The sequence below is a fragment of the Klenkia sesuvii genome (genome assembly GCF_037083825.1).
GTDB classification, from domain to species: domain Bacteria; phylum Actinomycetota; class Actinomycetes; order Mycobacteriales; family Geodermatophilaceae; genus Klenkia; species Klenkia sesuvii.
Genome location: NZ_JBAPLU010000006.1, coordinates 114286 through 214382, shown reverse-complemented (window position 1 = coordinate 214382; position 100097 = coordinate 114286). Strand labels below are relative to the sequence as shown.

Here is a 100097-nt window from a genome sequence, read left to right as displayed (position 1 = left end):
CACTGCGGCTGCTGCCCCGGCGGGCGGGTCAGCGGCCGACGGCGTAGCCCTGCATGCCGCGGGGGTTGGCCGCCGCCGTCAGCAGGCCCGTGCTCGGGTCGGCGCTGACCGCGGAGAGCCGGCCGAGCGACCAGGCGTCGGCGACGACCACGGTGTGCCCCCGGCGGCGCAGGTCGGCGACCACGTCGTCCCCGACCCTGGACTCCACGACGACCTCGCCGGGCACGGTCTCCCGGGGGTAGAACGACGAGGGGAACGCCGTGGTGTGCCAGGCGGGGGCGTCGATCGCGGCCTGCAGGTCCAGGCCGCGCACGGTGTGCGCGAGCCAGAAGCACAGCTGCCACTGCTCCTGCTGGTCCCCGCCCGGGGTGCCGAAGGCCAGCCAGCGGCCGGTGGAGCGGTCCTGGGCCAGCGTCGGGGTGAGCGTGGTGCGCGGCCGCTTGCCCGGCGCCAGGGAGTTGGGCAGACCGCGGTCCAGCCAGAACATCTGGGCCCGGGTGCCGAGCGGGAAGCCCAGCTCGGGGATGGTCGGCGAGCTCTGCAGCCAGCCACCCGAGGGGGTGGCCGAGACGACGTTGCCCCAGCGGTCGACGACGTCGACGTGGCAGGTGTCGCCCCGGGTGGTGCCGTCGCGCTCGGTGATGTGCTCGCCGGTGCGGGCGACGGTCGGTTCGCCGACGCCCGCACCGGCGGAGAAGGACCCGGACGGGTTCGTCACGTGCCGGGGGAGCCGGGGCGGGCGCCCGTCCGGTGCACCGGGCCGCAAGGTCAGGCTTGCGGTGTCACCGAGGAGCGCCCGCCGCGCGGCGGTGTACTGCGGGTCGAGCAGGTGGTCGAGCGGGACGTCGGGCACGTCCCCGTACCAGGCCTCGCGGTCGCCCATGGCCAGCTTGACCGCCTCGACGGTGGCGTGGACGACCTCGGCCGGTGGCGCCTGCTGCCCTGCTCCCTCGCCCGGCGCCAGCCCCGGGACCCCGTCCAGCATCGCCAGCGTCTGCAGCAGCGCCGGTCCCTGGGACCACGGCCCGGCCTTCGAGACGTCCCACCCTCGCCAGTCGGTCGTGACCGGGGGCTCGTACACCGCCCGCCAGCTGGCCAGGTCGTGCCCGGTGAGGAAGCCCGCGTGGTCGCGACCGGAGTCGTCGCGCACGGGGCGCCGGGAGAACACGTCGATCGCATCGGCGACGAATCCGGAGTACCAGGCCGCGAGCGCCGCATCGATGCCTGCCTCCCGGGAGGGTCCGCGCGCTGCGTCGAGCAGCCTGCGGTAGGTGGAGGCGAGAGCTGTGTTGCGGAACAGGCGACCCGCTGCCGGAGGAGCTCCGTCGGCGGCGAGCCAGGTGGCGGCCGAGGTCGGCCAGTGGGTGGAGAAGTGCTCGGAGACCGAGGCGACGGTCGCTGCCACCCGTGGGGAGAGCGGGTGGCCGGACTCGGCGTACTCGACCGCGTAGCGGAGGACGGCGTCCAGCGGCAGGCTGCCGTGGTCGCGGAGGAGGGTCAGCCAGGCACCGACAGCACCGGGGACGGTGGCCGCGAGCAGGCCCGTACCGGGGACCAGCTCGAGACCGAGTGCCTCGAACGCATCGATCGTGGCTGCGCCGGGGGCGACCCCCTGGCCCGAGAGCACGGCGGCCCGGCCCGCGAACCCACCGCTCCCGCCGCGGGCGAAGACGATCGGGACCTCGCCACCCGGGCCGTTGAGGTGCGGCTCGACGACGTGCAGGACGAAGCCGGCAGCGACAGCGGCGTCGAACGCGTTCCCGCCGGCCTCGAGCGTCGCCATGCCGGCCGAGCTGGCGAGCCAGTGCGTCGAGGCGACCATGCCGAAGGTGCCGGCGAGCTCGGGGCGGGTCGTGAACACCGGTCCAACCTACGAGCCCCTCCACTGGGGCGCAGGCTGCCCGACCCCGAGGCGCACGAGGTCCAGGCGACCCCCCGCACCACCGCACGACGCCGCGTCCGCACCGCAGGACGGGACGCCGGGACCAGCGCGGGGGTGGCGACCCGGCGCGCCGGGGTCGCTGCCGGGAGCGCGCGGGCCGAGCTGGCGGGCCGGGGCGTCGTCGGCCCGGGGAGCTCCCGCATCGGCGCGGGGTCGTCGTCGTCGGGTGCGCGGTGCCGGCACACGGGCACGGCGTCGGTCGCGGGACGGGTCGGCGTGCTCGGCAGCTCCCGCATGGGCACCGGGTCGTCGTCGTCCGGTGCGCGGTGCCGGAGCGCGGGCTCGGACCGGGCGACAGCAGCGGCCAGCGCGGCGGCAGCCGGCGGACCCCACGCGAGGTTCTCGCCGTCGGGCCCGGCACCCCAGGACGCGAGCCGGTGGACACCGGCACGGATCCAGGCCACCAGGCGGGCCGGCGAGCCCGGCCGCCGCGCGGGGGCCGGCACCAGGCGGGCGACGGTGAACGTCTGGTGCGCCGCCACCGCAGCCTGCGCCCGGGCCACCCGCTCGGCCGACGTGAGGCTGGTCAGCTCGACAGCGCGCCCGTGCCGTCCGTCGGTGTCCGCTGCCCGCAGCCGAGCAGCGCTGCTGGGCCGGATGACCGGGTACTGCAGCGTCTCGGACATGGGTCTCTCCTCTCCTGCTCGAAGCGTGGACCGCAGCCGGGGAAGGGACTGCGGTCAGGGAGAAGAGTGACCCGTGGGACGCACGGGGCCGGCACTCCGGGACACGTCCTGGAGTGCGCGTGACCGAACCGTTGCGCACGCCGTGTCGCCGACCGGTGACCCGCCCCTCAACCGGCCCACATGTCGACCCGGAACGGTGTTTCCGCAGGTCGGCCGGCGCGGCGCGGTCGATGACCTCGGCGCGGTGCCGGTGGGGCGGGCGTGTCGCGTGTGACGGGCGGGGTCAGGGACGGCGGACGGCGCGCGGGTCGGCGCCCACCGCGCGCAGCGCCTGGACCAGCAGCGCACCCAGCGGCCCCTCGGCCACGGTGTAGTACACGAAGGTGCCCTCGCGGCGGCCCGAGACCAGGCCCGCCAGCCGCAGCTTGGACAAGTGCTGGCTGACCGCCGTCGCGGAGGTGCCGGCCAGCTCGGCCAGGCAGGCCACGTTGCTCTCACCCTGGGCCAGCGCCCACAGCACCGAGAACCGGGTGGGGTCCGACAGCATGCGCAGCAGGTCGGTCGCCTCCCTGACCTGCGCAGGGTCGGGCATCGCGAAGTCGTCGATGCCCTGGTGCACGGCGCCCATCGTAGTGGGGCAGGCTCTGACCCGTGGCCCCGCGCACCCCCCTCGTGATCGACACCGACCCCGGCATCGACGACGCGCTCGCGATCCTGCTCGCCCTGGCCAGCCCTGAGGTCGACCTGCGACTGGTCACCGCGGTGCACGGCAACGTCGAGCTGGCCCAGACCACGGAGAACGCGCTGCGGGTGCTGCACCTGGCCGGGCGCAGCGACGTACCGGTGGCCGCCGGCGCCGCCGGCCCGCTGGTGCACCCGCTGCCCGAGCGGGCCGGGCACGTGCACGGCGCGGCCGGGCTCGGGGGCGTCGAGCTGCCGGCCTCCCCCGCCGCGGTCGACCCGCGCCCGGCCGTCGTGGCGCTGGCCGACCTGCTGATGGCCCACGAGCCGGGCACCGTCACCGTCGCCCCGATCGGCCCGTTGACCAACCTGGCCCTGCTGCTGCACGTCTTCCCCGAGGCCGCGGCCCGCATCGGCCGGGTCGTGTGGATGGGTGGGTCGGCCACCCGCGGCGGCAACGTCACCGCGGCCGCGGAGTTCAACGCCTGGGCCGACCCGGAGGCCGCGCAGGCCGTGCTGCGGTCGGGCCTGCCGGTGACGATGGTCGGCCTCGACGTCACCCTGCCCACCGTGCTCACCCAGGCCGGCATCGACCGGTTCCGCGACGCCGGCGGCCGGGTCGGCGCCACCGCCGCCGCGGTGCTGCAGCAGTACGTGGACTCCGCGCGGAACAGCTACGGCATCGACGGCGTCTGCGTGCACGACGCGCTGGCGCTCACCGAGGCGATCACGCCCGGCACCCTGGGCACCGTGCGGCGCGACGTCGTCGTCGACACCACCCTGGGGGCGGCCCGCGGGCAGACCCTGGTCGACCACCGGTCGGTCGCCGAGCACGGCGTCGCGGTGGCCGAGACCGTGGACAGCGAGGCAGCCGTCGAGTTCCTCGTCGACCGGATCAGCTCCTACGGGGCCTGACGCCCGGGACGGCGTACCGCCGTCTCCTGGAACAGGGTGATCTGCAGGCCGGCCGGCGCGTCGAGCCGGGAGTTGATCGACCGCCACGGCGTCCGCACCGGCTCGGCCACCAGCTCGGCGCCCGCGTCGACCAGCCGATCGGTCTCGGCAGCCGTGTCGAGCACCTCGAACGCCAACCGGATCGGCGGGCTGGGCCGGCCCGCGGCCTCGACCCGGTCGATGGCCACCTTGTGGCTCGGGGTCGCCAGCTCGAGCGTCGCCCGGCCGACGTCGAGGATTGCGACCCGCTCGTCCCCGCCCGCGGCGAAGGCGGCGGTCTCGGGCAGGCCGAGGACGTCGCGGAAGAAGACGAGCGCCTCGTCGAAGTCGGGGGCCTCCACGACGACGCGGAGCTGGTGCACACGGTTCTGTCCCATGCGGGCAGGATCGGTCCTCACACCGGTGTGAGGGGCAAGGAGGTCGCGGTGCGGATCGGGCGGATGGCCGCGCTCTCGGGCGCCAGCCCGCGCTCGCTGCGGCACTACGAGGACGTCGGTCTGCTGAGGCCGGCGCGTTCACCGTCGGGCCAGCGGGTGTACGAGGCGGCCGACGTCGACCGGGTCATCACCATCCAGCACCTGCTGGCCGGTGGGCTGGGCACGGCCGTGGTCAAGGACCTGCTGCCCTGCCTCGACGCCCCGGCCCACGAGCGCACCGGACACCTGCAGGATCGGCTGCGCGAGGAGGTCGAGCGCCTGGAGGGACGACGTCGGGAGCTGGCCCGGCAGGTCGCCGTGCTCGGCGACCTGCTGGCCGAGCAGCCCCCGCCCGGTGCTCGGGGCGGCCCGGGCCGGCCGGTGGCCTGACCACCAGGACGACGTCGGCCTACCGCACGCGGCCCGCCGGCGGGAGCATGTCGGCATGGCTGCCGCCGACGACCCCGGACCCTTCTTCCACGGCACCGCCGCCGCGCTGCGGCCGGGCGACCTGCTCACCGCCGGGCGGCCGTCGAACTACCGGCCCGAGATCACGATGAACCACGTCTACTTCACCGCACTGGTCGACGGTGCCGGGTTGGCGGCCGAGATCGCCGTCGAGCTGGTCTCGGGCTCCGCCGTCCCGCACGTCTACGAGGTCGAGCCGACCGGCCCGTTCGAGGACGACCCGAACGTCACCGACAAGAAGTTCCCGGGCAACCCGACCCGCTCCTACCGCAGCACCGACCCGCTGCGGGTGGTGCGCGAGGTCGAGGACTGGCCCCGGCTGACCCCGGAGGCGTTGCAGGGCTGGCGCGACCGGATGGCCGCGTTGTTGCACGTGGAACGCGCCGAGATCATCAACTGATCGGCCAGGACGCTCAGGTGAGCTCGTCGACCACCTGCTGGGCGCGGTCGCGGTCGGCCTCGGCGCGCTGCAGGTCCTCCTCGGCGGCGGCCCGGTCGGCGTCGGCCTGCTCGGCGCCGCGCTCGGCGGTGGCCGCCTCGTCGTCGGCCTGTCCGGCCCGCTCGCGCGCCTGGGCCAGCGCCTCCTCGAGCTCCGAGACCCGGGCGCGCGCGTCGTCCCGGGCCGTGCCCGCGGCGGCTGCGGCCTGCGCGGCCTCGCGTGCGGCGGCGGTGGCCTGGTCCAGCTCGCCGACGGCGTCGTCCACGGCCGTGCGGGCGGCGCGCAGCGTGGCTCGTGCGGCCCGCAGCTTCTCCTCCGCCTCGCGGCGGGCGGCCCGGTCGGCCTTGGCTGCGCGGGCGGCGCCGAGGTCCACCGGCGGCGGGGGCGGCTCGGACGGAGCGGTCGGACGGCGGGGCGGGCGCCCGGTCGTCGTCGTGGTCTCCGACGGCGCCCCGATCCCGTTGTAGGTCAGCGCCCCGGTCAGCCGGCCGGCCAGCACCACCTCGGCCGCGGCCGGGTCGGCGACGGCGGCCTTCAGCGTCTCCTCCACCTGCACCAGCACCTGGTCGCTCACCGGGTGCCCCGCCCGGCGGGCGAACTTGCCGGCCTCGCGCGCGAGCGCCCGGACCACCTGCCGGCGCTGCTTGTCCAGGGCGCGCAGCTGGTCGGGGTCGAGGTCGTCCTGCGCGCGGCGGAGCAGGTCGCCCAGGTCGACCAGCTCGGTGACCTGGTCACCGGCCTCGCGGACCAGGAGGTTCACCGTCCAGGCGGCCAGCGTCGGCTTGCCGAGCTCCCCGATGCGCCGGGCCAGGGCCTTGTCGGTGCGCTTGGCCTCGGCGACGGCGTCGGTGCGGGCCCCGACGAACTCCGCCGGGAGCACTGCGTAGAGCTCGTCGGCGACGTCGTCGAAGTCGGGCACCCCCCTAGGAGACCAGACCCTCGCTGCGCATCCAGTCCAGCGCGACGTCGACCGGTTCCTCGCCGTCGACGTCGACCCGGCGGTTGAGCTCGATCATGACGTCGTCGGTGATCAACGGGGTGATCTCGGCGAACACGTCGGCCACCTCCGGGTGCGCCTCGAGCGTCTGCGTGTAGATCACCGGCGCCACGTTGTAGGCGGGGAAGAACTGCCGGTCGTCCTCGAGCACCGTGAGGTCGAGGGACTCGATGCGGCCGTCGGTGGTGAAGACCTCGCCGAAGTTGCAGGCACCCTGGTCGGTGGCGGTGTAGACCGCACCGGTGTCGAGGGTCGAGACGTTGTCGCGGGGCACGCCGTCCGGGCTGCCCAGCGGCAGGTCGTAGGCCTCGAGCATCGGCACGAACCCGTCGTTGCGGCTGGCGAACTCGGCCTCGACGCAGAAGGTGCGGTCCTCGACCGGCAGATTGGCGATGTCGGACAGCCGGCTCACCCCGAGGTCGGCGGCGGCCTCGCTGCGGATCGCGAAGGCGTAGGTGTTGTTCATCTCCGCCGGCGGCAGCCAGGTCAGGCCGTTGGCCAGATCGGCCTCGCGCACCGCCTCGTACTGCTCCTCGCGGTCGGGGATGCCCTCCGCCATGCCGAGGTAGGTGAGCCAGGCGGTGCCGGTGTACTCCCAGTTCATGTCGAACTCACCCGACGTCGACCCGACGCGCACCGGGACCGAGCCGGGGATGTTGCTCCGGTCGAGGACGTCGAACCCGGCGGTCTGCAGCGCGATGACGGCGATCTTGCCGAGGATGAGCTGCTCGGTGAAGTTCTTCGCCCCCACGACCAGCTGGACGCCCTCGCTGCCGGCGACCGGCTGGATGGTGCCGGGCTCGGCCTCGGGGGTGTACTGGTTGGCGGCTTGCAGCCCGCACCCGGCGAGCAGCAGCGGCGCGGTGAGCAGGGCGGCGACGACGCGTCTCATCTACAGTCCCTTCGGCCGGGCGATGGTCTCCACGACCCGCCCCGCCCAGTCGACGGCCAGCGCCAGCAGGGCCACCAGCAGCGCGCCGCTGTAGAGCAACGAGTCCAGGTCGAGGTTGACGCCGGTGGTGATGAGCAGGCCCAGCCCGCCGCCGTCGATGAACGTGGCCAGCGTCGCCGTCCCGACCAGCAGGACCAGTGCGGTGCGGACGCCGGAGAGCATCACCGGCACCGCCAGTGGCAGCTCCACCCGCAGCAGCACGGCCAGCGCGCTCATGCCCATGCCGCGGCCGGCCTCGACCAGCCGGGCGTCGACACCCTGCAGGCCAACCATCGTGTTCCTCAGCACCGGCAGCACGGAGTACAGGACCAGCGCGACGACGGCCGAGCGGAAGCCGAAGCCCAGCCAGGTCGCCAGCAGCACGAACAGGCCGATGGCCGGTGCCGCCTGGCCGGTGTTGGCCACGCCGAGCACCAGCGGGGTGGCCCGCCGGAACGGCCCGCGGGTGAGCAGCACGCCCAGCGGGATGCCGACGACCAGCACGACCACGGCCGAGACCGCGACCAGCTCGAGGTGGTCCACGATCGTGCCGGAGAGCGCGTCCCAGCCCAGCGGCCGCGCCTCGGCGTCGCTGAGCTCGGCGTTGGCCCGCCAGACCGCGAACGCCACGACCGCGACCGCGATCAGGAGCGGCTGCAGCAGCAGCGCCCGCCACGGCACGTCGCGGCCGCGCCGCCGGGTGGGGGCGTCCTCGGCCTGCTCGCGGGTGTCCTCGGCCCCGGCGGTGACGGTCACCCGCGCACCTCGCTGCGGGTGGACTGGATCGCGGCCATGACCTGCTCCACGACCAGCACGCCCGCCACGGTGTCCCGCCGTCCGGTGACGACGACGCCGCCCTGGCTGGCCGCCAGCATGGCGTCGAGCGCGTCGTTGAGGGTCGACCGCAGGCCGACCACGGGCAGCCGTTCGTCCCGCCCGCCGGGGACCGACGTCGTGCGGGAGAGCTCGGCGACCGACGGCCAGCTGACCGGCCGGCCGCGGCCGTCGACGACGACCACGTAGCGCTCGCCGGCCTCCTCCGCGCGGGCGACCACGGCGGCGCTGGCCTCACCGACGGTCGCGGTGACCGGGGTGTGCAGCTCGGTGTCGCTGACCCGGGCCAGGGTCAGCTGCTTGAGGGTGGCGCCGGCGCCGACGAAGTCGGCCACGTAGTCCTCGGCCGGCTCGGCCAGGATCGCCTCGGGGGTGTCGTACTGCACGACCCGCGCGCCGACGTCGAACACGACGATCTTGTCGCCGAGCTTCACGGCCTCGTCGAAGTCGTGGGTGACGAAGACGATGGTCTTGCCCAGCTCCTCCTGGATGCGCAGCAGCTCGTCCTGCAGCCGCTGGCGGGTGATCGGGTCGACCGCGCCGAAGGGCTCGTCCATGAGCAGCACCGGCGGGTCGGCGGCCAGCGCGCGGGCCACGCCGACGCGCTGCTGCTGCCCGCCGGAGAGCTCCTTGGGGTAGCGGTCGCGGTAGACGTCGGGGTCCAGGCCGACGAGGTCGAGCAGCTCGTCGGTGCGCTCGGCGATGCGCTTCTTGTCCCAGCCGAGCATGCCCGGCACCAGGCCGATGTTGGTGCCGACGGTCATGTGCGGGAAGAGGCCGCCGGCCTGGATGACGTAGCCGATGCGGCGGCGCAGCGTGTCCGGGTCCTGGCCGGTGACGTCCTCGTCGCCGAGGAAGATCTTGCCGCCGCTGGGCTCGATGAGCCGGTTGAGCATCTTCAGCAGCGTGGTCTTCCCGCAACCCGAGGGCCCGACGAACATGACCGTCTGGCCGGCCGGGATGTCCAGGTCGACGGTGTCGACCGCCGGCACGTCCTGGCCGGGGTAGCGCTTGGTGACCCCCTCCAGCCGGATGGACACCCCGCTGACGGTGCGCTCCTCGGCCACGGTGGTCGTCGGCGTTGACTCAGACACGGATGCCCCTCGAGGTGGTCAGGCGACCGATCCCGACCAGCACCACGTCCAGGACGAGGGCCAGCAGGACGATCGCGATGGTCCCGACGAGCGTGGCGTTGAGCGCGTTCGCGCCGCCCAGCCGGGAGAGTCCGGAGAAGATGAGGCTGCCGAGCCCGGGGCCCAGCACGTAGGCGGCGACGGCCGCGATGCCCATGACCATCTGGGTGGACACCCGGACGCCGGCCAGGATCACCGGCCAGGCCAGCGGGAGCTCGACCCGCCACAGCGTGGCCAGCCGGCTCATGCCGATGCCGCGGGCGCTCTCGACCAGCGACTGGTCGACCCCGGCGAGGCCGACGACGGCGTTGCGCAGCACCGGCAGCGCGGCGTAGAAGACCACGGCGACGACCGCCGGGGTGATGCCGAACCCGAAGGGCGCCAGCAGCAGGCCCAGCAGGGCGAAGGACGGGATCGTCAGCCCGATCGCGGACACGCCGTTGGCCAGCCCGGTGATGCGGGGGCTGCGGTAGGCCAGCACGGCCAGCCCGACGGCGAGGACGGTGGCCAGGACGACGCACTGCACGACCAGGCTGACGTGCTGGTAGGCCTGGAAGGCGATCAGCTCGCGCCGGTCGACGAGGTACTGCCACATGTGCCGGTGACCTCCGGTCGGGAAACCGGGAACGCCCCGATCCGTTTCTTGGACGGCATCGACCGTGTCACACCAGCCCCACCCGTTGCACGTCGGAGCGGATCACGATGTGGTCACGACCCAGGTTTGCCGCGCCCCCCGGTGGCACATTGACCTCCTCGTGGAGGGGCACGGCGACGGGGGCTTCTCGCTGACCACCGCCGAGAGCGGGGACGGCGAGCTGGTCGCGCACGTCGCGGGGACCCTCGACGCCGCCTACGGCCCGGCCCTGCAGCACGAGCTGCTGCAGGCCCTGCGGCGAGCGCCCCGGCGCCTGGTGGTCGACCTCTCCGAGGTGGTGTTCTTCGGATCGGCCGGGGTGACCGCCCTGGTGTGGGTCAGCCAGCACCCCGAGGCGGCCGACAAGCACGTGCGGGTCATCGCCACCAGCCGCATCGTCACCGGGCCGCTGGAGATGACCGGTCTGCTGCTGCGGCTGGACGTCTCGGGCATGCCGCCGGAGTCCGTGCCACCGGCTGGCCCGACCGCGCCGGTGGTCCCGCCCTCGGGTTGACCGCCCGCACGAGCTCCGGCCGCGGGTCAGGCGGCCGCCCGCTCGAGGGCTCGGCAGAAGCTCACGTGGTCCTCGGCGGTCTCCCGCAGGGGGGCCAGCACCTCGGTGCGGCCGACCTCGGCGACCGCCTGCTCCAGTCTGCGGCCGGCCCGCCGCGCCCGGCGCCGGGCCCGGACGCCGACCAACGGCCGGGCCAGCACGGCCAGCAGCAGGCCGGCCAGCAGGCCGCCGACCAGCAGCAGCGTGGGCAGCGGCAGGCCCTCGACCCTGGGCAGCGGGACGACGTCGTCGAGCTGCAGCCAGCCCAGCACCACCAGTCCGAGCAGCCAGAGCGCCCCGACCAGCGCGGCCGCGGTCACCGCCCACTGCAGGGCCCCGACGCCGCGCTGCCACAGCGGGGTGCGCCCGGACCCGAGGTCGGTGCCGGTGACCGCCTGGTCGAGCCGGTCGGCCAGCCGCTCGGTGTGCACCTCCACGGTGCGCCGCAGGTCGTCCGACCACGCCAGGGGCAGACCCTCGCCGGCGTCGTCGCGGGCCCGCCGCACCGCGGTGGCCACCGCTGCCTGCTGCACCGACCCGGGGGTGGGCAGCGAGCTGCGGGCGGCCGCGTCGCCCAGGTGCAGCCGGCGCAGCGGGTCCGGGCGCAGCTTGCCCGCCCACCGCACCACGGGCCAGCCGGTCGCCGCCGTCCCGGCCCTGACCGTCGAGCGCTCGACCGCCGCCACCACCGCCGGCACCCCGGCCGCGCTCGCCAGCGCCCGGGTCAGGCCGCGCTCGTCGGCCCGGACGTCGGCCGCCGTCCCGCAGTGCACCTGCAACGCCCGAGCCGCCCCGCGGACGTCGGCGGTCAGCCGCTCGGTGGCCGCCCGGCGCGCGGCCACCCGGTCGGCGAGCCCGGCCAGCAGCTCGGGCAGGCCGGCGCCGGTGCGGGCGCTGACGGTGAGCAGGGCGGCCTCGGCCAGGCCCTCGGCGTCCAGCAGCCCGCGCAGGTCGGCCCGGCAGGCCTCGAGGTCGGCCGCCGGCAGCCGGTCTGCCTGGTTGAGCACCACCAGCAGCGTGCCGGCGTGCCCGGCCAGCGGCCGCAGGTAGCGGTCGTGGACGGCGGCGTCGGCGTACTTCTCGGGGTCGAGCACCCACACCAGGACGTCGACCAGCTCGACCAGCCGGTCGACCTCCAGCCGGTGCTCGAGCCGCACGCTGTCGTGGTCGGGGAGGTCCAGCAGCACCAGGCCGTCGAGGGCGGGGTCGGCGTCGTGCCGGTGCCGGCGGGGTACCTCGAGCCAGTCGAGCAGCGCGTCCTGCGGGTCGCCCCACACGGTGGCGTGGGCCACCCCGGTGGTCGGCCGACGCACGCCGGGCGTGCTGACCTCGGCGCCGGACAGCGCGTTGAACAGGGTGGACTTGCCGCTGCCGGTGGCGCCGGCCAGCGCGACCACGGTGGCCTCGCCCAGGGCCTGGCGGGCACCGGCCTTGGCCAGCAGCGCCCGCGCGCGGCCCACCTCGGGCACGGCCAGCCGCCCCTCGGCCAGCTCGACGGCCTCCCGCAGCCCGGCGAGCCGGGTGGCCAGGTCAGCCACGGGCCCGGGCGGTCGCCTCGGCCGCCGCACGCACGCCGGCGACGTCCTCGGAGGTGGCGGTGCCGGTCAGCAGCTCGGTGAAGCGGGCCCGCTCGGCGGCCAGCAGGGCCGCGGTGCGCTCGTCGAGGTCGCGGCGCGCCCGGTCGGCCAGCTGGCGCACGGCCGAGTCGCCGAACACGGCCTCCAGCACCCGCTGGCCCACGACCGTCGTCCCACCCGCGACCGCGACCTCGGCACCGGACAGTCCGGCGGTCTGCGCGAACACCGCGACCATCACGACCGCCCCGGCCCCGTTGACCCCCCACGACAGCACCCGGGCCCGGGTGCGCTTGCCGGCGCCCTCGCCGCGCACCAGCTCGAGCACCGCGCCCTGCCAGTCGCGCACCGTGCGGCCGGCGGCCTCGGTGAACCCGGAGCCCACGGTGGCCAGCTCGCGCTCCCGGCCGGCCACCAGCGCGGCCCCGCCGGGCAGGGCCCGCCAGGCGGTGACGGTCTCCTCGGCCGCGGTCTCGGCGGCCGAGCGCAGCAGGTGCTCGACGCCGCTCTCCAGCGCACCGGTGAGGTCCTCGGCGGGGGTGGTGCGCCCGGTGACCGCGGCGGTGACCCGGTCGCGCAGTCGCCCGATGCCGGCCTGCAGCGAGCGCATCCACTCGCCGGTGCCGACGAACTCCTGCCAGCGGGCCAGCACCTCGCCCCGCAGCAGGGTGCCGCTGCGCACGCCCTCGTCGACGGCGGCGGCCGCCCGTGCGGTGGCGGCGTCCGCGGCGGCCCGCAGCGCCCCGGCCGCCGCGACCTGCTCGTCCCCGGCAGCGGCGATGCCCGCGACCCGCTCGTCGAGGCTGGCCAGCGCACCGGCCAGGGTCTGCCGCACCACCTCGGCCCGGGCACCGGCGTCGGCGGCCAGCTCGTGCAGCCAGCCGCGCAGCGGGGCCACCTGCTCCTCGGGCAGGAAGCCGTCGCGCAGCGGGACCTCGGGCACCACCCACAACCGGGCCGACCCCAGCCCGGCGCGGGCCAGCATGCCCGTGAGGTCGGCGGCGACCTCCTCGACCGCCTCGGGCGGCACCCGGTCCAGGACGACGGCCAACGCCGTGCCCCGCTCGGCGGCGGTGCTCAGCAGGTCCCACGGCACCGCGTCGGCGTAGCGGGCCGCGGTGGTCACGAACACCCACAGGTCGGCGGCGGCCAGCAGCTGACCGGCCAGGTCGCGGTTGCTCTCCACCACGCTGTCGACGTCGGGGGCGTCCACCAGCGCCAGGCCGGGGGGCAGCGCGGGGGTCACGGTCACCTGCACCGGCAGCACCCGGCCGTCGGCGAACGTGCCGCGGTCGGCGGGGGCGCACACCAGCACCGGGGTGCGGGTGGTCGGGCGCAGCACGCCGGCCGTGCTGACCTGCTCGCCCAGCAGGCTGTTGACCAACGTCGACTTCCCCGCCCCGGTCGACCCGCCGACCACGGCCAGCAGTGGGGCGTCGAGGTCGCGCAGGCGGGGCAGCAGGTAGTCCTCGACCTGGTCGACGACCGAGCGCACGGCCCGGACCGCTGCGTCCCGGGACGGCGTCGCCAGCGCCAGCGGCAGCCCGGCGACGCGCTGCTGCAGCCCCTCGAGCTCCTCCGGCAGGGTCACGGGAGGAGTCTCCCCCGCCGCCTCCGGCTGCGCGTCCGGACCGTGTCGGTCAGGATGGGCACGACCGCACCGACCGGTGCCCCGACGCCCGAGAGGAGGACGCCACCCGTGCACCCCGACCGCTCGTGGCCGCAGGCGCCGGTCCCCGACATGCCGGGCGACGTCTGGCGCTGGCAGCTACCGAGCGTGCACGACGCCTCCCGGGTGCGGATGGACCTGCGAGCCCGGCTGGCCCATCCCTCCCTCGCCTCCTCCTCCACCGAGGACGCCCGCGAGGGGTTGCTGCTGGCCTTCGAGGAGCTGGCCTCCAACGCGTTGCGGCACGGCGGGGGTCTGGTCGAGGCGGTCATCGTGGCCACCGGCCACGACGGCTGGGTGCTGAGCCTGTCCGACGAGGCGGTCGACCGGCCGCCGGTGCCGGCGGTCGACCGCGACCCCGCCTTCGGCGGCATGGGGTTGCCCATGGTCGCGCAGCTGTCGGTCGAGCACGGCTGGTCCAGCCAGGGCGGGCGCAAGCACGTGTGGGCCCGGCTGGCCTCCGGCGTCCCCGTGCACGGGGGCACCCCCAGCCCGCGGGGCAGCCTGGCCTGACCTGGGTCTTCGTTACCCGACCGTGACATCGGGGGTCACCCTCGGTTAGCGTCGTGACGATGCGTCGCCGCCTGCCCGTCCTCGTCGCCGGGGCAGTGGTGGCGCTCGCCGCAGCTGCTGCCCCCGCCACCGCCGCCCCCGTCGACGCCTCCGCGGTCACCGCCGCGCAGGCCGAGGTCGACCGGGTGGCCGCCCAGGTCGCCGCCGCGCAGGACGAGCTGTCCCGGTCGACCGTGCTGGCCGAGGCCGCCGCCGACGCCGACCGCATCGCCCAGGCGGAGCTGGCCACCGCCCAGGCCGCGCAGGCCACCACCGCGGCGTTGCTCGAGCAGGCCCAGACCGACACCGAGGCCGCCGAGGCCGACGTCGCCACCCTGGGCCGCGAGGCGTTCATGGGCCAGCAGAGCTTCGGCACCGCCGAGGTGCTCCTGGACGCCGACAGCCCCGAGGACGTCCTGCAGCGGGCGGCCACGCTGGAGCAGCTCGGCCGGGACCGCGCCTCGCGGCTGGAGGCCGTCGAGCTGGTGCGCGACCAGGAACAGCTCGCCGACACCGCCGCCCAGGAGGCCGTGGTCGCGCTCAGCACGGCCGCCACGGCCGCCGCCGAGGCCGACGCCCTCGCCCAGCAGCAGGTGACCGCCGCCCAGCAGTCCTTCGACGCGGTCAGCGCGCAGAAGGCCGACCTCGACGCCCAGCTGCTCGCCGCGCAGACGGCACTGCTCGAGGCGCAAGGGGTCGAGGACGCCGCCGAGGCAGCTGAGGCGGCAGCCGCCGAGGCCGTCGCCGAGGTCAGCGTGCAGGCCACCGGCGCCGGCTCGCTGGTGGCCGGCCGGGTGACCTCCTGCTACGGCTCCCGGTGGGGCACGACGCACTTCGGCATCGACATCGCCGCGCCCATCGGCACGCCGATCCACACCCCCGACGGCGGGGTCGTCCTCGACGCCGGCCCGGCGAACGGGTTCGGCCAGGCCGTCTACGTGCAGCACGCCGACGGCGTCGTCACCCTCTACGGGCACGTCGACACCTTCACCGTGCGTCCGGGGCAGGTGGTGTCCGCCGGCCAGCAGGTGGCCACCGTGGGCAACCGGGGCCAGTCCACCGGGCCGCACCTGCACGTCGAGACGCACTACGGCGGTCTCTACGCCGACCGCCGCAACCCCGTCCCCTGGCTCACCGCACACGGCATCTCGGTCGGCTCCTGCCGCTAGACCAGGTCAGGTGCCCCGGGCCCACTTCTCGAGCCCGGGAGCACCCGACTCCGGCAGTGTGGCACCTTGTTGCACCCCGCAGAAGAGGCCTCGCCCGATCGGGTCAGGCGGGCAGCGGGGCCCCGGCCGCGGCGACCAGGCCGAAGAGGTCCTTGGGGTCGGCCGGGTCGGCGACCAGGTCCAGGTCGGTCGACCAGGGTGAGCCCTGCACCGCGTCGGCCAGCCAGCACAGCGCGCTGAAGTCCTCGACGGCGAACCCGACCGAGTCGAACAGGGTGATCTCCTGCGCCGAGGTGCGGCCCGGCCGGCGACCGGTGAGCACCTCCCACAGCTCGGTGACCGGCGAAGCGGCCGGCAGCGCCTGGATCTCGCCCTCCACGCGGGTCTGCGGCTCGAACTCGACGAACACGCTCGCGGTGCGCACGAGCTCGACGGGCAGCTCGGTCTTGCCCGGGCAGTCACCGCCGATGGCGTTGAGGTGGGTGCCGGGGGCGCCGTCGGCGGCGTCGAGCACGACCGCCCGGGCCTTGTCGGCGGTGCAGGTGGTGACGACGTCCGCGCCGCGCACCGCCTCGCCCGGTGTGGCGCACACGGTGACGGTGAACCCGGCCGGCTCCAGGTGGCGCACCACCGTGGCGACGGCGGCCGGGTCGGGGTCGAACACGGCGAGGTCGGTGATGCCGAGCGCCGTGCGCATCCCCCAGGCCTGGAACTCCGCCTGGCTGCCGGCGCCGACCAGGGCCAGCCGCCGCGACCCCGGCCGGGCCAGCGCGCGGGCGGCCACCGCGGAGGTCGCCGCCGTCCGCACGGCGGTGAGCAGCGTCATCTCCGCCAGCAGCAGCGGGTAGCCGGTGTCGACGTCGGCCAGCGCGCCGAACGCGGTGACGGTCTGGAAGCCGCGCTCGGGGTTGGTCGGGTGGCCGTTGACGTACTTGAAGCCGTAGCGCTGCCCGTCGCTGGTGGGCATCAGCTCGATGACACCGACCGGCGAGTGGCTGGCCACCCGCGAGGTCTTGTCGAACTCGGCCCAGCGCACGAAGTCCGCGTGCACCCGCTCGGCGACCTGGGCGATCGCCGGGCCCACACCGGTGGCGGCCAGCAGCCGCGCCATGTCCTGCACACCCACGAACGCGGTCATGCCGCTCCTCCTGCCACGGCTCGAGGCCGCGGCACGAGGCCGCGGCACCTGACGCCACCCCGGCCTGCTGCGCGGGGAGGTCGTGCACTCCATGGTCGGACCGGGCGACGACGCAGTCGAGCCACGGGTCTTGCTCGCTGCCCTCGATCCGGTGCGTCTCAGCCCATCCCGGTGCAACGATCCGACCAGGGACGCCCGGCGACCCGGACCGGGCCACCCCGACGGCACCGGGACGCAGACCGGGACCGCGCCGCCCACGCCGTCGGCGAGCAGCTGCGGGTCAGCCGCGGGCGGTCCACGCCGACCACAGGTCGGCGTACCGGCCGCCCGCGGCGACCAGCTCGGCGTGGGTGCCCTGCTCGACCACCCGACCTGCGGCCAGCACCACCACCCGGTCGGCCCGGGCGGCCTGGGTGAGCCGGTGGGCGACCACCAGCGTGGTCCGGCCGGCGGTGGCGGCCAGCGCGGCCTCCTCCAGGTCGCGGGCGCCCGCGCTGCCCGCCTCCGCGGTGGCCTCGTCCAGCACCGCGACCGGGGGGTCGGCGAGCACCAGCCGGGCCAGCGCCAGCTGCTGGGCCTGCGGCGCGGTGAGCTCGTGCCCGCCGTCGCCGACCAGGGTGTCCCAGCCCAGTGCCTGCGCCCACCCCGCCCCGACCGTGCGCAGTGCTGCCGCCACCTCGGCGTCGCCGGCCCCGGGCCGGGCGAGCCGGACGTCGTCGGCCAGCGTGCCGGCGAAGACGTGCACCTCCTGGCTGACCAGGCCGACGTGGTCGCGCAGGTCGGCCACCGGGACGCCGTCGACCAGCACCTGGCCGGCCGTGGGCTCGAGCGCCCCGGCCAGCACCCCGGCCAGCGTCGTCTTGCCCGCCCCCGACGCCCCGACCAGGGCGACCCGCTCCCCGGGCGCGATCGTGAGGTCGACGTCGACGAGCACCGGCGGACCGCCGTAGCCGTGGCCGATGCCGCGCAGCTCGACCGCGGGCCGGGCCGCGGTGCGCACCGGGGTGCCCGGGGGCACCTCGGGGAGGTCGGCGACGCCGACCATGCGCACCAGCGAGGCGCCTGCGGACTGCACGTCGTCGAAGGTGAACAGCAGCAGCCCCAGCGGGCCGAACAACCGGTGGAACAGCAGCGCCGCGGTGGTCACCGCGCCGACCGTGACGTCGCCGGCACGCACCAGGGTGAACCCCACCGCCAGGACGGCGGCCAGACCCACGTACTCGGCGCGGTTCATCCGCCAGCCGAAGTCGGTGAACAGGCGGAACACGTCGACGGTGATGGCCAGGGCCCGGGCGGACCGGTCGTCGACCACCGCACGGTGACGGGCCTCGTCGGCGTAGGCGTGCACGGTGTCGGCGCCCTGCACCGACGCCACCAGCGCCTGCGACCGCTCGCCGAGGGCCACCCGCTCGGCGGCGTAGCGCGGCGCCGAGCGCGGCAGGTACCAGCGCAGCGCGAGGACGTAGAGCGGCAGGGCGAGCAGTCCGGCCAGCGCCAACCGCCAGTCGAGGGCGCCGAGGCCGACGAGCGTGAGCAGCACCGTGAGCCCGGCGCCGGCCACCTGCGGCAGCGCGCTGCCGACCGCCTCGGCCACCTTCGCCACGTCGTCGCCGACCCGCGACAGCAGGTCGCCGCCGCGCACCCGGTCCAGGGTCGCCGAGGGCAGGTGCAGCGCCCGGTCGACCACCCGCTCGCGGAGCCGGGCCAGCAGGGTCTCGCCGAGCCGCGCGACGAGCACCGTCGAGATGCCGGTGAGGACGGCGGCCAGCACCGCCGCCCCCAGCAGCGCCCAGACGTAGGGCCACACCGAGCCCCCACCCGTGTCGACCGCGTCGACCAACCGCCCGAGCACGGCGGGGGCGGCGAGCCCCGCGGCCGCGGCGGCGACGGCGGACACCGCGGCCGCCGCGCCGGCCACCGGGTGCTCGCGCAGCAGCTCACCCACGACGCGACCCGCCCGCCGTCCGGTGGCGACGGGCAGCAGCGGGGCGCTCACCGCAGCACCGCCGCGGCGTAGCCGGGGTCGGCCGAGAGCGCACCGTGCGTGCCGTCGGCGTGCACCCGACCCCCGCGCAGCACGAGCACCCGGTCGCAACGGCCCAGCAGCGCCGGGCTGCTGGTGACCAGCAGCGTCGTGCGGCCGCGACGCACGCGGCCCAGTCCCTCGGCGATGTCCTCCTCGGTGACCGCGTCGACCGCGGTGGTGGGGTCGTGCAGCACCAGCACCTCGGGCCGGCGCAGCAGGGCCCGGGCCAGTGCGACCCGCTGCCGCTGCCCGCCGGACAGGGAACGGCCGCGGTCGGTCACGGCGAGCTCGAGGTCGGCCAGGTCCGCGGCGCCGGCCGCGGTGAGCGCGGCCAGCACGTCGTCGTCGGGCGCGGTGCCGGCCGGGTCGACGGCGCTGCGGAGCGTGCCCTCGAACAGCACCACGGCGTGCGGCTCGACCAGCAGCCGCGCCCGGACGCCGGCCGGGTCCAGGCCGGCGACGTCGACCCCGTCGAGCAGCAGCTCGCCCGGGGTGACCGGACGGCGGCCGCCCAGCAGCGCCACGAGGTCCTCGGCGTCGGCCGGGTCGGGTGCCACGACACCGACGACGGCACCCGGTTCCACGTGGAACCCCACCTGCGGCAGGGTCAGCGCACCCGGCCCGGGCGCCGGCACGGGGCCGGGCGGGTGCAGCGGCTCGGCGGACAGCACGCCCACCACCCGGGCCGCGGACGCGCGCGCCTCGGCGACCTTCTGCCCGGCGAACCCGAGCAGACCCACCGGCTCGGCCAGGAACTGGGCCAGGCCGACCACGGTCACCAGCTGGCCGACCGTCATGCCGCCGTCCAGCGCGATGGCCCCGGCCACGCCGGCCACGGCGGCGGCGAACAGGCCGCTGCCCAGCACGGTCGCCCCGCGGTAGGTGCCGACCGCCCCCGCGGCGCGCAGCGTCGAGGCCAGGGCCCGGGCGCTGGTCCGCCGGTAGCGGTCGGTCGCGGCGTCCTCGGCCCGGATGCCGCGCAGCACGCGGGTCCCCCGCACGAGGTCGGTGGCCGCGCCGGCGGTACGGGCCAGGTCGGCCTGCTGCGACGCGGTCCGCCGGGTCAGCCACGGCGACAGCAGCTGGAGCAGCCCGACCAGCAGCGGCGTGCCCACCAGGACGCCGATGCCCAGCGGGACGCTGATCGCCAGCAGGCCGACCGCCGAGACCAGCAGGGCCGTGGTGCCCGCCACCACCAGCGATGCCGCCTCGATGACCCGGCCGGCCCGCTCCGCGTCGTTGGTGGCGGTGCTCAGCAGCTCACCGGTCGGCGGGGCACCCTGCAGACCGTGCGGGTCCAGCACCCGGGCGGCGACCTCCACGCGCAGCAGGTGGGTCTCGGTGAACCACCCGGCCACCACGTGCCGGGCGCCGTAGCGGTAGGCCTGCGACAGGACGACGAACAGCACCGCGGTGGCCCCGAGGGAGGCGACCAGCGCGGGCACCGAGCCGGTGCTCACCGCCCGGTCGATGGTGACCCCGATGGCCACCGGCACCAGCGCCTCGCACGCCTGGTGCAGCGACAGCAGCAGCGTGGCCGCACCCAGCCGGCGGGGGTGCCGGCGGAGCGCACGGCGCAGCAGGCCGGCCGCGGTGGTCGGGTGCCCGTTCATGTGAGGGCACCCTAACCGAGCCGGGTGGCGGCTCAGGCGCGGGTGCGCCGCTTGCCGTGCCGCTGCACGCGGGCGATGACCCGCTGCGCCCGGTTGGGCGTCTGCTCGGGGTCCAGCAGCTCGGTGTCGGCCAGCAGGGTCTCCAGCACGCCCTGGCGCGGTGGCCGGAACGGCCGCAGCGACCGGCCGGTGTCCCGGCGCAGGCTCTCCACGGCCCCGATCAACGACCCGTCGTGCTCGGCCACCGCGGCGGCGACGTCGTCCGGTCCCACCCCGAGGTGCTCGGCCAGCAGCCGGTCGCGCATGCCCAGCACCGCGGTGGCCCGTTCCTCGCGACGGGGGTCGTCGGCGGCGGCCTCGATGGTCAGGTCGCACTCGGTGTCCAGGCCCATCGAGCGGTTGTTCAGGTTCGACGAGCCGATGCGCAGCAGGCGGTCGTCGACCACGCACACCTTGGCGTGCACGTAGACCGGGTTGCGCTGGTCGGTGACCGGCACGTAGATGCGGAACCGGTCGTGGGCGTCGGCCTCGCGGACCATGCCCAGCAGCTTGGCGCGGGCGGTGCCCATCGCCTTCTCCTCCAGCCACCCGTCCGCGGTCTCGGGGTTGACCACGACGAACTCCGGGCCGTCGGCCTCCCGCAACCGGGCGGCGATCGCCTCGGCCACCCGGCGGTTGGCGAAGTACTGGCTCTCGATGTAGACCGCGGTGGTGGCGCTGGCGACCATGGCCAGCCAGAGGTCCTCGATCTCGTGCACCAGCTCCCACTGCCGGTGCTGCGGGCGGGTGCGGGAGATGGCGACGTCGACGTCGGACAGCAGCACCGGCACCTGCTCGGGCCAGCAGTGCTCGACGCCGTCGACCGGGTCGAGCTGCTCGCCGGTGCCGGCCGCCCAGCGCCGCCGGGCCAGCTCGCCGAGCGCCTTGGCCGCGGGCCCCGACACCAGGCTCGTGACGTCGTGCCAGGGCTGGGTGGTGCGCGGCGACCGCGGCCGGTGCCGGTGACGCTGGCGGTCGAGGTGGTCGGAGGTGTCCCACCGGTCGGCGGTCACGTCGATGCCGCCGGCGAAGGCGAGGCAGTCGTCGACCACCACGATCTTCTGGTGGTGCGCCCCGCCCAACGGGTGGTGGGCGTCGACGCGCATCTGGAACCGGTCGGAGGTGCGCCGGTTGAGCAGCACGATGGGCACCAGCCCCCGGCCGAGCGCCTCGAACATGCCCAGGTCCCACTGGAGCACGCCGATGAACAGGTCGGGGTTGGCCTGGACGGCGGCCTCCAGCACCCGGCCCACCCGGTCCTCGCGGCCCCGGCCCGGCGAGCGGGGGTCCAGGCGGATGCGGGGGTCGAAGTCCCAGCCGATGAACAGCACCTGTCGCTGCGCCTGCAGCACGACCTGCTTGAGCGTGGCGAAGTAGTCGGCGGCGTCGACGAACACCGCGTGCTGGGTGGCCCGCTCGATGCGCCAGACCGTCTCGCCGGGGACGAGCACGCTGCCCGGCGACGGCGCCGGGTCGACCGGTTCCTGCGGGCTGGGCACGGCGGCGGAGAAACCGCCGGTGTCGGGGTCGGTGCTGGTGCCCTCGGCCGCGGTCACGGGTGCTTGCTGGCGTAGGCGGCCGCGGCGTCGCGCAGGCTCTTCGTCGGGCGCAGCCACGCACCGTCGACGGGGAGGGCGTCCAGGCGGACGCGGTCCAGCGGAGCCGCGAACGCCCCGGGCACGTCCTCGATGTCGACGAAGTGCAGCAGGTCCGAGGAGCTGGCGTACCCGGCGACCTCGGAGAAGGCCACCACGACGACGTCGGTGCCGGCGCGGGCCAGCTCCTCCAGCGGCTCGGCGAAGTTGCGGCCGTCACCGGAGAACACCACGAGGCGGCGCAGCCGGTGGCTGGCCGCCCGGACCTCGATGTGGTCGAGCATCGACTGGTCGATGTCGTCGTCGGGGCGGCTCTTGGGCCGGGCGAAGACCGAGTAGCCGAAGCTGCGCAGGGCCTCGACCCAGCCGCGCAGGCTGGTGACGTGCTGCGGGGGCACGTTGGCGAACACGCAGGCCTCGACGTCGTCGACGCCGTCCCGGCCGGGTTCGCCGGCCCCACCCACGAACCACGAGGCGATCGCGTCGAACCGCGGCCGCGACGCGGCCGTGGGCCGGGCCCCGATGACCGTGGCCAGCGTCATGTCGATGTTCGGGGCGTCCCAGACCAGCAGGTCGAGCGAGGGACGACGGTCGGTGGCCCGGTCGGTGGCCCGGTCGCCGTCGGCGGCCGGCGCCCAGCCGGGCTCGGGGTCGGGGCTGTCGGGCGAGGTCACCGGGCCAGTGTGCCCGGTGGACGCGACCGGGGGCGACGAGGTGCCCGGGGCGACCACCCGCGAGGGGGGCCCGGCCGGGGACGTCGCCCGCCGCGCCCTTCGTCGGCCCGGGGTCTGCACCCGACCATGGTCGCAGCCCGGGACGGAGCGCGATCGGATGGTCGCTGGCCGTGGCTCACAGGCATCTCCTAGAGTCCGGACCAAGTCGGACGAAATCGGGAGGAGGTGGGGCGGTGCAGACGACCAGGCGGGACCGCAAGCGCGAGCGGACCCGGCAGCTCATCCTCACCGAGGCCCGCCGACTGTTCCTCGAGCAGGGGTTCGACCGCACGACCGTGCTGCAGGTGGCCGAGGCCGCCGACGTGGCGGTGCAGACCGTGTTCAACCACGCGCCGAGCAAGGAGGCGCTGTTCTTCCTGGGCCGCATGCCCTTCCTGGAGGCCATGACCCGCCCGGTCGTCCCCACGCGGGACCGGACGGCGGCCGAGGCCCTCGTCGCGCAGCTGGCCGAGCAGACCCTGGGCTACCTCCGGTCCCTGGCCGACCCCGACAACCTGGCCATGGCCGCGCAGGTCGACTCGTCCCCCGCCCTGGCGCAGTACGAGCGCACGCTCCTCGCGCACTCCGAGGGCGACCTGGCCGCCGTCGTGGAGGAGCAGCTGCCCGGCACCGACGCCCGGCTGGCCGCCGCCCTGCTGGTCGCCATCACCCGCACCCACGCCCACGTGCACCGCCGCCGCATCGTCGGCGGCACCCCGCCGGCCGAGGCCCTGGTGCGCCTCGAGGAGGACCTCCCCCGGCACCTGGCCGCGGTGCTCGAGGTGGCCGCGCGGCCCGAGCCCGACCTCTCCGACCTCCCCGGGCCGATGCGGGCCGTCGCCGAGGCCTGACAGGCTGGGCCGGTGGAGACCACCAGCAGCCGAGAGGTGTACCGGAACCCGTGGACACGGGTGCGCGAGGACACGGTGGTGCTGGCCGACGGGAGCACGGGCGTCTACGGCGTGGTGGAGCGTCCCGACTACGCGGTGGTGCTGCCGGCCCAGGACGACGGGTTCTGGCTCGTCGAGCAGTACCGGCACCCCCTGGGTCGCCGGTCCTGGGAGTTCCCGCAGGGCGGGTGGCCGCCCGGGCACACGGGCTCCGCGGAGGACCTCGCCCGCACCGAGCTGGCCGAGGAGACCGGGTTCCGGGCCGGGCGGCTGCGTCACCTGGGCCGGCTCGACGACGCACCCGGGCTGTCGACCCAGCGCTTCGACGTCTGGCTGGCCACCGACCTGACCCCGGGCCCGCCGGCGCGCGAGGCCAGCGAGGCCGACATGGTGCAGGCCCTGGTCGCCGAGCGGGAGCTGGTCGCCCGCATCCGCTCGGGCGGGATCACCGACGCCTCGACGCTGGCGGCCTACGCGCTGCTGCTGGTGGACCGGGCCTGACGCCCGGCCGCAGGAGGCCGCACAGGCACGGGCCGCGGTGGGGCGGCTCAGGCGCGGCGGGGGGCCCAGCGGCGGGGCTGCCGGCGGTGGAACGCCTCGGGCCGCCGCGGCCGCCAGTCGACCCGCGCCAGGGCGTACTCGACCTCCCCGAGCTCGGCACCGGTGATCGGTGCGGTGCGGTCGTCCAGGTACGTCCGCCGCCAGGTGAGGCCCAGCTTCTCCATGACCCGCCGCGAACCGGTGTTCACCACCAGGGTGGTGGCGACGACCTCGTCGACGTCGGTGCCGGTGAAGGCCGCGTCGACCAGGGCCCGGGCACCCTCGGTGGCCAGCCCGCGACCCCACGCCGCCCGGCGCAGCCGGTAGCCCAGCTCCACCGCGGCGACGGACTCGGTGACCATGGGGCGCAGCTCGAACCAGCCGACGAAGGCGTCGGTGGCCCGGTCCTCGGCCGCCCAGTAGCCCAGCGGCAGCGGGCCGTGGTGGGCCAGCAGGCGGGGCAGGTCGCGGTCGCGCACCCGGGCGGGGGGCACCGGCCGCCCGGTCCCCAGGTGGCGCATGACCTCCGGGTCGCCGTGCAGGGCCACGACCGCGTCGCCGTCCGTCGCCCGGATCGGCCGCAGGCGCAACCGGGGGGTGACCAGCGGCGGGACGACGGGCTGCCGGCCCGGTCCGGGCACCGCGCGGGGCGGGCCCAACCGCCGCCTGAGGTCGATCGCCATCGTGCCCACGCTAGCCGCCCCGGCCCGCACCGTGGGTCACCACCATCGTGCTCGTCGTGTCGGAACGCCGACGTTCAGCGCATCATGGCGCAGAACGACCATCCAGATCGTCGACAATCTCGGCGTCCACAATCTCGACGATGTCGATGGTGTCCCCCGTGGTGGCGGGAGCGGGCTGGACGGCGTCCAGTCCGTACTTGTCCCGCAGGTACCGCTCCCGGTAGACGTGCTCGGCGTCGTCGACGACCGTTCGCATCAAGGTGGCGTTCAGACCGGCTCCGATCACCACTCCCAGGAGAGGTACGGCTTGACCGAGCTTGCGCTGGGTCAAGCGCATGCCGAGCCGGAGGAAGACCTGGTCCACGACCTTGGTGACGGCGCTCTTCCGCAGCTGCTGCCAGGTGGCCCTGCGCGCCAGTTGCTGGACGAGCTTGTTGAGCTGGAGGTAGGCAGCTGCCTTTCCGGTGGCGGCTGCCGTGCCGAGGCCTAGAACGCCGAGAGCGATCAGCCGTTCCTCGGGCTGGCGGACGTCGTAGCCGTAGTAGGCAGCCACGTGGGCGACCGCCCGGTTGGCACCCACCAGGACGGCGACGGCATCCGCGGCCAGCGTCCCCAGCACCATCCCGGCGCCTGGAGCCGCGCCTGCCCCAGCACCGACGATGCCTCCGCCGAGGATGGCGAGCTCCCCGCCGGAGACGGCGAGACCGGCAGCCGCTCCCTCGGCGGTCGCGGTGGCCATGTACGCCAGAGCGAGCTGCGGCCGCACCTTGTCGATGACATCGAGGTCCAGCGCGCGGATGTCGTCAACGTCCTCGACGTCGTGTCCGGCCTTCTGGAAGGACGACACCACCGCACCAGAACGCACGCTCGCCATGGCCGCACGCGAGGCCACGTCGGAGATGCCGGTGAACGCCTTCTCCAGGGCCTCCTCGAAGTGAGCGGCCCCGGGCACCGCATCCACCGACTCGTGCGCGCGGTGGGCCACCTGCTTGACCCGTGTCGACACGTTGCGAGGGACAAGGCTCTTCGAGGTGCCGTTCAGCTTGCCCTCGCGCCACTTCTCGACCGCAGCCCACGCCCGCGCGTCGTAGTCGGACATCTCCTCAGGCACCGTAGCGACCTCCATCGGCGTCGTCCCAGCTCTCAGCATTCACTGTGTCTCCTCGCCGTAGGGGGTCACGCCACCGAGATGCCTCCTGCCGTCGCGCTTCGTCGCACGTCGGTCAGCACTGTCACGATCCGCTTCACCTGGTCGTCGTCGAACAGCGACTGCGGGCCCTGCGGCGCGTTGTCGCTGAAGGGCGAGTCGAAGAGCCGGTCCACGGCCATCACGCCGTTGGCGGTCAGCTCGTCGACGACGAGCTCGATGAAGCGGAGCTGCGCGGCGCTGAAGCCGGTGCCGGCCGAGAACTCGGCGAACGCGGCCTCGGCGGCCCGGCGGTCGAGCCCGACGAGGGACCGCACGAAGATGCCCAGACCTTCTGCTTCCTGGCTCGCGCGTTCGATGTCCTCCCGGGACCCGGCGCCGGAGGCGAGCAGCATCGACTCCAGCTCCGCCAGATCCATGGCGGTGAGCTGCTGGTTGCGGCGCAGGCGCTGCAGCGCGACGTGGTCCTCGTGCTGCCGCAGGTACACCTGGGCTTTCTCCCGGAACCGGGCCAGGTCGGTGCCCGGACTGCTGAACGGCAGGACGACGGGCACGGCCGGCCCCGACTCGTCGGCGAAGTCCGTGTAGACGACGGCGCGCTTCTCGCGCTCGACGAAGCGGACCAGCCCGCGCACCCGGCGGCGGGCCATCTCGAGCCGCGGGAGGTCGACGTCGATCCACCACTCGTCCCCGGCCAGCTCGGCCAGCAGCTCGGCCTGCGCCTGCACCAGCGGGATGGACGTCTGCGTCAGCAGCGCCGAAGCGATGTCCCCCACCTGGGTGCGCAGCCGCTCGAACAGGACGCCGTCGTCATCGAGCCGGGCCAGCTGGCAGCGGAGGAGGAGCAGGTCGAAGCGCTTGGCCCCCTCGTCGTCCGTGCCTGCCGAGGTGGGCAGACCCACGAGGTGCTGACCGATCTCATCGGCCTTGACCGGATCCAGTCGGCGCCAGGCCGCCCAGTCGGCGTAGGTCTCGACCCACTGCCGGTGCGGGCGCACCAGTACGTTGTGCACGTTCATGCCGACGACGACGTCGTGCATCGCCCAGGCCAGGTCGACCCGCAGCCCCCGCTCGGACTGCTCCCCGTGGCCCACCTCGGGGAGGTCGGCGTCGGCGGTCAGGCGGGAGTCCAGCCCGGTGACCAGCCCCAGTCGGGCCTCGAAGAGGCGCTGGGTGAGGGACTTCTGCAGCGACCCGGTCGTCCCCGGCATGCCGGCGCCGAAGTACTCAACGTTCCCGCAGACGTCCAGCACCAGGAACTCGGTCTTGGGTGCGCCGGGCCCGAAGAGGTCCGGGCGCAGCCGGGTGCCGCGGCCGATCATCTGCCAGAACTTGCTGGCCGAGCGGACCAGCTTGAAGAACACCAAGTTGACGATCTCGGGCACGTCGACGCCGGTGTCGAGCATGTCCACCGAGATGGCGATGTGCGGCGCCTTCTCCGGCTCGCTGAACTCGTCGATGAGGTGCGCCGACATCGCGACCGCGTGGGTGATGACGGCGGCGAAACCACCCCCGAAACCCGGGTACTGGTCGTCGAAGCGCTGCTGGATGAACTGGGCGTGCGCCTGGTTCTTCGCGAAGATGATCGTCTTCCCGAGCCGGTCCCCGCCCGCGACCTTGATGCCGTGCTCCATGAGCGTGGCGAGCACGCGGTCGACGGTGTCGGCGTTGAAGAGGAACCGGTTGAGCTCCTCGGGGTCGACGCCGTCCGGGGCGGCGCCGTCGTCCGAGCCCCACTCGACGGCGTCCCACTCGTCCTTCTCCTCCTCGGAGAGGTCGTCGTACCGGATGCCCGAGCGCAGGAACCGGGTCGGGGCCGACAACGCCCGCGGCGGGGCGAGGTAGCCGTCGTCGATCGCGTCGCCCAGGGGGTAGGCGTCGGTGGGGACGCCGTCCTCGAGGTGGAACAGCGAGTAGGTGTTGCGGTCGATCTCGTCCTTGGGCGTGGCGGTCAGACCGACGAGCAGGGCGTCGAACCAGCTGAACAGTTCGCGGTACTTCTGGTAAACCGACCGATGCGCCTCGTCGACCACGACCAGGTCGAAGTGGCCCGGCCCGAAGAGCCGCCGGCCGCCGTCGGTGGCGTTGACCAGGTTGAGCATCGTCGGGTAGGTCGAGACGAACACGCGACCGTCGGCGGACTTCTCGTCGAGCAGGTTGATCGTGGTCACGTTCGGCAGGTGCGCCTTGAAGGCGTTGGCCGCCTGCTTGACCAGCACCTGGCGGTCGGCCAGGAACAGCACCCGCTTGACCCATCCCGCCCGCATGAGCTGGTCGACCAACGCGATGACGGTGCGGGTCTTGCCCGACCCCGTGGCCATCACCAGCAGCGCGGCCCGCTGCTTGTCGGTGAAGGCCTCGCCCACCGCGCGGATGGCACGGAGCTGGTACGGGCGCTCGACGATGGTGTCGCTGATCGGGATGTCGGCGAGGGAGGCCCGCATGCTGCGCCGCTGGACGAGCAGGTGCAGCTCGTCGGCGGTGCGGAAGCCCTCGACCCGGCGCGGCGGGTAGCCCGCGGCGTCGTCCCACATCCAGGTCTCGTAGCCGTTGGTCCAAAAGATGACCGGACGGCGTCCGTGCATCTGCTGCAGGGCGTCGGCGTACAGCTTGGCCTGATGCTGGCCGGCGTTCGGGTCGACGCTCGTGCGCTTCGCCTCGACGACCGCCAGCGGCAACCCGTCGGCACCCCACAGCACGTAGTCCGCTCGGCCGTTCCCCGACCCGACCGGCAGACCCGTCACCGGGTACTCGCGGTCACGGGGATCGGTGAGCTGCCAACCGGCTTCCCGGAGCAGCTCGTCGATGAGCGCCGTGCGAGTGGTGGCCTCGTCGTAGTCGTGGGTGTCGGCGACGGCGTGCGCGGCCTGGGCGTCGGCGATCTGCTGCCGCAGCTCGGCGATCTCGGCGGCCTGCGCCGCCGCGAGGTCGTCGCGTTCGCGGAGTGCCCGGGCGTGCTCCTCGTCCTGCTGGCGGAACTTCTCCGCCAGCTTGCGGACATCGTCGTGGCTGAGCGGGGCCGCTCGGCGCGCCAGAGCGGGGTCGAAGCGGGCCGCGACGGGGACGGCGCCGGGGATACGGGAGTAGCGCTGCGCGGTCCAGACGACCACGTGGAACAACTCGCGGGTGGCGTCGAGCGCCGCCTGGGGCGGGATGGGCTTGCTGTCGTGCACGGCGGTGTTGCCCAGCTTGCGCAGCAAGGTCAGCTTGGTGGTGATGCCCTGCGGCACCCGGTTCTTGAACGCCGGCTCGGCGATGCGGCCGGCGAGGTCGTCCCGGTAGGGCAGCGGTAGCGCGTCGACCGTGTAGACGTGAGCGACCACCTGCTCGGCGGCCCGGCGCGCATACATGCAGGTGCCGCGCGGGTCGGAGCCCAGGTAGGACTCGGCGCGGACGCAGTCGGCGTGGACGACGGGCCAGTCCTGCGCGAGGAAGCCGAAGTTGCTCATCGGTCGGTGCCCTGCCCCCGTCGGTCAGCGGCCTCGGGTGTCGCACGGTGGCCGAGGCGTCACCCTACGAGACTCCATCGTTTTCGTCTGGGTATCTGTCACGACGGCGTCCCGAAGCTGGTTTCGTCGCCCGGGGTCTTCTTGGCTCATCGCCGGCCTGAGCTGCTCTTTCGTCTTGCTCGACCACCTCGACTGCGGTATCGTTCGTACACGTGTTCGACTTAACGAGGAGGGGTTGTGGGTCTCGACGGCGGCTTCGACCCCTTCCCGGACGGTGGTGCCTTCGCGGGCGGTTCGGCGTCGGGCGGTGGCGATCTGCACGAGGAGGAGAAGGCCGCGGCGCGGGCCGCAGCCCGGCAGGTGTCGATGCAGCTGCCGGCCGACATCGCGGCCGTCCTGGCCAGCGCACAGGGCCTGGTCGGGGCCGAACCCGCCGGCGGCTCGGCGGTGCAGGCGGCCGAGTTGCTGGCCCGGGTGCGCGGTCTGACCCAGCTGCAGAACGTCGTCGACGCCGCTCGGGCGCAGGCCGTCCGGGCCGCCGAGTGCGCGCAGGCCGCCGAGTTCGACGGCCACAAGAGCATGAAGTCATGGCAGGTCGGCCACCTGAACGTCTCCCCGGCGACGGCAGCCCGTGCCGTGCGTGCCGGGCGCACCCTGGAGCAGCTGCCGGCCTGGGCCGCGGCTGCCGTCGAAGGGCGCGTGACCCCAGACCAGACGGCCGTGGTCGCAGCTGTCGCGACACCCGCCCGGCTGAGCGCGGCGGCTGAGCTGGGCGCCGACGTCGCCGAGATCGAGCAGACACTCCTTGACACCGCCACGGGCACTTCACCAGAAGCGCTCCCCGCGGTGACCAAGCGACTGCTCGACTGGATCGACCCCGACGGCCCCGAGCCCGACCCGACGAAGCAGCGCGAGCTGCATCTCACGCCCTCGGCGTCGGGCGGCGGCACCATCCACGGACGGCTCGACGCCCTCGGCTTCGAGAAGGTGTCCACCGTGCTGACAGCCTTCCAGCAGGCCGGCCGGATCGCCGACGACGACCGCAACCACGCCCAGCAGATGGGCGACGCCCTGGTGCAGCTGGCCGACGCCCAGCTGGCGTGCGGTGACGACGTGCCGATGCTGCGCAAGCACCGCGCCCAGGTCGCGGTCACCATCTCCGCCGAGGACCTGCTCGACACCGATGTCGTCAGCGACGCCGCCCGGCTCGGATCGGGCCAGATCGTCGCCAACACCACCGCCCAGCAGCTGTCCTGCGACTCGATCATCACCCGGGTGCTCTTCGGCCCCGACGGGATGCCGCTGAACATCGGCCGAGCGCAGCGCTTGGTGCCCGCCCACATCCGCAAGGCCGCCGAGGCCCGCGACGGAGGATGCGTCTTCGCCGGCTGCTCAGCCCCGACGTGGTGGTGCGACGCCCACCACGTCAGGGAGTGGGTCGCTGATCACGGTGAGACATCGGTGGAGAACACCGCGTTGCTGTGCGAACGGCACCACACGAAGGTGCATCACGGGTTCAAGGTCGAGTGGGAACAGAGCGAACGGCGATGGCGGACGTACCGAGGTGACGCAAGCGAAATCGTCGTCGGGTGGTCCGCGCACCAAGGGTGAGACCGTGAATCAAAGCTGCCCGGAGAAGGCCCGTTGCTGCAAAGATCGAGCAAGACAGGTCGCTTCGAACATTTGCTTTAGAGCTTTTCGTCGAAAACGTTGGACCTCGGCTCTGGCCGCAGCAAATCTCTCGATCTCAGGTTCTGGCGGCACTGGCACCGGAGCCTGCCGGAGATCGCCGATATTTATTCCGCGGACAGCCACTCCTTTCGTGCGCTGCGCCATCCAGTGGACCATCGCAGGTGTCTCCAATGCGGCCGCAACATACGACCCGGCGGCCCCGGCTATACGGAGGCGCGCGGAGTCCTGGGTGATGTTCGCACCGTCGAGAGAGGGTGGCACAACTCCTAGCCGGCCAACATGGCCGCGTATGGATATCACGAGATCGCCTGAAGCGACCGTCGACCGGCGGTACGAGTCCGCGATCTTCGCACTGGTCCGACGTATGGAGCCCGTCAATATCTCATTGTCCCGGATGTCGACAACGCGAATGTATGGAACACCGTCGGGTTCGTCGGGCCCAGGTTTCAGAATTCCATAGGTGATCGGGGATCGAGGGTCGACCCAGTCTTTGAGCTCACGCACGGAGTACCCCAGCATGTTTCGAACGGGGTCACCGAACATTTGATCGAAGATTGCTCCCGCTAGTCCGTCTGCAGCGGATTTTGCCCGACTCCAAGAGCGGACCACCGACTCGGCCTTGTCCAGGATCACCGCAAGCCGCCGCTGCTCATCGAGCGGCGGGAGCGGCAGGACCAGACCAAGAAGAGCGTTAGGGCTCAACCGAGGAAGGTTGGCTCCCGCCGATTGGGATGCCGACCAGGCGACGACCTCTGGTTGCCTCATGTAGTGGGTCAGGTAGCCGGCATCCAATCGGTTGCCGACCCGAATGGGCAGGATATCTGTACTGCACACACCGGAATAGTTGGGCCGAGCAATCTTAGCCAAGTTCGGCCTCAGTTTGCCGAAAAGGACGTGCGGTGCGTCGAAACGAAATTTATTGCTAGTTACCTGCGCTTCTCCGATGGATCGGCGCCCGATCAGCCGCCCGCCTCGCTCGATGTCCTCAAGGCCCACATAAGGAGTCGAGGGATCGAGGGTGGTCGGATCTGCACTGACTCGGTCTATGGCAGCAACCTCACCGAGGGATACGACCGGCCAATTCACGACAGTATGGCCTTCAGCTCCGCCAGGCCCTGTTGGATCTCCTTCTCCATCTGCTCCAGCTCGGCGATGATCTCCAGCGGGTCGCGGTACTCGACCTCCTCGTGGACGACCTCCTTGTAGCGGTTCAGGGAGAGGTCGTAGCCCTGGGCGACGATGTCGGCCTTGGTCACGGTGAAGCTCTGCTCGGTGCGGGCACGCTCGCGTTCGCTGTCGCGCTCGGCCCAGCGGGCCAGGGCGTCCGGCAGGTCGTTCGCCATCGTCGGGTTCCGCTTGTCGTCGAGGGTGAAGCCGTCGGCGCGCACGTCGTAGAACCAGACATCCTCGGTGCCGCCCGAGTCGGTGCGGGTGAAGAAGAGGATCGCCGTCGACACCCCGGCGTACGGCTTGAACACACCACTGGGCAGCTTCACCACGCCGTCCAGCTTCTGGTCCTCGACCAGCATCCGGCGCAACGCCTTGTGCGCCGTCGACGACCCGAACAGCACGCCGTCGGGCACGATCACCGCCGCGCGGCCACCGGGCTTGAGCAGCCTGAGGAACAGCGCCATGAACAGCAACTCGGTCTTGCGGGTCTTCACGACCTTCTGCAGATCCTTGGCCACCGTCTCGGCATCCAGGCTGCCGGCGAACGGCGGGTTCGCCAGGATCAACGAGTACCTGCCCTCGTCACCGCTGGCGCCCTCGCTCAACGAGTCGCGATAGCGGATGTCGGGCTGCTCGACCCCGTGCAGCAGCATGTTCATGCTGCCGATGCGCAGCATCGTCGAGTCAAAGTCGTAGCCGTGGAACATCTCGTGGTGGAACTGCCGACTGGCGCCGGCGTCGTGGAAGAGCCCCGCATGCTCACGGCGCAGGTACTCCCCCGCCGCCACCAGAAATCCGGCCGTCCCGCAGGCCGGGTCGCAGATGGTATCGCCCGGCTTGGGCGCCGTCATCGCGACCATCAGCTCGATGATGTGCCGCGGCGTCCGGAACTGGCCGTTGTGCCCGGCCGTGGCGATCTTGCCCAGCATGTACTCGTACAGATCGCCATTGGTGTCCCGGTCCTCCATCGGCAGCTCGTCGAGCATGTCGACCACCCGGGCCAGCAGCGCGGGCGTGGGAATGGTGAACCGGGCATCCCGCATGTGGTGCGCGTAGGTGGAGTCGTCGCCACCAAGCCGCTGCAGGAACGGGAACACACCCTGCGCGACCAGCGCATGCATGACGCCGGGCTCCTCGTTCTTGAGGTACTGCCAGCGCAGGTTCTGCTCGTCCGGGCCGAACACCGGGTTCTGCACCGGCTTGCCGGTGAGCTTCGCCCGCGCCTCGGCGTTGGTCTGCAGGTTGTCCAGCCTGCGGATGAACAGCAGGTAGGTGATCTGCTCGATCACCTCCAGCGGGTTCGAGATCCCGCCGGACCAGAACGAGTCCCACACCCGGTCGATCGTGGACTTGACCGACCCCTGGAGCACCGTCACCGACCGACCGTAACCGGCACTCACCGGCGCCTGCGCCACCACCCACCGCGGCGTGGCGGTTGCTGCGCGTCCACCTGCTCGGGCTCGGCGGGGGGCGGCCGGTGCGCCCGCCACTCGGCCACCCGCTCCTCCTCGTCGTGCATGCGGACCACCAGCGGCGGCCCGTCCAGCGGTTGCCGCCAGGCGGCGGCCACCCGGGCGTTGAACTCGCGGACGGCGGCGCGCACCCGGTCCTCGCTGGTGAGGCCGGCCAGCCGGCCGGGCAGGTCGTCGCGCTCGCGGCCCAGCGCCAGGGACGGCGGCAGGAACGAGGCGTCGGGCTCCTGCCGGCGGGCCCAGGCCATCGCCCAGGCGTAGGTGTCCTCGGGCCCGTCGCGCCGCGGGAGGGGCTTGCCGGCACCGGGCAGGTCGGCGAAGTCACCCCGCTCGTCCGCCGTCCGGATCTGGTGCTCGACCCAGGTCTCGAACGCCATGCCCTCGGGCTTGCGCTGCGTCACCCCGCCGATCGTCCCAGCCTCAGGCGGGCGCGACCACCGCGCGGTCGACGATCTCGGTGACCGCGGTGCTGGCGGGGAGGGTGCCCAGCACGCTGCCCCGGTCACCGGCCAGCCGGGTGGCGCAGAAGGCGTCGGCCACCGCACCCGGGGCGTGTTGCAGCAGCAGCGAGCCCTGCAGGCACAGCGCCAGCTGGCCGGCCACCCGCCGGGCGCGGAACGCCAGGTCGGCGGGGTCGGCGAGCTCGGCGCGCAGGCCGGCGACCGCGGCGTCGAACCGGTCGTCGGCCCCGGTCGCGGCCTCGACCTCGGCCAGCACGGCGGCCACCGAGGCGGAGTCGCGCTCCATCGCCCGCAGCACGTCGAGGGCGATGACGTTGCCGCTGCCCTCCCAGATCGAGTTCAGCGGCGCCTGCCGGTAGAGCCGGGGCAGCACCGACTCCTCGACGTACCCGTTGCCGCCGAGCACCTCGAGGGCCTCGGCCACCACGGCCGGCGTGCGCTTGCAGACGAAGAACTTGGCGGCCGCGCCGGCCAGCCGCAGGAAGTCTGCCTCGCCGGCGTCCTGCGCGGCGGCCAGCCGGATCGCCAGCGCGGTGGCGGCCTCGCTCTCCACCGCGACGTCGGCCAGCACGTTCTGCATGAGCGGCTGGTCGACCAGCAGCGCACCGAACGCCGACCGGTGCCGGGCGTGGTGCAGGGCCTGGGTCAGCGCCGCGCGGACCGTGGCGGCCGAGCCCAGCACGCAGTCCAGCCGGGTGGTGGTGACCATGTCGAGGATGGCCCGCACCCCGCGGCCGGGCTCCCCGACCAGCCAGCCCACCGTCCGGTCGAACTCGACCTCCGAGGAGGCGTTGGCACGGTCGCCCAGCTTGTCCTTGAGGCGCTGCAACCGGAACACGTTGCGCTCGCCGTCGGGCAGCATGCGCGGCACCAGGAAGCAGGAGACGCCCTCCTCGGTCTGCGCCAGCACCAGGAACAGGTCGCTCATCGGCGCCGACGTGAACCACTTGTGCCCGGTGAGGTGATAGGTGCCGTCGATGCGGGCGACCGCGCGGGTGGTCCCGGCCCGCACGTCGGAACCGCCCTGCTTCTCGGTCATGCCCATCCCGGCGACCAGGCCGGCCTTGGTGCGCGGGTCGGCCAGGCCGAACTCGTAGGACGTCGAGGTCAGCCCGGGCTCGAAGACCACGGCGAGCTCGGGTGCCCGGCGCAGCGCGGGGACGACGGCGTAGGTCATCGTCACCGGGCAGCCGTGGCCGGCCTCCACCTGCGTCCAGCCCAGGTAGCCGACCGCACGGCGCACGTGCGCGTGGGCGTCGCCGGCCGCGGCCAGAGCCCACGGGGTGCCGGCCAGCCCGTGGCCCACGGCGGCGCTCATCAGCTCGTGCCAGGACGGGTGGAACTCGACCTCGTCGATGCGGTGCCCGGTGCGGTCGTGGGTGCGCAGCACCGGGGGGTTCTCGTTCGCCTGCCGGCCCCACTCGGCGGCCTGGTCGCTGCCGGCCAGCGCGCCGAGGTCCTCCAGCGAGTCCAGGGTCAGCTCGTCGGCGTGCCGCAGGCACGCCTCGACCAGCGCGGTGTCCCCGCCGACCGGGTCGTGCCCGACCAGCGGCGGCACCTGGTTGGTCACCGTGTGGGTCGCGTGCACCCCGTGACCCTACGGCCCGGCCCGACGGCCGGCGGCGGTCGAGCCGGGTCAGGGACGGACCAGCCGCTGCAGCGCGAAGGCGGCCAGCGGCACGTAGCCCACGACCGGCAGGAGCGGCCCGGACACCCGCAGGCCGGTCGTCGTCCCGCCGTCGGGCCCGGGACGCACCCAGTGCACGAGGACCAGCGTGCCCGGGCCGATGTCGACCGACCAGGTCCACTCCCGGGCCGCGTCGTCCACGGCGTCGACGACGAAGGGCGCCCGGAGCCCGAGCGGGCCCACGACCCGGCCGGTGACGCCCGGGTCGATGCGCACGGCGTCGGTCTCCACGCCCCGGATCTGCGGCGACCAGTCCGACCACTTGGCCGGGTGCAGGTAGCGGTCCCACGCCTCGTCGGGGTGGACGCTTCCGGTGGCGTGCAGCCGCAGCGAGCTCATGCCGCCCCCCATATCCAGGTGGGTTCCACGTGGAACGTGATCAGGCCGGTGGGCCGCCGAGCAGCAGCGCGCGGAGCAGGTGCATGCCGACGGTGACGGTGCGCCCGCGGAACGCGGCCCGGTCGCCGGGGACGACCAGCGAGCGGGTCACCACCCCCTCGGGACCCACGGCGCACAGGTGCACCGTCCCGACAGGCTTGTCGGGGCTGCCGCCGCCCGGGCCGGCGATGCCGGTGACCCCGATGCCGACGTCGGCGCCCAGCCGCGCGCGGGCGCCGTCGGCGAGCTGCCGGGCCACCTCGGGGCTGACCGCACCGACCGTCGCGAGGGTCTCGGCCGACACCCCCAGCAGCTGCTCCTTGGCGCTCTTGGCGTAGGAGACGATGCCGCCCGGCACCCACGCCGAGGCCCCGGGACGGTCGATGAGCCGGGCCACCAGCTGCCCGCCGGTGCACGACTCGGCCGTGGCGACGGTGAGCGACCGCTCCTCCAGCGCGCCGGCGACCAGGGTGTCGACGTCGGGGCCCTCGCTGAACAGGGTGGCCGCGTAGTCGGCACGCACCGCGTCGACCAGGTGCCCGTAGGCGCCGGCCGCGTCGGGGGCGTAGCGGGTGACGATCTCGAGCTCGCCGTCGCGCAGGCAGGTGGTGATCTCCAGGCCGGTGAGCTGGTCCTCGACCCGGCGCAGCGTGGCCGCCAGCTCCGACTCGGGGGTGCCCCACAGCCGCAGGGTGTCCTGCCGCAGCTCGACCGCGCGGTCCAGCACGGCGCGGACCGGCGCCGCCTCGAGCGCGGCCGGCCACATCGCCTGCAGCTCGCTGGGCGGCCCGGGCAGGACGACGACCGGCGGTCCGTCACCCTCGGCCGGCGGGACGACGAGACCCGGCGCGGTGCCCACCGGCTCCAGCACGACGGCGCCGTGCGGCACCCGGGCCTGCTTGCGGGTGCCGGCCTCGGTGGCGGCCGGGTCGACCCGCCACCCCCGACGGGCCATCAGGCGCTCGACGATCGCGGCGATGCGCCCGGCCAGCTCCTCGTCGACGGCCGACGGGCGGCCGCAGAAGTCACCGACCACCTCGGCGGTCAGGTCGTCGGCGGTGGGCCCGAGCCCGCCCGAGGTGAGCACCAGGTCGTTGGTCGACGAGAGGTGGGACAACGCCGAGCGCAGGTCCTCGGGCCGGTCGCCGACGACGACCACCTGACCGACGTCCAGCCCCCGCCGGCGCAGCTGCTCGGCCAGCCACGGACCGTTGCGGTCGGTGACCCGGCCGGTCAGGACCTCGGTGCCGGTGACGACGATCCCTGCGCGTGCTCCCACGGATCCGACAGTAGGCGCCGCTACGGTGGCCCGCGTGAGCCAGCCGCCGTACCCCCCGCAGCCCTCGGCCGAGAACGTCCCCGGCCGCCAGCCGGAGCCGCCGTACGACCCGGCCCACCCGCCGCACGCCACCGAGCCGGCCTACGACCCGGCGTACCCGCCGCAGCCGACCGGGCCGATGGAGGGCGCCTTCCCGGCCCCGCCGCCGCTGCCGGGCCCGGAGGTCTCGACCGGCCCGCGCGTGGGCGCGCGGCCACGGGGCCCGCGCGGTCCGCGGGACCGCAGCACCGCCGACCGGGCCGCCCTCACCGCGAGCGTGGTCGGCGTGGTCGGGCTCGTGCTCCTGCTCCTCGGGCTGTCGCTGGCCCCAGTCTCCGGTGCCGCCTCCGCGTGGACCGCCCTCCCCGCGTGGGCGGTCTTCGCCACGCTGGCCGGGCTGCTCGCCCTGGTCCCGCACGTCCCCAGCCGCGGGGGTCTGGACCGCACCCAGGCCTGGCAGCTGGGTGCCGCCGGCGCCGCCGGGGTCGGCCTGTTCTGGGTGCTGGTGGTCGTGTTCACCGGCGCGGCGGCCAGCAACCGGGGGTTCGTGCTGACCCTGGCCACCGTGCTGCTGGCCGGCGGCGTCTGGCTGGCGCGCCGCCGAGCCTCCTGACGCGCAGGTCGCTCAGCCCGGGCCGCCCCGGCCGTTCCCGTTCCCGCCGGCGTTGCCGTTCCCCGCGTTGCCGTTGCCGTTGCCGTTCCCGTTGCCCGGGTTGCCGCCGCCGTTCCCGGTGCCCGGTCGCGGTCCGGGTCCCGCCGGGGGCTCGACCGCGGTCGGCGCGGGCGCCTGCGGCGCCGGGGCCACGGTGTTGACCTGGGTCACCGGCGCCGGTGGCTGCGCCGGAGCCTCGGTCGGAGCCTCGGTCGGCGCCTCGGTCGTGGGGACGGCGGCCGAGGCGTAGCGCACGGTGACCGAGCTGCCGGCGGTCAGTGGCGTACCGGTGGGGTCCACCGCGGTCACCAGCCCGGCGCCGGTCCCGTCGCCGACGACCTCCTCGGGGACCACCGCGAGCCCGAGCGCGGTCAGCTCCGCGGTCACCTCCTCGAGCGGGCGGCCCACGTAGTCCGCGCCGTCGAGGACGACGGGAGCGGGGGTCGCCACCCCCTCGGTCGAGCCGCTCGCCGAGCCGCTGGTGGCGGCCGAGGCCGTGGCGCCCCCGGGCGCGGTGGAGCCGCCGAGCCCCAGCAGCGCCGCCGTACCGCCACCCACCAGCAGCAGCGCGGCGAGGACGCCGGCCGGCACCAGCCCTCGCCGACGCCGGGTCGCACCCGTGGTCGCCGTCCCCGCCGTGGCCACCGAGCCGGTGGGGACCGCGGCGGCCGAGGCGGCCGTCGCGCCGTCGCCGCCGGCCCCGGCGGCGGTGGTGGGCACGAGGCCGGGGTCGAGCAGCGCGGTGACCCCGGCCGGTGGCACCAGGTCCAGCAGCTCGGTGGGTTCCTCGCCGGCGCCGGGACGGGCCCGGGCCGCCGCGGCGACCACGGCGTCCCCGTCGGGCAGCCGCGCGGCGGCGTCCTTGACCAGCATCGCGGCCACCAGCTCGCGCACCGGCGCCGGTACGGAGTCCGGGAGCTGCTCGGGTTCGTCCCGGATCTGGCGCAGCGCCACCGCGACCGAGCTGGCGCCCTCGAAGGCGCGACGGCCGGCGAGCAGCTCGTAGGCGACCATGCCGAGCGCGTAGACGTCGCTGGCGGGGGTGGCCGCCTCGCCGCGCGCCTGCTCCGGCGACAGGTAGTGCGCGGTGCCGATGACCTGCCCGGTGCGGGTGAGCGCGACGCTCTCGGCCGACCACGAGATGCCGAAGTCGGTGACCGCGACCGACCCGTCGGGCCGCAGCAGCAGGTTCGCCGGCTTCACGTCGCGGTGCACGACCCCCATCTCGTGCGCCGCACCCAGCCCGGCGGCGGCCTGGGCCACCACCTCGACCACCTGCTCCGGCGGCAGTGCCCCCAGCCGCCGGCGCACGGCGGCCAGCGACTCGCCGAGCACCAGCTCCATCACCAGGTAGGCCAGGGCCTCGCCGTCGGCGGCGGTGGTCTCCCCGTAGTCGTACACCGCGACCACGTTGCGGTGGGCCAGCAGCGCGGCGTGCCGGGCCTCGGCCCGGAAGCGGCCGAGGAACTCGGACTCGCCCGCGTACTCGCTGCGCAGCACCTTCACGGCGACCGGCCGGCCCAGCCGCTGGTCGTGGCCGCGCCACACCTGGCCCATGCCGCCGGAGCCCACACGGGAGCGCAGCTCGTACCGACCACCGAGGACCTGCATCGCCGTGGACATCGGCGACCATGGTGCCTGGCCGAGGCAGCCGCGGCGATCCGGTGTCAGGAACCCGCCGCCCAGGGATCGAGAAGGGGCACCCCTAGCGGGGCGAAGTCGGCCGTGTTGCGGGTGACCACCACGAAGTCCGCCACGGCAGCCGTCGCCGCGATGAGGGCGTCCCGCTCCGGCCGTGGATCGGGGACGCGCATCGAGGCGGCGCGTCGGACGACCGGCACGTCGACCGGCAGCACGCGCCCGCCGAACGCCGGCAGCAGTCCGTCCTCCAGCCACCGGCGCAGCACAGCTCCCCGGTCCGGGTCCCGGCGTGCGACCCGCTCCACGCCGATCTCGACCCCGAGCACGGTGATCGCGCTGATGAAGAGGTTGTGCGCCACCTGCCCGCGCGCCCACGCCTGCACCCGGGCGTCCATGCGCCGGGTCGACTTTGCGCAGTTCGCCGACGACGTCCGTGTCCAGCAGGTAGGTCACAGGTCGGGGACCCTGAGGTCGATGGTGGCCCGGCCCGGCTCGAGGTCGACGTCGTCGTCCGCGCTCAGCAGGTCGACGATGTCCCGCCCGCCGCCCACAACTGCTCGTAGGTCTCGATGGACAGCAGCACGTGCGACGGCCGGCCACGGTCGGTGATGACCACCGGCGCACGACCAGCGGCGCGCTTGGCGGCGCTGACGTCCTGGTTGAACTCTCGAGCCGTGATGATCGCCATGACACCTCCCGATCAGTACCTACGTACCTACACGGGGACCACCTGTCAGGCGGAGGAACTCCGACGCCACCGATCGCCGTCCCCGGCTGGTGGGGCGTCCGACCAGCGGTGCACTCCTAGAACGCCTGCCCGGCGACATCGGTCAGCCGGGCAGGCCCCGGACCGCTGCGTCCAACTCGGCCACGAGCCGGGCCGGCCGCGACCGCCCGCCCGGTGCGGCCGGGTAGCGCAGCAGCACCGCACGCACCCGGGGGCCCGCGCGCCCGGCCAGGTCCGCGACCCCGGCACCCGAGCCGGTCAGCTCGGCCACCCGCGCTGCGCACGCAGCCGACCGCAGGACGTGCCCCACCTGGGTCGCCTGCGCGAGGGGGTGCAGGTAGGCCGCGGCCGCTGCGTCTCCGCACGCCTGCGCGCCGAGCCGGGCGACCTCGGTGGGGGCCGCCTCCGCGGCCCGGTGGGCGGCGAAGGCCGCCGTCCGCTGCGCAACGGTGCGCGGGCCGCCCCCGGCGAACGTCCGCGCCGCGGCGAGCGCCTCCCGCGGTCGGACGTCGTCGGGCACCGCGTCCTCGAACCCGGGCAGCACGAGGTCGGCGCAGTCGGCGGCGAACGCCACCACCGCCCGGATGTCGTCCAGGGTCAGGTCCACGGCGGCGACCATCAGGCGAACAGGCCCGAGCCCCACCAGTCGTCGGGGCCGGACAGGCCCGGCGGGCAGGCGAAGACCCCTGAGGACGTGTGCTTGACGTACTCATTCATCTTGTCGGTGCGCAGGTTGCGCTGCACCTGCACGAACCCGGTGGCCGGGTCGGACTGGTAGCAGAGGAAGAACAGCCCGGCGTCCAGCCGCCCCAGCCCGTCGGACCCGTCGACGAAGCTGTACCCGCGCCGCAGGATCGCCGTCCCGGCGTTGCTGGGGTGGGCCAGGGCCACGTGTGAGGTCGGCGGCAGCGCGCCCAGGTCGACGGGGTCGAACTCCTCGGTGGCGCCGATCGGGGCACCGCTGCCCTTGGTGCGGCCGATGGTGTCCTGCTGGTCGCGCAGGTTCTGCCGGTCCCAGACCTCGATCAGCATGCGGATGCGGCGGCTCACCAGGTAGGAACCGCCGTCCATCCAGGTACCGGTGCCCGAGACCCAGACGAACCGGTCGAGCGCCTGCGGCTGGTCGGCCTTGAGGTTGTCGGTGCCGTCCTTGAACCCGAACAGGTTGCGCGGGGTGGACTGGTCCGACGTCGTCGACGACGTCCGGCCGAACCCCAGCTGCGACCACCGGACGCCGACCACCCCCTGGCCGATGCGGGCCAGGTTGCGCACCGCGTGGACGGCGACCTGCGGGTCGTCGGCGCACGCCTGGACGCAGAGGTCACCGCCGCTGATCTCCGGCCGCAGCTCCTCACCGGCGAAGGCGGGCAGCTCGACCAGCTCGGCCGGCTGCCGGTCGGCCAGGCCGAACCGGTCGACGCCGTCGGCGGTGCGGAAGAGCGTGGGTCCGAACCCGATGGTCAGCGTCAACCCGGCCGGGGGCAGGCCGATGGCCTCGCCGGTGTCGTCCGGCGGGGCGTACTCGTTGCCGGTCACCGCGCCGACCGGGCCGGCGTCCTCACCGCGGGTCATCCGGCGGGCCGCCTCGGTCCAGGCCTGCAGCATCCGCACCAGGGTCGCGCGGTCGTCGGTGGTGACGTCGAAGGCGACGAAGTGCAGCCGGTCCTGGGCCGGGGTGGTGATGCCCGCCTGGTGGGTGCCCTCGAAGGGCACCGCCCCACCGGTGGTCGACCCGGCCGCGGCGCCGCCCTCGACCGCCGACGCCGCTCGGCCGGCCGCGACGCCACCGGCTCCGAGGGCGACGACACCGGCCGCGCCGACGCCGGCCGCGCCGAAGAAGTCGCGTCGGGAGAGCTTCATGACCCCACTGTCCCCGATCAGCCCGCGACGACGGCGGGCACCTGGCTGACCTGGGCCGCGAGGGCGTTGAGCGAGTCCGACAGCCCCTGCACCTGGGCGGGGGTCAGGGCCGTGTAGAGCACGAACCCGTCACCGGCGGCGAACTGCGCGAGCTCGGCCTGGGTGGCGGCGAAGGCCTCGTCGAGCGCGGTGGCCAGGTCGGGGTCGGCCTCGGCGATGACCGGGCGCAGCGAGGTGATCGCGGCCTGGGAGCCGTCGAGGTTGGCCTGGAAGTCCCAGAGGTCGGTGTGGGAGTAGCGGTCCTCCTCGCCGGTGATCTTGCTGCTCGCGATCTCGTCGAGCAGCCCGAGCGCACCGTTGGCCAGGTCCAGGGGCTGCAGCTCGAGCGACTGCACCCGGGTGGCCAGGTCGTCGACGTCGGACAGGAGCTGGTCGGCCACCGGGCCCGACTGCGACAGGTCACCGGTGGCCCACAGGTCGCGCTCGAGCACGTGGAAGCCGGTCCAGGCGTCGCCCTCCTCCACGTCGTTCTCGCGGGCGTCGATCTTGGGGTCGAGGTCGCCGAAGCTCTCGGCCACGGGCTCGATGCGCTCGTAGTACGTCCGGGTCTCGGGGTAGAGCGCCTGCGCCTGCGCGACGTCGCCGGCCTGCACCGCGGCGACGAAGGCCTGGGTCTGCTCCTGCAGCGCGGTGACCTGGCTGGTCACGTAGCGGGTGTAGTCGGTGACCGCGGCCTGCAGCGCCTCGTCGTCGGAGAGCTGTTCGGCCTCACCGGTCACGGTGAGGGCGTTGCGGATGCCGTCGCCGGTCATGCCCGGCTTGCACGCGGTCTGGTAGTCCCCGGCCGGCAGCTCCACCAGCAACGAGCGGGCCACCCCGGGCGCGATGTTCTCGACCTCGCCCATGATCCGGTCGCCCTCGGCGTAGACGTAGAACTCGGTGATCGAGCTGCCGTTGTTGGTCACGGTGAACTCGTGGGTGCCGGCCTCGAGCTCCGTGGCGTCGACCTCGCAGCTCGTGTCGCTGGCGGCCACCGCGATGTCGTCGGAGGCCTCACCCCCGCCGCTGCCGGCGTCGGCCCCGCCGCCGCAGGCGGCCAGCAGGGCGAGGGAGGCGGCTCCAGCCGCGACGAGGGCGGTCCTGCGGGTACTACGCGTGCGCATCGACGTGCTCCGTGGTCTTCGACGGGGTGGTGGTCCGGGCCGAGCGACCCGGGAGGAGGAAGAGCACCAGCACCGGGACGAGGTAGGCCAGGTAGGCCACGACCTCGAGCACGGTCGGCTGGGCCGAGATGTGGAACACGCCGTCGAGCACCGCGCCGTACCAGCTGCCCGGCTGCAGCCACGCGGACGCGTCGTAGGCGTAGGTGGTCAGGCCGGGCAGGACGCCGGCCTCCTGGAAGTCGTGGACGCCGTACTTGAAGATGCCGGCGGCCACGAGCACCAGCAGGACCCCGCTGACGGTGAAGAACCGCGACAGGTCGATGCGCACGGCACCGGCGTAGAGCAGCCCGCCGAGGACGACGGCGCTGGCGAGCCCGGCGGCCAGCCCGACCAGCGGGGTGGCGCTCACCGCGCCCTGGGCGGAGGCGAAGAACAGCAGGGTGGTCTCGAGGCCCTCGCGGACCACCGAGGCGAACGCGATGCCCACCACGGCGCCGAGCCCGAGGCCCACGGCGTCGTCGAGCTTGCCGCGCAGCTCGCCCGACAGCTGCCGGGCGGTGCGCCGCATCCAGAAGATCATCCAGGTGACGAGCGCGACGGCGACCACGGAGGTGATCGCGTCGAAGAGCTCCTGACCCGGCCCACCGAGCACGGTGGACGAGACGTAGGACAGCACCGCGCCGAACCCGATCGACAGGACGACGGCGGCCGCCACCCCACCCCAGACCGGCAGCAGGTGCTGGCGGCGGCCGGTCTTGACCAGGTAGGCGACCAGCACGCTGACGACGAGGACCATCTCCAGGCCCTCGCGCAGCCCGATCAGGTAGCTGGGGAAGAACAGCGCACCCACGGCAGCCTCCGACGGACGGGAACCCCCGGCCGACCGGCTGAGGGCAGGCATACCTTAGGCCCAGCCCGGCGGTACGAATAGAGGCCCCAGGGAGTTCCCAGCTGGCTGGGGACTCCCCGGGGCCCCGGGTGCGGCCCCCGCGCACGTCACGGGGGCCGTTCCCTCAGCTCACCTCAGTGCTCGACCTCGAACCGGTCGTTGTCCATGACCTTGGTCCACGCGTCGGCGAAGTCCTGCGCGAACTGCTCGGCGGCGTCGTCGGAGGAGTAGACCTCGACGATCCCGCGCAGGATGGCGTTGGAGTTGAAGACCAGGTCGGCGGCGGTGGCGGTGTGCACCACGGAGCCGTCGGCGGCCAGGCCCTCGTAGACGTCCTCGGCGTCGCGCGAGGTCCGCCACTGGATGCCGAGGTCCAGGATCGTCCGGAAGAAGTCCTGGCTCAGCACGCCCACCCGGTCGGTGAACACGCCGTGCTGCACGCCGCCGGTGTTGGCACCCAGCACCCGCAGGCCGCCGACCAGCACGGTCATCTCCTTGGCGGTCAGGCCCAGGGTGAAGGCCTTGTCAACCAGCAGCTGCTCGGGCTGCAGCTTGCTGCCCGGCAGCAGGTAGCTGCGGAACCCGTCGGCGCGGGGCTCGAGCCACCGGAAGTTCTCCGGGTCGGTCTGCTCCTGCGTGGCGTCGGTGCGGCCGGGGGTGAAGCCCACGGTCACCGGGACCCCGGCGTCGGCGGCGGCCTTCTCCACCGCGGCGGTGCCGGCGAGCACCACCAGGTCGGCGAAGGAGACGCGCTTGCCGGTCTCGGCCTCGAAGTCGGCCTTGACCTGCTCGATCGCCGGGATGACCTCGTCGACACCGGCGTTGGCCGCCCAGCCGCGCTGCGGCTCGAGCCGGATGCGACCGCCGTTGGCGCCACCGCGCTTGTCGGTGTCGCGGTAGGACGCCGCCGCCGACCAGGCCAGGTGCACCAGCTGGGAGACGGTCGGGCCGGCGGCCAGCAGCCGCTGCTTCAGGTCGGCGACCTCGGCCTCGCCCACCAGCTCGTGGTCGACGGCCGGCACCGGGTCCTGCCAGACGAGCTCCTCGGTCGGGACGTCGGGGCCCAGGTAGCGGGAGACCGGGCCCATGTCGCGGTGCAGCAGCTTGAACCAGGCGCGGGCGTAGGCGTCGGCGAAGTACTCCGGGTCCTCGTAGAACTTCTTCGAGATCTCGCGGAAACCGGGGTCGCGGACGAGGGCCATGTCGGTGGTGGCCATCATCGGCGGGTTCTTCTTGCCCTCGATGTGCGCGTCGGCGACGAGCTCCTGCGCCTCGGGGTTGGTCGGGTGCCACTGCTTGGCCCCGGCCGGGCTCTCGCCGAGCTCCCAGTCGTAGGAGAACAGCATCTCGAAGTAGGTGTTGTCCCACGTCGTGGGCGTGGGGGTCCAGGCTCCCTCGAGACCACTGGTGATGGTGTCGGCGCCCTTGCCGGTGCCGAACTCGTTCTTCCAGCCCAGGCCGTTGCCGTGCACCGGGCAGCCGTTCGGCTCGGGCCCGACGAGCTCGGGGTTGCCGGCGCCGTGGGTCTTGCCGAAGGTGTGCCCGCCGGCGATGAGGGCGACGGTCTCCTCGTCGTTCATGCCCATGCGGCTGAAGGTGACCCGGATGTCGTGCGCCGAGCCCACCGGGTCGGGCTTGCCCTGCGGACCCTCGGGGTTGACGTAGATCAGGCCCATCGTGACGGCGGCGAGGTGACCCTCGTCCAGGTCGAGCGGGGTGCTCGCATCGGCGTACCGCTCGTCGCCGAGCCAGGTGTCCTCGGGGCCCCAGAAGACCTCGCTGGGCTGCCACTGGTCCTTGCGGCCGAAGGCGAAGCCGAAGGTCTTCAGGCCCATGTCGTCGTGGGCGACGTTGCCGGCGAGCACGAGCAGGTCGGCCCAGGAGATCTTGCGGCCGTACTTCTGCTTGATCGGCAGCAGCAGGCGGCGCGCCTTGTCCAGGTTGGCGTTGTCGGGCCAGCTGTTGAGCGGGGCGAAGCGCTGCCCGCCCTCGCCACCGCCGCCGCGCCCGTCGGCGCTGCGGTAGGTGCCCGCCGCGTGCCAGGACATGCGGATGAACAGCGGGCCGTAGTGGCCCCAGTCGGCCGGCCACCACTCCTGCGAGGTGTGCATGACCTCGACGACGTCGCGCTTGAGCGCCTCGACGTCGAGCTTCGCGAACTCCGCGGCGTAGTCGAAGTCGGGGCCCAGCGGGTCGTTGGCGGCGGCGGAGCGGTCGAGCACCCGGAGGTCGACCTGGTTGGGCCACCAGTCCTGCTCGGTGCGGGGGCGCCCGCCGTGGACCGGCTCGGGCGACTTGATCGCCGGGTTCTCGCTCTCGCTGGTGCTGGCCGAGTTCGCCTTGGCGACCTCGGTCTGGTCGTAGTCCTCGGCCGGGACCGTGGACTTGTCGTGCTCGCTCATCGCGTGCCTCTCTCTGCTGGGCTGTCGAGGGTGGGCAGGACGGTGGGTGCCGCGTGGCATGCGCGGCACAGACCCCAGTAGATGACCTCGGCCTCGTCGACGACGAAGCCGCGGTTGTCCGACGGGGTCAGACAGGGGGCCGCGCCGACCGAGCAGTCGACGTCGGCGATGGCGCCGCACGAGCGGCAGACCAGGTGGTGGTGGTTGTCGCCCACCCGCACCTCGTAGCGGGCGACCGAGCCCTGCGGCTCGATGCGGCGCACGAGGCCGGTGCCGGTCAGCACGCGCAGCACGTCGTAGACGGCCTGGTGGGAGACCTCGGGGTGCTGTCGACGGACCAGCCGCAGCACCTCGTCGGTGGTGGCGTGCGCGTGCTCGCGCAGCGCCCCCAGGACGGCCAGCCGCGGCCGGGTGACCCGGAGCGCGGCGCCCCGCAGGGCCTGCTCCAGCTCCGGCGTCTGCGTCACGTCGTCCACCCTGCCGTGCAATCTTGAACGAGTCAAATGAACGGTGGGGGTCCACTGGCCGGGAGATGAACTTGCCCGGTCGCCGTCCGTCCGATTACCTGACCGGACGGTCAGCAACCAGTCGAGGAGTGACGATGGTGTCCGAGGTCTACCTGGTCGACGGGGTGCGCACCCCCCAGGGCAAGTACGGCGGCGCACTGGCCGGCGTCCGCCCCGACGACCTGGCCGCGCTGGTGGTCGGGGAGGCCCTGCGCCGGTCGGGTGCGCCCGCCGACGCCGTCGAGGAGGTCGTGCTCGGGGCGGCCAACCAGGCCGGCGAGGACAACCGCGACGTCGCCCGCATGGCCGTGCTGCTGGCCGGCCTGCCCGACACCGTGCCCGGCTACACCACCAACCGGCTGTGCGCCTCGGGCCTGACCGCCACCGCCTCGGCCGCCGCGGCCATCCGGGCCGGCGAGCTGGACCTGGCCATCGCCGGCGGGGTGGAGTCCATGACCCGCGCCCCCTGGGTGATGGCCAAGCCCGGCACGCCCTGGGCCCGCCCCGGCGAGGTCGTGGACACCTCGCTGGGCTGGCGGTTCGTCAACCCCACCTTCGCCGCGCACGACCGCGCCGTCGAGCACCCCGAGGACCCCCGCACCCGCAAGATCACCCTCTCGATGGGCGAGACCGCCGAGGAGATCGCGGCGCTGGACGGGCTGACCCGCGACGAGTGCGACGCCTTCGCGGTGCGCAGCCACACCCGCGCCGTCGCCGCCGCCGAGGCCGGCCGCTTCGACGCCGAGATCGTGCCGGTCGACGTCGTCGGCAAGAAGGAGACCGTCACCGTCACCCGCGACGAGGGCCCGCGGCCGGGTTCCTCCACCGAGTCGCTGGCCAAGCTCAAGCCGGTGTTCCGGAAGAACGGCATCGTCACGGCCGGCAACAGCTCCCCGCTGTCCGACGGCGCCGCCGCGCTGGTGCTGGCCTCCGCCGAGGCCGTCGAGCGGCACGGCCTCACCCCCCGCGCCCGCGTGGTCGTCTCCGCCTCCGCCGGCGTCGCCCCCAACGTGATGGGCCTGGGCCCGGTGCCGGCCACCGAGAAGGCGCTGGCCAAGGCCGGGTGGGGCGTCGCCGACCTCGACGCCGTCGAGCTCAACGAGGCCTTCGCCGCCCAGTCCCTCGGGGTGCTGCGCCGGCTGGGCATCGACGAGGAGATCGTCAACTCCGACGGCGGCGCCATCGCCCTGGGCCACCCGCTGGGGTGCTCGGGCGCCCGCATCCTGGTGACGCTCATGGGCCGGCTCGAGCGCGAGGGCGGCCGCCGCGGGCTGGCCACCTTGTGCGTGGGCGTGGGCCAGGGTGTCTCGATGCTGGTCGAGCGCGTCTGATGGCCCGCACCGTCGGGGTCGTCGGGGGTGGGCGCATGGGCGGCGGCATCGCCCAGGGGCTGCTCGGCACCGGGGCGCACGTGCACGTCGTGGAGGCCGGCAGCGAGGCGGCGCAGGCCGCGCAGGACCGCATCGTCGCCGGGCTCGAGGAGGCCGCCCGCCGCGGCAAGCTCGAGGGGTCCGTCGCCGACGCCGCCGCCCGGCTGCACATGGTCGACACCCCGGCGCAGCTGCCCGGCGACTGCGAGCTGGTGGTCGAGGCGGTGCCCGAGGTGCCGGCGCTGAAGATCGAGGTGCTGCGCGCGGTCGAGGGCGTGCTCGCCCCCGACGCGGTGCTGGCCACCAACACCAGCTCGCTGTCGGTCACCGAGCTGGCCGCCGCGCTCGACCGGCCGGCCCGCTTCGTCGGCATGCACTTCTTCAACCCGGTGCCCTCGTCCAAGCTGGTCGAGGTCGTGGTCGCCGCCGAGACCGCCGACGACGTCGTGGCCACTGCCCGGCGGTGGGCCGACGAGCTGGGCAAGACCGGCATCGTCGTCCGCGACTCCCCCGGGTTCGCCTCCTCCCGGCTGGGGGTGCTGCTGGGCCTGGAGGCCATCCGCATGCTCGAGGAGGGCGTGGCCGACGCCGAGGCCATCGACACCGCGATGGAGCTGGGCTACCGGCACCCCATGGGCCCGCTGCGCTCGACCGACCTGGTCGGCCTCGACGTGCGGCTGGCCGTCGCGGAGTACCTGACCTCCACGCTGGGCGACCGGTTCACCCCACCGCAGCTGCTGCGTGACAAGGTGGCCGCCGGGGACCTGGGCCGCAAGACCGGTCGCGGGTTCCACGACTACGGCTGAGGAGACGACGATGTCCGTGCAGCGCACCGACGACGGTGGCGTGGCGACGCTGATTCTGCCCGCCCCCGGGCTCACCCACGAGATCCGGCTGTCGATGATCGACGAGCTGCGGGCCGTGGCGATCGACGAGTCGGTGCGGGCGGTGGTCATCACCGGCACGGGCACGGCGTTCTGCGTCGGCCAGGACCTCGCCCAGCACGTCGCGGAGATCCGCGACGGCAAGCCGGCGCTCGACGTCGTCGTCACCGAGTACAACCCGATGGTGCTGGCCCTGGCCGCTGTCCCCGTGCCGGTCGTCGTGGCCGTCAACGGGGCGTGCGCGGGCGCCGGGCTCGGGCTGGCGCTGGGCGGCGACCTACGGGTCGCGGCCGCCGGCGCCAAGTTCACCACCGCGTTCACGGGGGTGGGCCTGGGCAGCGACTCGGCCCTGGCCTCGCGGCTGGTGCACTGCGTGGGCGGCTCCCGGGCGGCCGAGCTGCTGCTGTTCCCGGCCCCGTTCACCGCCGAGCAGGCCGCGGAGTGGGGTCTGGTGCACCGCGTGGTGCCCGCCGAGGAGGTGCTGACCACCGCACAGGAGCTGGCCGGGCGGCTGGCCGCGGGCCCCACCGCGGCCTACCGCGCGGTCAAGGAGGTGCTGGCCACCGCGGCCACCGACTCCCTGGAGACCACCCTGGCCCACGAGGCGCGGTTGCAGGCCCAGCTCGGCCACACCCACGACCACACCGAGGCCGTCGAGGCCTTCCTCGGCAAGCGCAAGCCCGAGTTCCGGGGCAACTAGCGCAGCACGGCGGGAACCGCGCCCCCACGCGGGTCAGCGGGGCGAGGAGTCCGCGGAGGTGCGCACCTGGCCGTCAGGTGCGCACCGAGGCGGGTCGGTCGACGGCATGACCCTGCGGGAGCGCACCCGGCCAGCGGGTGCGCCGAGGAGCGGGTCAGCAGAGGAGGTCGGCGCAGGCCTCGCAGCTGTCGTCGTCGGCGCCGTCCCAGACCTGCTCGGCGTCGACGCGGGCCAGGGCACCGCAAACGGCCACCTCGCAGGCGCCGTCCAGCTCCGAGGGGCTGCGGTGCAGCTCGACGGCGTGCCAGGTGCCGGTGCTGCGGCCCTGGGCGGCGGCGAGGGTCAACACGAGTTCGCTCATGCCCTGACGTTCGGCGCCCCCCGGGGCCCGGCGCAGGGACGCCCACCACGAATCACCCGTCCGGGTTGGTCAGCTCTCCACCATCAAGGTGGGGAACCCGCAGGTGACCACGGCGTGTCACGTCCCTGGGAAGCGACTGCCGAGCCGCTGAGGACTCGCTGAGGAGCCGCCGGGACACGTGCTGCGCGGCGCATGCGGGCGTGGCACCGTCCCACCATGGAGCTCACCAAGCACGGGCACGCCTGCGTCGTCCTGTCCGAGGGCGAGCGCCGCCTGCTCGTCGACCCCGGCGCGTTCACCGAGGAGGCCGCCTGGACCGGCGCCTCGGCGGTGCTCGTCACCCACGAGCACGTCGACCACCTCGACGTCGAGCGCACCCGCCGCGCGCTGGCCGACGACGGCGACCTGCAGGTGTGGACCAACCGGTCGGTCGCCGAGCAGCTCGACGCCGGCCCGCAGGTGCACGTGGTGGGCCACGGCGACGCGTTCACCGCGGCCGGGTTCGAGGTCGGCGTGCAGGGCGAGTGGCACGCCGTGATCCACCCCGACATCCCCCGCATCGCCAACGTCGGGTTCCTCGTCGACGGGCGGGTGTTCCACCCCGGCGACGCGCTGACCGTCCCCGAGGGCGGCGTCGAGACCCTCCTGCTCCCGCTGCACGCGCCGTGGTCGAAGACCGGTGAGCTCGTCGACTACGTGCGCGCGGTGGCCCCGACGCAGTCCTACGCCGTCCACGACGGACTGCTCAACGAGACCGGGTTGATGGTCGGCGCGAACTTCCTCGGCGAGGGCGGCCCGGGGGTGCCGGGCAGCTACACGCGGCTGGCCCCTGGGGAGTCGGTCACGGTCTGAGTGCACGCGACCGACCTGGGTACGGGGGCGCCATGCCTGCCGAGGACTACGACATCGAGGACCAGGGCGACCTGCAGTACGTCGTCCGCCTGAGCGACGGCGAGGAGGACGTCGAGACCTGGTTCCGGCTCACCCCGTCGGTGCTCGAGCAGCTGGGGGTGGAGTCCGGCGACGAGGCCGACCTGGTGGCCGAGACCGTCGACTTCATGAAGAAGCACCAGGACGTCCCCGACTTCCCCGACATGGTCGAGATCGAGGACGTGCTGGCCACCTACCCCGACTACGAGGCAGCGGTCACGCGTCGCCGGTGAGCCGGGCCTGGGCCAGGTGCTCGGGCAGCTTGGCCAGCTCGCTGTCGACCGTGCGCTGCACGAGCCGGGTGATCGCACCGCGCTGCACGAGGCGCACCAACCGGGAGCCCCCGACCGGTTCGTGGGTCACGGTGATGGTGACGTCGGTGCCCTCGGCCCCGCCCTTGCCGGCGTCGGCGAGCTCGATGCGGGTCGTCCACGTCTCGGGGGTCAGCTCCAACCGGGTCTCCACGACCCGGGCCGGCGTCCACTCCACGATGGTGCCCTTCGGCGCCCCTGCCCCGGGTCGGGCGCCCTCGCCCGGGGCGCACACGAACGTGGTGCCCTTCCTCGTGGGCCCGTCGACGACGTAGGTGACGTCGCACACCGCACAGTAGGGGTGCAGGACGGCCAGGGCCGCCCAGACATCGGCTCGTCGGTCGGGCACCCGACGGGTCCCGCTGGCGGTGATCACGCCCCAGACGGTAGGACGACGACCTGGGCGCGCCGTCAGCGGCCGTTGACCGAGACCTCGAACTCCACCTGGCTGACGTCGGGCCGCAGCCGGGAGAAGGAGTGCACGAGCGGGTTGCCGAAACCGTCGAGCACCGTGGTGCGGACGACGAGCAGCGGCGAGCCGGCGACCACCTGCAGCACCTCGGCCTCCTCGGCCCCGGCGGTGCCGACGTCGACCACGATGCGGGCCCGGGCGAGGTCGGCCTCGTACTCGCGGCGCAGGAACTCGTAGAGCGACCCGTGGCCGAAGTCCTCGGTGGCCGCCTTGGGGTAGTCCTCGGCCGGCAGGAACGAGCGGACGACGTGGTTGGGCAGGCCGTCGACCGACCGCAACCGCACCAGCTCCACGACCTGCTCGGCGGGCTCGAGGCGCAGCTCGGTGGCCACGGCCGGCGGGGCGGCGAGCACCTGCTGGCCGAGGACGGTGGTGCCGACCTGGGCGCCCTGCTCGGTCATGACCGAGTGGAAGCCGGCGATGCGGTGCACGAAGCTCTCGCGGTACTCGTGCCGGATGCCGGGCCGGGTCACGTAGGTGCCGCGGCCCTGCTCGCGCACCAGGTGCCCGTCGGCGACGAGGCCGTCGACGGCCCGGCGCAGGGTGATGCGGCTGACCCCGTACTCCTCGCACAGCACCGGCTCGGGCGGGAGCAGCGTGTGCTCGGGCAGGTCGGCGACCCGGCGCCGCAGGTGCTCGCGCACGGCCAGGTACTTCGGCCCGGCGTCCGGGCTCACCGACGACCCCTCTCGACGACCACGCCCCGAAAGGTACTCGATCGCCAGACGTCTAGACGACATGACGACTACGGCTCGACGATGGCGACTCCAGGTCTGGCATCGAGGACCCGCACGCCCTACTTTTGGACCATTCCGTTCCGACCTAGCCGGGGGCAACAGTTGCAGACCGACACATCGGTGACCGGGCGGCCCGTCGGCCGGCCCCGCGACCCGGCCCTGGACGTCGCCATCCGGCAGGCGGCCCTCGCGCTGCTGGCCGAGGGCGGGCTCGAGGCGTGTGCCCTCGACGAGGTCGCCCGCCGGGCCGGGGTCGGCAAGGCCACCATCTACCGGCGCTGGCCCAGCAAGGACGACCTGGTCCGCGACGCCTTCGAGGGTCCCGACCCCGAGCTGGTGCCCACCGAGGACGCCGGCTCGCTGGTCGAGGACTGCCGCCGGCTGCTGCTGACCCTCGGCGCCGCCCTGCGCAGCCCCCGGGCCCGGGCCTGGCGCCGGACCGTCCCCGCGCTCGGCCCCGACTCCCCCCTGGCGGGCAGCCTGCCCATCGGGCCGGTCGAGGTCTGGAACGACGCGGTGCTCGAGATGCTCGACCGGGCCCGTCGACGCGGCGAGGTGGCCGACGACGGCCTGCACCCGCTGGTGGTGCAGTCGGCCTGCTCGACGGTCATGGCCCGCTGGTTCACCGACCCCGACGGTGACGAGGCCGGTGAGCGCGTGCTGGTCGAGCAGTTGCTGTCGGTGCTGATCAGCCCGCACGTGCCGAGCTGATCCGGTCCGGCCGCAGGGCGGGCACCGCGAGCACCTGGGACGATCCCCTCGTGGCAGAGCGAGACTGGCGGGCGCAGAAAAGATCGGAGACCCGTCGCCGGATCACGACGGCTGCTTTCGCCCTGTTCGACGAGCGGGGCTACGCGACGGTGTCGGTCGGCGAGATCGCCCATGCCGCGGGGGTCTCGGTGCCCACCTTCTACGCCTACTTCCGCACCAAGGAGCACGTCGTCCTGCCCGAGCAGGACCTCGACTGGATCGGCCCCCACCTCGCCGGCCAGCCCGCCGGCGTCCCCCTCCCCGAGCAGATCCGGCTCGGTGTGCAGCGGATGGTCAGCGGGCTGGACGAGGACGAGCTGGGTCTGCTGCTGCGCCGCTGGCGCTACGTGCGGGAGGACCACACGCTGCAGCTGCGCGGCGCCGACCGGGAGAACCGGTCGGCCCGGGTGGTCGTGGCCGAGCTCGGCGTCGACCCCGACACGCCCGAGGGGGCCGCGACGGTGGTCGTGGTCGCCGCCTGCCTGCGTGCGGCTACCGCGGCCCTGCTCCGCTGGGCCGCCGGTGCGGGCCGCAGCTCCCTCCCCCAGCTGCTCGACGAGGCGTTCGCCGCCCTGCGGTCGATCTGACCGGGCTCAGGGCGCGGGCTGGAGCTCGACGACGGTGATCTCCGGCCGCGCCCCGACCCGCACGGGTGGCCCCCAGTAGCCGGCCCCCGACGTGACGTACAGCTGGGTGTCGCCGTGCCGGGACAGGCCCTCCACGGCGGGCTGGTCCAGCCGCACCGCGTAGTCGAAGGGCCACAGCTGCCCGCCGTGGGTGTGCCCGCTCAGCTGCAGCCCGACCCCGGCGCGCCGGGCCTGCTCGACCTGCACCGGCTGGTGCGCCAGCAGCACCACCGGGACGGCGTCGTCCCGGCCGTCGAGCGCGGCGTCGAGGTCGGCACCGTGCCCGGCCAGGCCCGAGGCGGCCGCCGTCCGGTCGTCGATCCCGGCCAGGTCGAAGGTGCCCGTGCCCCGGCGCAGCGCCACCCGCTCGTTGCGCAGCACCTGCATGCCCAGGCCGTCGAGGTGGCGCAGCCAGGCCTCGGTGTCGACGAAGTACTCGTGGTTGCCGGTGACGAAGTACGCCCCGTCCCGGCTGACGAGGTCGGCGAGCGGGGCGGCGTCGCGGCGCAGCTCGGCGACCTCGCCGTCGACCAGGTCGCCGACCACCGCGACCGCGTCGGGGGACTGCTCGTTGACCATCTCCACCAGCCGCTCGAAGCGGCGTCCGCCGTAGGTCGCCGACAGGTGGCCGTCGGAGAACGTGACGATGCGGTACCCGGCCAGCGCCGGGTCCAGGCCGGCCAGCGCGATCGGCACCCGCCGCACCACGGGGGCCGAGAGGGCCGACCAGGAGCCGTACCCGACGGTGCCGACCGCGGCCACCCCGGCCGTCACCGCCAGGGAGCGGGCCAGGAACAGCCGCCGGGAGACGTCCGCCGGCTCGGCGACGGGTGCGTCCGCCGGTCCCGGCGGGATCGCGTCCACCACGGCCGGACGGCGGCGCTGCAGCGCGCGCAGCACCCAGCGCACCGGCTCGAGCACCAGCAGGGCCAGGAAGGCGTAGAACGCCACGGCCAGCCAGGTGTAGCCGACCCAGTCCAGCGGCGCCTGCACCGGGAGCGGCAGCGACCGCCGGCCCAGCACCGCCGCGGTGGGCAGCAGCGCCAGGACGACGGTCGCCGCGGTCAGCCACCGCCGGGCCCGGCCCGGGCGGGTGGTGCTGCGCACGAGCCGGAACCACAGCCAGCTGTGCAGCAGCACCATCGCGAGGGCCACGACGGCGGCGAAGGCGATCACCGCCCCATTGTCAGCGCTTGCGGGTGACCCCGTTCAGCACGGGGGCCAGCGTCGGCCACAGCGCCCAGAAGTCGCGCTCGGCCTGCATCGCCCGGGCCTCCTCGAGGGCGTGCAGCCGGCCGTAGGTCCAGGCGTTCTCCCCGGCGTCGAAGGCGGCCTGGCCGACGGTGCGGCACAGCTCGCGGGTGACCACGGTGTCCTGCCGGTCGCCGAGGACGTCCTGCAGCTGCTTCATCGCGTCGACCACGCCCATGACGGCGCCGTTCTTCTTCTTGCCGCGGCCGTCGAGCACGGGCGCGGCGACCTCGGCGGTGTAGCGGACCCGCTTGCCGGCCTTGCGCACCTCGTGCAGCGCCAGCTCGTACGGGCTCTCGGCAGCACCGTGCTCACCCGCGCCGTGCTCACCCGGCCCGTCCTCGGCGAACTCGGCGTCCTCGGCGGCGTCCACCAGCTTCTGCAGCCGCTTCACGGTGTGCCGCAGCACGCCGGCGACGACCTCCTCGGCCGGCTCGGTGGCCAGGTCGGTCAGCGGGGGCTGGGCGACCAGGGCGTGCAGGGTGTCCAGCAGGGTCAGGTAGCGCGGGGTGCTCAACGTGGCGACCGCCTGCCCGGTGCCCTGGGTCTGGCCCTGCAGCTCGGCCTGCTGCAGCCGGGACGCCACCGGCCCCAGCACGTACTCCGCCGGCTGGGCGGCGACCAGCTCGCGCAGGTGCTCGACCGAGACCTCGGCATCGCGGGTGCCCGAGAGCTCCTGGCCCAGCCACTGCAGCTCGTCGCGGACGGCGTCGGTGCCGGTGCGGTCGAGCACGGGACGGTAGGCGGCCAGGATGCTGCGCAACCGGCGGGCGGCGACGCGCACCTGGTGCACGCCGTCGGGGACGTCGGTGCGCACCATGAGGTCGGCGCGCTGCAGGGCGGTGAGCTGTTCGGCGAGCGCGGCGACGACGACCTCGCCGGCCATGGGGACCGCGGCCGCCCGGGCCTGCTCGGCGGCGGCCTTCTCGGCCTTCTTCGCCGCCTTCTTCGCTGCCTTCTCGGCTGCCTTGGCGGCCTGCGCGCGCCGCGCGACCTCCTTGGCGCGGGCCTTCTTGCCCTCGGGCAGCGGCTCCGCCACCACCGGGGTGGCGCCGTCGTCGTCGACGTCGTCCTCGTCGTCGTCCTCGTCCTGGACGGCGGCCGGCGGCGGACCGGCGAGCCGCTCGGCGAGCACGCGGGTGAGCTTGGCCGCCGAGGCCGACGGGCGGGCCCCGGAGACCTCGAGCTCGGCGCCCACGGCGCTCAGCAGCTCTTCGTCGCCGTCGACCAGTTCGACCTCGACCTCGCGCCACGTGGAGACGACCGCGGCCTCGCCGGCGGCGGCCGGCAGCGCCGTCCCGGTGACCTGGTCGTCGGCCACCTCGGCGAGCACCCGGCCGTCCTCGGCGAGCAGCGTGGTCACGGTGCGGCGGGTCTGCAGGGTGGCCACCTGGCCGGCCGGGGCGCGCCGGACGACGCCCAGCACGGGCAGCAGGACGGCGCGCGGCGGGGCCTTGACCGCCCGGCCCAGGGGCGACTGCAGCTCGCGGCGGGCGCCCGCGGCGGCCGGGAGCTTGAGGTGCCAGCCGTCGTCGGGGCCACCGGTGCGCCGGCGGAGGGTGATCTTCGCGCGGGCCAGTCGCAGGTCCGCGGTGTCGTAGTAGGTGGCCTGCAGGTCGTGCACGACGGCCTCGCCCGCCGACGCCACCCCGGGCACCGCGGAGAGGTCGGGCAGCACGAACGCCTCGTCGACGTCGAACTTGCGCTCGATCTCGGTGTGCTCGGTCGCCACGGTGCATCCACTCCTGCTCGATCAACGGGTTGAGGTGCGCTTTCTACCGCAACCAGGTGAACAGCAACCCTGTGGTCGATCATGGCTGCGATGACCACCGTGCGGCGCGACCTCCTCCCCCTGGCCCTCGCCACCCCCTGGGCGGTGTGCGCGGGGCTGCGTGCCACCGGCGCCGAGCGCGGGTGGCCGCTGGTGCCGGCCATGTCCTTCCTGCCCTACGCGGCCGTGTCGTCGGCGCTGCCGCTCGGGGTGGCCCTGGCCCGCCGGTCCCCCCTCGGCACCGTGGTCTCGGCCGCCGCGGCTGCGGTCCTGACCGGTGCCACCGCGGCCCGCACCCGGGGCCGGGGCGCCGACGCAGCGGGCCCCCGGGTGCGCGTGGTGTCGGCCAACCTCCTGCACGGGCGGGCCGACCCGCACGCCGTCCTGGACCTGGTGCGCCGGTTCGACGCCGACGTGCTGTGCCTGGTCGAGCTGACCCCGGCGGCCGACCGCGCGTTCCGCGACGCCGGCCTGGCCGAGCTGCTGCCGCACGAGCACGTGCGCGGGCACCGGCCGGGCGCACCACCGGCGGCCGGTGGTGCGGTGTGGACCCGGTTGGAGGTGCTCGACCGGGGCGGGGCGCCGGGTCGGTTCGAGCAGCCCGTCGTCCGGCTGGCCGTGCCCGGCGGCCCCGACCTCGAGGTCACCGCCGTGCACACCGACCCCCCGGTCAGCGTCGCCCGCACCCGCCGCTGGGAGCGGGAGATGGCCCAGCTCCCCGACGCCGGTGGCGACGCGCTGCGGGTGCTGGCCGGTGACTTCAACGCGACCCCCGACCATGCGTCGTTCCGCCGGTTGCTGGCTCGCGGCTACGTCGACGCCGCGGCGTGCACCGGTCAGGCCCTGGTGCACACGTGGAGCCCCGAGGGCCGGCCGCAGCCGCGGTTGACCATCGACCACGTGCTGGTGGACCGCCGGGTGGGCGTGGCCGGCTTCTCGGTGCACGACCTGCCCGGCAGCGACCACCGAGCGGTCGTGGCCGAGCTGGTGCTGCCGCCCGGGTGACCCCGGAGTGCGGAAGTGGAGGGTTCCTCGCACCCTGCTCCGCGCGTCAGCGGTCGGCGAGGAAGGGGAACCGCGCGCGGACCCGGGCGACCTCGGCCGGGTCGACGTCGGCCAGCAGCACGCGCTCGCCGTCGCCGGCCTCGGCCAGCAGCTCGCCCAGCGGGCTGATGATCCGGCTGTCCCCGCAGTGCTGCGTGCCGTCGCCGGCGGTGCCGACCCGGTTGACCCCGACGACGTAGGCCTGGTTCTCGATCGCCCGGGCGCGCAGCAGCGTCGTCCAGTGCTCGCGCCGGGCGGCGGGCCAGTTGGCCGGCACCAGGTAGACGTCGGTGTCCGGGGCCAGCGCCCAGAACGCGTCGGCGAAGCGCAGGTCGTAGCAGACGAACAGGCTCACCCGCAGGTCGCCGACCTGCACGGTCAGCGGGGAGCGGCCCGCCCGGAACCGCTCGTGCTCGCCGGCGTAGGTGAAGGGGTGCTGCTTGCGGTAGCGGTGCACCTCGCCGTCGGGGCCGGCCAGCACGAAGGAGTTGTAGGGCCGGGGGTCGTCGGGGGCGACCTCGGCGCACGAGCCGCCGACCCAGATGCCGTGCTGGCGCGCCTGGGCCTGCAGGAACTGCGCCGACGTCCCGCCCTCGGGCTCGCCGATGCCCTCGGTCATGGAGAAGCCGGTGGAGAACGTCTCGCTGAGCACCACCAACCCGGCGCCCTCGTCGACCGCCCGGGCCACGGGGCCGGCCAGCGCGGCGTGGTTGGCGGCACGGTCCTCCCAGACGATGTCGTGCTGGATCGCGGCGATCCTCATGCGGTCAACCTCCGGACGGCCTCGTCGAGCACCTCGTCGCGCTTGCAGAAGGCGAACCGCACCAGGTCGCGACCCAGGTCCGCGTGCTGCGGCGTGTAGAAGACCGAGCTCGGGACGGCGACCACCCCGACCCGGTGCGGCAGCTCCCGGCAGAACGCCAGGGCGTCGCCGTCGACCCGCACGGTGGCGAAGTAGGTGGCCTGCGGGCTGACCACCGGCAACCCGGCCGCGGCGAGCCCGGTCACCAGCCGGTCGCGCTTGCCCTCCAGCTCGGCGGCGATCCCGGCGAAGTAGGCGTCGGGCAGCCCCAGCCCGGCGGCGACCGCCGGCTGGAAGGGCCCGGCGTTGACGTAGGTGAGGAACTGCTTGGCGGTGCGCACGCAGGCGACCAGCTCGGCCGGCCCGCACACCCAGCCGACCTTCCACCCCGTGGTGGAGAACGTCTTGCCACCGCTGCCGACCACCAGGGTGCGTTCGCGCATGCCGGGCAGCTGCGCCAGCGAGACGTGCTCGGCGCCTGCGAAGACCAGGTGCTCGTAGACCTCGTCGGTGACGGCCAGCAGGTCGTGCTCCCGGACGACGTCGGCCACCAGCTCGAGCTCGGCGCGGTCGAGCACCTTCCCGGTGGGGTTGTGCGGGGTGTTGAGCAGCACCAGCTTCGTGCGCGGGGTGATCGCGGCGCGCAGCTCGGCGGGGTCGAGGGTCCACGGTGCGGTCGAGACCTCGCCCGGCGGGGCCGGCGGCGGCCGCAGCGGCACCGGGACGACGACGCCCCCGGCCATCGCGACACCGGCGGCGTAGCTGTCGTAGAGCGGCTCGAGGACCACGACCTCGTCGCCGGGGTCGAGCAGCCCCAGCATCGCCCCGGCCAGCGCCTCGGTGGCGCCCGCGGTCACCAGCACCTCGGTGTCGGCGTCGTAGGCCAGCCCGCGGAAGCGCTGCACGTGGGCGCTGACGGCCTCGCGCAGCACCGGCAGGCCGGGGCCGGGCGGGTACTGGTCGAGCGGGGTGCCGATGGCGGCGCGGGCGACGTCGAGCACCTCGGCCGGGCCGGGGGTGTCGGGGAAGCCCTGCCCGAGGTTGACCGAACCGGTGGCCACCGCGAGCGCGCTCATCTCCGCGAAGACCGTCGTCCCGAAGCCCTGCAGCCGCGCGGCGAGGTGGGTGCTCACGCGGTCGAGCCTGCCACCTCCACCAGGACGTCGGGCGGGACCACCCACGGACGGTCGGGGCAGCGGTCGGGGCAGCGGCCGACCCCCGCCGCTCTGCCGACCACCCCGCTCCACCCACCGCCGCACGGGTCGGCCCAGCCCAGCGCCCCTTCCCCCACGTCACAGCGGGGCAGGAGGGACAGCCGGTGGGGTTGACCCAGGCGGCAGCCGAGCGGGGTGGGGGTTGGCCTGTCAGGCGGGGGCGAAGCGGACGGTGCGGGTGGCCGGGTCGGCCTCGGTCAACCGCACCCGGACGACGTGCCCCGGCGTCAGCCGACCCTCGCAGCGGGCCTGGACGGCGAGGTCGGTGAGCACGACGGTCGAGCGCTCCTCCTCGGCGTCGAGCACCACGGCGTCGAACACCTCACCCACCCGGTCAGCCAGCAGGGTGGCCTCGACCAGGTCGACCACGGCCCGCTCGACGGCGCGGGTGCGCCGTTCCGACGCCGCCATGAGCGCGGGCAGCTCGGGCAGGGCGGCCCGCAGCTCGGCCGAGGGCTGCTCCCCCGCCGCGAGCGCCAGGCACACCTCGGTGCCGAACCGGTCGACCAGCCGGCGCAGCGGTGCGGTGACGTGGGCGTACGGCCCGCCGACGCCCCCGTGCCCCGGCTCGGCCGGGGGCTCGCCGTCGAAGGCGGTGTACCCGGCCCCGCGCAGCAGGCTCGTGGCCGCGTCGAGGAAGGCGGCGTGCCGGGGCTGCGCGGGGTCGAGGGTCGCGACGACGTCGCCGGGGCCGGCGCCGTCGGGCCAGTCGACGCCGAGGCCCGGGGCCAGCCGGCGCAGCGCCTGGACCGCGCCGGGGTCCGGGGAGGGCAGCGTGCGCAGGATGCCGACGCCGCCGTCCAGCATCAGCCGCGCGGCGCACCGGCCGGTGAGCAGCGAGATCTGCGCGTTCCAGCCCTCGACGTCGGACTGGCCGCGGAAGACGACGGTCCAGCCGCCGTCCGGGCCGGGCTCGACCTCCTGGGACGGCGTGCCCAGCTCGATCGCGCCGCGGTCGCGGGCCCGGGCCTGCAGCAGGCGGCCGATCTCGGGCAGCAGCGCGAGCTCGGCGGGGAGGTCGGCGCCGGCCGACTCGTAGTCCAGCTGGGCGCGGCTGCGCACGCGGGCTCGCCGCAGGTCGACGGCGGTCACCTCGCCCCGGTCGTCGAGGTCGATGGTCCACAGTGCGGCCGGGCGCAGCTGGCCGGGCAGCAGGCTGGCGGCTCCCTCGCTCAGCTGCGGCGGGTGCAGCGGGGTGCGGCCGTCGGGGCAGTAGACGGTCTGGCCGCGCCGGCGGGCCTCGGCGTCGATCGCACTGCCGAGCGGTACGAAGGCGCCGACGTCGGCGATGGCGTAGGAGACGCGGTAGCCGCCGTCCCGTCGTGCGAGGTGCACCGCCTGGTCGAGGTCCCGGGCGCCCGGCGGGTCGAGGGTGACCAGCGGCAGGTCGGTGGCGTCGTGCTCGGGCAGCGGTGGGTCGGCCGCGACCCGGTCCGCCTCGGCCAGGACGTCGGCGGGGAACTCCTCCGGGACGTCGAACTCCGCGCGGATCGCGGCGAAGTCGAGCGGACCGGACACCCTCAGCACACGAGCCACCCGGCCACCGTTCCACGTGGAACAGCCGGGTACACACCGACCACCTGCCAGCCCCGCTGATCCGGCACCGACTGCGCCCCGGTGGTGGTCTCAGGACGCCCGAGACCACCACAACAGTGCAGTCGAGGAGCATGTGGCCTGGTCGAGTTCATCCACGGCCCGCTGGCCGAGGCCCCGGAACGGGTGGGGAAGCCGCTCCGGGCGCCCCTGGACGGACTGCACAGCGAACGACGAGGCGACTACCGGGTCCTCTACGAGATCCACGGCGACCGGGTCGTGGTGGTCGTCGTCCGGGTCGACCACCGCCGCGACGTCTACCGGTCCTGATCCCGGCCGCACCCACCACCGCCTGGTCGACCAGGGCGACGGGTCATGATCAACCGGTGCCGATCCGTGACGGTGTGCCCGACGACGCCGAGGCCGTGGCCCGCGTGCACGACCTGGCGCGCAGGGCCTACTACGCGGCGGGCGGAGTGACGGTGCCGCCCGGGCCCCAGCCACCGGACCCGACGGGGTGGCGGCGGGCCCTCGGGTCCGCGGCGACGACGCGGGGGGCCGACGTCGACGGCGTCGTGGTCGGCCGTCCCCACGACGAGTACCTGGCCGTCCTCGGTGAGCGGCCGGGCGTCCGGTCTCTCGCCGCACTCGACGGGCGGTGGCAGGTCAGCCGACGCGGACGTCGCCGAGGCCCTCGATCGAGACGACGTCGCCGGCGCGGAGCTGGCGGCCGCGGCGGTCCTCGGGTTCCCCGTTGACCCGCACGACGCCCTCGGCCAGTACGTCCTTGACCTGCGCACCGGTCGGGACGGCGTCCACCAGCTTGAGCAGCTGACCCAGCCGGATGACGTCCTCGCCCGGCCGGAGCTCCACGGTCTGCACGGGGTTCACCATGCCTGCAGCTCGTCGCCGACCGCGATGCGACCCCCGCCGACGGGCATCGCGCCCACCGACAGCGTGCCGTCGTGCGTGCGGTGGATGGTCTTGAGCACCCCGGTGTCCCGGCCCACCCCGCCGGGCTGCGGGCGGGTGGTCATCACGCACCGCGGGACCGGGGCGACGACGTCGAGCTCCGCCGTGCCCAGCCGCACCCGCTGGCCGACCAACGCGTCCTCCCCGTCGCCGTCGAGCAGCACGTTGGCCCGGAACCGGCGCGGCGCCCAGGTGCCGGTCGACCCGGTGGACAGCAGGGTGATCCGCGAGCCCGCGTTGTCGTGGAAGGCGCCGTCGGCGCCGGAGAACGGGTTCCAGCGCGACTCGGTGTCGACGTCGTCGGGGTTCTCGTAGGTGCGCGGGCCGGTGTAGCTGGCCGGTCGCAGCTCGACCGGGCGGCCCACCCAGGCCGACAGGACGGCGTCGTCGCTGGTCACCGTGCCGTCGGGCAGCACCACATCGGGCCGACCGCCGGTGGTGCGGGCGGCGGCGAACAGCAGCTCGGGCACGCGGCGGGCCGTCAGCCCGAACCCGGTCGAGGTGTCGAACAGCGCCCACGCCCGGTCGCCGACGAACCCCTCGGGGCCCACCTCGACCTCCGCGCACCGTTCGCCCTGCAAGGACTTGACCGGGTAGCGCCACAGCTCCAGCACCTGCATGCCAGCAGTGTGCCGCGCCGGGGGTCCCCCCGCGTCCCACGCGGGCGTGCGAGCCTGGACCGCCTTCGAGACCAGGAGTGGACGAGATGACCGACGGCGAGGAGCTCCCCGGCCCCCGCAGCGTGCTCGACGTGCACGTGCCCGACCGCGACGACCTGCTGGTCGCGTTCGTCCTGGAGGAGCAGCCCGCCGACGGCGTCCTCGTCGTCACCGTCGCCCAGGACCGCACGGGACGGCGGGTCCGCGTGCCGGTCGGCGACACCGTCGAACTGGTCTGGTCCAGCCGGCGCGGCCCCCGGGCGCGCGACGCCCGGCTGCTGCAGGTCGACCCGGGAGCGGAACCGACCTGGCGCCTGGAACCGCTGGGCGTCGTGCGCGACGGCCAGCGGCGCGGCGCCGTGCGCGTCGAGGTGGGGCTGCGCACCGACCTGTCCGACGGTCCGCGCACCGCGGAGGGGATCAGCCTGGACCTCAGCGAGACCGGGGTGCGCGGGCGGTGGCCCCTGGCGGACGGCTGGCCGGCGGTGGACGACGAGGTCGCGGTGACGCTCCAGCTGTCGGAGGACCTGCTGCTCACCGGCCCCTCGCGGGTGCGCCGGGCCTACCCGACCACCGACGGACGGGTCGAGGCGTCGCTGGAGTTCCTCGACTGGCCCGAGCGCGACCAGGACCTCGTGCGCCGCCGGGTGTTCGAGCGGCTGCGGCAGCTGGCCCGCCGCGGGGACCTCTAGCCGGCCGGGGTCCAGCCGAGCGTCCAGCTGCCCGACCACGCCTCGTCCGGGGCGAGCACGACCAGGTCGGTGCCGTCGGCCAGGGCGTTCGGCGGGCAGGTCATCGGCTCGACCGCCACGCTGCGGCGGCGCTGACCCTCGGGCAGCGTGTCGCCGGTGTAGACCTGCAACCACGGCCAGGCCCGGTCGACGGCCAGCTCGAGCTCGCCCTCGGGGCCGGTCAGCCGCACCCGCGCCCAGCCGTCGTCGTCGCGCACGAGGTCGGTGAGGGCGTCGTCCAGCGCCCGGTCGCCGATGGTGCCGACCGCGCCGTCGAAGGCGTGCCGCCCACCGGTGGGCAGGCCGCCGTCGAGGTCCAGGCCCGTGCGCGCCGGGACCTGCAGGACGGCGGCGCCGACGTCGCCGTCCTGGCTGGACCCCACGTGCAGGTAGGGGTGCATGCCGACGCCGACGGGGGCGTCGTGCGTGCCCACGTTGCGCACCCGGACGGTGACGGTCAGCCGGTCGGGCTCCAGGCCGTAGTCGACCGCGACGGCCAGCCGGAACGGGTAGCCCGACCGCGGTTCGAGCACGGTGCCGACGGTGACGGTGTCCTGCGTGCGAGCGAGCACGGTGAACGGCTGCCACGACAGCAGGCCGTGCATGGCCGAGCCCTCCGCGGTGGTGTCCAGCTGCAGGTCGCTGCCCTCCCACGACCACCGCCCGTCGCGCAACCGGTTGGGCCAGGGCACCAGCAACCCGCCGCGGCGGCCCTTCGGCACGATGCCGGTGCGGTAGCCGTCGAGGACGTCCCAGTCGCCGACGGCGAGCCGGCGCAGCCCGCCGCCGCGCAGGTCGACCGCCACCCGGGCGGCGCCGCGCTCGAGCCAGGCGCCCAGCGGCTCGGTGGTCGGCCACGCCTCGGCGTCGGGGGTGATGCCCGGGGTGCCGAGCAGGTCGGCCAGGACGTCGAGCACCTCGGCCCGGCGGACGGCGGCCGACGGCGCGATCTCGGTCAGCCCGAAGTAGCCGTGCACCAGCCCCGGCCCGGGCAGGTGGACGACGTGCACCCCGGCGGCGGCCAGCTCGACGGCGTAGGTGTCGCCCTCGTCGCGCAGCGGGTCGAGCTCGGCGGTGGCGACCACGGCCGGGGGCAGGCCGGTCAGGTCGGTGCCGAGCGGGGCGACGTACCGGTCACCGCCGTCGGGCACGTACCAGTCCCAGAACTGCCGCATGTCGGCCTTCTCCAGGAACAGCCCGGTGCCGTTCTGGTCGGTCGAGGGCATCGCCATCGAGGGGTCGAGGCCGGGGTAGACCAGCAGCTGGGCGGCGAGCACGGGACCGTCGTCGTCCCGGCAGCGCAGCGCGACCCCGGCGGCGAGCCCACCGCCGGCGCTGTCGCCGGCCACCACCAGCGGCGCGGTCGGCCAGCGGCGCGCGGCCCACCGGACGGCGGCCAGGCTGTCCTCCAGCGGGGCAGGGTGCGGGTGCTCGGGGGCCAGCCGGTAGTCGACGGCGACGACGGTGGCGCCCAGCCGGTTGGCCACCGCCCGGCACACGGGGTCGTGGGTGTCCAGGTCGCCGACCGCCCACCCCCCGCCGTGCAGCCAGACGACCACCGGGCGGGTGCGGTCGCCCACCCGGCCCAGCCCCGAGCGGTAGATGCGCACGGCGAGGTCACCGGCCGGGCCCTCGATCGTGCGGTCCTCGACGTCGGCGACCGGTTCGGGCCGGTAGCCCTCCCCGCGCCGGGCCAGCGAGAGCGCCCGGTAGCGCGCCCGGTCGACGGCGGCGTCGCCGGTGACCAGCGGGGTGGCCCCGGCGGCGGTGAGGCGCTCGAGGAAGGGCGGGAAGTGCGGGTCGATCGGCACGGGGTCACCTCACCACGAGCGGGTGCGGCCAGCGACCGGTGCGGTGATCACGAACCTGTGCGCGCGACACGCCGTAGGCCTGCGTCCTGGGGTCCGTGATCACGCGGGGAGGGGGTCCTCCGCGGCCGGCAGCAACGAGATGCGCACCAGGCCGGCGGCGAGGCGGGCCAGGTCGTCGCCGTCCACCAGGTCGGCCAGCGCCGCCGGGTCGGCGGGCAACCCCACCCGCTCGGCACCGCGCAGCGCGCGGTCGTCCAGGTGCGGGCGCAGCCAGGGCCACACCGCCTGCGCCTCCCGCAGGAACACGTGCGCGCCGGTCGGCCCGAAACCGGGGAACTCCTGCATCAGGGCGGCCGCCCGGCCGGCGTCGCCGTCGGCCTCGTCGGCCAGCCGGCGCAGGTCCCCGTGCCAGCGGTCGCGCACCTGGGTGGCCAGGTCGCCGAGCTGGCGGGAGGTGCGCTCGTCGTAGCGGCGGTAGTGGCCGCGGCCGAGGGCGTCGACCCGGTCCTGCCAGCTGGCCTCGAGCATGTGGTCGGGGGTGGTCAGCCCGGCGTCGAGCAGCTCGGTGGTCGCGGCGACGGCGATGCCGGCGTCGATGCGGGCGCTGAGCAGCTCGGCCAGCACCAGCAGCTGCCACAGCGGGGCCGGGGTGTCGGCCACCCGGATGCCGGCCTCGGTGGCGTAGGTGGTGCCGTGCTGGTCCAGGACGGCGGCGGCGGTGTCGCGGTGGGTCATCGCCACCCCGTACCCGTGACGGCGGCGAGGGCACATCGATGACAGACGTCAATGGTGCGCGGGCCCCCGGCTGGGAAGACTTGCCGCATGCCCGCCGCCGAGCTCCGCGCCGCCGACACCGACCGCACCGCCGTCGCCGAGGTCCTCGGCCGGGCCCTCCACGAGGGTCGTCTCACCGTCGAGGAGTACGACGAGCGCCTGGCCGCCGCCTACGCGGCGCGCACCCACGCCGACCTCGCCGTCCTCACCGCTGACCTGCCGGCCCCGCCCGCCGAGGGGTCCGGCGAGGACTGCGGCGGCTGCGACGGGGAGAAGCTGCGCCACGAATGGCGCAACTACCTCATGACCGCGCTGCTGGTCTGGACCATCTACGTCGCGTCCTCGCTGGCCGGCGGTTTCCACTACCCGTGGCCCGTGTGGGTGGTCGGTCCGTGGGGCGCGGTGCTACTGGCCCGCACCCTCACCACCCGCAGGGCACCTGTGCGCCGCTGACCCGGAGGACCACCCGCAGCTGGTCCACCGGGAACCGGCACGGGCTCCGCGGGCGCTCTACAAAATTGTTGAAACATCAAATACTCTGATCGGGATGACGCCGTCCGGACGTCGCACGGCACCCGACAGGAGTCCCCGCATGAGCACCGCCTCGCCCACCACGACCGCCCTCGCCGACGCCCGCATCCCCGCCACCCACCCCTTCGCCGCCCACCTGCGCCGCGTCGCCGCCCGGGAGGCCGAGCAGCCGCACCCGGTCTGGACACCGGCCGACGGGCCGCTGCCCAGCCTGTACGTCTCCCACGGCGGCGGACCGACCCCGTTCGGGCAGGACGAGTGGCTGGACCCGCTGCACGACTGGGCCCGCGCCCTGCCCCGGCCCCGGGCGATCCTGGTGGTCAGCGCGCACTGGGAGTCCGCCCCGCTGTCGGTGAGCGCCGTGCGGCCCAGCGAGCTGGTCTACGACTTCGGCGGGTTCGACCCGATGTACCACACGTTCCGCTACGACACCCCCGACGCCGGGGAGCTGGCCCGCCAGGTCGTGGGCATGCTGCCCGACGGTGAGCAGGTGCACCAGCACGCCCGGCGCGGGCTGGACCACGGCGCCTGGGTGCCGCTGAAGATCATGTACCCGGCAGCCGACATCCCGGTGCTCCAGCTGTCGCTGCCCACCGAGGACCCCGACCGGCTGCTCGCCCTCGGGGAGCGGCTGCGACCGCTGCGCGAGCAGGGCGTGCTGGTGGTGGGTTCTGGCCACATGACCCACGGCCTGCCCTTCCTCACCCGGGAGATGTTCACCCAGAACGTGGTGCCGGGGTGGTCCTCGGACTTCGACGCCTGGGCCGCCGACGCCCTGGCCCGCGGGGACGTCGACGAGCTCGCCCGGTTCCGCAGCTCCGCCCCCGGGATGCCCTACGCGCACCCCACCGTGGAGCACTTCACCCCGCTGTTCCTCACCCTCGGCGCGGCCACCGACCCGTCCGGGCCCGTGGTCACCACCGTCGAGGGCTACGGCCTGGGGCTGTCCCGGCGCTCGTTCCAGGCAGCCTGAGCAGCCGGGCGCTCCCCCACGGCAGCCACCCGGTGTGGCACCGTTCGACCGTGGTCGTCGGACGGGTCCCCCGGCGGTGAGCCCGGCCCGCGGCCGGCGCCGTCCGGCCCGTCCCCTGCGCAGCCCGGCCCGGGTGATCGCCTCGGCCTTCGCCGCGGCGGTCGCGGTGGGGACCGCCCTGCTGAGCCTGCCCGTCGCCACCGCGGGACCCGGCCGGGCCGACCTGCTCACCGCGCTGTTCCACGCGACGTCGGCCGTCTGCGTCACCGGTCTGGTCACCGTGGACACCGGCACCTACTGGTCAGGGTTCGGCCAGACCGTGCTGCTGCTGCTCATCCAGGCCGGCGGACTGGGCATCGCCACGCTGGCCACGCTGCTGGCGCTGCTGGTCTCCCGCCGGCTGGGGCTGCGGGCCCGGCTGGTCGCCCAGGTGGAGACCAAGGCGCTGACGGCGGCGGACCTGCGGCCGGTGGTGCGCCGGGTCGTCGTCTTCGTGCTGTCCGCCGAGACGGTGGTCGCGGTGGTCCTGGCCCTGCGCTTCGCCCTGGGGTACGGCGAGGCCGTGCCGGCGGCGGTGTGGAGCGGGGTCTTCCACGCGGTGTCGGCGTTCAACAACGCCGGTTTCGGGCTGCGGGCCGACAGCCTGGTGGGCTACGTCGACGACCCGGTGGTCAGCCTCACCATCTGCCTGGCCGTGGTCGTCGGCGGGCTGGGGTTCCCGGTGGTCTTCGAGCTCGCCCGGGAGTGGCGGACCCCCCGGTCGTGGTCGGTGCTCACCCGCATCACCGTGGTCTGGTCGGGCACCCTGCTGCTGTTCGGCACGGTGGTGTTCCTGGCCGTCGAGGCCCGCAACCCCGGGACCCTCGGCCCGCTGGGCGGCGGGACGAAGGTGCTGGCCGCGTTCGTCGCCGCCGTCATGCCCCGCACCGCCGGGTTCAACAACCTCGACATCGCCGCCTACCAACCCGAGACGCTGCTGCTCACCGATGCGCTGATGTTCATCGGCGGTGGGTCGGCCGGCACCGCGGGCGGCATCAAGGTGACCACCTTCGGCGTGCTGGCCTACGTGCTGTGGGCCGAGCTGCGCGGGGACCCCGACGTCGAGGTCGGTCGCCGCAGGGTGCCCGCCGCCAACCAGCGGCAGGCGCTGGCGGTGGCCCTGCTCGGCCTCGGGCTGGTGGCGGTCGGCACCTTCGTGGTCGAGGCGCTGACCGACCTGGGCTTCGACCAGGTGCTGTTCGAGGTGGTCTCCGCCTTCGCCACCGTGGGGTTGTCGACCGGGGTGACCGCCGGGCTCCCCCCGGCCGCCCAGGTGGTGCTCGTCGTGCTGATGTTCGTGGGCCGGATCGGACCGCTCACCCTGGCGACGGGGCTCGCCCTGCGCGAGCGCGCCCGCCGACGCCGGCTGCCCGAGGAGAGGATCATCGTTGGCTGACCACAAGGACCCCGTCGCCGTCATCGGGCTGGGCCGCTTCGGTACCGCGCTGGCGCTCGAGCTGGTCGCCACGGGCACCGAGGTGCTCGCCGTCGACCACCGCGCCGACGTCGTGCAGAAGCTGTCGGGCCGGCTCGACCAGGTCGTGGTCGCCGACTCCACCGACCCCGACGCGCTCGCCGAGATCGGCATCGCCGACGTCCCGCGGGTGGTGGTGGCCATCGGCAGCTCGCTGGAGGCCAGCATCCTGACCACCGCCCTGCTGTCCGAGCTCGGCGTCCCCACCATCTGGGCCAAGGCGACCACCCGGCAGCAGGCCACCATCCTCGAGCGCGTGGGCGCCCACCACGTGGTGTTCCCCGAGCGGGACATGGGCGAGCGGATCGCGCACCTGGTCTCGGGCCGGGTGCTGGACTGGGTGGAGCTCGACCCCGGCTGGGTCGTGGCCAAGGCCCGGCCGCCGCGGGAGATCGTCGGCGTGCCGCTGGGCGAGACGGGGCTACGCCGGCGGCACCGGGTCACGGTGGTGTCGGTGCGCCCGGAGAACCAGCCCTCCTTCACCCACGCCGACCGCGACACCGTGCTCAGCTACGGCAGCGTCGTGGTGGTCGCCGGGCGCCCCGCCGACGTGGAGAGGTTCCTCGACCTGCCCTGACGAGCGGCCCCATCGACGACGAGAGGCCCCACCCGGAGCGGGTGGGGCCTCTCGTCTGCATTGTGGGCAAGGGGGGAGTTGAACCCCCACGTCCTCTCGGACACACGGACCTGAACCGTGCGCGTCTGCCATTCCGCCACTTGCCCTGGCGGAGGAGAACACTAGCAGCCCCCTCCGAGCGACATCTCCCCGGGGCGTCGCGCGCTCGTCGGCCGGACCACGGGGCCCGTCCCGGTTACGATCGCCGACGGAGTCAGTAGGAGGTCAGCCGAGCGTAGGGAGCGACTGTGGGCGTGCTGCAGCGCTTCGAGCGGCGCCTGGAGGGCATGGTCGGGCTCGCTTTCGCGCGCATCTTCAAGGGCAAGGTGCACCCGGCCGAGATCGCCAAGGCCCTCCAGCGCGAGGCCACCGAGCAGCGCAAGGTGATGGGCGAGGGGCGGGTGCTGGTGCCCAACGTCTACGACGTGCGCCTGGGGCCGGCCGACTACGACAACCTCGCCGAGTGGTCCGAGCAGCTGGCCGCCGAGCTCGCCGACATGGTCGCCGAGCACGTGGAGGACGAGGGCTTCCAGACCTTCGGCGACATCCAGGTCCGCCTCGAGCGCGACGACGAGCTGCACACCGGGGTCTTCGAGGTCGCCTCGCACGTCGCCGACCCCCGCGCCGGCCGCGCCCCGCGCTTCGCCACCGACCTCGCCGACGACTGGGGCGGTCCCGTCCCGGGACCGCCGAACGCCGGCCCGCCGCCAGTGCCCCCGGCCGGGGCCCGCCCGCCGCTGCCGCCCCTGCCCCCGCTGCGGGGTCGCGAGCCGGCCGGCCCCGCGGTCGTCGGCCGCTCGGGGCAGCGGCCCGGGGTCACCCACGTGCTCGTCGTGGACGGCCCGGGCACCCGGCACGTGCTCTCCGCCGGCAGCAACGTGATCGGCCGGGGCACCGAGGCCGACATCCGGCTGCCCGACACCGGGGTCAGCCGCAAGCACGTCGACGTCGTCCTCGAGGGCCCCACGGCCGCCGTCCACGACCTCGGCTCGACCAACGGCACCCTGGTCAACGGCCGCCGCGTCGGCCGGCAGCCGCTGTCCGACGGCGACGTCATCCGCATCGGCCACTCGGTGCTGGTCTACCGGCAGGACGGCGCATGACCGCCGAGATCGTGCTGCAGGCCTTCCGCTTCGGGTTCCTGCTGCTGCTCTGGCTGTTCGTCTTCGCCGCCTTCCGGGTCGTGCGCGCCGACCTGCTCGGCGGGCGCACCGGCCGGGTGTCCTCGGTGCCCCCGCGCGCCCAGGCGGGCAAGAAGAAGGGCAACCGCGGCCCGAAGAACCTCTTCGTCACCGCCGGGCCGCTCTCCGGCACCAAGATCACCCTCGGTGAGCAGGCCATCCTCATCGGCCGCGCCGACGACTCCACCCTCGTCCTCACCGACGACTTCGCCAGCTCGCGCCACGCCCGGCTCACCAACCGCGGCGGCGCCTGGTACGTCGAGGACCTCGGCTCGACCAACGGCACCTACCTGGACCAGCAGCGCGTGCAGGGTCCGCTGCTGGTCGCGCCGGGCCAACCGATCCGGATCGGACAGACCGTGCTGGAGCTGCGCTCATGACGTTGGTGCTGCGCTACGCCGCCCGCTCCGACCGCGGCCTGATCCGCGGCAGCAACCAGGACTCGGTGTACGCCGGTCCGCGCCTGCTGGCCGTCGCCGACGGCATGGGCGGCCACGCGGCCGGCGACGTGGCCAGCAAGGTGGTCATCGCCGCGCTGGAGCACCTGGACGACGACGCACCCACCGGCGACATGCTGGCCTCGCTGCGCAACGCCGTGTTCGACGGCAGCGAGCACCTGCGCGAGGTCATCCGCGAGTCGCCCGAGCTCGAGGGCATGGGCACCACGCTCACCGCCGTGCTGTTCGCCGGCGGCCGGCTGGCGCTGTGCCACGTGGGCGACTCCCGGGCCTACCTGGTGCGCGATGGCCAGCTGTCGCAGATCACCCACGACGACACCTTCGTGCAGACCCTCATCGACGACGGCCGCATCACCGAGGACGAGGCGAACAGCCACCCGCAGCGCTCGCTGCTGCTGCGCGCGCTCAACGGCCAGGACGTCGACCCCGACCTCTCGATGCGCGAGGCCCGCGCGGGCGACCGCTACCTGCTGTGCTCCGACGGCCTGTCCGGCGTGGTGAGCCACGAGACGATGGCCGAGGCGCTGCGCGACCCCGACCCGCAGGCCACCGCCGACCGGCTGATCGAGCTGGCCCTGCGCAGCGGCGGCCCGGACAACATCACCTGCATCGTCGCCGACGTGGTCGACGACGACGGCAGCTCCCGCATCGACCCGGTGGTCGACGGCGCCGCCGGTGACAACCGCGGCCAGCGCGAGGTGGACCCCCGCTCCGCCGCCGGCCGGGCCGCCCTCGCCGACCCCCGCCCGGCCCCCCCACCGGTCGCCACCGCCACCGCCAGCCCGCCGGTGAAGCGGCGCCGGCCGCTGCGCACCGCCCTGCTCGCGCTGGGCGTGGTGGTCGTGCTGGCCGCCGCGGCCGTCGGCTTCTACGCCTTCGTCGGCAACCACTGGTTCGTCCGCTCGGTCGACGGTGGCGACGTCGCGGTCTACCGCGGCGTCAACGCCTCCCTCGCCGGCGTCGACCTCTACCGCCTGGACACCACCACCGACCTCGCGCTCGCCGACCTCACGCAGTCCGCCCGCAGCCGCGTCGAGTCCGGCATCGAGGCCGACGACCGGGCCGACGCCGACCGCATCCTGGACAACCTCCTCGAGCTGCGGCTGCCGCTGTGCCGCACCGCGGCCCCCAGCACCACCAGCGCCTCCCCCACCACGACCGCCCCGAGCACCGCACCCACCAGCCCCAGCGGCACGGCGGCGCCCACCCTGGACCCGGGCGCGACCGGCCTCCCGGTGCCCACCACGACCGCCCCGCCGACCACCAGCACGCAGCCGTCGACGTCGGCCCGGACGCAGGAGCCGGGAGTGGACTGCCGGGAGGCGGACTGATGGCCGCCCCCGCCGCCGGCCCGGCCGGCAACCCCGGCACCGACCCCAAGCAGGCCGTCCCCGGCGTCACCACCCCACCCAAGCGCCGGGGCACCGAGCTGCTGATGCTCGCCTTCGCGGTGGTCATCACCCTCGCCGCGCAGACCATCGTCGACATCACCGTCACCGGCGCGCCCAGCCCCGAGATCGCCACGTTCGGGCTGTGGTTCACCGGGCTGTGGGTGGTCGCGCACCTGGTCGTCCGACGCTTCGCGCCCTACGCCGACCCGCTGCTGCTGCCCTGCGTCGCGGTGCTCACCGGACTGGGCCTGTCGATGATCCACCGGCTCGACATCGCCGCCAACGCCCTCGGGGAGTCGGTGTCCGCCCGGGAGGACGCCCCCACCCAGCTGCTGTGGGCCACCGTCGGCCTGGTGCTGTTCGTCGCCGTCCTGCTGGTCGTGCGCGACCACCGGGCGCTGTCCCGGCTCGCGTACACGATCGGCCTCGTCGGCCTGGTGCTGCTGGCCGTCCCGGCGGTGCTGCCCGCGTCGCTGTCGGAGGTCAACGGCGCCAAGATCTGGATCCGGGTCGCCGGCTTCTCCATCCAGCCCGGTGAGTTCGCCAAGATCTGCCTGATCGTCTTCTTCGCCGCCTACCTGGTCGACAAGCGCGACGTGCTCGCCCTGGCCAGCCGCCGGGTGCTCGGCCTCGAGGTGCCCCGCGCCCGCGACCTCGGGCCGGTCCTGGTCGCCTGGGCCGTGTCGATCCTCGTGCTGGTGTTCGAGCGCGACCTGGGCAGCTCGCTGCTGCTGTTCGGGATCTTCGTGGTGATGCTCTACATCGCCACCGAGCGGGCCTCCTGGCTGCTCATCGGCGTGCTGCTGTTCGCCGTCGGCGGCACCGTGGCCTACCAGCTGTTCGGCCACGTGCGCGTGCGCGTCGACACCTGGCTCGACCCGTTCGCCTACTACCCCGACGGTGGCGGCTACCAGGTCGTCCAGTCGCTGTTCGGCCTGGGCACCGGCGGCCTGTTCGGCGCGGGGCTCGGTGGCGGGCGGCCCGACCAGGTGCCGGTGGCCAAGAGCGACTTCATCGCCGCGGCGATCGGCGAGGAGCTGGGCCTGTTCGGCCTGGTCGCCGTCGTCGTCCTGTACCTGGTGCTGGTCGAGCGCGGACTGCGCACCTCCCTGGTGGTCCGCGACGGCTTCGGCAAGCTGCTCGCCGCCGGCCTGGCCTTCGGGGTGGCCTGGCAGGTCTTCGTCGTCCTCGGCGGCGTCACCGGGCTGCTGCCGCTGACCGGCCTGACCACCCCGTTCGTCGCCTACGGCGGGTCGTCGCTGGTGGCCAACTTCGGCCTGGTCGCCCTGCTGGTGCGGATCAGCGACGCCGCCCGCCGCCCGGCTGCCCCGCCGGCGCCCCTGGCCCCGAAGCTGGGCGAGGCGCTGACCGAGGTGGTCAAGCCGTGAACTCGCCGCTGCGCAAGGTCTCCATCAGCGTGATGGTGCTGTTCACGCTGCTGATCCTCAACGCCAACTACATCCAGGTGGTGCGCTCCTCGGAGCTGCGGTCCAGCCAGTACAACACCCGCATCCTGGCCGAGGCGTACGACCGGGAACGCGGGCAGATCGTCGTCGCCGGCAACCCGGTCGCGCAGTCCGTGCGCACCGACGACGCGTTGACCTACCTGCGCCAGTACCCCCAGGGCGAGCTGTACTCGACGGTCACCGGCTACTACTCGTTGGTCTACGGCAACACCGGCATCGAGCAGACCGAGAACGAGATCCTCGCCGGCTCCGACGACCGGCTGGCCTTCCGCCGCATCGCCGATCTGCTCACCGGCCGCGACCCCTCGGGTGGCAACGTCGAGCTGACCCTCGACCCGGCCGCCCAGCAGGCCGCCTACGACGCCCTGGACGGCGTCGAGGGCGCCGCGGTCGCCCTTGACCCCGCGACCGGCGCCGTGCTGGCCATGGTCAGCAGCCCCGGGTACGACCCCAACCAGCTCTCCAGCCACGACCCCGACGCCATCCGCGCCTACGCCGAGCAGCTGGCCGCCCAGGACCCCGACCCGCGGGTCAACCAGACCATCGCCGAGCGGCACTCCCCCGGCTCGGTGTTCAAGCTCATCACCGCCGCTGCGGCCCTGGAGGACGGCTACACCGCCGACACCGTCGTCCCGGCCCCCCAGTTCTACCGACTGCCCGGCACCACGACCGACCTGCCGAACTTCAACCGCGAGGTCTGCGACCCCAGCGGTGAGCAGGCCCTGATCCAGGCCCTGACCATCTCGTGCAACACCGCCTTCGCCCAGCTGGGTGTGGAGCTCGGCGAGGACCGGGTGCGGGCGGCCGCCGAGGCCTTCGGCATCGACCAGGGCGGGTTCGAGATGCCGCTGGGCGTCGTGGAGAGCACGGTGGGGGACATCGACGGCGACGCGCAGCTGGCGGTGGCCTCCATCGGTCAGCAGAACGTGCAGATCACCCCCCTGCAGGGGGCGATGATCGCGTCCGCCATCGCCAACGACGGCGAGCTGATGACCCCCTACCTGGTCGACCAGCTGCAGGCCCCCGACCTCAGCGTCGTGGACCAGACCAGGCCCGAGGTGCGCGGCCAGCCGGTCTCGGCCGGCGTCGCCGAGCAGCTGCAGGAGATGATGGTCAGCGTCGTCCAGAACGGCTCGGGCCGACGCGCGCAGATCGACGGGTACACCGTCGGCGGCAAGACCGGTACCGCGCAGACCACGGCCGACGCCGACGACAACCAGTGGTTCGTCGGGTTCGCCGGGCCCGACGGCGACCCCCGGATCGCGGTCGCCGTCTTCATCCAGGGTGGGCAGGGGACCGGTGGTGACCTGTCTGCGCCGGTGGCGCAGCAGATCATGTCGGCCTACCTCGCCGCTGGCGGGGGCGGGTAGATGTCGCTGCACGTGGGCAGCGTCCTGGCCGGGCGCTACGAGATCACCGCACCCATCGCCACTGGCGGCATGGGTGAGGTGTGGCGGGCCACCGACCGCACGCTGGGCCGCACGGTCGCGGCGAAGGTGCTCAAGAGCGAGTACACCGGCGACCGCAACTTCCTGGAGCGCTTCCGCAACGAGGCCCGGCACACCGCCGGGCTGGCCCACCAGAACATCGCCTCGGTCTACGACTACGGCGAGATCAGCGACGACGACGGCCGGCCGCTGGCCTTCCTGGTCATGGAGTACGTCGAGGGCGAGCCGCTGGTGGCCATCCTCGACCGGGAGACCACCCTGTCGCCCGAGCGCACCCTCGACGTCCTCGCCCAGGCCGGCGACGGGCTGTCGGCCGCGCACCGGGCCGGGGTGGTGCACCGCGACATCAAGCCCGGCAACCTCATGGTCCGGCCCGACGGCGTGGTCAAGCTGACCGACTTCGGCATCGCCTGGGCCCGCGACGCCGCCCCGCTCACCCGCACCGGCATGGTCGTGGGCACCGCGCAGTACCTCTCCCCCGAGCAGGCGCAGGGATTCCAGGTCACCGCCGCCTCCGACGTCTACTCCCTCGGCATCCTGGGCTACGAGTGCCTGGCCGGGAACCGACCCTTCGACGGCGAGTCGCAGGTCGCCATCGCCCTGGCCCAGATCAACCGCCCGCCGCCCCCGCTGCCGCCCACCGTGCCCGCGCCGGTGCGCGCGCTGGTGGAGAGGGCGCTGGCCAAGGACCCGGCGGCCCGGTTCGCCGACGGCGGGGCCCTCGCCGACGCCGCCCGCCGGGTGGCCGCCGGTGGACCGGGACCCGACACCGCGGCCGCGACCGCGTTCATCCCCGCGGTCGGCGGGGACGGCACCCAGGTCATCGGCGCCGCCGCCGGCCCGGCCACGGCCGGGGGTCCCTCGACGGCGCCCCGCACGATGCCCCCGCTGCAGGGTCCCCCGGTCGACGACGACGTCGATCGCTGGGACGACGACGAGGGCCGCCGCCGGCGGTCCCCGTGGCCGTGGGTGGCCGCGGCTGCCGTCCTGCTGCTCGTCCTGGGCGCCGTGCTGGCCTTCTCCCTGCTCGGCGACGACGGCGACCAGGACCGGTCCCCGGGGACGACGACCACACCCCCGGCGACGACCACCTCCGCGCCCGCCACCAGCACCGCGCCGACCACCTCGGCGCCGGGGAGCTCGGCGGAGGAGACCACCGACGGTGGTGGCGAGGAGCCGACGGAGGAGCCAGGTCAGGAGACCTCCCAGGTGCCGGTCCCCACCGCGACGACCACGACCCGCACGACCACGCCCGCACCCCCCACCACGACACCGCCGGCGACCACGACCACCCCGGCCACGACCACACCCTCGGAGACGACCGTCGCCCCCGGCCAGCCCGACGCGGGGGCCACGACGTGACCGGGTCCTCGCACGACGCGACCCGCGGCAACCCGACCCGGTCACCCGGATCGCCTACGCTGCCCGATGGCCCGGAGAACCCGGCCGCCGCCCGAGAGGACCGTCGATGACCACCCCGCAGGTTCTCGGTGAGCGCTACGAGATCGGTGGCGTCCTCGGCCGCGGCGGCATGGCCGAGGTGCACCGCGGGCGTGACCTCCGGCTCGGCCGCGAGGTCGCCGTCAAGGTGCTGCGGTCCGACCTGGCCCGCGACCCCTCCTTCCAGGTGCGCTTCCGCCGCGAGGCCCAGGCCGCCGCGTCCCTGAACCACCCGGCCATCGTCGCGGTCTACGACACCGGTGAGGACCGCACGACGACCGGCGCCACGCCCTACATCGTCATGGAGTACGTCGAGGGCGAGACGCTGCGCGACGTGCTGCGCCGCGAGGACCGGCTCGACCCCGAGCGCGCCATGTCGCTCACCGCCGACATCTGCGCCGCGCTGGACTTCAGCCACCGCAACGGCATCGTCCACCGCGACGTCAAGCCCGGCAACGTCATGATCACGCCGCAGGGCACGGTCAAGGTGATGGACTTCGGCATCGCCCGCGCGGTGTCGGACTCCGCGGCCACCATGACCTCCACCGCCGCCGTCATCGGCACGGCCCAGTACCTGTCACCCGAGCAGGCGCGCGGCGAGGGCGTCGACGCCCGCTCCGACGTGTACTCCGCGGGCTGCCTGCTCTACGAGCTGGTCACCGGTGCGCCCCCGTTCACCGGTGACTCCCCCGTCGCGGTGGCCTACCAGCACGTGCGCGAGGACCCCCGCACGCCGTCGTCGATCAACCCGGCGGTGCCGGCCGAGCTCGACGCCGTCCTGCTCAAGGCGATGAGCAAGAACCCGGCCAACCGCTACCAGTCGGCCGCCGAGATGCGCAGCGACCTGCTGCGCGCCGTCGCCGGCCAGCGGGTCGAGGCCACCCCGGTCATGGGTGACGCCGAGCGCACCTCCTACCTCGGGGCCGCCGGCGCCGGCTACCCCGGCCAGGACGACCACTGGGACGCCGAGGACGAGGCCGCCGCCCGACGCCGCAAGCGCGGGCTCGTCGCGCTGGCCGTGGCCGGCGTGCTGGTGCTCGCCGGCCTCGTGGCGCTGCTCGTCGGGCTCAACAGCGGCGACGGCGAGGACACCCCCGTCGAGCCCACGGTCGCCAGCGTCCAGGTGCCGAACCTGGTCGAGCAGACCCAGGCCGCGGCCGAGGCCGCGCTCGGCCAGCAGGGGCTCGAGGTCGGCGAGGTGACCACCGAGGCCAGCAGCACGGTCGCCCAGGGTTCGGTCATCAGCACCGACCCCGCGGCCGGGCAGACCGTCGACGAGGGCACCGCGGTCAACCTGGTGGTCAGCGCCGGCCCCGACACCGTCGCCATCCCCAACGTCATCGGGCTCACCGAGGACGAGGCACGGGCCAACCTCGAGAACCAGGGCTTCGACCGGGTGAACAGCCGGCAGGTGGCCTCCACGGCCACGGCCGGTGAGGTCGTCGCCGTCGACCCGGGCCAGGGTTCCCAGGCCGACCCGGCGACGACCACGATCACGCTGAGCGTCTCCACGGGCAGCGCGCAGGTCCCCGACGTGCGCGGGCAGACCTTCGAGCAGGCGCGCGCCACCCTGCAGCAGGCCGGGTTCACCAACATCACCCAGCAGAACGCCGAGAGCAACGAGGTCCCCCAGGGACAGGCGATCGGCACCGATCCCGAGGCCGGTCAGCAGGCGACCGCGACCGACGAGATCCGGGTGCTGATCGCGGTGCCGGTGCCCACCACGGCGCCGACGACCACCAGCGCACCGCCCACGACCACCGCGCCCCCCACCGGCACCGGCATCCCGATCCCGACCGCCCCCAACAACTGAGCGGGTCCTTCGTCGGGGGACCCTCCGGGCCCCCGCTCCTCAGGACACCGCGGTCAGCAGCCTCGTCGCGGCTGCCGATGCCTGCTCGACGAGTTCCTGGTCGACCTGGACGCCGCACTGGGTGAGCCAGTTCGCCAGCATCTGGTGGCCGCCCTCGGTCAGCACCGACTCGGGGTGGAACTGGACGCCCTCGATCGGCAGCTCGCGGTGCCGCAGCGCCATGACGATGCCCGACGGGGTGCGCCCCGTGACCTCCAGCTCGGCGGGGACCGTCGCCGACTCCACCGCCAGCGAGTGGTAGCGCGTGGCGGTGAACGGCGAGGGCAGGCCAGCCAGCACGCCCACGCCGTCGTGCACCACCTCGCTGGTCTTGCCGTGCAGCAGCTCGGGGGCCCGCACGACGTCACCGCCGAAGGCCTCCGCGATGGCCTGGTGACCCAGGCAGACGCCCAGGACCGGCACACCGGCCTCCGCGGCGGCCCGCACCATCGGCACGGTCACCCCGGCGTCGGTCGGCGTCCCCGGCCCCGGGGACAGCAGCACCCCGGCCACCTCGAGGTCGCCGAGCTCATCGACCGCCACCGCGTCGTTGCGGCGCACCACGCTGGGGACGCCGAGCTGACCGAGGTACTGGACCAGGTTGTAGACGAAGCTGTCGAAGTTGTCGACGACGAGCACGCGGGCCGCCGGTCCTGCTGCCCGCTCGCTCACCGGTCCACCGTCACGTCGTTGAAGGGCAGCTTCGGCTCGACCCACGGGAAGACGACGAACAGCAGCAGCGCGCACACCGCGAGCACGAGCACGAGCGCCTGCACCGCCTTCACCGCCGTCCCGCCGGGGAGGTGCCGCCAGATCCAGGTGTACATCAGCCCTCGCTCAGCGCCGGCGGGCCCTGCGGGGCGTCCGCCTTCGGGACGGGGTCGCCGTCGAGCACCGCGTGCACGATCAGCCGCTCGCGGGCGGAGAACTTCGGGTGACAGGTGGTCAGGGTCAGGTAGGCCCCCGACGCCGGCCCGTCGAGGGGCCCGTTCGGGGTGGGGGCGATGACCGACACGTCGGTGGGGAGCACGATCTGCTGACCGGGGATGCCGTTGGGGTCGTCGCCGCCGAGGACCCGGTAGACGTACCAGTCGGTCTCGGTCTCGATCACGATCGGGTCGCCGGCCCGCAGCTGGTCGAGGTCGAGGAACGGCGACCCCTTGCCCACGCGGTGCCCGGCGAGGGCGAAGTTGCCCTGCTCGCCCGGCATGGCCGAGTCCACGTAGTGGCCCGGGCCCTCGACCAGCTCGTCCTCGTCGGTGCCCTCCAGGACGACCTTGACGTAGTCCGCACCGAAGCGGGGGATGCGGATGAAGGCGAACCCCTCGCCCAAGGGCACCTCGGAGAGGCCGCCGCCGGGCAGGGTCGGCACGGTGGGGTCCCCGCCCGCCCAGTCCTCGCGCAGCTCCGAGGACAGCGCGTCCTGCTTGCGGTCGCTGGTCAGGTCGGTCACCCAGACCTCGTAGACGACGAACAGCAGCACCACGAGGCCGGCGGTGACCAGCAGCTGGCCCACCCCGCGGATGCCGGTGCGCACGAGGTCGCCCCGGGTGCGCGCGGGCCGCGCCGCCGGCTCGTCGTCGTCCGCCGTACCGGCCGCAGCGTCGTCCGTCGTGTCGTACGTCGTGCCGTCCGCCGTGCCGTCGAGGGGGGGCACCGCGGGCACCCGGTCGGTCCACACGGTGGCGTCGCCGTCCGGGGGCGGGAGCTCGGCGGCAGCCGGCTCCTCGGGCGCGTGCCGGCCGCGGCGTCGGCCGCCGGTCCCCGCGTCGTCCATGGTTCCTCCCCTGCCCGAGTGCCGCGCTCAGCCGGCGGCCGAGGCGTACTGCAGGTCCAGCGGGCCATCGTAGGCGGGCAACGAGACCTCCGAGCGGTCCTGCACCCGGTAGGTGAGGCCGAAGCGGTCGACCGCCTGCTGGAGCAGGGCCACCTCGTAGGACTGGCCGAGCCGGTCGCGCATGGTGTCGGCGTCGCCCACGGCCGTGATGACGAACGGCGGGGAGTACGTGCGGCCCTGCAGCAGCAGCACGTTGCCGACGCAGCGCACCGCGCTGGTGGCCACCAGCCGCTGGCCCATGATCGTGACCCCGTCGGCCCCCGCCGCCCACAGCGCGTTCACCACGCCCTGCACGTCGGACTGGTGGATGACCAACGAGTCGGGCGAGGCACCCCGCGGCAGGGTGCCGTTGGCGTTCTGGGGGGCGTCGTCGAGGGTGATCTCCACCCCGGCGCCGCGCAGCGCGGTGAACCCGGCCGAGGTCTCCTCCGCGGCGCCGGCAGCGGTGGCCGCGGCCACCTCGCCGTTGCGGCCGGCCTCGGCCTCGGTGAGGGCCTGCACCCGGTCCTGCAGGGAGGTGAGCTGGCTGCTGGCGGTCTCGTTGGCCGCGTCGAGCTGGCGGACGAGCTCGGACAGCTGGGTGGTGTCCCCGGCCCGCAGGTCTGTGCCGCGGGCGGTCTGCCCCGACGTCGCGAAGAGCAGCCCGGCGACGAGCGCCACGACGGGGACCAGGGCCCCCCACACGGAGGGTCGGCGTCGGCGCACGGGACCACCTCCGGGGGGTTCGGGAGCGCACGGTGCGGCAGGTCGACCGCCCGGCCACCGCACTCAGCTTAGGCTGGGGGCGGTCCGGACCGGTCCCAGCCCACGCTGGCGGCCGGTCCTCGCAGGTCCGGCAGCAGGTCGGGCCGCACGAACCGGTCCGAGGAGTCGTCGCGGTGCCCAAGAGCAAGGTGCGCAAGAAGTCGGTGTACACCCCGCCGGAGGGCGTGCTCCCCTCCAGCGCGAGCCGGGCCCGGGCCGCAGCACCCAGCCCCCGCTGGTACGCCCCCGTGATGATCGGCCTGATGCTGCTCGGCCTGGTCTGGATCGTCGTGTACTACGTCGCCGGGGACCAGATCCCGTTCATGGTGTCCCTGTCGGCCTGGAACTTCGCCATCGGCTTCGGGGCCATGGTGGCCGGGCTGGTCATGAGCATGCGCTGGCGCTGAGCGCCGGCGGACCGGCTCAGCCCTCCTGCGGGGCGCGCCGGTCCTCGATCGCGGGCTGGTCGGCGAACAGCGGCGGCAGGTACCGCAGCATGAGCGCCGACCAGGTGAGGTGGGTCAGCACCGGGGCCTGGATCCCGCCGGTGACCTTGCGCTGCCAGCCGAACAGCAGGCCCATGGCCACCGAGGCGAGCACCAGGGCCGGGTTGCGGGTCGAGGTCGTGGCCAGCCCGTAGACGGCGGTGGACTTCAGCACCGGGTTGTCGGTGCCGGCCGCGGCGTAGAGCGCCCCCCGGAAGAAGACCTCCTCGGCCACCCCGTTGGTCAGCGTCGTCATGGTCACCAGGGCCGGGTTGCCCTGGTGGGCGTACCGCAGCACCCGGGTGACCGCGGCGTTGAGCAGCGGGATCCGCTTGGCCACCAGGGCCGCGCCGTAGAACAGCCCGAACACCCCGGCGCCGGTGACCACCGGGGTCACCACCGGGCGGTGCAGCGTCTCGCGCGGGGAGCGCATCCAGCCACGGTGCAGCGGCCCCGAGGCCACCCCGCCGGCGACCCAGGTGCCCGCCACGGCCATGGTGAGCGCGTAGAACTCCCGCGAGTCCGGCTTCTGCGACAGCGACACACCGAGCAGCCCGGCGCCGGTCACGGCCACGGCCGCGGTGACCCGGCGCCGGCGCCGGAAGGCCCGGTCGGTCTCCCGGTGGTCGCGCGGCACCGGGTCGACCAACCAGGCCGGGGCCGCAGCGACCAGCCGGTCGCGCAGCCGGTCCAGCCGCGAGGCGCCGGTCATGCCCGTGCCCCCCGGGCCAGCAGCCCGAGGTGCCGGCGCCGGCCCCCCTCGCCCTGCTTCGCCGCCCGGCGCTCCCGGGCCCGTTCGCCGAGGGCCTGAAGCACCGCGGTGTCGTAGTCCACCGGCTCGAAGGGGACCACCTGCCGGATCGCGTCGTCGCGCACGACCACCTCGTTGCTCATGGAGTCGATCAGGTTGCGGCCGGTCTGCAGGTCGACGTCGGTGACCAGGGACAGCCAGTGGGAGGACAACCGGGGGCTGAGCAGCGGCACCGGGAGGACGAACAGGTGCCGGCCCTGGATCTCGGCCACCCGGGTCAACATCTCCAGGTACTCGAGGACGTCGGGCCCACCCACCTCGAACACCCGGCCCTCGGCCTCGGGCGCCTCCAGCACGCCGACGAGGTACCGGACGACGTCGTCGACCGCGATCGGCTGGGTGCGGGTGTGCACCCACCGCGGGGTGACCATCGCCGGCAGGTGGGCGACCAGCTGGCGGGTCATCTCCCAGGAGACCCCGCCGTGGCCGACCACGATGCCCGCGCGCAGCACGGTCACCGGGACGCCGGCCTCGCCCAGCAGCCGCTCGACCTCGCGGCGGCTGCGCAGGTGGTCGGACAGGTCGTCGGCGTCGTCACCCAGCCCGCCCAGGTAGACGATCCGGCGCACGCCCGCAGCGGCCGCCGCGCGGCCGAAGGCACGGGCCGCCGCGGCGTCCTCGGTCACGAAGGAGGCGTCGCCGAGGGAGTGCACCAGGTAGTAAGCGGCCTCGCAGCCCTCGAGGGCGCGGCGCAGCGACCCCTCGTCGGACACGTCGCCGGCGACAGGTTCCCCGGCACCGCGGTAGCTGTCCGGACGGCGGGTCATCGCCCGCACTCGGTGGCCCTCCTCGACCAGGGCCGGCGCGAGCCGGCCACCCACGAACCCCGACGCTCCCGTCACCAGAACCTGCACCCGCCCAGCCTCGGGGTTGCCCGGCCGCCCCGCAGCGCGAGTGCGACGAACCGGTCCGGTCACGGGTCGAGATGTCGACCGGGAACGGCGGGTCGCGTGTGCACAGGCCGGTCACCTGATCCACAACGCGCCGACGCGACCACCCCCAGGTTTGTCCACGGGGTGTGGAGGGCCCGCTCCCCGGCGCACGCGCCTGACCTGCACGGACACCTACGATGTGACCAGTGGGACGCCGGGGCCACGCACGTAGTTACATCCCTGTTCTTCTGTCCCCACCTGTGCACACAGGTGTGGACGAGTCGACTCGGGGCCGTGACGACCCCGTCCCGCGGGCGGTCACCAGGCGTGTCCGGGCCGTGGCGCAGAGCGCGAAAGGCGAGGTCGGACGGCGCGTCGTGGTCCGCCCGGGTGGGCCTGTGGACAACCGGGGAGGATGGGGACCGTGCAGTGGTCGACCCGCCCCCTCGAGACCGCTCTCGCCGGGGTCGCCGCCGTCGCGCTGGCGGCGGTGCTGGTGCTGCTGGACCTGCCCGGTCGCCTGCTCGTGGGGGCGGCGGTGCTGCTGCTGGTCGGCGTGGTGCTGCGCGACCTCGTACTGCGGCCCCGGCTGCGGGCCGACGACGAGTCGGTCGTCGTCCGCACGGCCCGCGGGGGTGTGGTCATCCCGCGGGCCCGGCTGCGGGCCCGGGTGCGCACGTCGCGGCGGCTGGGGGTGCGCAGCACGTCGCTGGAGCTGGAGGACGAGGCCGACGACGCCGTGCTCCTCGTGCTCGGCCGGCGCGACCTGGGTGCCGAGCCCGAGCAGGTCGGTGCCCAGCTGCTCGGGCACCGACCGTTCTAGCGGATCCCGCCGAAGGTCAGCAGGAGCAGGACGACGACGACGGCGGCCACCCCGGCCACGGCGAGCGCGGTGTGGCGCCGGGCCCACAGCAGGACCGCCGCCGTCACCGCGCCGGCGACCAGCCCACCCAGGTGGCCCAGCAGGGAGACGCCGGGCAGCAGGCTGATGGCCAGGTTGATGGCCAGGAGGGTGAGCAGGCCGCGCAGGTCCTGCTTGCGGGCGACCAGGACGACGCCGAGGGCACCGAGCAGGCCGTAGATGGCCCCCGACGCCCCCACCACGCCGCCGGCGTAGGCACCGAACAGCTGCAGCGACGCCGCGCCGCCCAGGGCAGACACCAGGTAGACCGTCAGGTAGCGGCCCTTGCCGAGGGTGCGTTCGAGCTCGGAGCCGAACAGCAGCAGGGCCACCATGTTGAGCGCGAGGTGGACCACGCTGGCGTGGGTGAAGGCGCTGGTGACCACGCGCCACCACTCGCCCTGGTCGACCAGCACCGGCGCGGTGAGCAGCTCGCTGGTCAGCGGGGAGGCGAAGGAGTTGACGGGGTTGCCCCCCGACAGCAGCGTCGAGGCCGCGGTGGCGACGGCGACGGCGACGTTGACCGCGATGAGGACGAGCGTGACCACGCCCCACCGGCGGCCGGCGACGCGCACGCCGGTGCTGCGCTTGGGGGCGCGCACGGTGCGCCGTGCCTCGGCGACCTCCTCGGGGCAGTGGAAGCCCACCGCGGCGGGGTGCATGCACTCGGGGCAGATCGACCGGCCGCAGCGGACGCAGGAGATGCGAGTGGGCCGGTCGGGGTGCCGGTAGCAGGTGGGCACCGGGGGTGCGGGCGGCTCGCCCGCACCCCCGGGCAGGTCGGGCGTGCTCAGCTGCGCTGCACCTCGACCGAGGTGATGACCACGTCCTCGAGGGGCTTGTCCCCGCGGGCGGTGGGGACCGTGGCGATGGTGTCGACGACCTGGCGGGAGGCGTCGTCGGCGACCTCGCCGAAGATGGTGTGCTTGTTGTTCAGGTGCGGGGTGTTGGTGACGGTGATGAAGAACTGCGAACCGTTGGTGCCCGGCCCGGCGTTGGCCATGGCCAGCAGGTAGGGCTTGGAGAACTGCAGGTCGGGGTGGAACTCGTCGCCGAAGCGGTAGCCGGGGCCGCCGGTGCCCTGGCCCAGCGGGTCCCCGCCCTGGATCATGAAGCCGTCGATGACCCGGTGGAAGATCGTGCCGTCGTAGAGCTTGTCGGTGGTCTTGGCCCGGGTGCGGGGGTCCACCCACTCCCGGCTGCCCTCGGCGAGCTCGGCGAAGTTGGCGACGGTCTTGGGGGCGTGGTCCGGGAACAGGTCCACGGTGATGTCGCCGTGGTTGGTGTGCAGGACTGCGCGCCGCGCAGGAGTCGATTCGGTCACGCGCTCCATCGTCCCACCTGGGCCGATGTGCTGCTCAGACCGCCCCGACCACGGCCTGCGCGATCTCGCGGGCCTGCAGGCTGGACTGCTGGTTGATGGTCACCACGACGACGAGCAAGCCGTCGGCCACCGCCAGCACGGTGGGTTGGCCGACCGCGACGCCACCGCCGTCGCCGATGTCGTCCACCGCGGTGCCGCCGATGGCCGCGACCCGCTCGACGGCGGCGGTGCGCGCGGACACGGCGTCGGCGGCCTGGGTGATCTCCACCGTCAGGGCCGCCTCGCCGTTCGGCTTGGCGAAGGTGCACCCCGGGGGTGGCCCACCCGGCACGCCGGTGGTGGTGACCGTGGGGGTCTGCTGGCCCACCGTGTCCTGGACGAAGGCGGTGTCCAGGTAGGGGCAGTCCTGCTCGGTGGTCACCGGCTCGACCGGGGTGGTGGCCGGCGGCGGGCTGCTGGGCGCGGCGCCGGTCGGGGACGCGGCGTCGGGCGGCGAGGCGGTGGCCGCCGGGGTGGCCGGTGCGGTGCCGGCCGGGGAGTCGTCACCGGGGCCGCCGCACGCGGCCAGCACCAGGGCCAGCACCGGCGCGAGGGTCGGCAGCAGGGCGGTTCGGCGCGACATCGTGGAGACGAGGGGAATCGAACCCCTGACCCCCGCCTTGCAAAGGCGGTGCTCTACCAATTGAGCTACGTCCCCGAGGGGGGTGGTGCGTCGCGGGTCAGCGCTGGGTGGTGCGGACGGCGTCGGGGCCCCGGGTGGCCTCGGCCCACAGGTCGTCGTCGCCCCTGGCCGCCGCGCGCTTGCGCAGGGCCAGCAGTGCTCCGGCGGCGACTGCCGCGGCGGCGACCTTCATCAGCACGGGTGCCGACCTCCTCGCGGTGGCGGTGCGTGGGTGGAGCAGGACGTGCACGGTGGGCCTGGGAGGACTTGAACCTCCGGCCTCATCCTTATCAGGGATGCGCTCTAACCGTCTGAGCTACAGGCCCGTGAACCTCGGAAAGCATACTCGACCGCCTGGGACGGCCGCGTCGCAGGGTCCCGCGGCGTGCGGAGCGCGTCGTGGGGGGCGACGTGGTCCTTCCGTCAGTCCCGTTCGGACAGGGTGACCTCGAGACCGCCGACGAGGTCGGCGCACAGGTTGTAGACGAAGGTGCCCACGGTGCACAGCGCGGTGAACAGCACGATGTTCACCGCGCCGATGACCGCGGCCCCGCCGAACACGATGCCGGGGGTGATGACCTCCCCGCCCCCGCTGCCGCTGGCCGAGGAACCGAGTTGCCCGATGAGGTCGTTGAGGGTGGTGAACACGCCCAACCCGTTGAGCACGCCGTACAGCACGCCGACGGCGACCATCCACACGAAGAACAGCGCGATGGCCAGCACCAGCGAGATCTTCAGCGCCGACCAGGTGTCGACGTGCCGCAGCTGCAGCCGAGCCCGCCGCGGGCCCTTGCCGCCCCCGGGGGCCCGGACGCCGCGCCCGCCGGACCGCTCCCCGGACCGCTCGCCCTCGGCGGCCGTGGTGCGGGTCGGGGCCTCACCGGGCCGGACGGCGGCCGGTGGCCGGGAACCGGGCTGGCGCGGGGCGCCGGCGGCGTCGCGGTTGGCCGAGCGCGAGCCGGCCGGTGCGCTCGCGGGGCGGGCGCCCCCGGCGGGCGCGGGCTGGGCCGGGGGGACCTGCTGGGGCGCCGCCTGCCCGGTGGGCTGCTTGGTCGGGGCCTGCTTGGTCGGGGCCTGCTTCGGCGCACCCTGCTTCGGCGCGGCCTGCTTGGCGGCCGGCTGCTGGGGCGTGGCCTGCTTCTGGGCCGGCTGCGGATTGCCCGACTGCTTGGGGGCGGCCTGGCGGGAGCCGGCCGGGGTGGCACCACCCCACCCCGGGGCGGTCGCGGGCTTGCTGCCGGACGCGGCGGAGGGCTGGGCCGCGGGCTTGCCGGCCGCGGGCTCCTCGGACGGGATCGCGGCGGTCTGGGGGTCCTCGTCCGACGACCCGTCCTCGGTCCGCACCGAGCCCTGCGTCCGGTCGCTCATGCCGCTCTCCGTCCCAGGGGCGATCGTGTCGCCCCCGTCGCGCCCGGCGCCGCCCGGGGAGGGCGACGTCCGCACATCGGTCGTCGATCCGCCGGTCCCGGCGCGCACCGGCTGGTACGTGCGGGGGTCGGCATCTGCCCCAGCCTAGGCGCCAGGGCCACCCGCAGCCGCCGGCTGCCCGACCGGCACGCCGCACACCCGCCAACAGGCAAGGTGTGCGGCTTGCCGGGTCAGAGGGTCTGCTGGCCGTCGTCCGTCGGCTCGTCGTTGTCGGTCGTGCGCGCGATGGCCACGATGGAGACGTCCTCGGGCAGGTTCATCAGCTTGACGCCCATCGTCGCGCGGTCCTTGTTGTGCCGGACGCCGTTGACCGGGGTGCGGATGACGCCGCCCGAGGAGGTGATGGCGTAGAGCTCGTCGCCCAGCACCACCGACAGCGCCCCGACCAGCGCGCCCTTGCGGGACTTGGGGTCGGCGGTGAGCACGCCCTTGCCGCCGCGGTTCTGCTCGGGGTAGTTCTCGATGCCGGTGCGCTTGGCGTAGCCGCCCTCGGTGGCCACCAGGACGTCGACGCCCTCGGTGACCACGATCATCGACAGCAGGCGGTCGTCGTCGGCCAGCGAGATGCCCCGCACGCCCTCGGTCGCCCGGCCCATCGGCCGCAGCTGGGCGTCGTCGGCCTTGAAGCAGATGCTCATCGCCCGGCGGGTGACCAGCAGCAGGTTCTGCTCGGGGTCGATGAGCGCGGCGCCGACCAGCTCGTCGCCCTCGCGCAGGTTGATCGCGATGACCCCGCCGCTGCGCGGGGAGTCGAAGTCGGCCAGCCGGGTCTTCTTCACCTGGCCGCCGGCGGTGGCCAGCACCAGGTACGGGGCGACCCCGTAGTCCTTGATCTGGATGACCTGGGCGATCTTCTCGTCGGGCTGGAACGCCAGGATGTTGGCCACGTGCGCGCCGCGGGCGGTGCGCGCCGCCTCGGGCAGCTCGTAGGCCTTGGCCCGGTAGACCCGGCCCTTGTTGGTGAAGAACAGGATCCAGTCGTGGGTGGAGCCCACGAAGAACTGCTGGATGAGGTCGTCCTGCTTGAGGGTGGCCCCCATGACGCCCTTGCCGCCGCGTCGCTGGGAGCGGTAGAGGTCGGCCTTGGTGCGCTTGGCGTACCCGGTGCGGGTGATCGTGACGACCACCTGCTCCTCGGCGATGAGGTCCTCCATGGACACGTCGCCGTCGTGGGCGACGAACTGGGTGCGCCGGTCGTCGCCGTACTTGTCGACGATCTCGCGCAGCTCGTCGCGGACGATCTGCCGCTGCCGCTCGGGGGACTCCAGGATCGCCTGCAGGTCGGCGATGGTGGCCTCGATCTCGGCCAGCTCGTCGAGGATGCGCTGGCGCTCGAGCGCGGCCAGCCGGCGCAGCTGCAGGTCCAGGATGGCCAGCGCCTGGACCTCGTCGACCTCCAGCAGCTCCATGAGGCCGGTGCGGGCGGCGTCGGCCGACGCGCTCGCCCGGATGAGGGCGATGACGGCGTCGAGCTGGTCGAGGGCCTTGGCGTAGCCACGCAGGATGTGCGCGCGCTCCTCGGCCTTGCGCAGCCGGTAGCGGGTGCGCCGCTGGATGACCTCGACCTGGTGGATGACCCAGTACCGGACCAGCTCGTCCAGCCGCAGCGTGCGGGGCACGCCGTCGACGATGGAGAGCATGTTGCAGCCGAAGGAGGTCTGCAGCTGGGTGTGCTTGTACAGGTTGTTGAGCACCACCTTGGCCACGGCGTCGCGGCGCAGGGTGATGACCAGCCGGCGGCCGACGCGGTCGGAGGACTCGTCGGCGATCTCGGAGATGCCCTGCAGCCGGCCGTCCTTGACCTGCTCGGCGATGTTCTCGGCCAGGTTGTCCGGGTTGACCTGGTAGGGCAGCTCGGTGACGACGAGCTGCACGCGGCCGCGGGAGTCCTCCTCCACGTTGACCACCGCCCGCATGCGCACCGAGCCGCGGCCGGTGCGGTAGGCGTCCTCGATGCCGTCGCGGCCGACGATGAGGCCGTGGGTGGGGAAGTCGGGGCCCTTGATCCGCTCCATGCACGCGGCCAGCGCCTCCTCGGCGGCGGCCTCGGGGTGGTCGAGCATCCAGTAGACGGCCTCGGCCACCTCGCGCAGGTTGTGCGGCGGCATGTTGGTGGCCATGCCGACCGCGATGCCGGCCGAGCCGTTGATGAGCAGGTTGGGCACCCGCGAGGGCAGGACGACGGGCTCCTCGGTGCGGCCGTCGTAGTTGCCCTGGTAGTCGACGGTCTCCTCGTTGATCCCGGCCAGCATCTCCATGGCCAGCGGCGTGAGCCGGCACTCGGTGTAGCGCATGGCCGCCGCAGGGTCGTTGCCCGGGGAGCCGAAGTTGCCCTGGCCGTCGATGAGCGGGTAGCGCATGGACCAGGGCTGGGCCAGCCGGACCAGGGCGTCGTAGATCGCGGTGTCGCCGTGGGGGTGGTAGTTGCCCATGACCTCCGCGACCGGGCGGGCGCACTTCACGTAGCCGCGGTCGGGGCGGAAGTTCTGGTCGTACATGGCGAACAGCACCCGGCGGTGCACCGGCTTGAGGCCGTCGCGCACCTCGGGCAGGGCCCGGCCCACGATCACGCTCATCGCGTAGTCGATGTAGCTGCGCTGCATCTCCTGCTGGAGGTCGACCATCTCGATGCGGTCGGTGCTCATGGGCTCGGTCACGGTTCAGTTCTCCACAGGTCAGTGCACAGCGGTGGACAAAAGTCCAGGTCGACAAGGGGTTTGGGCGACGTCCGGATGGCTACCTGGTGTCCCCGAGGTGGCCGGCCGGATGAGCCGGGCCCGATCGGGCCCGGCTCGGCCCGCCTCAGACGTCGAGGAAGCGGACGTCCTTCGCGTTGCGGGTGATGAAGGACCGGCGGGCCTCGACGTCCTCGCCCATGAGGACGCTGAAGACCTCGTCGGCGGCCGCGGCGTCCTCCAGCGTCACCTGGCGCAGGATGCGGGTCTCGGGGTTCATCGTGGTCTCCCACAGCTCCCCGGCGTTCATCTCGCCCAGACCCTTGTAGCGCTGGATCATCTCGTCCTTGACCTTGCGGCCGGCCTCGACGCCGGCCTTGACCAGGGCGTCGCGCTCGCGGTCGGAGTAGGCGTACTCGTCACCCATCTTGCCGCCCCACTTGATCTTGTACAGCGGGGGCTTGGCGAGGTAGACGTACTGCCCCTCGACCAGCGGTCGCATGAAGCGGAACAGCAGGGTCAGCAGCAGCGTGGAGATGTGCTGGCCGTCGACGTCGGCGTCGGCCATGAGCACGATCTTGTGGTACCGCAGCTTGGCGATGTCGAACTCGTCGTGGATGCCGGTGCCGAACGCCGTGATCATCGACTGGACCTCGGTGTTCTTCAGCACCCGGTCGATGCGCGCCTTCTCGACGTTGATGATCTTGCCGCGGATGGGCAGGATCGCCTGGAACATCGAGTCGCGGCCGCTCTTGGCCGACCCGCCGGCCGAGTCGCCCTCGACGATGTAGACCTCGCTGCGGGCCGGGTCGGTCGAGCGGCAGTCGCTCAGCTTGCCCGGCAGGCCCGAGACGGTGAGCAGGCTCTTGCGGGCCAGCTTGCGGGCGTCCTGCGCGGCCCGGCGGGCGCGGGCGGCCGAGGCCGCCTTGGTGATGATCTGTTTGGCGTCGGTCGGGTTGGACTCGAACCAGTGGCCGATCTGCTCGTTGCAGACCCGCTGCACGAAGCCCTTGACCTCGGTGTTGCCGAGCTTGGTCTTGGTCTGGCCCTCGAACTGGGGGTCGCCCAGCTTGACCGAGACGATGGCGGCCAGGCCCTCGCGGATGTCCTCCCCGGAGAGCTTGTCCTCGGGCTTGTCCTTGAGGATCTTCTTGTCCACCGCGTACTTGTTCACGATCGAGGTGAGCGCCGCGCGGAAGCCCTCCTCGTGCGTGCCGCCCTCGTGGGTGTTGATGATGTTCGCGAAGGTGTGCACCGACTCGGAGTAGGCGCTCGACCACTGCATCGCGACCTCGAGGCTCATCGCGGTGTCGTTCTTGCCGGTGCCGTCGGCGGCGAAGGCGATGACCGTCTTGTGGATCGGGTCCTTCTTCGCGTTGACGTGCTTCACGTAGTCGGACAGGCCGCCGTCGTAGCGGTAGGTGACCTCGGTGGCCTCGAACGGCTTCTCGGCGACCTCGACCGGCTCGGCCTCGAGCGTGAGCACCTCGTCGGCCGCCGCCTCGGCGACCGCGGTGCTGCGGCGCTCGTCGCGCAGGACGATGGTCAGGCCCTTGTTGAGGAAGGCCATCTCCTGCAGGCGGCGGCGGATCGTCTCGTAGTTGTAGACCGTGGTCTCGAAGATCGACGGGTCGGCCCAGAAGGTGATCGCGGTGCCCTGCTTGGCGGTCTTCCCGATGGTGCGCAGCTCGCCGGGCACCGTCTCGGCGTAGTGCTGGGCGTACTCGACCCCGTCGCGCCAGATCTCGACGTCGAGGTGGGTGGACAGCGCGTTGACGACGGTGACGCCGACGCCGTGCAGACCGCCGGAGACGCCGTAGCTCTTGCCGTCGAACTTGCCGCCCGCGTGCAGGATCGTGAGCACGACCTCGACCGTCGGGCGCTTCTGCACCGGGTGCTCGTCGACCGGGATGCCGCGGCCGTTGTCCTCGACGCGCACGCCGCCGTCGTCGAGCAGGGTGACCCGCACGGTGTCGCAGAACCCGGCCAGCGACTCGTCGACGGCGTTGTCCACGACCTCCCACACCATGTGGTGCAGGCCGCGCTCGCCGGTCGAGCCGATGTACATGCCCGGGCGCTTGCGCACCGCCTCCAGACCCTCGAGGACGGTGATGGAGCTGCCGGAGTAGGCGTTCTGGTCGGCAGGCTTGGATCCAGCCACGTGGGGCCCTTCTCTTCGCGAGGCCGCCGGCCGGCCCCGAGCACGCCACCGGGGAGGCTGAGGGCTCAGGACGGCGCTCAGCGGGCTGCTGGCGGTACGTCCCCTCGATCGTACCGGGTCCCTGTGACAGAACGGTGCCGTCCACGCCCTGACGTCACCCCTGCCGCACCAGGAGGAGCTCGACCACCACCGGTGTTGCCCCAGCCGACGAAAGACGGTTCCTCGGCCCCGTGGGGTGGTCGAGGGCACCGGCCGGGGCGCGAGTCGCCGGGCGGGCGTCGACACTGGCCGCGTGCGCACCCTGGTCACCGGCGCCTCCGGCCACATCGGCGGCGCCCTCGTCCCGGCGCTGCTGGCCGCCGGCCACGCCGTCGTCGTCCTCACCCGGGACCGGGCCCGGCTGGCCGGGCGGCCGTGGCTGCCCGACGTCGAGGTGGTGGTCGGGGACGCCGCGGACGACGGCGTGCTGGCCGCGGCGTGCGCCGGCGTCGACGTCGCGTACTGGCTGGTGCACGCCCTGGACACCGGACCCGGGTTCGCCGCCGCCGACCGGGCCACCGCCCGGGGCCTGGCCCGCGCCGCCCGCCGGGCCGGGGTGGGCCGGCTGGTCTACCTGGGCGGACCGCGGCCGGCCGGGGAACGGCTGTCGGCCCACCTGCGCTCGCGCGAGGAGGTCGCCGCGCTGCTGCTGGCCTCGGGCGTGCCGACCGCGGTGCTGCGCGCGGCCATGGTGGTCGGGCCGGGCTCGGCCAGCTTCGAGATGCTGCGGCACACCGCCCGGTTGCCCGTCCTGCCCGCGCCCGCCTGGGTGCGCACCCGGGTGCAGCCGGTGGCGCTGCGCGACGTCGTCACCGCCCTCGTCGGGTGCGCCGGGCTGCCCGCCGGGATGAACCGGGCCTTCGACGTGGCCGGGCCCGACGTGCTGACCTACGGCGAGCTGGTGCAGCGCTACGCGGCGGTGGCCGGACTGGGCCGGCGGTGGTTGGTCCCGGTGCCGCTGCACGTGCCGGCGCTGGCCGCGGTCGGCGCCGCGCTGGTCACCCCGGTGCCCGTGGACCTGGCCCGGGCGCTGGTCGAGTCCCTGGCCAACACGGTGGTGGCCGGGGAGGACGACCTCGCCTCGCTGCTCGGTTCGCCACCGCGGCTGGGCTTCGACGACGCCGTCCGCGAGGCCCTCGCCGGCTGAGCGGGCCGCCCGGTCTCAGACCAGCAGCTGGGCGCTGGCCAGCTCGCGGTAGAGCGGGTCGGTGTCGACCAGCTCGTCGTGCGTGCCCGTGGCCACCACCCGGCCGCCGTCGAGCACCACGATCTGGTCGGAGTCGCGCACCGTGGACAACCGGTGGGCCACCACCAGCAGCGCCCGGTCCTGCGCCGCGGCCTCCAGCGTCCGCCGCAGCAGCGTCTCGTTGCGGGCGTCGAGGCTGGCGGTGGGCTCGTCGAGCAGCAGCAGCGCCGGCCGGGCCAGCAGCGACCGGGCGATGGCCAGCCGCTGGCGCTCCCCGCCCGACAGCAGCACCCCGTCGTCACCGACCAGCACGTCCAGCCCCAGCTCGGAGCGGGCCACCACCGGGGTCAGCCCGACGTCGTCCAGCACCCGCCACAGCTCGGGTTCGGGGGTCTGCGGGGCGGCCAGCAGCAGGTTCTCCCGCACCGTGCCGGCCAGCACCGGGGCCTCCTGCTCGACGTAGCCCATGCGGGCCCGCAGGGACGCCCTCGGCAGCTCGCGCACGTCGGTGCCCGCCCAGTGCACCGACCCGCCGCTGAGCGGGTAGAAGCCCTCGACCAGCGCCAGCAGCGTGGACTTGCCGGCACCCGAGGGCCCGACCAGCGCGGTGCGGGTGCCTGCGGGGACGGTGAAGGAGACCCCGTGCAGCACCCGGGTGCCGTCGGGGTAGTCGAAGTCGACGTCGCGCAGCTCCAGCAGCGGGGTGGGGTCCCCGGCCGGCGGCACGCGCGGGGTGGTCGTGGTCCCGGGCCGCTGCGGGTGGTCGTCGTCCTCGGGGTCCAGGGCCAGCACCTCCTGCACCCGGGCCAGCGCGCCCAGCCCGGTCTGCAGCTCGGTGTAGGCCCGGATGACCTGGCCCAGCGGCATGACCAGCAGGAACAGGTAGAGGATGAACGCGATGAGCTCCGCGACGTCCATCGCGCCGGTGGCCACCCGGTAGCCACCCAGCCCCAGCACCGCGAGGAACGCGCCCTGGACGGCGATCGAGCTGGCCGGGGAGACCAGGGCCTGCAGCCGGGCGACCGCGACCCCGGCCACCCAGGCGCGCTGCGCGGACTGCCCGACGGTGTCGACCTCCCGCGCGGTGGCGCCGCTGGCCCGGATGGTGCGCACCGCCGACAGTGCCCGCTCCACCGCCGCGCTCATCGCCCCGACCTGCTCCTGCGCCTGCCGGGAGAGCCGGCGCACCCGGCGGGCCGCGGCGACGGCCACGACGACGCCGACGCTCACCGACCCCACGGTCACCAGCAGCAGGACGCCGTCGACCAGCGCCATCGCCACCAGCGCACCGACCCCGACGACGAGGGCGCCGCCGACCTCGACCACGCCGCTGGTGACCGTGGCGCGCAGCAGGGTGGTGTCGGCACCCACCCGGCTCATCAGGTCCCCGGTGCGCCGGCGGTCGTACTCGGTCACCGGCAACCGGAGCAGCCGGTCGGCCAGCGTGCGCCGGGTGGTCAGCACCACCCCCTCGGCGGTGCGCTGCAGCAGGTACTGCTGGCCCGCCCCGAGCACGGCCGCGGCCACGAGCACCACCACGAGGACGGCGACGACGGGCAGCAGCGGCCGCCCGGCACCGACCGCGTCGACCACCCGGGACACCAGCAGCGGCTGGGCGAGGGCGGCGGCCGAGGACACCAGCGACAGGACGGCGGCCGCGACCAGTGCTCGGCGGTGCGGGGCGAGCAGCGGCCACAGCTCCCGCAGCCCCGACGCGGGCAGCCGCGCGGCGCCCGGATCGGGGGGCACGGGGCTGCTCAGGCCACCGCCGCGACGACCGCGGCGAGGATGCGGGCGTGGTGCTCGACCAGCTGGGGCCGGTTGCCGCCGGGCCGGACCGCCGCGACGAAGCCCACCGCCGACCAGAGCTCGTCGCCGTCGTCGGAGCCCAGCAGCAGCTGGCGCACCACCGGGTCCTCGACCAGCCGCCGCACCTGCGGGCCGTCCTCGGCGGCCAGCATCACCCAGCGGGTGTCGAACTCGGGGTCGCCGCTGGGGATCTGCAGCATCCCGCCCGTGCCGTGCCGCCACAGCCGGGCCGGGCTCAACCGGAACGCCGGCACCGAGCCGAGCACCGGCGCGGCGTTGACCGCGTGGGTGGCCACCCAGCCGCGACCGTAGGGCGAGACGATGTCGAAGGCGACGAGGTCCAGGCCGTCGGCCCGGCCGCGCAGGACGTTGCTGGGCACCTCGCTCTTCGCCGGGCGCACCGGGGCCGAGCGGGTGAGCTCGACGAGCGGGGCGTCCTGCGGCCCGGTGCCGTCGGACGCCGTCCAGCCGAAGGCCTGGCCCCAGGCGGCCAGGTCTCCGGGACCCACCGGGCCGCCCTTGGGGGTGAACACCTGCTCGACGGCACCCGGTTCGCGGGGTGCGCGGGCGCGACCGCCGCCGAACAAGCCGCCGAGCAGCCCGCCGCGGCGCTCCTCCTGCGGCTCCTTCTGCGGCGCCTGCTCCGCGGGCGGGTCCCACGGCTGGCGCTCGGCGGGGGCGTCCCACGGCTGCTGCGGGGGCGGCGTCGCCTCCCACTCGGGCTCGGGCCGCCGACCGGCCGGGTCCTGCTGGGCGGGGCCCTGCTGGGCGGGGCGGTCGGGGGCGGCGTCGGGCAGCGACCAGCCCGGCGGCTCCCAGCCGCGACCGGCGTCCTCGCCCTGTTGCCCCGCGCTCGACCCCTCACCGGGACCCTGGTGGCCGAAGCCGGGACCCTGGTGGCCGGGGCCGCCGAGGTGGGTGGGCTCGGTCCACCCGCGCTGGTCCTCCGGACGGTCGTCGAAGCCGTCGCCGTTGCGGGGGGTGCTCATCGGTGCTCGCTCTCCTCGGGGGTCGTCGTCGGGCCGGTCAGCCGTAGGTGTCCCGTGGACCCCGGCCGCGAACCGTCCGGGGCCCCTTCTTCCAGCTGGGTGCTGTCGGACCGACAACGCGCAAGCGGGTCACGACGTCCCCGCCGACCTGGGCGTGCAGCTTGCCGAGGATCGTCGGGGCCATCATCCGCAGCTGGGTGGCCCAGGCGGTGGACTCGGCCACCACGGTCAGCTCGCCCTCGCTCAACGACTGCGGCGCGCAGTGAGCGGCGATGTCGGCGCCGACCAGGGCGTCCCAGCGGCCGAACACCGAGCCCACCTTCGTGCGCTCACCCCAGTCCTCGGCGCTGACCAGCGAGTCCACCAGCGCGCCGAGGGTCTGCGGGTCGTCGGCGCCGGGGTGCGCGCCGCTCCACGACCGGCGGGGACCGGCGACCCGGCGCCGGGTCGGGCGGGGCCGGGCAGCCGAGGCGGCGCGGGCGGCGTCCAGCGCGGCGCGGGCGATGTCGCTGGGCCGGGCCGGGCGCTCCGGGGTCCGCCCGGCGGGGTCCTCAGCCATCGGGGTCAGCATCCTCCGCGTCGCCGGGGAGCGCGATCGCGGCGGGGGTGTCCGGGGAGGGGGCGTCCGGGGAGGGGAGCACCGTCGCCGTCCCGGCCGCGACCTGCACGCGGGTGCCGCGCAGCGCGGCCGGCACGTCCTCGGCGACCGCGGCGGTGATGAGGCACTGCTCGGCGGTGCCGGCGACCTCGGCCAGGGCGGTGCGCCGGCCGGCGTCGAGCTCGGCGAAGACGTCGTCGAGCACCAGCACCGGCTCCTCCCCGTCGGCGCGCAGCAGCGCGAAGCAGGCCAGCTTGAGGGCCAGGGCGAACGACCAGGACTCCCCGTGGCTGGCGTAGCCCTTGGCCGGCGCCGGCCCCAGGTGGAGCACCAGGTCGTCGCGGTGCGGGCCGACCAGGGTCACCCCGCGGTCGACCTCCTCCTTGCGCCGCTCCTCCACCCGGCGGGCCAGCGCCGCCGACAGCTCGGCCGTGCTGGGCACCCCGAGCCCGGGCAGGAACGCCGTCCCGTCCCCGGCCAGCGGGACGGTGCTGGTGTAGCCCAGCCGCGCCCGATCAGCACCTGCGCCCGCCCCGTCGCCCACGATGCCCTCGTAGGCCGCGGTGACGTGCGGGTCGAGGTCGGCGGCCAGCTGCAGCCGGGCCGCGAGCAGCTGCCCGCCGAGGTCGGCCAGGTGCCCGTCCCACACCTCGAGGGTGGCGATCGCCCCACCGCGGGCCAGCTTCGCCGTCTTCAGCAGGGCGTTGCGCTGCTTGAGCACCCGCTCGTAGTCCGACCGGACGCCGGCCAGCCGCGGGGTGCGGCTGACCAGCAGGTCGTCGAGGAACCGGCGCCGCTCGGTCGGGTCGCCGCGGACCAGCGCGAGGTCCTCGGGGGCGAACAGCACCGTCTTGACCAGGCCGAGCAGCTCCCGCGGCCGGGGCAGCGGGCTGCGGTTGACCCGCACCCGGTTGGCCTTCCCGGGGTTGATCTCGACCTCGACCAGCAGCTCCCGGTCATCCTTACGCAGCGCCGCGCGGACGACGGCCTGCTCGGCTCCGTGCCGCACCAGCGGGGCGTCGGAGGACACCCGGTGGCTGCCCAGGGTCGCCAGGTAGCCGACCGCCTCGACCAGGTTGGTCTTGCCCTGCCCGTTGCGGCCGACGAAGACCGTGGGCCCCGGCGTCATCGCCAGGTCCACGGCCTCCCAGCTCCGGAACGACCCGAGCTGCAGATGCCTGACGTACAACGAACCTCCGGACGTACGCCTGGAACGCCCCCCCCCCCCCGCAGGGTTCCGCGGCGAGCGGAGCGAGTCGTGGGGGGCGAGGGGGTCCTTCCGCTGCTAGGCGGGGTCCTCGACCTCGCGGGCCTTGGCGGCCTGGACGGCGTGGCCGCCGAACTGGTTGCGCAGGGCGGCGACGGCCTTCATGGTCGGACTGTCCTCCTGCCGCGAGGCGAACCGGGCGAACAGCGAGGCCGAGATCGCCGGCATGGGGACGGCGTGCTCGATGGCCTGCTCGACGGTCCACCGGCCCTCGCCGGAGTCCGACGCCCAGCCGGTGATGTCGTCCAGACCCGGGTCCTCCTGCAGCGCGCGGACCAGCAGGTCCAGCAGCCAGGAGCGGATGACGGTGCCCTG

97 protein-coding genes and 3 tRNA genes (1 of these 100 running past the window's edge) are annotated in these 100097 nt (G+C 74.4%); 34 read left to right on the top strand and 66 right to left on the bottom strand.

Annotated elements, in window-relative coordinates; all coding sequences use genetic code 11:
• Positions 1-28: 28 nt before the first annotated feature.
• Both TEK04_RS08430 and TEK04_RS08425 read right to left on the bottom strand, forming a co-directional pair.
• Positions 29-1861 carry a gamma-glutamyltransferase family protein gene (locus TEK04_RS08430; RefSeq protein WP_336403883.1) on the bottom strand — a complete coding sequence of 611 codons (1833 nt, stop codon included), beginning with the start codon at positions 1859-1861 and terminating at the stop codon, positions 29-31.
• Positions 1862-2851: 990 nt separating this feature from the next.
• Entirely contained in the window at positions 2852-3187 is a 336-nt protein-coding gene (locus tag TEK04_RS08425) for an ArsR/SmtB family transcription factor (RefSeq protein WP_336403882.1), read from the bottom strand.
• A gap of 32 nt (positions 3188-3219) precedes the next feature.
• Between TEK04_RS08425 and TEK04_RS08420 the strand changes: the two genes are divergently transcribed.
• A complete protein-coding gene (locus TEK04_RS08420; protein WP_336403881.1) occupies positions 3220-4164 on the top strand; it encodes a nucleoside hydrolase in 945 nt (314 codons plus the stop codon).
• Here TEK04_RS08420 and TEK04_RS08415 read toward each other — a convergent pair.
• Positions 4152-4580, bottom strand: a complete 429-nt coding sequence (locus TEK04_RS08415; protein ID WP_336403880.1) for a VOC family protein — start codon at positions 4578-4580, stop codon at positions 4152-4154. The two genes, TEK04_RS08420 and TEK04_RS08415, sit on opposite strands and share 13 nt — an antisense overlap.
• A gap of 48 nt (positions 4581-4628) precedes the next feature.
• Between TEK04_RS08415 and TEK04_RS08410 the strand changes: the two genes are divergently transcribed.
• Entirely contained in the window at positions 4629-5009 is a 381-nt protein-coding gene (locus TEK04_RS08410; protein ID WP_336403879.1) for a MerR family transcriptional regulator, read from the top strand.
• A 55-nt stretch (positions 5010-5064) separates the two neighbouring features.
• Entirely contained in the window at positions 5065-5487 is a 423-nt protein-coding gene (gene arr, locus TEK04_RS08405; RefSeq protein ID WP_336403878.1) for an NAD(+)--rifampin ADP-ribosyltransferase, read from the top strand.
• A 13-nt stretch (positions 5488-5500) separates the two neighbouring features.
• Here arr and TEK04_RS08400 read toward each other — a convergent pair whose 3' ends face one another.
• The 5 genes from TEK04_RS08400 to TEK04_RS08380 are packed head-to-tail and all read right to left on the bottom strand — an operon-like array spanning position 5501 to position 10016.
• On the bottom strand, positions 5501-6445 hold the full coding sequence (locus tag TEK04_RS08400) for a hypothetical protein (protein WP_336403877.1): 945 nt from the start codon (positions 6443-6445) through the stop codon (positions 5501-5503).
• Positions 6446-6449: 4 nt separating this feature from the next.
• Positions 6450-7415 carry a glycine betaine ABC transporter substrate-binding protein gene (locus tag TEK04_RS08395; RefSeq protein ID WP_336403876.1) on the bottom strand — a complete coding sequence of 322 codons (966 nt, stop codon included), beginning with the start codon at positions 7413-7415 and terminating at the stop codon, positions 6450-6452.
• On the bottom strand, positions 7416-8210 hold the full coding sequence (locus tag TEK04_RS08390) for an ABC transporter permease (protein WP_336403875.1): 795 nt from the start codon (positions 8208-8210) through the stop codon (positions 7416-7418).
• Entirely contained in the window at positions 8207-9382 is a 1176-nt protein-coding gene (locus tag TEK04_RS08385) for an ABC transporter ATP-binding protein (RefSeq protein ID WP_336403874.1), read from the bottom strand. Before TEK04_RS08385 ends, TEK04_RS08390 begins: the two co-directional genes overlap by 4 nt.
• A complete protein-coding gene (locus TEK04_RS08380; RefSeq protein WP_336403873.1) occupies positions 9375-10016 on the bottom strand; it encodes an ABC transporter permease in 642 nt (213 codons plus the stop codon). Before TEK04_RS08380 ends, TEK04_RS08385 begins: the two co-directional genes overlap by 8 nt.
• Before the next feature lie 160 nt (positions 10017-10176).
• Here TEK04_RS08380 and TEK04_RS08375 point away from each other — a divergent pair, with 160 nt between their 5' ends.
• Positions 10177-10569, top strand: a complete 393-nt coding sequence (locus TEK04_RS08375; RefSeq protein ID WP_336403872.1) for an STAS domain-containing protein — start codon at positions 10177-10179, stop codon at positions 10567-10569.
• A gap of 26 nt (positions 10570-10595) precedes the next feature.
• Here the strand turns inward: TEK04_RS08375 and TEK04_RS08370 are convergent, their stop codons facing one another.
• Both TEK04_RS08370 and TEK04_RS08365 read right to left on the bottom strand, forming a co-directional pair.
• The gene (locus TEK04_RS08370) at positions 10596-12146 is read right to left on the bottom strand and encodes a GTPase (RefSeq protein ID WP_336403871.1); all 1551 of its coding nucleotides are present in this window, start codon (positions 12144-12146) and stop codon (positions 10596-10598) included.
• On the bottom strand, positions 12139-13773 hold the full coding sequence (locus tag TEK04_RS08365; RefSeq protein ID WP_336403870.1) for a GTPase family protein: 1635 nt from the start codon (positions 13771-13773) through the stop codon (positions 12139-12141). The genes TEK04_RS08370 and TEK04_RS08365 overlap by 8 nt, the downstream gene beginning before the upstream one ends.
• Positions 13774-13881: 108 nt before the next feature.
• Between TEK04_RS08365 and TEK04_RS08360 the strand changes: the two genes are divergently transcribed.
• Positions 13882-14364 (top strand): ATP-binding protein, encoded by a 483-nt coding sequence (locus TEK04_RS08360; protein ID WP_336403869.1) that lies wholly within the window; start codon positions 13882-13884, stop codon positions 14362-14364.
• A gap of 59 nt (positions 14365-14423) precedes the next feature.
• Positions 14424-15572, top strand: a complete 1149-nt coding sequence (locus TEK04_RS08355) for a M23 family metallopeptidase (RefSeq protein WP_336403868.1) — start codon at positions 14424-14426, stop codon at positions 15570-15572.
• A 103-nt stretch (positions 15573-15675) separates the two neighbouring features.
• Here TEK04_RS08355 and ocd read toward each other — a convergent pair whose 3' ends face one another.
• From ocd to TEK04_RS08330, 5 genes are all read right to left on the bottom strand, one after another.
• Entirely contained in the window at positions 15676-16710 is a 1035-nt protein-coding gene (gene ocd, locus TEK04_RS08350; RefSeq protein WP_336403866.1) for an ornithine cyclodeaminase, read from the bottom strand.
• A 280-nt stretch (positions 16711-16990) separates the two neighbouring features.
• Positions 16991-18706 (bottom strand): ABC transporter ATP-binding protein, encoded by a 1716-nt coding sequence (locus tag TEK04_RS08345; protein WP_336403865.1) that lies wholly within the window; start codon positions 18704-18706, stop codon positions 16991-16993.
• Entirely contained in the window at positions 18703-20349 is a 1647-nt protein-coding gene (locus tag TEK04_RS08340; protein WP_336403864.1) for an ABC transporter transmembrane domain-containing protein, read from the bottom strand. Before TEK04_RS08340 ends, TEK04_RS08345 begins: the two co-directional genes overlap by 4 nt.
• A 32-nt stretch (positions 20350-20381) precedes the next feature.
• A complete protein-coding gene (locus TEK04_RS08335) occupies positions 20382-21944 on the bottom strand; it encodes a phospholipase D-like domain-containing protein (protein ID WP_336403863.1) in 1563 nt (520 codons plus the stop codon).
• Positions 21941-22657 carry an NYN domain-containing protein gene (locus TEK04_RS08330; protein WP_336403862.1) on the bottom strand — a complete coding sequence of 239 codons (717 nt, stop codon included), beginning with the start codon at positions 22655-22657 and terminating at the stop codon, positions 21941-21943. The genes TEK04_RS08335 and TEK04_RS08330 overlap by 4 nt, the downstream gene beginning before the upstream one ends.
• Positions 22658-22890: 233 nt before the next feature.
• Between TEK04_RS08330 and TEK04_RS08325 the strand changes: the two genes are divergently transcribed.
• Together TEK04_RS08325 and TEK04_RS08320 are read left to right on the top strand one after the other, a co-directional pair.
• Positions 22891-23547, top strand: a complete 657-nt coding sequence (locus TEK04_RS08325; protein ID WP_336403861.1) for a TetR/AcrR family transcriptional regulator — start codon at positions 22891-22893, stop codon at positions 23545-23547.
• Positions 23548-23559: 12 nt separating this feature from the next.
• The gene (locus TEK04_RS08320; protein WP_336403860.1) at positions 23560-24087 is read left to right on the top strand and encodes an NUDIX domain-containing protein; all 528 of its coding nucleotides are present in this window, start codon (positions 23560-23562) and stop codon (positions 24085-24087) included.
• A gap of 47 nt (positions 24088-24134) precedes the next feature.
• Here the strand turns inward: TEK04_RS08320 and TEK04_RS08315 are convergent, their stop codons facing one another.
• The 3 genes from TEK04_RS08315 to TEK04_RS08305 form a co-directional block, all read right to left on the bottom strand.
• The gene (locus TEK04_RS08315; protein WP_336403859.1) at positions 24135-24809 is read right to left on the bottom strand and encodes a GNAT family N-acetyltransferase; all 675 of its coding nucleotides are present in this window, start codon (positions 24807-24809) and stop codon (positions 24135-24137) included.
• Between the two features lie 82 nt (positions 24810-24891).
• Positions 24892-25908: an EcsC family protein gene (locus TEK04_RS08310; RefSeq protein WP_336403858.1), complete on the bottom strand. Its 1017-nt coding sequence runs from the start codon at positions 25906-25908 to the stop codon at positions 24892-24894.
• 77 nt (positions 25909-25985) lie between these two features.
• Positions 25986-29405, bottom strand: a complete 3420-nt coding sequence (locus TEK04_RS08305) for a DEAD/DEAH box helicase family protein (RefSeq protein ID WP_336403857.1) — start codon at positions 29403-29405, stop codon at positions 25986-25988.
• A gap of 237 nt (positions 29406-29642) precedes the next feature.
• On the opposite strand from TEK04_RS08305, the gene TEK04_RS08300 reads away from it, so the two are divergent.
• The gene (locus TEK04_RS08300; protein WP_336403856.1) at positions 29643-31016 is read left to right on the top strand and encodes an HNH endonuclease signature motif containing protein; all 1374 of its coding nucleotides are present in this window, start codon (positions 29643-29645) and stop codon (positions 31014-31016) included.
• A 9-nt stretch (positions 31017-31025) separates the two neighbouring features.
• On the opposite strand, the gene TEK04_RS08295 is transcribed toward TEK04_RS08300, so the two are convergent.
• Genes TEK04_RS08295 through TEK04_RS08270 form a run of 6 tightly spaced genes read right to left on the bottom strand, consistent with a single transcriptional unit; the run spans position 31026 to position 37544 of the window.
• Positions 31026-32183: a restriction endonuclease subunit S gene (locus TEK04_RS08295; protein ID WP_336403855.1), complete on the bottom strand. Its 1158-nt coding sequence runs from the start codon at positions 32181-32183 to the stop codon at positions 31026-31028.
• Entirely contained in the window at positions 32180-33643 is a 1464-nt protein-coding gene (locus TEK04_RS08290; RefSeq protein WP_336403854.1) for a type I restriction-modification system subunit M, read from the bottom strand. Before TEK04_RS08290 ends, TEK04_RS08295 begins: the two co-directional genes overlap by 4 nt.
• Positions 33644-33663: 20 nt before the next feature.
• Entirely contained in the window at positions 33664-34140 is a 477-nt protein-coding gene (locus TEK04_RS08285; protein WP_336403853.1) for a DnaJ family domain-containing protein, read from the bottom strand.
• 19 nt (positions 34141-34159) lie between these two features.
• Entirely contained in the window at positions 34160-35788 is a 1629-nt protein-coding gene (locus TEK04_RS08280; RefSeq protein ID WP_336403852.1) for an acyl-CoA dehydrogenase family protein, read from the bottom strand.
• A gap of 48 nt (positions 35789-35836) precedes the next feature.
• The gene (locus TEK04_RS08275) at positions 35837-36226 is read right to left on the bottom strand and encodes an SRPBCC family protein (protein ID WP_336403851.1); all 390 of its coding nucleotides are present in this window, start codon (positions 36224-36226) and stop codon (positions 35837-35839) included.
• A gap of 40 nt (positions 36227-36266) precedes the next feature.
• A complete protein-coding gene (locus TEK04_RS08270) occupies positions 36267-37544 on the bottom strand; it encodes a competence/damage-inducible protein A (RefSeq protein ID WP_336403850.1) in 1278 nt (425 codons plus the stop codon).
• 34 nt (positions 37545-37578) lie between these two features.
• Between TEK04_RS08270 and TEK04_RS08265 the strand changes: the two genes are divergently transcribed.
• Positions 37579-38196: a hypothetical protein gene (locus tag TEK04_RS08265; RefSeq protein WP_336403849.1), complete on the top strand. Its 618-nt coding sequence runs from the start codon at positions 37579-37581 to the stop codon at positions 38194-38196.
• A gap of 12 nt (positions 38197-38208) precedes the next feature.
• Here the strand turns inward: TEK04_RS08265 and TEK04_RS08260 are convergent, their stop codons facing one another.
• The 9 genes from TEK04_RS08260 to TEK04_RS08220 all read right to left on the bottom strand — a co-directional run bounded on the left by TEK04_RS08260 (position 38209) and on the right by TEK04_RS08220 (position 47384).
• Positions 38209-39858, bottom strand: coding sequence for a protein kinase domain-containing protein (locus TEK04_RS08260; RefSeq protein WP_336403848.1), 1650 nt, complete (start codon positions 39856-39858; stop codon positions 38209-38211).
• Between the two features lie 44 nt (positions 39859-39902).
• Positions 39903-40271 (bottom strand): PIN domain-containing protein, encoded by a 369-nt coding sequence (locus TEK04_RS08255; protein WP_336403847.1) that lies wholly within the window; start codon positions 40269-40271, stop codon positions 39903-39905.
• A 122-nt stretch (positions 40272-40393) separates the two neighbouring features.
• Positions 40394-40564, bottom strand: coding sequence for a type II toxin-antitoxin system Phd/YefM family antitoxin (locus TEK04_RS08250; RefSeq protein ID WP_336403846.1), 171 nt, complete (start codon positions 40562-40564; stop codon positions 40394-40396).
• A gap of 142 nt (positions 40565-40706) precedes the next feature.
• Complete coding sequence (locus TEK04_RS08245; RefSeq protein WP_336403845.1) at positions 40707-41210, bottom strand: putative immunity protein; 504 nt, start codon at positions 41208-41210, stop codon at positions 40707-40709.
• Between the two features lie 11 nt (positions 41211-41221).
• Positions 41222-42463, bottom strand: a complete 1242-nt coding sequence (gene efeB / locus TEK04_RS08240; RefSeq protein WP_336403844.1) for an iron uptake transporter deferrochelatase/peroxidase subunit — start codon at positions 42461-42463, stop codon at positions 41222-41224.
• Between the two features lie 17 nt (positions 42464-42480).
• A complete protein-coding gene (gene efeO / locus TEK04_RS08235; protein WP_336403843.1) occupies positions 42481-43626 on the bottom strand; it encodes an iron uptake system protein EfeO in 1146 nt (381 codons plus the stop codon).
• Positions 43613-44476, bottom strand: a complete 864-nt coding sequence (gene efeU / locus TEK04_RS08230; RefSeq protein WP_336403842.1) for an iron uptake transporter permease EfeU — start codon at positions 44474-44476, stop codon at positions 43613-43615. Before efeU ends, efeO begins: the two co-directional genes overlap by 14 nt.
• Positions 44477-44649: 173 nt before the next feature.
• On the bottom strand, positions 44650-46917 hold the full coding sequence (katG, locus tag TEK04_RS08225; RefSeq protein ID WP_336403841.1) for a catalase/peroxidase HPI: 2268 nt from the start codon (positions 46915-46917) through the stop codon (positions 44650-44652).
• Entirely contained in the window at positions 46914-47384 is a 471-nt protein-coding gene (locus tag TEK04_RS08220; RefSeq protein ID WP_336403840.1) for a Fur family transcriptional regulator, read from the bottom strand. Before TEK04_RS08220 ends, katG begins: the two co-directional genes overlap by 4 nt.
• A gap of 134 nt (positions 47385-47518) precedes the next feature.
• Here TEK04_RS08220 and TEK04_RS08215 point away from each other — a divergent pair, with 134 nt between their 5' ends.
• Genes TEK04_RS08215 through TEK04_RS08205 form a run of 3 tightly spaced genes read left to right on the top strand, consistent with a single transcriptional unit; the run spans position 47519 to position 50377 of the window.
• Positions 47519-48754: a thiolase family protein gene (locus TEK04_RS08215; RefSeq protein ID WP_336403839.1), complete on the top strand. Its 1236-nt coding sequence runs from the start codon at positions 47519-47521 to the stop codon at positions 48752-48754.
• Positions 48754-49599, top strand: a complete 846-nt coding sequence (locus TEK04_RS08210; RefSeq protein ID WP_336403838.1) for a 3-hydroxyacyl-CoA dehydrogenase family protein — start codon at positions 48754-48756, stop codon at positions 49597-49599. Before TEK04_RS08215 ends, TEK04_RS08210 begins: the two co-directional genes overlap by 1 nt.
• 10 nt (positions 49600-49609) lie before the next feature.
• Entirely contained in the window at positions 49610-50377 is a 768-nt protein-coding gene (locus TEK04_RS08205) for an enoyl-CoA hydratase-related protein (protein ID WP_336403837.1), read from the top strand.
• 154 nt (positions 50378-50531) lie between these two features.
• Here the strand turns inward: TEK04_RS08205 and TEK04_RS08200 are convergent, their stop codons facing one another.
• Positions 50532-50738, bottom strand: a complete 207-nt coding sequence (locus TEK04_RS08200) for a hypothetical protein (RefSeq protein ID WP_336403836.1) — start codon at positions 50736-50738, stop codon at positions 50532-50534.
• Positions 50739-50954: 216 nt separating this feature from the next.
• Between TEK04_RS08200 and TEK04_RS08195 the strand changes: the two genes are divergently transcribed.
• Positions 50955-51590, top strand: coding sequence for an MBL fold metallo-hydrolase (locus TEK04_RS08195; RefSeq protein ID WP_336403835.1), 636 nt, complete (start codon positions 50955-50957; stop codon positions 51588-51590).
• Between the two features lie 32 nt (positions 51591-51622).
• On the top strand, positions 51623-51901 hold the full coding sequence (locus TEK04_RS08190) for a hypothetical protein (RefSeq protein WP_336403834.1): 279 nt from the start codon (positions 51623-51625) through the stop codon (positions 51899-51901).
• Here the strand turns inward: TEK04_RS08190 and TEK04_RS08185 are convergent.
• Complete coding sequence (locus tag TEK04_RS08185; RefSeq protein WP_336403833.1) at positions 51885-52355, bottom strand: SRPBCC family protein; 471 nt, start codon at positions 52353-52355, stop codon at positions 51885-51887. The two genes, TEK04_RS08190 and TEK04_RS08185, sit on opposite strands and share 17 nt — an antisense overlap.
• 35 nt (positions 52356-52390) lie before the next feature.
• Positions 52391-53128 carry a GntR family transcriptional regulator gene (locus TEK04_RS08180; RefSeq protein WP_336403832.1) on the bottom strand — a complete coding sequence of 246 codons (738 nt, stop codon included), beginning with the start codon at positions 53126-53128 and terminating at the stop codon, positions 52391-52393.
• A 180-nt stretch (positions 53129-53308) separates the two neighbouring features.
• Between TEK04_RS08180 and TEK04_RS08175 the strand changes: the two genes are divergently transcribed.
• Together TEK04_RS08175 and TEK04_RS08170 are read left to right on the top strand one after the other, a co-directional pair.
• Complete coding sequence (locus tag TEK04_RS08175; RefSeq protein ID WP_336403831.1) at positions 53309-53899, top strand: TetR family transcriptional regulator; 591 nt, start codon at positions 53309-53311, stop codon at positions 53897-53899.
• 50 nt (positions 53900-53949) lie between these two features.
• Positions 53950-54525 (top strand): TetR/AcrR family transcriptional regulator, encoded by a 576-nt coding sequence (locus TEK04_RS08170; RefSeq protein WP_336403830.1) that lies wholly within the window; start codon positions 53950-53952, stop codon positions 54523-54525.
• 6 nt (positions 54526-54531) lie between these two features.
• Here the strand turns inward: TEK04_RS08170 and TEK04_RS08165 are convergent, their stop codons facing one another.
• Both TEK04_RS08165 and TEK04_RS08160 read right to left on the bottom strand, forming a co-directional pair.
• Positions 54532-55740 carry a metallophosphoesterase gene (locus tag TEK04_RS08165; protein WP_336403829.1) on the bottom strand — a complete coding sequence of 403 codons (1209 nt, stop codon included), beginning with the start codon at positions 55738-55740 and terminating at the stop codon, positions 54532-54534.
• 10 nt (positions 55741-55750) lie between these two features.
• On the bottom strand, positions 55751-57547 hold the full coding sequence (locus TEK04_RS08160) for a CYTH and CHAD domain-containing protein (protein ID WP_336403828.1): 1797 nt from the start codon (positions 57545-57547) through the stop codon (positions 55751-55753).
• Between the two features lie 90 nt (positions 57548-57637).
• Between TEK04_RS08160 and TEK04_RS08155 the strand changes: the two genes are divergently transcribed.
• Positions 57638-58591: an endonuclease/exonuclease/phosphatase family protein gene (locus tag TEK04_RS08155; protein WP_336403827.1), complete on the top strand. Its 954-nt coding sequence runs from the start codon at positions 57638-57640 to the stop codon at positions 58589-58591.
• A 46-nt stretch (positions 58592-58637) separates the two neighbouring features.
• Here TEK04_RS08155 and TEK04_RS08150 read toward each other — a convergent pair whose 3' ends face one another.
• The 3 genes from TEK04_RS08150 to TEK04_RS08140 all read right to left on the bottom strand — a co-directional run bounded on the left by TEK04_RS08150 (position 58638) and on the right by TEK04_RS08140 (position 62182).
• A complete protein-coding gene (locus TEK04_RS08150; protein WP_336403826.1) occupies positions 58638-59393 on the bottom strand; it encodes a carbon-nitrogen family hydrolase in 756 nt (251 codons plus the stop codon).
• Entirely contained in the window at positions 59390-60565 is a 1176-nt protein-coding gene (locus tag TEK04_RS08145) for a pyridoxal phosphate-dependent aminotransferase (protein ID WP_336403825.1), read from the bottom strand. The genes TEK04_RS08150 and TEK04_RS08145 overlap by 4 nt, the downstream gene beginning before the upstream one ends.
• A 231-nt stretch (positions 60566-60796) precedes the next feature.
• Positions 60797-62182 (bottom strand): RNB domain-containing ribonuclease, encoded by a 1386-nt coding sequence (locus tag TEK04_RS08140; RefSeq protein ID WP_336403824.1) that lies wholly within the window; start codon positions 62180-62182, stop codon positions 60797-60799.
• An 81-nt stretch (positions 62183-62263) separates the two neighbouring features.
• On the opposite strand from TEK04_RS08140, the gene TEK04_RS08135 reads away from it, so the two are divergent.
• Complete coding sequence (locus TEK04_RS08135; RefSeq protein WP_336403823.1) at positions 62264-62509, top strand: type II toxin-antitoxin system RelE family toxin; 246 nt, start codon at positions 62264-62266, stop codon at positions 62507-62509.
• A 336-nt stretch (positions 62510-62845) separates the two neighbouring features.
• Here the strand turns inward: TEK04_RS08135 and TEK04_RS08130 are convergent, their stop codons facing one another.
• A complete protein-coding gene (locus TEK04_RS08130) occupies positions 62846-63061 on the bottom strand; it encodes an RNA-binding S4 domain-containing protein (protein ID WP_349257744.1) in 216 nt (71 codons plus the stop codon).
• 5 nt (positions 63062-63066) lie between these two features.
• Positions 63067-63771, bottom strand: a complete 705-nt coding sequence (locus TEK04_RS08125; protein WP_336403821.1) for an MOSC domain-containing protein — start codon at positions 63769-63771, stop codon at positions 63067-63069.
• Between the two features lie 86 nt (positions 63772-63857).
• Between TEK04_RS08125 and TEK04_RS08120 the strand changes: the two genes are divergently transcribed.
• Positions 63858-64502 (top strand): flagellar brake protein, encoded by a 645-nt coding sequence (locus tag TEK04_RS08120; RefSeq protein ID WP_336403820.1) that lies wholly within the window; start codon positions 63858-63860, stop codon positions 64500-64502.
• On the opposite strand, the gene TEK04_RS08115 is transcribed toward TEK04_RS08120, so the two are convergent.
• Together TEK04_RS08115 and TEK04_RS08110 are read right to left on the bottom strand one after the other, a co-directional pair.
• Positions 64499-66352 (bottom strand): aldose epimerase family protein, encoded by a 1854-nt coding sequence (locus TEK04_RS08115; RefSeq protein ID WP_336403819.1) that lies wholly within the window; start codon positions 66350-66352, stop codon positions 64499-64501. The genes TEK04_RS08120 and TEK04_RS08115 overlap by 4 nt on opposite strands.
• A gap of 99 nt (positions 66353-66451) precedes the next feature.
• Positions 66452-67087 (bottom strand): HhH-GDP family DNA glycosylase, encoded by a 636-nt coding sequence (locus tag TEK04_RS08110; protein WP_336403818.1) that lies wholly within the window; start codon positions 67085-67087, stop codon positions 66452-66454.
• A gap of 87 nt (positions 67088-67174) precedes the next feature.
• On the opposite strand from TEK04_RS08110, the gene TEK04_RS08105 reads away from it, so the two are divergent.
• From TEK04_RS08105 to TEK04_RS08090, 4 genes are all read left to right on the top strand, one after another.
• Entirely contained in the window at positions 67175-67579 is a 405-nt protein-coding gene (locus TEK04_RS08105; RefSeq protein ID WP_336403817.1) for a DUF1707 SHOCT-like domain-containing protein, read from the top strand.
• A gap of 139 nt (positions 67580-67718) precedes the next feature.
• Positions 67719-68630 carry a dioxygenase family protein gene (locus tag TEK04_RS08100; protein ID WP_336403816.1) on the top strand — a complete coding sequence of 304 codons (912 nt, stop codon included), beginning with the start codon at positions 67719-67721 and terminating at the stop codon, positions 68628-68630.
• A 76-nt stretch (positions 68631-68706) separates the two neighbouring features.
• On the top strand, positions 68707-70065 hold the full coding sequence (locus TEK04_RS08095) for a TrkH family potassium uptake protein (RefSeq protein WP_336403815.1): 1359 nt from the start codon (positions 68707-68709) through the stop codon (positions 70063-70065).
• A complete protein-coding gene (locus TEK04_RS08090) occupies positions 70058-70720 on the top strand; it encodes a potassium channel family protein (RefSeq protein WP_336403814.1) in 663 nt (220 codons plus the stop codon). The genes TEK04_RS08095 and TEK04_RS08090 overlap by 8 nt, the downstream gene beginning before the upstream one ends.
• A gap of 63 nt (positions 70721-70783) precedes the next feature.
• Here the strand turns inward: TEK04_RS08090 and TEK04_RS08085 are convergent.
• Positions 70784-70866, bottom strand: a tRNA-Leu gene (locus TEK04_RS08085).
• Positions 70867-71007: 141 nt separating this feature from the next.
• Between TEK04_RS08085 and TEK04_RS08080 the strand changes: the two genes are divergently transcribed.
• From TEK04_RS08080 to pknB, 7 genes are all read left to right on the top strand, one after another.
• Positions 71008-71862, top strand: a complete 855-nt coding sequence (locus TEK04_RS08080) for an FHA domain-containing protein (RefSeq protein ID WP_336403813.1) — start codon at positions 71008-71010, stop codon at positions 71860-71862.
• Positions 71859-72320 (top strand): FHA domain-containing protein FhaB/FipA, encoded by a 462-nt coding sequence (locus TEK04_RS08075; RefSeq protein WP_336403812.1) that lies wholly within the window; start codon positions 71859-71861, stop codon positions 72318-72320. The genes TEK04_RS08080 and TEK04_RS08075 overlap by 4 nt, the downstream gene beginning before the upstream one ends.
• On the top strand, positions 72317-73729 hold the full coding sequence (locus TEK04_RS08070) for a PP2C family protein-serine/threonine phosphatase (protein ID WP_336403811.1): 1413 nt from the start codon (positions 72317-72319) through the stop codon (positions 73727-73729). The genes TEK04_RS08075 and TEK04_RS08070 overlap by 4 nt, the downstream gene beginning before the upstream one ends.
• Positions 73729-75177, top strand: coding sequence for an FtsW/RodA/SpoVE family cell cycle protein (locus TEK04_RS08065; RefSeq protein WP_336403810.1), 1449 nt, complete (start codon positions 73729-73731; stop codon positions 75175-75177). The genes TEK04_RS08070 and TEK04_RS08065 overlap by 1 nt, the downstream gene beginning before the upstream one ends.
• The gene (locus tag TEK04_RS08060; RefSeq protein WP_336403809.1) at positions 75174-76625 is read left to right on the top strand and encodes a peptidoglycan D,D-transpeptidase FtsI family protein; all 1452 of its coding nucleotides are present in this window, start codon (positions 75174-75176) and stop codon (positions 76623-76625) included. Before TEK04_RS08065 ends, TEK04_RS08060 begins: the two co-directional genes overlap by 4 nt.
• Positions 76626-78065, top strand: a complete 1440-nt coding sequence (locus TEK04_RS08055) for a serine/threonine-protein kinase (protein ID WP_336403808.1) — start codon at positions 76626-76628, stop codon at positions 78063-78065.
• A 106-nt stretch (positions 78066-78171) separates the two neighbouring features.
• The gene (gene pknB, locus TEK04_RS08050) at positions 78172-79956 is read left to right on the top strand and encodes a Stk1 family PASTA domain-containing Ser/Thr kinase (protein ID WP_336403807.1); all 1785 of its coding nucleotides are present in this window, start codon (positions 78172-78174) and stop codon (positions 79954-79956) included.
• 39 nt (positions 79957-79995) lie between these two features.
• Here the strand turns inward: pknB and TEK04_RS08045 are convergent, their stop codons facing one another.
• From TEK04_RS08045 to TEK04_RS08030, 4 genes are read right to left on the bottom strand one after another with little or no spacing between them, the layout of a single operon-like run.
• A complete protein-coding gene (locus tag TEK04_RS08045; protein WP_336403806.1) occupies positions 79996-80667 on the bottom strand; it encodes an aminodeoxychorismate/anthranilate synthase component II in 672 nt (223 codons plus the stop codon).
• Positions 80664-80822 carry a hypothetical protein gene (locus TEK04_RS08040; protein WP_336403805.1) on the bottom strand — a complete coding sequence of 53 codons (159 nt, stop codon included), beginning with the start codon at positions 80820-80822 and terminating at the stop codon, positions 80664-80666. The genes TEK04_RS08045 and TEK04_RS08040 overlap by 4 nt, the downstream gene beginning before the upstream one ends.
• A complete protein-coding gene (locus TEK04_RS08035) occupies positions 80822-81772 on the bottom strand; it encodes a class E sortase (protein WP_336403804.1) in 951 nt (316 codons plus the stop codon). Before TEK04_RS08035 ends, TEK04_RS08040 begins: the two co-directional genes overlap by 1 nt.
• 27 nt (positions 81773-81799) lie before the next feature.
• Entirely contained in the window at positions 81800-82537 is a 738-nt protein-coding gene (locus TEK04_RS08030; protein WP_336403803.1) for a DUF881 domain-containing protein, read from the bottom strand.
• A gap of 173 nt (positions 82538-82710) precedes the next feature.
• Here TEK04_RS08030 and crgA point away from each other — a divergent pair, with 173 nt between their 5' ends.
• Positions 82711-82983: a cell division protein CrgA gene (gene crgA / locus TEK04_RS08025; RefSeq protein ID WP_336403802.1), complete on the top strand. Its 273-nt coding sequence runs from the start codon at positions 82711-82713 to the stop codon at positions 82981-82983.
• A gap of 16 nt (positions 82984-82999) precedes the next feature.
• Here the strand turns inward: crgA and TEK04_RS08020 are convergent, their stop codons facing one another.
• Both TEK04_RS08020 and TEK04_RS08015 read right to left on the bottom strand, forming a co-directional pair.
• Complete coding sequence (locus TEK04_RS08020) at positions 83000-83773, bottom strand: CPBP family intramembrane glutamic endopeptidase (protein ID WP_336403801.1); 774 nt, start codon at positions 83771-83773, stop codon at positions 83000-83002.
• A complete protein-coding gene (locus TEK04_RS08015; protein ID WP_336403800.1) occupies positions 83770-84714 on the bottom strand; it encodes an NAD(P)H-binding protein in 945 nt (314 codons plus the stop codon). Before TEK04_RS08015 ends, TEK04_RS08020 begins: the two co-directional genes overlap by 4 nt.
• Positions 84715-85168: 454 nt before the next feature.
• On the opposite strand from TEK04_RS08015, the gene TEK04_RS08010 reads away from it, so the two are divergent.
• Positions 85169-85567, top strand: coding sequence for a PH domain-containing protein (locus TEK04_RS08010; protein ID WP_336403799.1), 399 nt, complete (start codon positions 85169-85171; stop codon positions 85565-85567).
• Here TEK04_RS08010 and TEK04_RS08005 read toward each other — a convergent pair.
• The 9 genes from TEK04_RS08005 to gyrB all read right to left on the bottom strand — a co-directional run bounded on the left by TEK04_RS08005 (position 85564) and on the right by gyrB (position 93894).
• Positions 85564-86388, bottom strand: a complete 825-nt coding sequence (locus TEK04_RS08005) for a rhomboid family intramembrane serine protease (protein WP_336403798.1) — start codon at positions 86386-86388, stop codon at positions 85564-85566. The genes TEK04_RS08010 and TEK04_RS08005 overlap by 4 nt on opposite strands.
• 47 nt (positions 86389-86435) lie before the next feature.
• Positions 86436-86978: a peptidylprolyl isomerase gene (locus TEK04_RS08000; protein WP_336403797.1), complete on the bottom strand. Its 543-nt coding sequence runs from the start codon at positions 86976-86978 to the stop codon at positions 86436-86438.
• 25 nt (positions 86979-87003) lie between these two features.
• Positions 87004-87591: a DUF2020 domain-containing protein gene (locus tag TEK04_RS07995; protein ID WP_336403796.1), complete on the bottom strand. Its 588-nt coding sequence runs from the start codon at positions 87589-87591 to the stop codon at positions 87004-87006.
• A 2-nt stretch (positions 87592-87593) separates the two neighbouring features.
• Positions 87594-87666, bottom strand: a tRNA-Ala gene (locus tag TEK04_RS07990).
• A gap of 22 nt (positions 87667-87688) precedes the next feature.
• Entirely contained in the window at positions 87689-87823 is a 135-nt protein-coding gene (locus tag TEK04_RS07985; protein WP_336403887.1) for a DLW-39 family protein, read from the bottom strand.
• A gap of 59 nt (positions 87824-87882) precedes the next feature.
• A tRNA-Ile gene (locus tag TEK04_RS07980) sits at positions 87883-87956 on the bottom strand.
• A gap of 97 nt (positions 87957-88053) precedes the next feature.
• Positions 88054-88998, bottom strand: coding sequence for a DUF3566 domain-containing protein (locus TEK04_RS07975; RefSeq protein ID WP_336403795.1), 945 nt, complete (start codon positions 88996-88998; stop codon positions 88054-88056).
• A gap of 230 nt (positions 88999-89228) precedes the next feature.
• Positions 89229-91715, bottom strand: coding sequence for a DNA gyrase subunit A (gyrA, locus tag TEK04_RS07970; protein WP_336403794.1), 2487 nt, complete (start codon positions 91713-91715; stop codon positions 89229-89231).
• A 145-nt stretch (positions 91716-91860) separates the two neighbouring features.
• Positions 91861-93894, bottom strand: a complete 2034-nt coding sequence (gyrB, locus tag TEK04_RS07965) for a DNA topoisomerase (ATP-hydrolyzing) subunit B (RefSeq protein ID WP_336403793.1) — start codon at positions 93892-93894, stop codon at positions 91861-91863.
• Positions 93895-94186: 292 nt separating this feature from the next.
• Between gyrB and TEK04_RS07960 the strand changes: the two genes are divergently transcribed.
• Positions 94187-95080, top strand: coding sequence for an NAD(P)H-binding protein (locus TEK04_RS07960; RefSeq protein WP_336403792.1), 894 nt, complete (start codon positions 94187-94189; stop codon positions 95078-95080).
• Positions 95081-95095: 15 nt separating this feature from the next.
• Here TEK04_RS07960 and TEK04_RS07955 read toward each other — a convergent pair whose 3' ends face one another.
• The 5 genes from TEK04_RS07955 to gnd all read right to left on the bottom strand — a co-directional run.
• Positions 95096-96868, bottom strand: a complete 1773-nt coding sequence (locus TEK04_RS07955; protein WP_336403791.1) for an ABC transporter ATP-binding protein — start codon at positions 96866-96868, stop codon at positions 95096-95098.
• 8 nt (positions 96869-96876) lie between these two features.
• Positions 96877-97917 (bottom strand): hypothetical protein, encoded by a 1041-nt coding sequence (locus TEK04_RS07950; RefSeq protein ID WP_336403790.1) that lies wholly within the window; start codon positions 97915-97917, stop codon positions 96877-96879.
• Between the two features lie 37 nt (positions 97918-97954).
• On the bottom strand, positions 97955-98476 hold the full coding sequence (locus tag TEK04_RS07945; protein WP_336403789.1) for a DciA family protein: 522 nt from the start codon (positions 98474-98476) through the stop codon (positions 97955-97957).
• On the bottom strand, positions 98469-99704 hold the full coding sequence (recF, locus tag TEK04_RS07940) for a DNA replication/repair protein RecF (protein WP_336403788.1): 1236 nt from the start codon (positions 99702-99704) through the stop codon (positions 98469-98471). The genes TEK04_RS07945 and recF overlap by 8 nt, the downstream gene beginning before the upstream one ends.
• Before the next feature lie 96 nt (positions 99705-99800).
• Positions 99801-100097, bottom strand: partial view of a phosphogluconate dehydrogenase (NAD(+)-dependent, decarboxylating) gene (gnd, locus tag TEK04_RS07935; protein WP_336403787.1) — the 3' end only. The gene runs 636 nt beyond the window's last position; the window shows 297 of its 933 coding nt (coding positions 637-933); the start codon falls outside the window, past its right edge; it ends in the stop codon at positions 99801-99803.

Excerpts from the sequence above, each read along its gene's own strand:
- TEK04_RS08415 (WP_336403880.1), bottom strand. The coding sequence starts at position 4,580 with ATGGGACAGAACCGTGTGCACCAGCTCCGCGTCGTCGTGGAGGCCCCC.
- arr (WP_336403878.1), top strand. The coding sequence starts at position 5,065 with ATGGCTGCCGCCGACGACCCCGGACCCTTCTTCCACGGCACCGCCGCC.
- TEK04_RS08395 (WP_336403876.1), bottom strand. The coding sequence starts at position 7,415 with ATGAGACGCGTCGTCGCCGCCCTGCTCACCGCGCCGCTGCTGCTCGCC.
- TEK04_RS08380 (WP_336403873.1), bottom strand. The coding sequence starts at position 10,016 with ATGTGGCAGTACCTCGTCGACCGGCGCGAGCTGATCGCCTTCCAGGCC.
- TEK04_RS08355 (WP_336403868.1), top strand. The coding sequence starts at position 14,424 with ATGCGTCGCCGCCTGCCCGTCCTCGTCGCCGGGGCAGTGGTGGCGCTC.
- ocd (WP_336403866.1), bottom strand. The coding sequence starts at position 16,710 with ATGACCGCGTTCGTGGGTGTGCAGGACATGGCGCGGCTGCTGGCCGCC.
- TEK04_RS08340 (WP_336403864.1), bottom strand. The coding sequence starts at position 20,349 with ATGAACGGGCACCCGACCACCGCGGCCGGCCTGCTGCGCCGTGCGCTC.
- TEK04_RS08315 (WP_336403859.1), bottom strand. The coding sequence starts at position 24,809 with ATGGCGATCGACCTCAGGCGGCGGTTGGGCCCGCCCCGCGCGGTGCCC.
- TEK04_RS08310 (WP_336403858.1), bottom strand. The coding sequence starts at position 25,908 with ATGTCCGACTACGACGCGCGGGCGTGGGCTGCGGTCGAGAAGTGGCGC.
- TEK04_RS08305 (WP_336403857.1), bottom strand. The coding sequence starts at position 29,405 with ATGAGCAACTTCGGCTTCCTCGCGCAGGACTGGCCCGTCGTCCACGCC.
- TEK04_RS08275 (WP_336403851.1), bottom strand. The coding sequence starts at position 36,226 with ATGAGCTCGCTGCGGCTGCACGCCACCGGAAGCGTCCACCCCGACGAG.
- TEK04_RS08260 (WP_336403848.1), bottom strand. The coding sequence starts at position 39,858 with ATGTCCACGGCGATGCAGGTCCTCGGTGGTCGGTACGAGCTGCGCTCC.
- TEK04_RS08255 (WP_336403847.1), bottom strand. The coding sequence starts at position 40,271 with ATGGACGCCCGGGTGCAGGCGTGGGCGCGCGGGCAGGTGGCGCACAAC.
- TEK04_RS08250 (WP_336403846.1), bottom strand. The coding sequence starts at position 40,564 with ATGGCGATCATCACGGCTCGAGAGTTCAACCAGGACGTCAGCGCCGCC.
- efeB (WP_336403844.1), bottom strand. The coding sequence starts at position 42,463 with ATGAAGCTCTCCCGACGCGACTTCTTCGGCGCGGCCGGCGTCGGCGCG.
- efeO (WP_336403843.1), bottom strand. The coding sequence starts at position 43,626 with ATGCGCACGCGTAGTACCCGCAGGACCGCCCTCGTCGCGGCTGGAGCC.
- katG (WP_336403841.1), bottom strand. The coding sequence starts at position 46,917 with ATGAGCGAGCACGACAAGTCCACGGTCCCGGCCGAGGACTACGACCAG.
- TEK04_RS08215 (WP_336403839.1), top strand. The coding sequence starts at position 47,519 with ATGGTGTCCGAGGTCTACCTGGTCGACGGGGTGCGCACCCCCCAGGGC.
- TEK04_RS08210 (WP_336403838.1), top strand. The coding sequence starts at position 48,754 with ATGGCCCGCACCGTCGGGGTCGTCGGGGGTGGGCGCATGGGCGGCGGC.
- TEK04_RS08205 (WP_336403837.1), top strand. The coding sequence starts at position 49,610 with ATGTCCGTGCAGCGCACCGACGACGGTGGCGTGGCGACGCTGATTCTG.
- TEK04_RS08200 (WP_336403836.1), bottom strand. The coding sequence starts at position 50,738 with ATGAGCGAACTCGTGTTGACCCTCGCCGCCGCCCAGGGCCGCAGCACC.
- TEK04_RS08195 (WP_336403835.1), top strand. The coding sequence starts at position 50,955 with ATGGAGCTCACCAAGCACGGGCACGCCTGCGTCGTCCTGTCCGAGGGC.
- TEK04_RS08190 (WP_336403834.1), top strand. The coding sequence starts at position 51,623 with ATGCCTGCCGAGGACTACGACATCGAGGACCAGGGCGACCTGCAGTAC.
- TEK04_RS08155 (WP_336403827.1), top strand. The coding sequence starts at position 57,638 with ATGACCACCGTGCGGCGCGACCTCCTCCCCCTGGCCCTCGCCACCCCC.
- TEK04_RS08150 (WP_336403826.1), bottom strand. The coding sequence starts at position 59,393 with ATGAGGATCGCCGCGATCCAGCACGACATCGTCTGGGAGGACCGTGCC.
- TEK04_RS08125 (WP_336403821.1), bottom strand. The coding sequence starts at position 63,771 with ATGCAGGTGCTGGAGCTGTGGCGCTACCCGGTCAAGTCCTTGCAGGGC.
- TEK04_RS08120 (WP_336403820.1), top strand. The coding sequence starts at position 63,858 with ATGACCGACGGCGAGGAGCTCCCCGGCCCCCGCAGCGTGCTCGACGTG.
- TEK04_RS08110 (WP_336403818.1), bottom strand. The coding sequence starts at position 67,087 with ATGACCCACCGCGACACCGCCGCCGCCGTCCTGGACCAGCACGGCACC.
- TEK04_RS08105 (WP_336403817.1), top strand. The coding sequence starts at position 67,175 with ATGCCCGCCGCCGAGCTCCGCGCCGCCGACACCGACCGCACCGCCGTC.
- TEK04_RS08100 (WP_336403816.1), top strand. The coding sequence starts at position 67,719 with ATGAGCACCGCCTCGCCCACCACGACCGCCCTCGCCGACGCCCGCATC.
- TEK04_RS08075 (WP_336403812.1), top strand. The coding sequence starts at position 71,859 with ATGACCGCCGAGATCGTGCTGCAGGCCTTCCGCTTCGGGTTCCTGCTG.
- TEK04_RS08070 (WP_336403811.1), top strand. The coding sequence starts at position 72,317 with ATGACGTTGGTGCTGCGCTACGCCGCCCGCTCCGACCGCGGCCTGATC.
- TEK04_RS08065 (WP_336403810.1), top strand. The coding sequence starts at position 73,729 with ATGGCCGCCCCCGCCGCCGGCCCGGCCGGCAACCCCGGCACCGACCCC.
- TEK04_RS08055 (WP_336403808.1), top strand. The coding sequence starts at position 76,626 with ATGTCGCTGCACGTGGGCAGCGTCCTGGCCGGGCGCTACGAGATCACC.
- pknB (WP_336403807.1), top strand. The coding sequence starts at position 78,172 with ATGACCACCCCGCAGGTTCTCGGTGAGCGCTACGAGATCGGTGGCGTC.
- TEK04_RS08040 (WP_336403805.1), bottom strand. The coding sequence starts at position 80,822 with ATGTACACCTGGATCTGGCGGCACCTCCCCGGCGGGACGGCGGTGAAG.
- TEK04_RS08035 (WP_336403804.1), bottom strand. The coding sequence starts at position 81,772 with ATGGACGACGCGGGGACCGGCGGCCGACGCCGCGGCCGGCACGCGCCC.
- TEK04_RS08020 (WP_336403801.1), bottom strand. The coding sequence starts at position 83,773 with ATGACCGGCGCCTCGCGGCTGGACCGGCTGCGCGACCGGCTGGTCGCT.
- TEK04_RS08000 (WP_336403797.1), bottom strand. The coding sequence starts at position 86,978 with ATGGAGCGCGTGACCGAATCGACTCCTGCGCGGCGCGCAGTCCTGCAC.
- TEK04_RS07995 (WP_336403796.1), bottom strand. The coding sequence starts at position 87,591 with ATGTCGCGCCGAACCGCCCTGCTGCCGACCCTCGCGCCGGTGCTGGCC.
- TEK04_RS07985 (WP_336403887.1), bottom strand. The coding sequence starts at position 87,823 with ATGAAGGTCGCCGCCGCGGCAGTCGCCGCCGGAGCACTGCTGGCCCTG.
- TEK04_RS07975 (WP_336403795.1), bottom strand. The coding sequence starts at position 88,998 with ATGAGCGACCGGACGCAGGGCTCGGTGCGGACCGAGGACGGGTCGTCG.
- TEK04_RS07950 (WP_336403790.1), bottom strand. The coding sequence starts at position 97,917 with ATGAGCACCCCCCGCAACGGCGACGGCTTCGACGACCGTCCGGAGGAC.
- TEK04_RS07945 (WP_336403789.1), bottom strand. The coding sequence starts at position 98,476 with ATGGCTGAGGACCCCGCCGGGCGGACCCCGGAGCGCCCGGCCCGGCCC.